109 protein-coding genes and 1 pseudogene (1 of these 110 cut by a window edge) are annotated in these 113,986 nt (G+C 60.6%); 50 read left to right on the top strand and 60 right to left on the bottom strand.

Annotated elements, in window-relative coordinates; all coding sequences use genetic code 11:
• Positions 1–1,704, top strand: partial view of a TIGR04141 family sporadically distributed protein gene (locus L0976_RS21395; protein WP_085421374.1) — the 3' portion only. It extends 279 nt beyond the left edge of the window; only the last 1,704 of its 1,983 coding nucleotides appear in the window; its start codon lies beyond the left edge, outside the window; the stop codon is at positions 1,702–1,704.
• Between the two features lie 233 nt (positions 1,705–1,937).
• Here L0976_RS21395 and L0976_RS21390 read toward each other — a convergent pair whose 3' ends face one another.
• On the bottom strand, positions 1,938–2,567 hold the full coding sequence (locus L0976_RS21390; RefSeq protein WP_085421373.1) for a hypothetical protein: 630 nt from the start codon (positions 2,565–2,567) through the stop codon (positions 1,938–1,940).
• 117 nt (positions 2,568–2,684) lie between these two features.
• On the opposite strand from L0976_RS21390, the gene L0976_RS21385 reads away from it, so the two are divergent.
• Genes L0976_RS21385 through L0976_RS21375 form a run of 3 tightly spaced genes read left to right on the top strand, consistent with a single transcriptional unit; the run spans position 2,685 to position 6,092 of the window.
• A complete protein-coding gene (locus tag L0976_RS21385; protein WP_257714022.1) occupies positions 2,685–4,259 on the top strand; it encodes a recombinase family protein in 1,575 nt (524 codons plus the stop codon).
• Positions 4,259–5,158 (top strand): plasmid partitioning protein RepB C-terminal domain-containing protein, encoded by a 900-nt coding sequence (locus L0976_RS21380; RefSeq protein WP_085421471.1) that lies wholly within the window; start codon positions 4,259–4,261, stop codon positions 5,156–5,158. The genes L0976_RS21385 and L0976_RS21380 overlap by 1 nt, the downstream gene beginning before the upstream one ends.
• On the top strand, positions 5,151–6,092 hold the full coding sequence (locus L0976_RS21375; protein WP_085421470.1) for a plasmid partitioning protein RepB C-terminal domain-containing protein: 942 nt from the start codon (positions 5,151–5,153) through the stop codon (positions 6,090–6,092). Before L0976_RS21380 ends, L0976_RS21375 begins: the two co-directional genes overlap by 8 nt.
• Before the next feature lie 85 nt (positions 6,093–6,177).
• Here the strand turns inward: L0976_RS21375 and L0976_RS21370 are convergent, their stop codons facing one another.
• Both L0976_RS21370 and L0976_RS21365 read right to left on the bottom strand, forming a co-directional pair.
• Positions 6,178–8,979, bottom strand: a complete 2,802-nt coding sequence (locus L0976_RS21370; protein WP_255696119.1) for a UvrD-helicase domain-containing protein — start codon at positions 8,977–8,979, stop codon at positions 6,178–6,180.
• Positions 8,939–10,327, bottom strand: coding sequence for a hypothetical protein (locus tag L0976_RS21365; RefSeq protein WP_219511862.1), 1,389 nt, complete (start codon positions 10,325–10,327; stop codon positions 8,939–8,941). Before L0976_RS21365 ends, L0976_RS21370 begins: the two co-directional genes overlap by 41 nt.
• Positions 10,328–10,531: 204 nt before the next feature.
• Between L0976_RS21365 and L0976_RS21360 the strand changes: the two genes are divergently transcribed.
• From L0976_RS21360 to L0976_RS21350, 3 genes are read left to right on the top strand one after another with little or no spacing between them, the layout of a single operon-like run.
• Positions 10,532–11,503: a 3'-5' exonuclease gene (locus tag L0976_RS21360; RefSeq protein ID WP_085421467.1), complete on the top strand. Its 972-nt coding sequence runs from the start codon at positions 10,532–10,534 to the stop codon at positions 11,501–11,503.
• A gap of 16 nt (positions 11,504–11,519) precedes the next feature.
• Positions 11,520–12,341, top strand: a complete 822-nt coding sequence (locus tag L0976_RS21355) for a DUF429 domain-containing protein (protein ID WP_234189196.1) — start codon at positions 11,520–11,522, stop codon at positions 12,339–12,341.
• The gene (locus L0976_RS21350) at positions 12,338–12,610 is read left to right on the top strand and encodes a hypothetical protein (protein WP_085421465.1); all 273 of its coding nucleotides are present in this window, start codon (positions 12,338–12,340) and stop codon (positions 12,608–12,610) included. The genes L0976_RS21355 and L0976_RS21350 overlap by 4 nt, the downstream gene beginning before the upstream one ends.
• Before the next feature lie 174 nt (positions 12,611–12,784).
• On the opposite strand, the gene L0976_RS21345 is transcribed toward L0976_RS21350, so the two are convergent.
• A complete protein-coding gene (locus L0976_RS21345; RefSeq protein ID WP_085421486.1) occupies positions 12,785–13,057 on the bottom strand; it encodes an usg protein in 273 nt (90 codons plus the stop codon).
• A gap of 282 nt (positions 13,058–13,339) precedes the next feature.
• On the opposite strand from L0976_RS21345, the gene groES reads away from it, so the two are divergent.
• From groES to L0976_RS21320, 5 genes are all read left to right on the top strand, one after another.
• Positions 13,340–13,654 carry a co-chaperone GroES gene (gene groES, locus L0976_RS21340; protein ID WP_085421464.1) on the top strand — a complete coding sequence of 105 codons (315 nt, stop codon included), beginning with the start codon at positions 13,340–13,342 and terminating at the stop codon, positions 13,652–13,654.
• A gap of 54 nt (positions 13,655–13,708) precedes the next feature.
• Complete coding sequence (groL, locus tag L0976_RS21335) at positions 13,709–15,337, top strand: chaperonin GroEL (RefSeq protein WP_085421463.1); 1,629 nt, start codon at positions 13,709–13,711, stop codon at positions 15,335–15,337.
• A 98-nt stretch (positions 15,338–15,435) separates the two neighbouring features.
• A complete protein-coding gene (locus tag L0976_RS21330; RefSeq protein WP_085421462.1) occupies positions 15,436–15,858 on the top strand; it encodes a hypothetical protein in 423 nt (140 codons plus the stop codon).
• 89 nt (positions 15,859–15,947) lie between these two features.
• Positions 15,948–17,042, top strand: a complete 1,095-nt coding sequence (locus tag L0976_RS21325; RefSeq protein WP_085421461.1) for a glycosyltransferase family 4 protein — start codon at positions 15,948–15,950, stop codon at positions 17,040–17,042.
• A gap of 12 nt (positions 17,043–17,054) precedes the next feature.
• Positions 17,055–19,265: an amylo-alpha-1,6-glucosidase gene (locus tag L0976_RS21320; protein WP_085421460.1), complete on the top strand. Its 2,211-nt coding sequence runs from the start codon at positions 17,055–17,057 to the stop codon at positions 19,263–19,265.
• A 41-nt stretch (positions 19,266–19,306) separates the two neighbouring features.
• On the opposite strand, the gene L0976_RS21315 is transcribed toward L0976_RS21320, so the two are convergent.
• Positions 19,307–19,528, bottom strand: a complete 222-nt coding sequence (locus tag L0976_RS21315) for a hypothetical protein (protein ID WP_085421485.1) — start codon at positions 19,526–19,528, stop codon at positions 19,307–19,309.
• A gap of 229 nt (positions 19,529–19,757) precedes the next feature.
• Here L0976_RS21315 and L0976_RS21310 point away from each other — a divergent pair, with 229 nt between their 5' ends.
• The 7 genes from L0976_RS21310 to ftsH all read left to right on the top strand — a co-directional run bounded on the left by L0976_RS21310 (position 19,758) and on the right by ftsH (position 25,718).
• Positions 19,758–20,234, top strand: coding sequence for an Hsp20 family protein (locus L0976_RS21310; RefSeq protein WP_085421459.1), 477 nt, complete (start codon positions 19,758–19,760; stop codon positions 20,232–20,234).
• Positions 20,235–20,328: 94 nt separating this feature from the next.
• Positions 20,329–20,838, top strand: coding sequence for an Hsp20/alpha crystallin family protein (locus L0976_RS21305; RefSeq protein WP_085421458.1), 510 nt, complete (start codon positions 20,329–20,331; stop codon positions 20,836–20,838).
• A 71-nt stretch (positions 20,839–20,909) separates the two neighbouring features.
• Complete coding sequence (locus tag L0976_RS21300) at positions 20,910–21,656, top strand: ETC complex I subunit (protein WP_085421457.1); 747 nt, start codon at positions 20,910–20,912, stop codon at positions 21,654–21,656.
• A gap of 8 nt (positions 21,657–21,664) precedes the next feature.
• Positions 21,665–21,988 (top strand): DNA-directed RNA polymerase subunit omega, encoded by a 324-nt coding sequence (locus L0976_RS21295; RefSeq protein ID WP_085421484.1) that lies wholly within the window; start codon positions 21,665–21,667, stop codon positions 21,986–21,988.
• A 31-nt stretch (positions 21,989–22,019) separates the two neighbouring features.
• The gene (locus tag L0976_RS21290) at positions 22,020–22,385 is read left to right on the top strand and encodes an SPW repeat protein (RefSeq protein WP_234189195.1); all 366 of its coding nucleotides are present in this window, start codon (positions 22,020–22,022) and stop codon (positions 22,383–22,385) included.
• Positions 22,386–22,483: 98 nt separating this feature from the next.
• Positions 22,484–23,869 (top strand): DegQ family serine endoprotease, encoded by a 1,386-nt coding sequence (locus L0976_RS21285; RefSeq protein WP_085421455.1) that lies wholly within the window; start codon positions 22,484–22,486, stop codon positions 23,867–23,869.
• 13 nt (positions 23,870–23,882) lie between these two features.
• Positions 23,883–25,718, top strand: a complete 1,836-nt coding sequence (ftsH, locus tag L0976_RS21280) for an ATP-dependent zinc metalloprotease FtsH (protein WP_234189194.1) — start codon at positions 23,883–23,885, stop codon at positions 25,716–25,718.
• 298 nt (positions 25,719–26,016) lie between these two features.
• Here ftsH and L0976_RS21275 read toward each other — a convergent pair whose 3' ends face one another.
• On the bottom strand, positions 26,017–26,619 hold the full coding sequence (locus L0976_RS21275) for a hypothetical protein (protein ID WP_143531570.1): 603 nt from the start codon (positions 26,617–26,619) through the stop codon (positions 26,017–26,019).
• A 435-nt stretch (positions 26,620–27,054) separates the two neighbouring features.
• Here L0976_RS21275 and L0976_RS21270 point away from each other — a divergent pair, with 435 nt between their 5' ends.
• The 5 genes from L0976_RS21270 (at position 27,055) to L0976_RS21250 (ending at position 32,043) form a co-directional block, all read left to right on the top strand.
• Positions 27,055–29,022, top strand: a complete 1,968-nt coding sequence (locus tag L0976_RS21270; RefSeq protein ID WP_085421482.1) for a ParB/RepB/Spo0J family partition protein — start codon at positions 27,055–27,057, stop codon at positions 29,020–29,022.
• Positions 29,023–29,098: 76 nt separating this feature from the next.
• Entirely contained in the window at positions 29,099–29,947 is an 849-nt protein-coding gene (locus L0976_RS21265) for a DUF932 domain-containing protein (RefSeq protein WP_085421453.1), read from the top strand.
• Positions 29,948–30,942: 995 nt separating this feature from the next.
• Complete coding sequence (locus L0976_RS21260) at positions 30,943–31,263, top strand: DUF736 family protein (protein ID WP_085421452.1); 321 nt, start codon at positions 30,943–30,945, stop codon at positions 31,261–31,263.
• Positions 31,264–31,357: 94 nt separating this feature from the next.
• Positions 31,358–31,801 carry a DUF3846 domain-containing protein gene (locus tag L0976_RS21255; protein WP_085421451.1) on the top strand — a complete coding sequence of 148 codons (444 nt, stop codon included), beginning with the start codon at positions 31,358–31,360 and terminating at the stop codon, positions 31,799–31,801.
• A 2-nt stretch (positions 31,802–31,803) separates the two neighbouring features.
• Positions 31,804–32,043 carry a hypothetical protein gene (locus L0976_RS21250; protein WP_234189193.1) on the top strand — a complete coding sequence of 80 codons (240 nt, stop codon included), beginning with the start codon at positions 31,804–31,806 and terminating at the stop codon, positions 32,041–32,043.
• Between the two features lie 243 nt (positions 32,044–32,286).
• Here L0976_RS21250 and L0976_RS21245 read toward each other — a convergent pair whose 3' ends face one another.
• The 5 genes from L0976_RS21245 to traC are packed head-to-tail and all read right to left on the bottom strand — an operon-like array spanning position 32,287 to position 35,570.
• Positions 32,287–32,628 carry a WGR domain-containing protein gene (locus L0976_RS21245; protein WP_200814063.1) on the bottom strand — a complete coding sequence of 114 codons (342 nt, stop codon included), beginning with the start codon at positions 32,626–32,628 and terminating at the stop codon, positions 32,287–32,289.
• A 56-nt stretch (positions 32,629–32,684) separates the two neighbouring features.
• Positions 32,685–33,086, bottom strand: coding sequence for a hypothetical protein (locus L0976_RS21240; protein ID WP_085421448.1), 402 nt, complete (start codon positions 33,084–33,086; stop codon positions 32,685–32,687).
• A 19-nt stretch (positions 33,087–33,105) separates the two neighbouring features.
• A complete protein-coding gene (gene traG, locus L0976_RS21235; RefSeq protein WP_234189192.1) occupies positions 33,106–35,067 on the bottom strand; it encodes a Ti-type conjugative transfer system protein TraG in 1,962 nt (653 codons plus the stop codon).
• Complete coding sequence (gene traD / locus L0976_RS21230; RefSeq protein ID WP_234189191.1) at positions 35,054–35,269, bottom strand: type IV conjugative transfer system coupling protein TraD; 216 nt, start codon at positions 35,267–35,269, stop codon at positions 35,054–35,056. Before traD ends, traG begins: the two co-directional genes overlap by 14 nt.
• A gap of 4 nt (positions 35,270–35,273) precedes the next feature.
• Positions 35,274–35,570 (bottom strand): conjugal transfer protein TraC, encoded by a 297-nt coding sequence (gene traC / locus L0976_RS21225; RefSeq protein WP_234189190.1) that lies wholly within the window; start codon positions 35,568–35,570, stop codon positions 35,274–35,276.
• Between the two features lie 257 nt (positions 35,571–35,827).
• On the opposite strand from traC, the gene traA reads away from it, so the two are divergent.
• The 5 genes from traA (at position 35,828) to L0976_RS21200 (ending at position 42,097) form a co-directional block, all read left to right on the top strand.
• The gene (gene traA / locus L0976_RS21220; RefSeq protein WP_234189206.1) at positions 35,828–39,130 is read left to right on the top strand and encodes a Ti-type conjugative transfer relaxase TraA; all 3,303 of its coding nucleotides are present in this window, start codon (positions 35,828–35,830) and stop codon (positions 39,128–39,130) included.
• Positions 39,131–39,147: 17 nt separating this feature from the next.
• On the top strand, positions 39,148–39,657 hold the full coding sequence (gene traF / locus L0976_RS21215) for a conjugative transfer signal peptidase TraF (protein ID WP_234189189.1): 510 nt from the start codon (positions 39,148–39,150) through the stop codon (positions 39,655–39,657).
• Entirely contained in the window at positions 39,578–40,825 is a 1,248-nt protein-coding gene (locus tag L0976_RS21210) for a conjugal transfer protein TraB (protein WP_255696117.1), read from the top strand. The genes traF and L0976_RS21210 overlap by 80 nt, the downstream gene beginning before the upstream one ends.
• Before the next feature lie 12 nt (positions 40,826–40,837).
• The gene (locus L0976_RS21205; protein WP_234189187.1) at positions 40,838–41,467 is read left to right on the top strand and encodes a TraH family protein; all 630 of its coding nucleotides are present in this window, start codon (positions 40,838–40,840) and stop codon (positions 41,465–41,467) included.
• Between the two features lie 321 nt (positions 41,468–41,788).
• Entirely contained in the window at positions 41,789–42,097 is a 309-nt protein-coding gene (locus tag L0976_RS21200; protein ID WP_234189186.1) for a transcriptional repressor TraM, read from the top strand.
• Positions 42,098–42,100: 3 nt separating this feature from the next.
• Here L0976_RS21200 and traR read toward each other — a convergent pair whose 3' ends face one another.
• The 9 genes and pseudogenes from traR to L0976_RS21150 all read right to left on the bottom strand — a co-directional run bounded on the left by traR (position 42,101) and on the right by L0976_RS21150 (position 51,582).
• Positions 42,101–42,805, bottom strand: a complete 705-nt coding sequence (traR, locus tag L0976_RS21195) for a transcriptional regulator TraR (protein ID WP_234189185.1) — start codon at positions 42,803–42,805, stop codon at positions 42,101–42,103.
• A 373-nt stretch (positions 42,806–43,178) separates the two neighbouring features.
• Positions 43,179–43,388 (bottom strand): annotated as a pseudogene (locus tag L0976_RS21190) (D-amino-acid oxidase); the annotation flags it as partial.
• Between the two features lie 44 nt (positions 43,389–43,432).
• Positions 43,433–44,965 carry an amino acid ABC transporter permease/ATP-binding protein gene (locus L0976_RS21185; protein WP_234189184.1) on the bottom strand — a complete coding sequence of 511 codons (1,533 nt, stop codon included), beginning with the start codon at positions 44,963–44,965 and terminating at the stop codon, positions 43,433–43,435.
• A gap of 60 nt (positions 44,966–45,025) precedes the next feature.
• Complete coding sequence (locus L0976_RS21180) at positions 45,026–45,838, bottom strand: ABC transporter substrate-binding protein (protein ID WP_234189183.1); 813 nt, start codon at positions 45,836–45,838, stop codon at positions 45,026–45,028.
• A gap of 565 nt (positions 45,839–46,403) precedes the next feature.
• Complete coding sequence (locus L0976_RS21170) at positions 46,404–47,831, bottom strand: aldehyde dehydrogenase family protein (RefSeq protein WP_234189182.1); 1,428 nt, start codon at positions 47,829–47,831, stop codon at positions 46,404–46,406.
• A complete protein-coding gene (locus L0976_RS21165; RefSeq protein WP_023513032.1) occupies positions 47,815–48,615 on the bottom strand; it encodes an amino acid ABC transporter ATP-binding protein in 801 nt (266 codons plus the stop codon). The genes L0976_RS21170 and L0976_RS21165 overlap by 17 nt, the downstream gene beginning before the upstream one ends.
• A complete protein-coding gene (locus tag L0976_RS21160) occupies positions 48,612–49,505 on the bottom strand; it encodes an amino acid ABC transporter permease (protein ID WP_234189181.1) in 894 nt (297 codons plus the stop codon). Before L0976_RS21160 ends, L0976_RS21165 begins: the two co-directional genes overlap by 4 nt.
• Positions 49,505–50,341 (bottom strand): ABC transporter substrate-binding protein, encoded by an 837-nt coding sequence (locus tag L0976_RS21155; protein ID WP_234189180.1) that lies wholly within the window; start codon positions 50,339–50,341, stop codon positions 49,505–49,507. The genes L0976_RS21160 and L0976_RS21155 overlap by 1 nt, the downstream gene beginning before the upstream one ends.
• Positions 50,341–51,582, bottom strand: coding sequence for an alanine--glyoxylate aminotransferase family protein (locus L0976_RS21150; RefSeq protein ID WP_306414951.1), 1,242 nt, complete (start codon positions 51,580–51,582; stop codon positions 50,341–50,343). The genes L0976_RS21155 and L0976_RS21150 overlap by 1 nt, the downstream gene beginning before the upstream one ends.
• A 195-nt stretch (positions 51,583–51,777) precedes the next feature.
• On the opposite strand from L0976_RS21150, the gene L0976_RS21145 reads away from it, so the two are divergent.
• Entirely contained in the window at positions 51,778–52,671 is an 894-nt protein-coding gene (locus L0976_RS21145; RefSeq protein WP_023513036.1) for an IclR family transcriptional regulator, read from the top strand.
• A gap of 18 nt (positions 52,672–52,689) precedes the next feature.
• Here L0976_RS21145 and hydA read toward each other — a convergent pair whose 3' ends face one another.
• The 8 genes from hydA to L0976_RS21105 all read right to left on the bottom strand — a co-directional run bounded on the left by hydA (position 52,690) and on the right by L0976_RS21105 (position 61,591).
• Positions 52,690–54,084 (bottom strand): dihydropyrimidinase, encoded by a 1,395-nt coding sequence (gene hydA / locus L0976_RS21140; RefSeq protein WP_023513037.1) that lies wholly within the window; start codon positions 54,082–54,084, stop codon positions 52,690–52,692.
• A gap of 59 nt (positions 54,085–54,143) precedes the next feature.
• Positions 54,144–54,881, bottom strand: coding sequence for an SDR family NAD(P)-dependent oxidoreductase (locus tag L0976_RS21135; protein ID WP_023513038.1), 738 nt, complete (start codon positions 54,879–54,881; stop codon positions 54,144–54,146).
• Positions 54,882–54,910: 29 nt separating this feature from the next.
• Complete coding sequence (locus L0976_RS21130) at positions 54,911–55,762, bottom strand: ABC transporter permease (RefSeq protein ID WP_023513039.1); 852 nt, start codon at positions 55,760–55,762, stop codon at positions 54,911–54,913.
• On the bottom strand, positions 55,759–56,691 hold the full coding sequence (locus tag L0976_RS21125; RefSeq protein ID WP_023513040.1) for an ABC transporter permease: 933 nt from the start codon (positions 56,689–56,691) through the stop codon (positions 55,759–55,761). Before L0976_RS21125 ends, L0976_RS21130 begins: the two co-directional genes overlap by 4 nt.
• 144 nt (positions 56,692–56,835) lie before the next feature.
• A complete protein-coding gene (locus L0976_RS21120; protein ID WP_023513041.1) occupies positions 56,836–58,014 on the bottom strand; it encodes a PotD/PotF family extracellular solute-binding protein in 1,179 nt (392 codons plus the stop codon).
• Between the two features lie 147 nt (positions 58,015–58,161).
• Positions 58,162–59,298, bottom strand: a complete 1,137-nt coding sequence (locus L0976_RS21115; RefSeq protein WP_234189179.1) for an ABC transporter ATP-binding protein — start codon at positions 59,296–59,298, stop codon at positions 58,162–58,164.
• A 2-nt stretch (positions 59,299–59,300) separates the two neighbouring features.
• On the bottom strand, positions 59,301–60,050 hold the full coding sequence (locus tag L0976_RS21110; protein ID WP_234189178.1) for an SDR family NAD(P)-dependent oxidoreductase: 750 nt from the start codon (positions 60,048–60,050) through the stop codon (positions 59,301–59,303).
• A 95-nt stretch (positions 60,051–60,145) separates the two neighbouring features.
• Positions 60,146–61,591 (bottom strand): amidohydrolase family protein, encoded by a 1,446-nt coding sequence (locus L0976_RS21105; RefSeq protein ID WP_234189177.1) that lies wholly within the window; start codon positions 61,589–61,591, stop codon positions 60,146–60,148.
• 371 nt (positions 61,592–61,962) lie between these two features.
• On the opposite strand from L0976_RS21105, the gene L0976_RS21100 reads away from it, so the two are divergent.
• The 6 genes from L0976_RS21100 (at position 61,963) to L0976_RS21075 (ending at position 69,001) form a co-directional block, all read left to right on the top strand.
• Complete coding sequence (locus tag L0976_RS21100) at positions 61,963–63,228, top strand: amidohydrolase family protein (protein WP_234189176.1); 1,266 nt, start codon at positions 61,963–61,965, stop codon at positions 63,226–63,228.
• 36 nt (positions 63,229–63,264) lie between these two features.
• Positions 63,265–63,624, top strand: coding sequence for a RidA family protein (locus L0976_RS21095; protein WP_023513046.1), 360 nt, complete (start codon positions 63,265–63,267; stop codon positions 63,622–63,624).
• Between the two features lie 185 nt (positions 63,625–63,809).
• Positions 63,810–64,994, top strand: coding sequence for a hydantoinase/carbamoylase family amidase (locus L0976_RS21090; RefSeq protein ID WP_234189175.1), 1,185 nt, complete (start codon positions 63,810–63,812; stop codon positions 64,992–64,994).
• Between the two features lie 10 nt (positions 64,995–65,004).
• On the top strand, positions 65,005–65,931 hold the full coding sequence (gene puuE, locus L0976_RS21085) for an allantoinase PuuE (RefSeq protein WP_023513048.1): 927 nt from the start codon (positions 65,005–65,007) through the stop codon (positions 65,929–65,931).
• 26 nt (positions 65,932–65,957) lie between these two features.
• On the top strand, positions 65,958–66,932 hold the full coding sequence (locus L0976_RS21080; RefSeq protein ID WP_063832228.1) for a sugar kinase: 975 nt from the start codon (positions 65,958–65,960) through the stop codon (positions 66,930–66,932).
• Between the two features lie 950 nt (positions 66,933–67,882).
• Positions 67,883–69,001 (top strand): sialidase family protein, encoded by a 1,119-nt coding sequence (locus L0976_RS21075; protein WP_234189174.1) that lies wholly within the window; start codon positions 67,883–67,885, stop codon positions 68,999–69,001.
• A 474-nt stretch (positions 69,002–69,475) separates the two neighbouring features.
• Here L0976_RS21075 and L0976_RS21070 read toward each other — a convergent pair whose 3' ends face one another.
• The 6 genes from L0976_RS21070 to L0976_RS21045 form a co-directional block, all read right to left on the bottom strand.
• Complete coding sequence (locus L0976_RS21070; protein ID WP_234189173.1) at positions 69,476–71,077, bottom strand: 5-guanidino-2-oxopentanoate decarboxylase; 1,602 nt, start codon at positions 71,075–71,077, stop codon at positions 69,476–69,478.
• Positions 71,074–72,318, bottom strand: a complete 1,245-nt coding sequence (locus tag L0976_RS21065) for a hydantoinase/carbamoylase family amidase (protein WP_023513057.1) — start codon at positions 72,316–72,318, stop codon at positions 71,074–71,076. Before L0976_RS21065 ends, L0976_RS21070 begins: the two co-directional genes overlap by 4 nt.
• 73 nt (positions 72,319–72,391) lie before the next feature.
• Complete coding sequence (locus tag L0976_RS21060) at positions 72,392–73,174, bottom strand: amino acid ABC transporter ATP-binding protein (RefSeq protein ID WP_234189172.1); 783 nt, start codon at positions 73,172–73,174, stop codon at positions 72,392–72,394.
• On the bottom strand, positions 73,171–74,010 hold the full coding sequence (locus L0976_RS21055; protein ID WP_037408609.1) for an amino acid ABC transporter permease: 840 nt from the start codon (positions 74,008–74,010) through the stop codon (positions 73,171–73,173). The genes L0976_RS21060 and L0976_RS21055 overlap by 4 nt, the downstream gene beginning before the upstream one ends.
• Before the next feature lie 50 nt (positions 74,011–74,060).
• A complete protein-coding gene (locus tag L0976_RS21050) occupies positions 74,061–74,897 on the bottom strand; it encodes an ABC transporter substrate-binding protein (protein WP_023517067.1) in 837 nt (278 codons plus the stop codon).
• A gap of 45 nt (positions 74,898–74,942) precedes the next feature.
• Positions 74,943–75,857 (bottom strand): polysaccharide deacetylase, encoded by a 915-nt coding sequence (locus tag L0976_RS21045; RefSeq protein WP_023517066.1) that lies wholly within the window; start codon positions 75,855–75,857, stop codon positions 74,943–74,945.
• 221 nt (positions 75,858–76,078) lie between these two features.
• On the opposite strand from L0976_RS21045, the gene L0976_RS21040 reads away from it, so the two are divergent.
• The 7 genes from L0976_RS21040 to L0976_RS21010 all read left to right on the top strand — a co-directional run bounded on the left by L0976_RS21040 (position 76,079) and on the right by L0976_RS21010 (position 83,145).
• Entirely contained in the window at positions 76,079–76,705 is a 627-nt protein-coding gene (locus L0976_RS21040; protein WP_234189171.1) for a TetR/AcrR family transcriptional regulator, read from the top strand.
• Between the two features lie 195 nt (positions 76,706–76,900).
• On the top strand, positions 76,901–78,487 hold the full coding sequence (locus tag L0976_RS21035) for a hypothetical protein (protein ID WP_023517064.1): 1,587 nt from the start codon (positions 76,901–76,903) through the stop codon (positions 78,485–78,487).
• Between the two features lie 42 nt (positions 78,488–78,529).
• Entirely contained in the window at positions 78,530–78,985 is a 456-nt protein-coding gene (locus tag L0976_RS21030; RefSeq protein WP_023517063.1) for a hypothetical protein, read from the top strand.
• A gap of 95 nt (positions 78,986–79,080) precedes the next feature.
• Complete coding sequence (locus tag L0976_RS21025) at positions 79,081–80,265, top strand: pyridoxal phosphate-dependent aminotransferase (RefSeq protein ID WP_234189170.1); 1,185 nt, start codon at positions 79,081–79,083, stop codon at positions 80,263–80,265.
• Between the two features lie 20 nt (positions 80,266–80,285).
• Positions 80,286–81,026: a class II aldolase/adducin family protein gene (locus L0976_RS21020; protein WP_024271097.1), complete on the top strand. Its 741-nt coding sequence runs from the start codon at positions 80,286–80,288 to the stop codon at positions 81,024–81,026.
• Between the two features lie 3 nt (positions 81,027–81,029).
• Entirely contained in the window at positions 81,030–81,899 is an 870-nt protein-coding gene (locus L0976_RS21015; RefSeq protein WP_023511954.1) for a DMT family transporter, read from the top strand.
• 7 nt (positions 81,900–81,906) lie between these two features.
• Positions 81,907–83,145 carry an alanine racemase gene (locus L0976_RS21010; protein WP_234189169.1) on the top strand — a complete coding sequence of 413 codons (1,239 nt, stop codon included), beginning with the start codon at positions 81,907–81,909 and terminating at the stop codon, positions 83,143–83,145.
• Between the two features lie 22 nt (positions 83,146–83,167).
• Here the strand turns inward: L0976_RS21010 and L0976_RS21005 are convergent, their stop codons facing one another.
• The 9 genes from L0976_RS21005 to L0976_RS20965 all read right to left on the bottom strand — a co-directional run bounded on the left by L0976_RS21005 (position 83,168) and on the right by L0976_RS20965 (position 90,755).
• Complete coding sequence (locus tag L0976_RS21005) at positions 83,168–84,325, bottom strand: mandelate racemase/muconate lactonizing enzyme family protein (protein ID WP_234189168.1); 1,158 nt, start codon at positions 84,323–84,325, stop codon at positions 83,168–83,170.
• Positions 84,326–84,360: 35 nt separating this feature from the next.
• Entirely contained in the window at positions 84,361–84,705 is a 345-nt protein-coding gene (locus tag L0976_RS21000) for a RidA family protein (RefSeq protein ID WP_234189167.1), read from the bottom strand.
• Complete coding sequence (locus L0976_RS20995; RefSeq protein WP_234189205.1) at positions 84,702–86,204, bottom strand: NAD(P)/FAD-dependent oxidoreductase; 1,503 nt, start codon at positions 86,202–86,204, stop codon at positions 84,702–84,704. Before L0976_RS20995 ends, L0976_RS21000 begins: the two co-directional genes overlap by 4 nt.
• Positions 86,201–86,506, bottom strand: a complete 306-nt coding sequence (locus tag L0976_RS20990) for a (2Fe-2S)-binding protein (RefSeq protein WP_234189166.1) — start codon at positions 86,504–86,506, stop codon at positions 86,201–86,203. Before L0976_RS20990 ends, L0976_RS20995 begins: the two co-directional genes overlap by 4 nt.
• A complete protein-coding gene (locus L0976_RS20985) occupies positions 86,487–87,611 on the bottom strand; it encodes an FAD-binding oxidoreductase (protein WP_304951722.1) in 1,125 nt (374 codons plus the stop codon). The genes L0976_RS20990 and L0976_RS20985 overlap by 20 nt, the downstream gene beginning before the upstream one ends.
• A gap of 68 nt (positions 87,612–87,679) precedes the next feature.
• A complete protein-coding gene (locus L0976_RS20980; RefSeq protein WP_234189165.1) occupies positions 87,680–88,522 on the bottom strand; it encodes a lysine/arginine/ornithine ABC transporter substrate-binding protein in 843 nt (280 codons plus the stop codon).
• 55 nt (positions 88,523–88,577) lie between these two features.
• Positions 88,578–89,360, bottom strand: a complete 783-nt coding sequence (locus L0976_RS20975; protein WP_234189164.1) for an ABC transporter ATP-binding protein — start codon at positions 89,358–89,360, stop codon at positions 88,578–88,580.
• Positions 89,353–90,060: an ABC transporter permease gene (locus L0976_RS20970; protein ID WP_234189163.1), complete on the bottom strand. Its 708-nt coding sequence runs from the start codon at positions 90,058–90,060 to the stop codon at positions 89,353–89,355. Before L0976_RS20970 ends, L0976_RS20975 begins: the two co-directional genes overlap by 8 nt.
• Entirely contained in the window at positions 90,060–90,755 is a 696-nt protein-coding gene (locus L0976_RS20965; RefSeq protein WP_255696123.1) for an ABC transporter permease, read from the bottom strand. The genes L0976_RS20970 and L0976_RS20965 overlap by 1 nt, the downstream gene beginning before the upstream one ends.
• Before the next feature lie 243 nt (positions 90,756–90,998).
• Here L0976_RS20965 and L0976_RS20960 point away from each other — a divergent pair, with 243 nt between their 5' ends.
• Positions 90,999–91,892 carry a LysR substrate-binding domain-containing protein gene (locus L0976_RS20960; RefSeq protein ID WP_234189161.1) on the top strand — a complete coding sequence of 298 codons (894 nt, stop codon included), beginning with the start codon at positions 90,999–91,001 and terminating at the stop codon, positions 91,890–91,892.
• A 173-nt stretch (positions 91,893–92,065) separates the two neighbouring features.
• On the opposite strand, the gene L0976_RS20955 is transcribed toward L0976_RS20960, so the two are convergent.
• The 3 genes from L0976_RS20955 to L0976_RS20945 all read right to left on the bottom strand — a co-directional run bounded on the left by L0976_RS20955 (position 92,066) and on the right by L0976_RS20945 (position 94,751).
• Positions 92,066–92,215 (bottom strand): hypothetical protein, encoded by a 150-nt coding sequence (locus L0976_RS20955; RefSeq protein ID WP_234189160.1) that lies wholly within the window; start codon positions 92,213–92,215, stop codon positions 92,066–92,068.
• Positions 92,216–92,556: 341 nt separating this feature from the next.
• Complete coding sequence (locus L0976_RS20950) at positions 92,557–93,687, bottom strand: FAD-binding oxidoreductase (RefSeq protein ID WP_234189159.1); 1,131 nt, start codon at positions 93,685–93,687, stop codon at positions 92,557–92,559.
• A gap of 56 nt (positions 93,688–93,743) precedes the next feature.
• Positions 93,744–94,751 carry a Gfo/Idh/MocA family protein gene (locus L0976_RS20945; RefSeq protein WP_234189158.1) on the bottom strand — a complete coding sequence of 336 codons (1,008 nt, stop codon included), beginning with the start codon at positions 94,749–94,751 and terminating at the stop codon, positions 93,744–93,746.
• A gap of 213 nt (positions 94,752–94,964) precedes the next feature.
• Here L0976_RS20945 and L0976_RS20940 point away from each other — a divergent pair, with 213 nt between their 5' ends.
• The gene (locus tag L0976_RS20940) at positions 94,965–96,038 is read left to right on the top strand and encodes a LacI family DNA-binding transcriptional regulator (protein WP_234189157.1); all 1,074 of its coding nucleotides are present in this window, start codon (positions 94,965–94,967) and stop codon (positions 96,036–96,038) included.
• Between the two features lie 427 nt (positions 96,039–96,465).
• On the opposite strand, the gene trbI is transcribed toward L0976_RS20940, so the two are convergent.
• The 12 genes from trbI to traI are packed head-to-tail and all read right to left on the bottom strand — an operon-like array spanning position 96,466 to position 106,794.
• Positions 96,466–97,782: an IncP-type conjugal transfer protein TrbI gene (gene trbI / locus L0976_RS20935; RefSeq protein ID WP_234189156.1), complete on the bottom strand. Its 1,317-nt coding sequence runs from the start codon at positions 97,780–97,782 to the stop codon at positions 96,466–96,468.
• 12 nt (positions 97,783–97,794) lie between these two features.
• Positions 97,795–98,271: a conjugal transfer protein TrbH gene (gene trbH / locus L0976_RS20930; RefSeq protein WP_234189155.1), complete on the bottom strand. Its 477-nt coding sequence runs from the start codon at positions 98,269–98,271 to the stop codon at positions 97,795–97,797.
• Positions 98,268–99,122: a P-type conjugative transfer protein TrbG gene (trbG, locus tag L0976_RS20925; protein WP_234189154.1), complete on the bottom strand. Its 855-nt coding sequence runs from the start codon at positions 99,120–99,122 to the stop codon at positions 98,268–98,270. Before trbG ends, trbH begins: the two co-directional genes overlap by 4 nt.
• A gap of 17 nt (positions 99,123–99,139) precedes the next feature.
• The gene (locus tag L0976_RS20920) at positions 99,140–99,817 is read right to left on the bottom strand and encodes a conjugal transfer protein TrbF (protein WP_234189153.1); all 678 of its coding nucleotides are present in this window, start codon (positions 99,815–99,817) and stop codon (positions 99,140–99,142) included.
• 17 nt (positions 99,818–99,834) lie between these two features.
• Positions 99,835–101,031, bottom strand: coding sequence for a P-type conjugative transfer protein TrbL (gene trbL, locus L0976_RS20915; RefSeq protein ID WP_234189152.1), 1,197 nt, complete (start codon positions 101,029–101,031; stop codon positions 99,835–99,837).
• Entirely contained in the window at positions 101,025–101,255 is a 231-nt protein-coding gene (gene trbK / locus L0976_RS20910) for an entry exclusion protein TrbK (protein WP_234189151.1), read from the bottom strand. The genes trbL and trbK overlap by 7 nt, the downstream gene beginning before the upstream one ends.
• Positions 101,252–102,061, bottom strand: coding sequence for a P-type conjugative transfer protein TrbJ (gene trbJ / locus L0976_RS20905; protein ID WP_234189150.1), 810 nt, complete (start codon positions 102,059–102,061; stop codon positions 101,252–101,254). The genes trbK and trbJ overlap by 4 nt, the downstream gene beginning before the upstream one ends.
• A complete protein-coding gene (locus L0976_RS20900) occupies positions 102,033–104,495 on the bottom strand; it encodes a conjugal transfer protein TrbE (RefSeq protein ID WP_234189149.1) in 2,463 nt (820 codons plus the stop codon). The genes trbJ and L0976_RS20900 overlap by 29 nt, the downstream gene beginning before the upstream one ends.
• Before the next feature lie 9 nt (positions 104,496–104,504).
• A complete protein-coding gene (locus tag L0976_RS20895; protein WP_234189148.1) occupies positions 104,505–104,804 on the bottom strand; it encodes a conjugal transfer protein TrbD in 300 nt (99 codons plus the stop codon).
• On the bottom strand, positions 104,797–105,201 hold the full coding sequence (trbC, locus tag L0976_RS20890; protein ID WP_234189147.1) for a conjugal transfer pilin TrbC: 405 nt from the start codon (positions 105,199–105,201) through the stop codon (positions 104,797–104,799). The genes L0976_RS20895 and trbC overlap by 8 nt, the downstream gene beginning before the upstream one ends.
• The gene (trbB, locus tag L0976_RS20885) at positions 105,191–106,162 is read right to left on the bottom strand and encodes a P-type conjugative transfer ATPase TrbB (protein ID WP_234189146.1); all 972 of its coding nucleotides are present in this window, start codon (positions 106,160–106,162) and stop codon (positions 105,191–105,193) included. The genes trbC and trbB overlap by 11 nt, the downstream gene beginning before the upstream one ends.
• A complete protein-coding gene (gene traI / locus L0976_RS20880) occupies positions 106,159–106,794 on the bottom strand; it encodes an acyl-homoserine-lactone synthase TraI (protein WP_234189145.1) in 636 nt (211 codons plus the stop codon). The genes trbB and traI overlap by 4 nt, the downstream gene beginning before the upstream one ends.
• A gap of 375 nt (positions 106,795–107,169) precedes the next feature.
• On the opposite strand from traI, the gene repA reads away from it, so the two are divergent.
• The 3 genes from repA to repC all read left to right on the top strand — a co-directional run bounded on the left by repA (position 107,170) and on the right by repC (position 110,911).
• Positions 107,170–108,360, top strand: coding sequence for a plasmid partitioning protein RepA (repA, locus tag L0976_RS20875; protein WP_234189144.1), 1,191 nt, complete (start codon positions 107,170–107,172; stop codon positions 108,358–108,360).
• Between the two features lie 84 nt (positions 108,361–108,444).
• A complete protein-coding gene (gene repB, locus L0976_RS20870) occupies positions 108,445–109,440 on the top strand; it encodes a plasmid partitioning protein RepB (protein ID WP_234189203.1) in 996 nt (331 codons plus the stop codon).
• A gap of 157 nt (positions 109,441–109,597) precedes the next feature.
• On the top strand, positions 109,598–110,911 hold the full coding sequence (repC, locus tag L0976_RS20865; RefSeq protein WP_234189143.1) for a plasmid replication protein RepC: 1,314 nt from the start codon (positions 109,598–109,600) through the stop codon (positions 110,909–110,911).
• Here the strand turns inward: repC and L0976_RS20860 are convergent.
• Positions 110,908–111,864 (bottom strand): recombinase family protein, encoded by a 957-nt coding sequence (locus L0976_RS20860; protein ID WP_234189142.1) that lies wholly within the window; start codon positions 111,862–111,864, stop codon positions 110,908–110,910. The two genes, repC and L0976_RS20860, sit on opposite strands and share 4 nt — an antisense overlap.
• A gap of 159 nt (positions 111,865–112,023) precedes the next feature.
• Here L0976_RS20860 and L0976_RS20855 point away from each other — a divergent pair, with 159 nt between their 5' ends.
• Positions 112,024–112,389, top strand: coding sequence for a type II toxin-antitoxin system RelE/ParE family toxin (locus tag L0976_RS20855; RefSeq protein WP_160787929.1), 366 nt, complete (start codon positions 112,024–112,026; stop codon positions 112,387–112,389).
• Positions 112,382–112,708 carry a helix-turn-helix transcriptional regulator gene (locus tag L0976_RS20850; protein ID WP_160787904.1) on the top strand — a complete coding sequence of 109 codons (327 nt, stop codon included), beginning with the start codon at positions 112,382–112,384 and terminating at the stop codon, positions 112,706–112,708. The genes L0976_RS20855 and L0976_RS20850 overlap by 8 nt, the downstream gene beginning before the upstream one ends.
• A gap of 27 nt (positions 112,709–112,735) precedes the next feature.
• Here L0976_RS20850 and L0976_RS20845 read toward each other — a convergent pair whose 3' ends face one another.
• Positions 112,736–113,875 (bottom strand): site-specific integrase, encoded by a 1,140-nt coding sequence (locus tag L0976_RS20845; RefSeq protein WP_234189141.1) that lies wholly within the window; start codon positions 113,873–113,875, stop codon positions 112,736–112,738.
• Between the last annotated feature and the right edge of the window lie 111 nt (positions 113,876–113,986).

The following is a 113,986-nucleotide window of genomic DNA, read 5'->3' as shown; positions in this document are numbered from 1 at the left end:
AAAATACTTACTTCGCGGATGCCGGGGGGCAGTATGGCGAAAAGCAGGGGATTTTCGATCTACCTTCTAAAGGAAGGCTACGACGCAACGAACGCGCTGCGGGAGGACCATGTGCTCGACGATGATGTCGGCGCGCAGGGGCTGCCGGAGAATGCGTCTCTTTTTATATTGGACAGCGCACCGCGTGCGCCCTGGTGGAAGGGGTACTTCAATATTGAGAAGGAGCTGACGCAGGTTACGAAAGGCGCACTCATTTTCATGCCGGTCGGCAACAGGTGTTTTGCGCTGTCCTTCGGACATGTCGCTCACAACCTGCTCGATTCCAGCTATGAATACGATTTCGGGCTGCGGGTCACGCTCAACAGTCTCGACCCGCGCAAGCTCAAAAGCACCGATACGCTCGATCCCGGCGCGGCCAAGCGCCAGAGGACGCAGCTCCCCATCGAATCCGAGCTGACGCTGTTCGATTTTGACCGCGACAGCACGATCCTGCGCAGCCTCACCGGCAAGGTGCGCGACGAGCACAAGGCCCTGTTCCGGCACGCCACGGGCGCGAGCAATTTGCGCATTAGCACGGATGTAGAGGCGGGTGAGCTGCCGGAGCTTTGCGAGAAACTGCTGGCTCTGTACCAAAGCGATGCCTACAGGGCGGCGTTCCCTGAAATCCAGAACATCGTGCCGGTGCGTGACCCGGCGCAGATCGAGGCGCTCGACAACCGCGTCCTTACCGCCTTCCGCGCGCGTGATCCCGACCTGAACATCACGGTCCCGGAAATGATCAATTACAGCGACAATCTCTACGTCACCTTTGCCGGCGCGGGGCGCGGCCTTGTCTATGACGATGTTTATATCGGGCGGTACTTCGCCTATCTCAATGCGCACGAGGTCGATCTCAACGCGATGGGCATCGAGGATTTGCGGCGGCACGTGCTTGTCCTGACGGACGAGGACGGAAACAGCCGCGACCGCTACAGCATTTACAAAAGCCTTGTCTTCGACACGGCGCTCGACGACGCCGAGGGCGAAACCTTTCATCTCTGCGAAGGCAACTGGTACCGCATCGAGAACGCCTACATCGCGCGCCTCAGCGCCTACCTCGACCCGCTGTTCGCCGCCAGCGACCTGCCGGCTTACGCTCATGCCAGCGAAGGCGAATACAATGCAGCGGTTGCTGCCGGCGATGCCGCCATCGCATGCCTTGATACGCAGAATATCAGCCCGGATGGGCAGAGCGCGGTGGAGCCGTGCGACCTGCTGGCGGTGCGCGATGGCGTCGCCACTTTCTACCACGTGAAGGTGTCGACTCTCTCGGCGCAGCTGAGTCATCTATTCAATCAGGGCGTGAACGCTGTCGAATTGATGCGGCTGGAGCCGCAGGCGGTCGACAAGCTGGAGGCGCTGGTCCGCGACCTGATGGCGGGGGGCGATCCAGATGCACTTGTTGTCCTTGTACGGGAACGCAAGTACCGCATCGTCTTTGGCATCGTCACCCGGAAGGACCCTGCCGGCAGGTCCCTGAACCTGCCGCTGTTCTCCCGTATCAGCCTGATGCGCGGGATGAAGGCGCTGCAGCTCATGGATGTGCCGGCTAGCGTCATTTTCATCGCGGACCAAGCTGTTGCCGCCGAGGGCCGGAAGAAGAAACGGAAGAAGAAGGAAGTGCTCGAGAAGCCGCGGGAAATGCAGGCCGAAGCGGCAGAGTAGTCGGGCATGCTCGCGGACCGAAAGGCATTTCCGAAGGATCGCGGCATGCCTGAAACCCAGAGCCGGACGCGCTCTGCTTTCGCGTCGTTCGGCGGGCCGCACGTTCTCTCCATGGTCACAGAGGTCGCCACCCGTGCGTTGAGGGCTGTATGGCTGTCTGCAATTGCGGGATTGTCAGTGCGAATCCGTTCAAGACCTTCCCCCCTCTCGGTACATCGAGCGTGAATGTCTCTTTAACGGACAGGACGATATCTACCCTTTCGACGTGAGCCGGAATATACCAGTAGCCCGGCGAGTTGGAGCCCGCGTATATCCCGTCGCGCGGTTTTCAGGCTGACCTCCCAGATGGCCATGATCTCCTTTGCGCCATAGCGGTCGCCGTCAACGATACGCTCAAGAAACCAGTGCTGACGTTCATTGAGATCCACGGGTTCAGTGTCATGTTTAGGGTCACGATCAGGGCCATTTTCAGGGTCACTTTCCCGTACATCCTTTGTGAGCGCGCTGAAGGCCGCTTCTCCGGCAGCATAGGCTTCCCGCGCAGCGGCACGGACAGGACGATCACTTGCCGACGACAATGGATTGGAAGCCGGGCCCTCGATCAGCCCCAGAACAAATGCGCGGATGACGGGGGAGGAGACCATAAGTCGTAAGAAAAACAATGTGTCCGGAGCATGTTGTGCCGACAGCCAGTGCTTGACCGTCCGCTCGCTCGCGTTTGTCTGGTTCATCATTTGCTTGATCGCCCGATGGGTGTCGCCATGCTCCTTGCGCAGCAGATCGGCGATAGTCCGGGCCAACATGTCGCGGCCGCCCAAAACCCCCTTCCACACCGGCAGCTTCCTGCCCGTTTTCGGCAACATCTTCCGCTCCTTCGTCAGCTAGACTTGCAATATCGCGGGAGGCGGCAGAGATGTTGTCGTGCGCTGGGGCGGTCAGTTGCCCGGACCGATCCGGCAGGAACGAGGAAAGGGCGAAGCGTGGCGAACCGGGAGACCTACGACAGAGAACTATCGTCAGCGCAGCCGGCGCGTCCTGTTCGCGCTGCCGAATACGTCCGCATGTCGACCGATCATCAGAAATATTCGACGGAAAACCAAGCCGACGCGATCCGCCAGTATGCCGAAGCTCGTGGAATCGAAATCATCAGAACCTATGCCGATGCAGGAAAGAGTGGCCTAAAGATCGAGGGGCGTGACGCGCTCCGCCAACTGATCGAGGACGTGCAGGCTGGAGATACGGACTTCACCATCGTCCTTGTCTACGACGTCAGCCGATGGGGACGGTTCCAGGACGCTGACGAAAGCGCCTATTACGAATATATTTGCCGGCGTGCCGGCATAGCGGTCCAGTATTGCGCCGAGCAGTTCGAAAACGACGGCAGCCCGGTGTCGACGATCGTCAAGGGTGTGAAACGGGCGATGGCCGGCGAATACAGCCGCGAGCTATCGACAAAGGTATTCGCTGGACAGGGACGGTTAATCGAAAAGGGTTTTCGCCAGGGCGGGCCTGCTGGCTTCGGTCTGCGACGTACCCTCATTGATGAACACGGTGCTGTCAAAGGGGTCCTGCAGCGCGGCGAGCACAAGAGCATTCAGACCGATCGCGTCATTCTGACACCCGGCCCGGTCGAGGAAGTAAACCTGGTTCGCGAGGTCTACCGGGCCTTTGTCCACCACGGAAAGACTGAGAGCCAGATTGCAGTAGATCTCAATGCACGAGGTGTCCTGACTGACCTTGGCCGCTTATGGACCAGAGGAACTGTCCACCAGGTCTTGATCAACGAGAAATATGCCGGCGACAATGTCTGGAACCGCCGCTCGTTCAAGCTGAAGAAAAAGCGTGTCCGGAACGATCCCGACATGTGGATCAGGGCGGAGGGAGCTTTCGAGCCTGTCGTCGCACGCGAGCTTTTCGAGGCGGCAAGAACAATCATCAATGCGCGCTCGTTCCGCCTGAGCGATGAAGAGATGTTGCAGTCCTTGCGAGACCTCTTCCGGCAAAAGGGATTGCTCTCGGGCATTGTCATTGATGAATGTGACGGCATGCCCTCCAGCAGCGCGTATAGTGCGCGCTTCGGAAGCCTGCTCAGAGCCTATCGCCTCGTCGGTTTCACCCCCGATCGGGACTACCGTTATGTCGAAACCAACCGGGAGCTCCGCAAGCTCCATCCCGATGTGGTCCGTGAAGTTCTGGAAAGATTGCGGGCCACCGGCAGCGATGCCCTGCAGGATCTGCAAACCGATCGGGTAATCGTCAATCAGGAATTCACGCTATCGGTGGTCATTGCCCGTTGCCTTCAGACGTCGACAGGGCTTTTGCGCTGGAAGCTCCGCTTTGATACGTCTCTTGGTCCCGACATCACGGTTGTGGTGCGCATGGATGCTGGCAACCGGGCGCCCTTCGACTATTATCTGTTCCCGCGGATCGACGTTTTTTCCGAGAAGTTGCGGCTGTCGGAAGACAACGCCCTTCATCTCGATGCTTATCGTTTCGACGATCTCGAGCTTCTCTATCAAATCGCAACACCCGTTCCCCTGCCGGAGGCCGCGTGATGTCTGCCCTTCGTCCGAACCGGATCGAGATGATCCCGATTTCTCGAATTACGGTCCTGAACCCACGAGCCCGTAACAAGCGCCAGCACCGCGACATCGTGAATAACATCGAGGCCATTGGCCTCAAACGTCCCATCACGGTGAGCCGGCACGATGGCCCCGGTGGTCCACGATATGATCTGGTTTGCGGCGAGGGGCGTTTGGAAGCATTCCAGATGCTTGGTCAGAACGAGATTCCGGCGGTTGTTATCGAGGCCGCCGAGGACAAATGCCTTGTGATGAGTCTCGTGGAAAATATCGCGCGACGCACGCCGCGGCCGATCGACTTGATGCGAGAGATCGGCGCCTTGCGGGCACGTGGATACACCGACGCAGCCATTGCCGAGAAGATTGGCGTCGGCTCATCCTGGGTCAACATGATCGCGTCCCTTCTCGAACGAGGCGAGGAACGGCTCGTCGCCGCTGTGGAGACAGGCCTCATCCCGATCACGCTTGCCATGGAGATCTCTCGGGCGGAAACGGAGGAGGCGCAGAACCTGCTCCTCGACGCATACGAGGCCGGTCAGCTGCGGGGGAAGAAACTCGCCGCTGTCAGGCGGATGCTCGATATACGCATGCGTGCGCAGGGCAAGGGTTTGCCGGCAGGACGCCTTGGACGAAAGGGCAGCGGACGCCGGATGACGGCACATGACCTGATGCAGGTCTATCAACGCGAAGCAGAAAAGCAGCGACTGCTGGTCAAGAAGTCGGATTTCACACAGACACGGCTTCTGTTTATCGTTGAGGCATTGAAAGACCTGCTCGCAGACGAAGGGTTCCTTAATTTACTGCGGGCCGAGGGACTGGCGACCATGCCACGGGCGCTCGTCGCGCGGATCTCAGGAGGACGCGATGAATGATGGGCGGGAAAACGGTGGCAATGGGGATGGGCGAATTCACCTCGCTTTCGATCGTGACATAAGAGCCATTCCCATTTCCGCGATCGTTCCGCTTAAATCGCTCCCGGACGGCGCTCGGGAAAGCAGGAAGTTCGCGCAGGTTCTAAGCTCAATCAAGGCGATCGGGTTGGTCGAGGCGCCGGTCGTCATCGCGAATACCCAGAATGCTGGGACCTGGTTTCTGCTCGATGGACATCTACGGCTGGAAGCACTTAAGCAACTCGGCATTACGGAGGTCGAGTGCTTGATCGCCACCGACGACGACACCTATACCTATAACAAGCGGGTCAACCGGCTGGCGCCGATCCAAGAGCATAGGATGATAGCGCGCGCCATCGAGCGCGGCGTTTCCTCTGCTGACATAGCCGACGCGTTGGGCCTTCAGGTGGAGTCCGTCATTCGCCGCTTTCGACTGCTGGAAGGCATCAGTCCCGAAGCGGCCGAGATGCTGAAGGATACGCCCTGCTCAATGAAGGTGTTCGATGTTTTGCGGCAAATGTCCGCCGTTCGCCAGATCGAGGCGGCAGATCTGATGATAGGTCAGCACAATTTTACCGTCATGTTCGCTCGAGCGATCCGCGCTGCCACGCCTGACAGCCAACTGGTAACGGCCAAAAAGGTGACGGGCGCGGCTGCAGGTACACCATCAGGCCAACAGATTGCCCGTATGGAACGGGAACTAGCCGCGCTTCAGACGCAAGTGAAAAGCGTCGAAGAAACCTATGGCATCGATAACCTGCACCTCACCGTAGCGCGCGGATATGTCGCCAAGCTGCTTGCGAACGGTCGGATCAGCCGCTGGCTTGCGCATCACCGCCAGGAATATCTCGGGGAGTTTCAGAAGATAGCTGAGATGGAGGCGATCAGGCCCCAGTCCGAGACTACGGAACTATAGGATGAGAAACAGCAGCAGGTCGAGTGCGGCCTGTAAACGCCGGTGTGTAAGAGTAGATTTTCTGGCAAGTTTGACATTTCAGCTTTTATGCACGCAACCGCGTGTGGTCACAATCTGGATACTGATTGCATCCCAGAAACCGGCTGTTGTTACGACCCTTCCGCTCCACCAGATGACCCACGCGGCATGCCGGACATTGAGGTAGCGCGTCACCATCAATGGTTTCGAAACGCAGGTTTTCGACGGCGATCTCCGAGAGTTCCCGGATATATCTGGAAGGCTGGCGGCTATTCGTAAGCAAGAACACGCCGCGGCTCGCGCGAGTCAATGCGACATAGAAAAGGCGACGCTCTTCGGCAAACTCGAAGGTTTCAGGCTGGGGCATGACGAGATTGAGCAATTCATCGTCCTCAATCCGGCTCGGCACTCCGTAGTCGCCTTCGCTGACATCGAGCAGGATCGTGTAGTCGGCCTCAAGCCCCTTGGCGCGATGGAACGACGTCCCCGAAACCTCGATATGCTCGAATTTTGGCGGAGCACGTCTGAACGGATCGAGCTGATTATAGCGCCACAGCACCATCACCTTGAGCTTTTCGCGTCCACCGCTCCGCCATTGCCCCGAAATCCCGCCCAGGAACGAATTGAGCCGCTGCAATAACTGATGACACGCCTTGCCAAAATCCGGCCTGCTCCCTTCACCGCTGATCGGAATGACCCGGATCGATCGTGGAATGGCCGGCCGTGTCGACCGCACCGACTTCTTTAGCTGCGCGGAATTTCTCTGCACGAAGCCGGCGGCGGTCTCGGCGATCAGCTGATTACAACGGTACGTCTGCTCCAGACGGCCTTGCCAGCTTGCGCCAAAATTCGCCTCGAACTGCGTGAAGATGGTGATGTCCGATCCGGCAAAGCGATAGATCGACTGCCAGTCGTCGCCGACGGCAAAGATCTTGGTGAACGGTTTTTGATGTTTCAGCGCCTTGATCAGGTTCGCGCGCGGCTCCGAGATATCCTGGAACTCATCGACGAGGATCAGGGAGTAGGGGCTCCGATACGTCCCCGTCTCCACGAGACGTGTGGCGTTGGCGATCATCGAGTCGAAATCGATGCGGTTGGTTTCTTCCAGCTTCCGGGAATAGGATTCCGTGATTTTCCAGATCGCCTGCGCAAATTCCCTGGCACGAGTCCGGTCATGGAGCGATTTGGCACGCTCGAGCAGCATGTCGAGGGTCAGATGGCTGGCGCGGATGTGCTTGATACAAACCGCAATCAGCTTGTGATAGTGCTTGATGACGACTGGCTCGAGAGCCTTGACGATTGCCGTGTAGCTCTTTTGCTCGCACGGAATGCCTCGTTTTGTGATCTCGGCTTCAAGGACTGGAATCAGCGATCCATCGCGCGCTTGTGCCGACGTCGTCTGGAACACGTCCATCCCGGCCTTGCGGTAGCCGGCCATCTTGTGTTCGGCATGGGCGACGTAGTTTTCGAACGGGGAGGAACCGTCAGCATTGATGGCCAGATGCTCATGGATGGTGTTGCTGGCAGGGTAATGGAAGTCCGGATGAACCTGCCGGATCTCGCCGTTCTCTTCTTCGATTGGGATCTGGCGCTCATACTCGAACTCGACGGAGTTCAGCCAGAGCCAGTTCACGATTGTCTGTTCCTGCAGCGATTTCACATACACGCCGGCCATCGTGCAGATGGTCGCATTGCCATTGCGTCGACGCGCAGAGAGGTAGCGATCGTAGTCGGATCTGGTATCGAACACCTCCGCCGGAATATCGGCCTTGGGATGAAGGAGAAGGAGATTGATCCAGAGTCTGGCAAATTCCACGTCCGACCGCAGCAACTCGTCAATGATCTGTTCGATGATCCTGGCTTCGCCCGCAGGATGTTCCACCCAGTCTGCCAACTGGGGTGGGCGGCCTTCGACCTCTTCGATAATGCCGCGACCGAGCGCATGAAACGTGGTCACTTTGCATTGGAGATTTGCGGTGTCGACTGCAAGCTGCCGGGCTATCCGTTCCTTCAGCTCGTCGGCTGCGCTCTTGTTGAAAGCGAGCACGAGAATCTCTTCAGGGCGGTAGAGCTGCTTGTCGAGGACATAGGCGACCTTGCCGACCGTGGTGGCGGACTTGCCCGAGCCGGCCGATGCAACGAGAAGATTGTTGTCCTCCAATCGTATGCAAGCCTCGCGTTGCTGTTCGGACAACGACCGGCCGTCCAGGTCGTCGAAGAAGGATCTGTATCTCGACAGTTCGCTGGAAACGAACGTGTCGTTGTATCTGGTGCGCACGTCCGGATCGGTAATGAAGGAGAGCGATCGCGGAAGCGCCCCTTTCAAGGCGGCCGGCATCAATTCCGGATCGAACAGAGGGTGCGAGAGCGCTGCTGCGGCTTCGCTATCCACACTGGCAATAGCCCGCGCCAGATCGGCATGTGCGAGATATTGGCGTTGGCCCTCCACGATGGCCAACAATTTTTGATCCACTTCGGTCAGACGCTCGGGGTCGGAGCAGATCAGTTCGAAAAGATGGCTGTTGATGAAACTGTAAAGATCGGCCGCCAGTCTGGTTGCGGCCTCTTCTCCAAGACAGGGCAGGGTATAGATCTGATTGCGCGACCGGACTTCGACCGAATGCCAGAGCAGCGACTTGCCGACGGAAATGGCTAGAATGTCCAGGCAAGAGAGAGTGTCAGCGCCGTTCAGTTTAATTTGTATGGTCGCCGGCAACGATGGGCGTAACGTCACCTTCCATTTCCCTTGGGGAATAAGGCGCGCAAAGAAACCAGGCCGGTACGTTCGAACACGATCAGACATCAGATTTTCGTTGCTACCAGAAAGTTCAGCCTGGAAGCCATGCACAATCGATCCAATGCTGCTCATATCGTCTCGCGAATGCCGCCATCTCACGGACATTGGCCTGGGGCGTTTGACAAGCCCGGGCGCAGGTGGTGACCACGTCGCGATAAAAGGCTGGCGAAACCGACCGGATACCCTCGTAGTTCATCAGCAGGTCTGGAAGGCGTTCCGTGATCGCCTCGCCGCGAGGCGCCATGACAATGGTCGGCGGTGTGCTATGTGCACTGATCAAGACGTACCTCCAACTGGGGTCGGCCTGTCCCTGCGCCGGAACGAGTTCGCAGGGACAGGCATCACCGCCCCCGGAAATCTCCTGATAGATCGCTTCGATCGCCTGGGCTTTCCTGGCGATCAGAACATAAGGTCCTGCAGGCGTGTAACCGCCCATGCGCTCGTCGTACTCGATACCCAGGAGGCGTGTCAGGTCGTATCGGGCGGATCCGTCGAGGCTGGCCCGTTCCGTGGTAAACCAACGAAGCTGACGTAGGGTGATTCCGGCCGCGGCCGCGATGTCTTTCGGCGGATTGGGCCAGCAAGCTACCAGATGCTTGGCGATTTCAGGCGTATTGTCGTGTTCTTCGTAGGTCGGGAATTCGTCATCATCATCATCGGTATCCTCTGACGGGTCCTCTCCTAGAAGCAACCACGTTCTGCGGCTCATACCGTCATGATGAAAATAACGGGGCTGATCCGGCGGGAGCGATGTCTCCCAGGATGACAACCATAGACCTGCTTGCCAGCCCCGGTCTTCGAGGAGAACAGACGTTGGTTCGCGCATAGGCAAGTCCAGCCATTGATGGATGCTGTCCTCCAGCTTTCGATTGCTGAGCCTAAGAGGCCGGCGATCCGCTCTCCAGTCGTGGTCCTCGCGTGCATCGTGACAAAGAGCTTCGACGGATTCGGCCAGCGACATGTCTGCCGGATCGTATTTCTTCAATAGCCACGCAGAAGCATCTTGGGCTGATCGCAGAGATGCAGGAACTGTCTTATCCTTGGCGTCAGCAATCTCAAGGCGGACGCCGATCTGGGCCAGATCCTCTGCCAGCCCCGGATCTGCCTGTGCCACGTAGCGATTCATACGAAGAACATCTGGTAGGCCGCGCAATCCCTTTGCGTTCTTCCAGGCGGTCAGCAGTACGCCGCACAATGATTTAGGCTGGTCCACCGGCGAGAATGTCAGCCAGCGGATCGGCAGACCGGCGACGGTGACGCCGTAGAGCATGATAGGATGCAGTCCACGTTGTGCCGCATTCGCCAGCCTTATGGGATCGCGTACAGTAACAATGCCATGCTGAGAGTGGTGGAACAGGAATTTGGCGATTGAGACGTAAAAGTGATGTTCCCGGTTTGGCTGGGGTTTCCGCTCGTTCATGACTGCTCTCAAAGTCATCAAATCAATGTGGGCATCCTACGATTTCGAGGCCTAATCCTAAAGTCCTTCCTTGCCCGAAAGAGCGATTGTTCGAAATCCCTATAGCCGGATGGCCCCAGGCGAACTGGAGCGGGGAAGGGCGTTGCTCGTACCGGCGCCAATACGTATTGTGCGTTCGAAGACGCTGCAATCGATTGGAATGGAATGACTTCGCAACTCGACTTCTTTGCAGCTCCTGTTCCCGTAACCAAGGAGCGAGTTGCCCGGCCGCAGGTCATCGCGAAGGACGCAGTAGGCATTGATGACGAAACCATGGCACATCATCTGGAAACCACCGGCAACTACCGCATATTGCGAAAGCTTCAGCCGCGTCCAATCGTAAAATATCCACATCCGGGTTTTCCGCGTCGCGGCATCATCCTCGATACCGAAACGACCGGCCTCAACTACCGCACAGATGAAATCATCGAAATCGGCGTGATCGCCTTCACCTTCAATGATGCTGGAGAACTCGGCGACGTCACTGGTGTCTATGGCGGACTGCGGCAGCCGGCAATCGCCATCCCGGCGGACATCTCCCGCCTGACCGGGATTACTAACGACATGGTTGCGGATCAGGCCATCGATACTGTCCTGTTGAATGCCCTGATCGAGCCCGCCGATCTGATCATTGCCCACAATGCAGGTTTCGACCGCCCGTTCTGCGAAGCATTCTCGCCGGTCTTCGTGCATAAGGCCTGGGCCTGTTCCGTTTCGGAGATTGGCTGGTCCGCGCGCGGCTTCGAGGGCAGTAAGCTCGGCTACCTAATCGGCCAGTCCGGATATTTTCATGATGGTCATCGTGCGGTCGACGATTGTTTTGCTCTGCTGGAAGTGCTCGGGCAGGTGCGACCGAGCATGGTCACCGCGCCATTCGCCGAACTTTATCAGGCCAGCCAGCGGTCGCGGGTTCGCATCTATGCGGAAAACAGTCCCTTCGACATGAAGGACCATCTCAAGGCGCGCGGATACCGCTGGTCTGACGGATCGGACGGCCGTCCGAAATCCTGGTGGATTGAACTTCCCGAGGAGACATTAGAGGGGGAGATGCACTTCCTTCGCACGGAAATCTATCGATGGGATGCAGATCCGCCGGTCAAATACCTGACGGCATTCGATCGCTTCAGGGCCAATTGAATAGTCGGGGAAAGCAATGACGACCATTCTGGGTATTGATGCGGCGTGGACCACGAGCCAGCCGAGCGGTGTCGCGCTGGTTTCCTCCACGGCTGGTAATTGGCGCCTGATCTTTGCCGGATCTTCCTATCGTCACCTTTTGGATCACGGCAACGAAAGCCCGATCTCGAATTCACGCCCTTTTGGTTCCGTCGCAGAACCCGCCGCTCTCCTTGCTGCTGCAGAGGAAACAGCTCAGGCTCCTGTCGATCTTGTTGCCGTAGATATGCCCCTGTCTCTTGGGCCAATCACCGCGCGGCGTGTTTCGGACGATCTGGTTTCTGCAGCCTATGGCGCCCGTCATTGTAGCACGCACACGCCGAGTGCGATCAGACCGGGAAAGATCAGTGACGATCTGAGGGGCGGCTTCGAGCGCTGCGGATATCGCCTGCTGACGAAAGAAGTTGGCGTGCCGGGCCTTTTGGAAGTCTACCCGCATCCGGCTCTGGTCGAACTGTTGTGCGCCGAAAGGCGGCTGCCTTACAAGCAGGGCAAGGCCCGCAATTACTGGCCATCGGAAACTCCCGCCGGCCGGCGCATCAAACTCTTCGAAACTTGGCAGTCCATCATCGACGGATTGGACCAGGAAATAACAGGCGCTTCTAACGTTTTGCTGCTGCCTTCCCCCGAGGCTCCGGCATGGCAGCTGAAGGCGTTTGAAGACACGCTTGATGCCGTCATTTGCGCCTGGATTGGAATATGTGTCTACGAAGGAGCCGCTATACCGTTCGGCGATGACACCTCGGCGATCTGGATTCCTCAATCTAAACTTTTGTCATCGCGGCGGGGCCGGGCATGATCGGATTTCTGAGGCAGTGGATCGAACATCGCCGGGTGATCCGCCGCCGTTGGCAGGAGGACGCCAGGCGGCTTGCCGTTGCGGATCCAGTCAATGCCTATTACGAGGCGCAACGAAGAGCAGCGCGAAGCCGGGCGCAAGGTCATGCCAGCGAATACTGGCATTGGGCCAAGGTCGCCAGCGAGGTTGCCCGAATTGAGCCGCGTGCCGCAATGGACTTCGAGGTCGTCAAGGCGATTGCCGATCACGAAAACATTGGTCGCCGCTGAACACGCGCATGGCACTTCGCGGTCAGTAAATCATCGAGTATTTTCAGCCGTGTGGCGAATGTAACAGATAGGGCGTTGGTTCGATTCCTTTCAAGATCTTTACTGACCGACCACCGAGCTCATCAAGCCTCGGCCGCGAAAGAGCTAGGAGGATAAAAATCCAGTTTCAAGACCTCAGTGGAGCTTGAACTCGCCTTCGACACGGCGCCATTCGTTGGGTCCGATCAGACGCTGATGGGTATAGCGCACGGAATGCAGGGGACCATCGAGGGTGGTCTGCCAGTAATCCAGGAACTTGTGCATCTCAGGAAAATCGGGCGCCAGGTCGTAGTCCTGCCAGACATAGGTCTGCAGCACGGATTCAAAATCGGGAATGCGGTAAAGGATGTGAGCGGTGGTAAGACCGTAGCCGTTGAGCTGACGTTCCAGATCCGATGAAAATCGCATGCTCATCTCCGTTTTCATGACACTGTGAAGGTGGCGGAAAATTTTGCGGCCATCAACGGATTTTTGAACGCGAATGCGCTGTTTGTCGTTCCTTTCCAGCGTGTTAGCAGCCCTTTCATTCGAGTGCTAATTTTTCTATTTCGCCCTCTTGAAATCGAAAAATCTCAAAACCAGATTTTTTCGCGCAAAAAGCTCGACAAGAGGTTTTGCACCCGCCCGGACTGGTCATCCGGTCCGGTCAGGGGGAACAACGTCATCATTGTTTGTCCATCGGAGGAAAACATGTCGTTCCGACCGCTTCATGATCGCATTCTCGTCCGCCGGGTTGAATCCGAAGAAAAGACCAAGGGCGGCATCATCATTCCCGATACCGCCAAGGAAAAGCCGCAGGAAGGCGAGGTCATCGCTGTGGGTCCCGGTGCCCGCAACGAGGCCGGCCAGATCCAGGCGCTCGACGTCAAGGCCGGCGATCGTATCCTGTTTGGCAAATGGTCCGGCACCGAGATCAAGATCGACGGCGAGGACCTGCTGATCATGAAGGAAAGCGATGTCATGGGCATCATCGAGGCCCAGGCCGAGCAGAAAAAAGCTGCCTGAGCTCTCCACCCCGAAACCATCAGTCAGATAGCTGCCTATTGAGGAGTTAAGGAAATGGCTGCGAAAGAAGTCAAGTTTCACACCGATGCCCGTGAACGCATGTTGCGTGGGGTCGATGTACTCGCAAACGCCGTGAAGGTGACGCTTGGCCCCAAAGGCCGCAACGTCGTCATCGACAAGTCCTTCGGCGCACCGCGCATCACCAAGGACGGCGTATCGGTGGCCAAGGAAATCGAGCTGGAAGACAAGTTCGAGAACATGGGCGCCCAGATGCTGCGCGAAGTGGCATCGAAGACCAATGATCTTGCCGGCGATGGTACCACCACTGCCACGGTTCTCGCCCAGGCCATCGTCAAGGAAGGCGCCAAGGCCGTCGCCTCCGGCATGAACCCGATGGACCTGAAGCGCGGTATCGATCTCGCCGTCGACGCCGTCGTCAAGGAACTGAAGACCAACGCGCGCAAGATCACCAGCAATTCCGAAATCGCCCAGGTCGGTACGATCTCGGCCAACGGCGATTCCGAGATCGGCCGCTATCTCGCCGAGGCGATGGAGAAGGTCGGCAACGAAGGCGTCATCACCGTCGAAGAAGCCAAGACAGCAGAAACCGAGCTCGAAGTCGTCGAAGGCATGCAGTTCGACCGCGGCTACCTGTCGCCCTACTTCGTCACCAATCAGGACAAGATGCGGGTCGAACTGGAAGACCCCTATATCCTGATCCACGAGAAGAAGCTGTCGAATCTGCAGGCGATGCTCCCGGTTCTGGAAGCCGTCGTCCAGTCCGGCAAGCCGCTGCTGATCATCGCTGAAGACGTCGAAGGCGAGGCACTGGCTACGCTCGTCGTCAACAAGCTGCGCGGCGGCCTGAAGATCGCTGCCGTCAAGGCTCCGGGCTTCGGCGACCGCCGCAAGGCGATGCTGGAGGACATCGCCATCCTGACGGGCGGTACCGTCATCTCCGAAGACCTCGGCATCAAGCTGGAGAATGTCACGCTCAACATGCTCGGCCGCGCCAAGAAGGTGGCGATCGAGAAGGAGAACACGACCATCATCGATGGCGTTGGCTCCAAAGCGGAGATCGACGGTCGCGTTGCGCAGATTCGCGCCCAGATCGAGGAAACCACTTCCGACTACGATCGCGAGAAGCTGCAGGAACGCCTTGCCAAGCTCGCCGGCGGCGTTGCCGTCATCCGCGTCGGTGGCTCGACGGAAGTCGAGGTGAAGGAAAAGAAGGACCGCGTCGATGATGCTCTGCATGCGACCCGTGCGGCCGTCGAGGAGGGCATTCTGCCGGGCGGCGGCGTTGCCCTGCTCCGTGCCGTGAAGGCACTCGACAATCTCGACGCCGCCAACCAGGACCAGAAGGTCGGTATCGAGATCGTTCGCCGTGCGATCGAGGCTCCGGTCCGCCAGATCGCCGAGAACGCCGGTGCCGAAGGCTCCGTCATCGTCGGCAAGCTGCGCGAGAAGGCTGACTTCTCCTATGGCTGGAATGCCCAGACCGGCGAATACGGCGACCTTTATGCTCAGGGCGTCATCGATCCGGCCAAGGTGGTCCGTACCGCGCTCCAGGATGCGGCCTCCGTGGCCGGCCTTCTGGTGACGACGGAAGCCATGATCGCCGAGAAGCCCAAAAAGGAAGTCGCTCCGGCCATGCCCGCCGGCGCCGGCATGGACTTCTAAGGTGATCGATACAGGCCTGCCCTGCCCTCGGGGGCAGGCCTCCCCTTCGAACCATCCATCGGACCAGTTTCATCGGCCGGGATCAATGGAGCCAAGCTATGAGAAAGGAGAACATCAGCAAATCGATACCGGAAGAAGCAACGGCCGCGATCAGCGCCGCGCATCTGCTTCATCCGGCCAAACATTTCAATCACCCGCGTGACGTGCTTGCCGCCCCCGACATCGGCAAGGAAGAGAAGCGGGCGATACTCGCGTCCTGGGCGTCCGATATCTTCGCGATCGAGTCCATCCCGGCCCTCCGTCTTTATCCCGGAACGGACAAAGCGGTGTCCTATGACGAAATCATTGAAGCGCTGAAGGCATTGGACAAGGACGATGAGCAAAGTGGAAAACAAAGCTCGTCTCCTACCTTCAATGTCTACGGAGCCAATCGCCGCAGACTGCACGCACGCAGGCTTGGCGGCCTTGGCCTGTGCAGCTACCGGAAAGGAGGCAGCCGCCGACAGCCATTCGAATTCTAGACATTCCATCTGACCTGCCGCGTGCCTCCTTGAGGATGCGGACCTGATTTTTACCGACGACTCTTTGCTCAACTGAGGAGGTTTTGCCGATGAAGATCGCTCAGATCGCGCCGCTCGCCGAAAGCGTTCCGCCCAAGCTCTATGGGGGAACCGAGCGCATTGTTTCCTATCTCACCGAAGAACTTGTCGCCCTTGGCCATGACGTCACGCTTTTTGCCAGCGGCGATTCCGTCACAGATGCCAGACTGGTGGCGTGCTCGGACGTCGCGCTGCGGCTCAACCCGAATGTCAGGGATCATCTGCCGCATCAGGTCGTCATGCTGGAGGAAATTCGGCGGCGCGCGCACGAATTCGACGTGCTGCACTTCCATATCGATCTCCTGCATTTTCCGCTGATCCGGGATTTTGCCGACCGCACGGTCACAACGCTGCATGGCCGGCTCGACCTGCCGGACCTGCTCCCCTTTTACCGGACCTTTCCAGACATTCCTCTGGTTTCGATCTCCAACGATCAGCGCAGACCAATGCCACCGGTCAACTGGTCCGGAACGGTCTATCATGGTCTGCCGGCCGATCTCCTTCCCTTCACGGCAAAGCCTAAAGGCAGCTACCTCGCCTTCCTCGGACGGATATCGCCGGAGAAACGGCCTGATCGCGCCATCGAGATCGCGACGAAGATCGGCATGCCCCTGAAGATTGCAGCCAAGATCGACAACGCAGACAAGGCTTACTGGGAAACGGTGATCGAGCCGATGGTCAAGAGCCATCCGAATGTCGAATTCGTCGGCGAGATCAATGAGCATCAGAAGGCGGCTTTCCTGGGCAATGCCGGCGCGCTGCTCTTTCCGATCGACTGGCCAGAACCGTTCGGGCTGGTGATGATCGAGGCCATGGCTTGCGGCACGCCGGTCATCGCCTTCCGCTACGGCTCCGTGCCGGAGGTGATCGACAACGGCGTTTCCGGAATTCTGGTCGACAGCGTGACGGAAGCGGCTGAGAACGTCGAACGGGCACTCAGGATGGATCGAAAGAAAGTTCGTGCGACCTTCGAGAAGCGTTTCAGCGCAGAACGGATGGCGCGAGATTATCTCGACATCTATCGGAACCTCCCGGGCGTTCGCACCAAGGCGGCCCCGCTACGCCGCGCCAATGGCCAGGATCTGAATCTCCAGGTCGTAGCGTAGGGAGATTGTGGCATGTCGGCCGCTTCTGTGGACAGCAAGCCATCCGGCGCATCGGTCGGGCCAGCCGCGCCGGTGGCACAATTCTTCATCCCGGCGGCCGCCTCGCTGCAAGAGCGACGGCCGCGCACCCTCAAGCACGGTGATACCTTCGCCGTCTTCGACCACAATGGTGATGCGCTTTCCGGGCCTGGCAGCCCGGAAGGCCTCTTTCACCGGGATACGCGTCATCTCTCGCATTTCTACCTGACCATCAACGGAAAGCGGCCGATGCTTTTGTCGTCGACGCTACGCGACGACAATGCGACGCTCACCTGCGATCTCACCAATCCTGATCTTTTCGACGAGAGGGGCAAGCTCACACTCGGGCATGATCTCATTCATGTGCGTAGGTCCCGCTTCCTGTGGAATGCCCGTTGCTACGAACGGCTGGCCATCAGGAACTATGACGATCGGCCACAACATGTTCGTATCGAAATCGGGTTCGGGGCAGATTTCGCCGATCTGTTCGAAGTCCGTGGAACCGCAAGAGCAAGGAAAGGGAGGCATCTTCCTGCCGTCATGGAGCAGAATTCGATCCTGCTCTCCTATATCGGCCTTGATGATCGGAAGCGGTCCACGCGCCTGTCGTTCGCTCCGCAACCGAACGAAATCCGCAGCGATTTCGTTACCTATGATCTTCATCTTGAGCCGCGCGAGACGCGGTCGCTCTTCATCGAGATCGGTTGCGACCAGACCGCCGCCGCCCAACCGAGCCACCGTTCCTTTTTCCTGGCCCTTCGGGATGCCCGTCGTGCTTTACGCTCCTCGTCCTCGCGCGCGGCATCGATCGCCACGTCAAACGAGATCTTCAACGAGGTCGCGCGTCGTAGCATCTCCGATCTGTACATGCTGATGACCGACAAGCCGGAAGGTCCCTATCCCTATGCCGGCATACCCTGGTTCAGCACCGTCTTCGGCCGAGACGCGTTGATCACTGCGCTTGAGACGCTTTGGCTCGATCCACAAATCGCCCGCGGCGTGCTCGGGCATTTGGCGGCGAACCAGGCGACGGAGATCGATCCTGTCGCGGATGCCGAGCCGGGAAAGATCCTGCATGAAGTACGCTATGGCGAAATGGCTGAACTCGGCGAGGTTCCGTTTCGCCGCTATTACGGCAGCATCGATTCCACCCCGCTCTTCGTGATGCTCGCCGGCGAGTATCTCGACCGGACCGGAGATCTCGCCACCATTGAGCGGCTACTGCCGCATATCGAGGCGGCGCTGACCTGGATCGACGAACATGGCGATCGTGACGGCGACGGTTTCGTCGAATATGGGCGGCTGACGGAAGAAGGCCTGATCAACCAGGCCTGGAAGGACAGCCACGACTCCGTTTTCCACGCCGACGGCACATTGGCGAAGGGGCCGATCGCCATCGTCGAGGTTCAGGCCTATGTCTACGGCGCCTGGCAGGCGGCGGCGGAGATCTTCCGGCGGCTTGGCCGGCCAGAACGGGCGGCAAAGTTTCTCGCACGAGCGGAGGGCCTGCGCCGCGCCTTCGATACGAGCTTCTTTGACGAGGACCTCGGCACGTATGTGTTGGCGCTCGACGGAGACAAGCGCCCCTGTCGCGTCCGCTCCTCCAACGCCGGCCATGCGCTGTTTACCGGCATCGCTTATCCTGAACGAGCCGCGCAGGTTACCCGCACGCTGATGAGTGCCTCGTCCTTCTGCGGCTGGGGCATTCGCACCGTTCCCTCCACCGAGGCGCGCTATAATCCCATGAGCTACCACAACGGCTCGATCTGGCCGCACGACAATGCCCTGATCGCCAGCGGACTTGCCCGCTATGGCTATCGCGCTGAAGCGGCGCGGATCTTCGAGGGCCTGTTTGCGGCCTCGACGTATATCGACCTGCGCCGGCTTCCGGAACTCTTCTGCGGTCTGCCGCGCCAGCGCGCACAGGGGCCGACCTTCTATCCGGTTGCATGCTCTCCTCAGGCATGGGCAGCCGCGGCGCCACTTCTCCTGCTGCAATCCTGCCTGGGCCTCGACTTCGATCCGAATGCCCTGCACATCAGCTTCAATGAGCCGCAATTGCCTTCTTTCCTCGACGAGGTGATCCTGCGGCGCCTGCAGATCGGCAATGGCTCGGCCGATGTCGCCATCCGCCGATCCGGCCGGCATGTCGTGGTCGACGCTATCGACCGCCGCGGCGATATCCGGGTGCTGACGACGGCATAGGCGAGGCAGCATCTGCAAGGCGGCATGGTTACCCGCCTTGCCTATTCCGGCTCATCTTCATCCGAAACCAGCAGGTCGACCAGGGTGGCAACCCTCCCGCTCGGCAAAGGCCGTCCTTCACCTATCAAGGCTTCGTCATTGTTGACCCACGCGAATGCCTCGGAGAGTTCAGCCTGCGTTGCGCCCGTCGCGATGACATCGGCCACGAGAGTTTCGTCGACAGGGCCAAGGATGGTGATGACATCGTCGGAAGTCATTGTCATATCCATTGCTCCTTTGTGGACTTATTCGTATCTGGCCTCCCACCGAATCTGGTGACGGAAACGGAAAAATCAATTTTTTTATGCCGGGTGATTTCACCCCTCTTGAACTCGCAACCGACTGAATTATATCAATATTGTTCGATTGCCCAATGGGGATCGACAAGTCCAGGAGGCGCCATGTGCTCTTGGCGTCTCCTTGTTCCATGTTGCTTCAAAGGAGGATATGGTTATGAGGACAAACCTCGATTTCTCCCCCCTGTTCCGGTCGAGCATCGGTTTCGACCGAATGTTGAATGCGCTCGAAGCCGCAAGCCGGATCGAGACGATCGACAACTGGCCCCCGTATGACATCGTCAAGACCGGCGAGGACGAGTACCGCATTGCCATGGCAGTGGCGGGCTTCTCGCAGGACGAATTGACGATCTCCCAGGAGCAGAACATGCTCTTCGTCGCGGGCCAGAAGGCAAATGCTGACGATGTGCAGTATCTGCATCGCGGCATCGCCGGCCGCTCGTTCCAGCGCCGGTTCGAGCTTGCCGATCACGTCAAGGTCGTAGGTGCCGGCCTCGTCAACGGTCTGCTGACCATCGATCTCAAGCGCGAAATCCCGGAAGCGATGAAGCCGCGCCAGATCGAGATTATGACCGACATGGCGCTGCCGAAGGCCGAGACGAAACAGATCGAGGCCGAGAAGCAGGCGGCTTAAGCCTTTCCGAACGCAATACGCGCGCAAGGCGCCGGGCGATGCCCGGCGTCAACAGGAAAGCTTTGCCAACTGATCCAACAGAAAGGAGAAAAACATGAGTGTTCGTGATCTGATTCCCTGGGGCCGCAACAATAGCAACCAGGTCCCGACTGTCCTGCGCGATGACGACCGTGATCCTTTCCTGTCGCTGCATCGCGAGGTGAACCGCCTGTTCGACGACGTCTTCCGCGGCTTCGGTTCCGGCCTGCCGTCCTTTGGCAACGGCTCCGCATTCAGCGCCGGCTGGCCGAGCGTCGAGATCTCCGATACCGACAAGGAGATCAAGGTGACCGCCGAAGTGCCCGGCCTTGAAGAGAAGGACATTGAGGTCCTGCTCAACGACGGTGTCCTGACGCTGAAGGGCGAGAAGCGCTCCGAGAGCGAAGACAAGGATCGGCAGTTCTCCGAGCGCTATTACGGCCGGTTCGAGCGCCGCATACCGCTCGGCGTCGAGGTTAAGGATGACCAGGTCGATGCCCGCTTCAAGAACGGCGTGCTGACGGTGACCCTGCCGAAGAGCGAGAAGGCGCAGTCGCAGGTCAAGCGCATCGCCATCAAGAGCTGATCGATCCGATCTACCTGGCGGCCGGCCTTTGGCGGCCGCCAGTATCCTTCGCCAACAGGGAGGGATGAACGATGGAGACTTCAAGAGAGACACACCACGAAATCGTAACGCCGACGTCCGCTTTCCCCGCTTCGAACGACAACCTCCGGAGCCAACTTTCTTTCGGCCGGTCTCTGTTTCCCGCGGATGCCGTTGCTCGCATCTTCAAGCCATCTCGCTCGGTGATGACGTCAGGGACCGCGCGAACCAAGGGATGGCGGCTCGTCTTCGACCGTAGCCGCTCACCCTTCATCGAGCCGTTGATGGGTTATACGGGTGGGCACGACACGCTGACGCAGGTCGAGCTGGAATTTCCCACCCTCGAAGCTGCCATTCGCTATGCCGAGCGGCAGGGCCTGAGCTACGTTGTGCAGAGGCGGGTGGCCAAGCCGGCCAAACGGCTATTGGTCCAACGACCGAAGCGGACGTCTCATGCCTTCTCCGACACGACGCTGGAGCGGCTCGGCCTTTCGGCACTTCAGGACAGCTATGATCAGGCGCTCGACGGCGCGGCAACCCGCAATGATCCGTCCGGACCGGAAAGCTGGTCCTCACCGATGGATGTTGTTACCGACAGCACGTTGTCGCTCCAGGCCAAACGTTCGATCCTGATGAACTGGGCCTGGACGGAGTACCTGATCGACCAGGCCACCAACGAGGGCATGCCGGAGAACGCGCGTCCCTCGCGCCTCGATGAAGTCGACCAGGCGCTGCTTGCGCTCGAGCGGGAAGTGGAAGCCAGCCGGTCCGTTCCCGTGACCGATCGAAAAGCTGCATGAGGTGCCCCATGGATCCGCATGTCGTTTTCGATTGCCAGAAGATACTGCCGAACAGATTTGCCTTGGCGCTCGCCGCGGCCGCCCGCAGCCGTGCGCTGTACCGCGGCGCGGAGCCAAGACTTGACCGGCAGGGCGTAAACGCGAGCGAGCTTGCGTTGCTGGAGATCGCCAACGGGGCGTTTGTTGAGGATGAACTGGCGCCGTACCTGTTCCCGTCGCCGGCAGGCGCACCTCTCCTGGCGGCTCCGTCCACCACACCCGAGTTTCGCGGCGACGGCCGTTCAAGCGCTGCCGCCGCACCCGTCTCCTGTCCGCAGGAGGCGGTCCATTGATGATGCAACCAACCGATGAGGAGAATGAACGATGCTGAAGTCCCTGTCTTCGAACAACCGGACGGCTTTCGATATCGTCAATATCGTTGCCGGTCTTGGTCTTCTGATGTCACCCTGGCTGCTTGGCTTCACCGCCGAGACCTACGCCGCCTGGAACGGCTGGATCGTCGGCGCGGCCGTCGCCCTGATCGCCGTCGCCGCGCTCTACGCCTTTTATGAGGTGGAGGAGTGGGTCAACCTCGTGCTCGGTATATGGGCTGTGGTCGCTCCATGGGTCCTCGGCTTCTCAGCCGTGACGGCAGCCATGTGGGCGTATGTCATTGCCGGCCTTGTCGTCGCGGTATTGGCCGCCGGCAGCATCTGGTTCAGCCATAACAGTCCACTCTCGACCGCATAAGCTGACGAAGAACGGGTCCGGACCTTCGGGCCCGTTCTTTTTATGCCTTTCGTGCCTCGCGCCGGAAAAGAAGAACACCATCAATTCAGGAGCAACCGATGTTCGATCTCGCCCCGAGGCTTCGCACGATTGCCGCGTCCGCAGCCATCGCCGCCGGAGCCGTCCTGTTCACCGTCACCCCCGCCGTCGCGCAGATAGCAGGGCCGGCACCTTCGTCCACCAGCCTTCCGACATTGGCGCCGATGCTTGAGCATATCACGCCGGCCGTCGTCAATATTGCTGTCGTCTCGCGTTCGTCGGTCGAGAGCAATCCCCTTTACAGCGATCCCAACTTTCGCCGCTTCTTCAATCTGCCGGAGCAGCAACCGCGCGCCAGGATGAGCGCGGGCTCGGGCGTCATCGTCGACGCCGCGAAAGGCTATGTGCTGACCAATCATCATGTCGTCGATGGCGGAACCGAAATCTCCGTCACCCTGAAGGATGGACGTCAGCTGCCCGCAAAACTCATTGGCAGCGACAAGGAAACCGACATCGCGTTGCTCCGGATCGAAGCGAAAAATCTCACCGCGATCCAGACAGGGGATTCCGATGCCCTCAAGGTGGGCGACTATGTCGTCGCCATCGGCAACCCTTTCGGTCTCGGCCAGACGGTAACTTCAGGCATCGTCAGCGCGCTCGGACGGAGCGGCTTGAACATCGAGGGCTATGAGGACTTCATCCAGACCGATGCCTCGATCAACCCCGGCAATTCCGGCGGTGCCCTGGTGACGCTCGACGGCAAGCTGGTCGGGATCAACACAGCAATCCTCAGTCCCGCTGGCGCCAACGTCGGTATCGGCTTTGCGGTGCCCAGCAGCATGGCGATAACGGTGATGAACCAGTTGATCGCCCATGGCGAGGTTCAGCGCGGCAGGCTGGGCATCGGTATCCAGGATATCACGCCGGATCTGGCGGAAGCCCTCAAGCTCGGTGACCTGCGGGGCGCCCTGATTGCCAATGTCGAACCCGGTTCGTCGGCCGACCATGCAGGATTGAAGACCGGCGATGTGGTGACGGCAATCGACGGGCGTCCCATCCACGGCGCCACCGATCTCAGGAACCGCATTGGCCTCACGCCTGCAGGCAGCAAGATCCGGCTGACCGTGAAGCGTGGCGATGACGAGCAGGTGGTAGCCGCCACGATCGCAGCCGAAGACCGGGCTTCGACAGATCTTTCCGGCACGGCGTTCGATGGCGCCAGGATGCGGGACGCGTCGGATGCCGAATCCCGGCAGGTTGGTGCCTCCGGCGTGGTGGTCGAAGGCATTGCATCCGGCAGCCTCGCCGCTCGCACCGGGCTTCGGGCTGGCGACATGATCGTTGCGGTCAACCGGGTTCCCGTTGCTTCCGTTTCCGACTTGCGACGGACGATCGCCGAGAAACCCGCTATAGTCGCCCTTGAATTGATCCGCGACGGCGGCCGCCTGCTGCTGGTCGCGCGGTAACGGGAGCGATCGCATGGAGATGAACAGGAAGATACGGTTTAATATCGGCTATTGGATCGTCGCCTTCTTCATTCTGATGGCGATACAGTATTTTCTCGCGACGGCGACCCAGGTTGCGCGGATCCCCTATAGCCAATTCGAAACGGACCTCAGGGACGGCAAGATCGCGGAAGTCGCCGTTTCCGACAGATTCATTCAGGGGCGTTTCAAGGAGCCGCAGAACGAGCGTTCCTATTTCATCACGACGCGCGTGGAACCCGACCTCGCCCAGCAGCTTCAACAGCACGGCGTGGTGGTAACCGGCCAGATCGAAAGCACGTTCCTGCGCGATCTTCTGTCCTGGCTCATCCCCGTGGCGCTCTTCGCCGGTGTCTGGATGTTCATGCTGAGGCGCATGGGTGGCGGGGTCGGCGGCGGCCTGATGCAGATCGGCAAGAGCAAGGCCAAGATCTATGTCCAGTCCGATACCGGCGTGACGTTCAAGGATGTCGCAGGCGTCGACGAAGCCAAGGAAGAACTCAAGGAGATCGTCGACTTCCTCAAGGACCCGGTAGGCTACGGCCGGCTCGGCGGCCGCATGCCGAAAGGCGTGCTTCTCGTCGGCCCGCCCGGTACCGGCAAGACATTGCTGGCGCGCGCCGTCGCCGGAGAGGCCGGCGCGCCGTTCTTCTCGATTTCCGGTTCCGAATTCGTCGAGATGTTCGTCGGCGTCGGCGCGGCCCGCGTCCGCGATCTGTTCGAACAGGCCCGCGCCAAGGCGCCGGCGATCATCTTCATCGATGAGCTCGACGCGCTGGGCCGTGCGCGCGGCATCGGCCCGATGGCGGGCGGCCACGACGAGAAGGAACAGACGCTCAACCAGCTTCTGGTGGAGCTCGACGGTTTCGACTCGTCCACCGGCCTCGTGCTTCTTGCAGCGACCAACCGCCCCGAGATCCTCGATCCCGCGCTCCTCAGGGCCGGGCGCTTCGACCGCCAGGTGCTGGTCGACCGGCCCGACAAGACCGGCCGCATCCAGATCCTCAACGTCCATCTGAAAAAGGCGAAGCTGGCGCCGGAAGTCGATGTCGAGCAGATCGCCGCACTCACGCCGGGCTTTACAGGCGCTGACCTTGCCAACCTTGTCAACGAGGCGACGCTGCTCGCCACCCGCAGGAGGGCGAATGCGGTCTCAATGGACGATTTCAACAACGCGATCGAGCGCATTGTCGCCGGCCTCGAAAAACGCAACCGGCTGCTCAATCCCAAGGAGCGGGAGATCGTCGCGCATCACGAAATGGGCCACGCGCTGGTCGCAATGGCCCTGTCGAGTGTCGACCCTGTCCATAAAGTCTCGATCATTCCGCGCGGCATAGGCGCGCTCGGCTATACGATCCAGCGCCCGACGGAAGACCGCTTCCTGATGACCCGAGAGGAACTGCAGAACAAGATGGCGGTCCTGCTCGGCGGCCGTGCGGCGGAATGGATCATTTATGGCCATCTTTCGACGGGGGCAGCCGATGATCTCGTCAAGGTTACGGATATCGCCCGCGCCATGGTCACCCGCTACGGCATGACCACGAAGCTCGGCCATGTGGCACTGGAAAAGGACAGGCGGTCCTTCCTCGCGACCGACCAGCCCTATTACGGGCCGCAGGAACACGAATATTCCGATGAGACCGCAGCAATCATCGATGAAGAGGTACGTCGAATTGTCGATGAGACGTTTGCCCGGACGGTGGAACTGCTCCAGGAGCGCAAGCCCACGCTGGAGCGGGCCGCACGGCTTCTCCTTGAAAAGGAGACTTTGGATGAGGCTGACTTGAAGTCGCTTCTGGCTCGGCGTGACGCCGCGGTTCAGTCAATCTGAACAGGCCGGGTTTGCCGCATCACGTTCCCTACCAGGCGTCGGTCGAGCTGCGCGGCGATAATAGGAACGGCAGTTGCTCCCGCTGCACCAAGCCGTTGACCAGCTTCGCGAGAACGACGCGGTTGGTAACGTCAATTCGAAGCCATGGATGAGCCTTTCGCTGACCTGGCGGTATTTCCTCCGTCTGTCCTCAAATCGTCGCTTAGTGCCTCGCGTGAGTCCGAGGCCTCCTGTAATGACGCAAGAACTTCTTGCCTCGAAAGAGGCGTAGTGCGTTCTGTCCCGGTCGCGGCGCTTGTCAGTGCTTCAATGCCGATAGGATCGATGCAGCGGTGGGAAAATCATCTTCCCTTGCGCTGCGGACCGCAAACACAACGCGCAGGGCGCCGAACATTGTGATGCTGAGGAACAGCAGCGCGTTGACCCACGCGAAAGCCCACATCAGCCAAAAAGGTGCCGGGTCGTCGGTCGTGAGCAACGACATGATATGATGGCTCCCGGCAAGGAAGCCGATCAGCAGGATCAGCGCCGCCGGTGTGACGAGGGCAAGATCGATCAGTTTCAGCGCAAACAATCGGGTCGGCTTCGGCAGCGAGCTTCTGAGGCCGCTTGCCCTAACGGCTTCCCGGAAATGTCCCAGCGACATTGCCTGACGAAACAGCGTGTGACCGGGGCGGGCAACCAAGGTCAGTGCCGTCCGAATAACACCTGCCCCAACAAGAGCCAGCGTCAACCAGATCGTTGGTTGAAAGAGGCTGGACACATCTACCTGGGACAGCGCCCGGAACATTCCGTAAATCAGCCAGAGCGGAGCGACCGTGATGGCGACGCGCAACTGCGCAATCATCAGCTCAAGGCGACGAAGCTGCCCGATCGAGAATTGGCGAGTGTCCTGTTCCAACAGGGCTCTCCTATCGTAGTCATCGCATTTCACCATGATCAGCTCGGATCTTCAATCGAAACTGCTCAGGTTTGAACGAGAGATTGAGAGCGCGTCACCGCGCTCGCTTCCCATAAGGAGCATCCGCCTCACGGCGGACGCGCTTCTCCTTCATGACATTGCCGCTCATACGATAAGGCGAAGATCAGGCCAACGGGCAAGCGCGCCGGAGGGCGCTGTCGGCCGTCGAAAAAATAGGCTTTCACCGCTTCGCGCCGAACCTTCCGATTTTTCCCCCGTCCGACCCTTGACCGGATCTGCGTCCTACCGGGAGCGGGCTTGCGCCCCTCCCTTCGTCCCGAGGACGTGGGGCACGTCCTTCGGACCAAAGGAAGAAGGCTTCGCCCACAGCGGGATTTGAAGACCCGTTCAATGGAAAATCAGGAGATTGAAGCCATGACAACAATCATCATCGAACTGAACAAGCTGGACGCCGACCCCAAGAACGTCCGCAAGAGATATGACCCTGTCAAACTTCGCGAGCTTGCCGCGAACATCGGCGCCGAGGGGGTTCTGCAAAACCTTGTCGTGCGGGCGGGCGACAAGCGCGGCCGCTATTTCGTGACGGCGGGCGAACGCCGCAGGCTGGCGCTGCTGCTCTTGGTGGAGCAGGGCAAGATTGCAAAGAACCATCCGGTCGAATGCAAGCTCCGCGAAGCTGCAAACGCGACGGAAATCAGCCTGTCGGAAAACGTCTTCCGCGAGGACATGCACCCGGTCGACCAGTACGAGGCTTTCTCGACCATGGCGGCGGAGGGCAAATCCATCACCGACATTGCCGCTCATTTCAGCGTGACCGAAATCATCGTGCGCCGCCGCCTCGCTCTGGCGAAGGTGTCCCCGAAGCTGCTTGAACTTCACCGTGACGGGGAAATGACCTTCGAACAGCTTTCCGCCTTCACGGTTTGCGACGATCACGAACGGCAGGAACAGGTTTGGGGAAGCTTGTCGCAGTGGGATCGCAGAGCCCGCCAGATCAAGTCGGCACTCATGACCGAAGAAGTCCCCAGCACCGACAGGCGCGTCATGCTGATCGGCGGACTGGACGTCTACGAGCAGGCAGGTGGAGCCGTACGCCGCGATCTCTTCGATGAAGAGGGCGGCGGCTATGCCCTGGACGTCGCATTGCTCGACAGGCTCGCCTCTGAAAAGCTGGAAGATGCCGCCGCCCCTTATCGCGGGGCAGGCTGGAAATGGGTGGAGACGGCATTCGAGCGCCCGGACTGGATTTTCAACTTTCCGCGCATCTACCCGACCGAAGTGGAGCTGTCCGCGGAGGATCAGGCCGAACATGACTCGCTTTCCCAAGAACATGACGATCTGACCGAACTGATCGACGGCGAGGACGACGAGGACGGAGATGATGAGTCTATCGAGGCCGCCGTTCAGCGGCTCGCTGAAATCGACAAGCGTCTCGATGAACTGTCCGCGAAGCAGGAAACCTATCTGCCAGAGGACATGGCGCGCGGCGGCGTGGTGGTGTTCATCAACCGCTTCGGCAACGCGGAAGCCGCCGTCGGGATCATCAGGGAAGAAGACGAGGTCGAGGAACCGGACGACGACGACAGCGACGAAGCCGTGGCGGAAGATGGTGAAGCCGGCCCCGAAACCGTCAACGCCAGTGGCAAGAGCAGCGCGACCGAGGAGCGCATCTCTAACTTCACGCATCCTCAATCGTTGATTGAGGTTCTGACGGCGAAGAAGACCGCTGCCCTGCGTGTGGAACTGGCGAACAATCCCGGCGTGGCCTTGGCCGCCGTCGTCCATGCCATGCTGTTGCGGATCAGCTACGGCGGCTATGTGTCCGAACAAAGCGCCCTGCAGGTGTCGCTCATCCATGAGCGCACGGGCAAATGGATCAAGGAGCCGGAAGATTGCGCAGCCTCGGTTGCGTTCGAAAGCCTGCAGGAAAACTACGGGCACAAAATCCCCGGCAATCCCGCCGACCTGTTCGACTGGTGCCTTGAACAGGACCGCGACGAGCTTTTGTCCCTCTTGGCCTACGCCGCCGCACATGCGGTCAACGCGGTGGAGGTGAAATTCTCCGACCGCCGAAGCGGGATCGAGCAGGCCAACCAGCTTGGCCGAGCCCTCAAGGTCGACATGACCAACTGGTTCGAGACGACCGCCGACAGCTACTTCAGCCACGTCAATCGCCGGGGGATCGAGCAGGCAGTTCTTGAGGCCCGAGGACCGGAGGCCGCCCTTGCGGTTTCCGCCGCATCCAAGAAGGCAGAGGCCGTTTTGATCGCGGAACGAAAGGTCAAGGGTTCGGGCTGGCTCCCGGCTCCTGTCCGGATCGCAGCCGATCCGAATGCCGAAGTCGATGCCGATGCGCAACCGTTGCCGATGGCAGCGGAATAGCCCCGCCGTTGCCAGCCAGCCGCCCCGAGGGGATTGCCCTTCGGGGTGGCAACGGGAAAAACCTTGGAGACAGACAATGAGCATCTACACCGAGACCGCACGTTTCGACACGGGCCGCGCGCTGACTGAAACCGAAATGTGCCGCATCGCCCCTTCCATCTTCGCCGTGACCGCCCATGAAAGCCGGTCTGAACGCTTCCAGCCTATTCCCACCATCGAGGTTTTGCGCGGTCTCATCCGGGAGGGATTTATGCCGGTCGGCGCAAAACAGTCGCGCAGCCGCACCGAAGGCAAGGCTGACTTCACGAAGCACCTTATCCGCCTGCGCCGCGTCGATGACGGCAAGGTTTACAACGTGGGCGACACCGTTTGCGAAATTCTCCTCAAGAATGCCAATGACGGAAGCAGCGCCTATGAACTGATGGCGGGGCTGTTTCGCATCCGATGCCTCAATTCTCTGGTAGCGCAGACCGGGACCATCGATGCGATCAAGGTGCGCCACTCCGGCGACGTTGCTGGAAGGGTGATCGAAGGCACCTATCGCGTCCTTGGCGAAGCCGAACGTACTCTTGCCGCGCCACAGGACTGGTCGACGCTGCGGCTGAACCGGGAAGAGAGGCACATTCTTGCGGACGCTGCCCATGTTCTTCGGTTTGGCGACAGCGAAGGCGAGACGACGACGCCGATCAAGCCGGAACAGTTGCTTGTTCCGCGCCGTCATGACGACCGTGCTGACGATCTCTGGACGGTCTGGAACGTGGTGCAGGAAAATGCCGTCAAGGGCGGCCTGCGCGGCGTGGGACGCGACGACCTCGGCAGGCCGCGCCGCGTGAAGTCTCGCGCCGTCAACGGCATCGATCAGGACATCAAACTCAACAAGGCGCTGTGGCTGCTTGGCGAGCGGATGGCTGCTCTGAAATCGTGAGGGGAACCAGATGCGTCGCTGCATAGGCGGCGCATCGCCCATTCTCGGCGTTTGCCCGTCCCGGCCGCCATCGAAGCGGCGCGGGACAGGGCCGAGGGGTGCCCCTTGCGCCCCACCCCTCGGCGCTCCCCGCCCTCCCATGAAAAACGGAGCGCAAGGAGCCGGGGCAGTCGATCCCGCTTCCCCTTCGGGCCACTATGTTGAAGCTCCTGCGGCTGCCCTTCTTCCGCTCCTTGCGCGTCGAGAATTCCCGAAATCCCGGCCCACGGCCGGCGCTATGCTGATTTCTCCGATGCTCTTCATTCTTGCGGGATCGCGTCTTGCTCGTTTCACGTCGCGCCGTCGCGATCGACAGGGAAAGTCTGCGCACCAGCGCTGTCCGCATTCGTTTTCCAGCCGCAGCGCCGCCGGGCGGCGCGGCCGCGGCCGCAGTGAGCCGGGATATCCGGCGAACGCAGCAGGCGGAGGAAACCCGCGCTCCCACATAGCGCCGTAGGGCTTTCCGGAGCCTCGTGGGAAACGACCGCGTGACCCTGATATCTGTCGGGAGATGATTCGGACTGTCCAGGCCATCCGCTCGGTACGAGCGGAGCGCGCTCTATGCCGAAGGCACGGAACCGGCCTGGGGCCGTCTCCGCCGACCCTGGTGGCGATCGCTTGTCCGGGCGGGGGCTTGCATCCCCAGCATCGAGGCCCGTTCCGGTCCGCCTTGTTTGTTGTCGCCCCTGACATCGCCGGCCGCCCGGATCAAGAGGCAGGCGCGGCAAGCCGCTTGTCGCGTCGGAATAAAAACGGCTTTCCGCCGTTGGCCGAACCTTCCGTTTTTCCCCCGCCACGACCCCTTGACCCGAACAACCGCCGCCGAGGGGCGGGCTTTCGCCCTCCCCCCTCTGTCCGGGGGAATGTCAGAGGCCATTCCCCCGGAAAGACCGGGGAGGCTTCGCCCGAGGGGGCTTGCCCTTCGGGGTGGCAACAGCAACCAACGGAGACAGACAATGACCGACTACGCAAACTTCATCCGCTTTGGTGAGGACAACACCCTTACCGGCAACATCGCTTCCATCTCCTACGACCTCGATATCACCGGCAAGGAAAACCGCAGCACCAATCCTGATGCGCCTGTCTATCGCCTCTATGGCAAGTCCCCGAGGGGCCGGCAGGTTGAAATCGGTGCGATCTGGCAGAGGAAGAACCAGAGCGGCGGGGACTATTACAGCCTCTCCATCAACACCGGCCACGGCAGGCTCAATGCCAATTTGGGCCGCTACCCCGGCCAGGACGACGAAGACCTGATGGCCGTCATTCCTTGGGATTGAGACATCGGCAGGACGGGGGCGCTGCAGATACGGCAGCGCTCCTCCAAACGCGGCCAAGAGCAAGATCACTTCGCGGGAAGAAGGAGATTATCCAATGACAAATTCATTCACCGGCTACCTTGTCGATGCCAAGGCAGGAACCATTCGTAGCGTGGAAATTGACCGCAACGACATCCTGAAGTCCATTTATGCCCATATCGGCTGCACCTGCATCGATGCCGTGCGGATGGACGATCACCACGCCGCATATTGCGACGACAACGGCCTTGTCGACGGCCTCGAGTGCTTCACGCAACTGGCGGATTTTCCGTCGCCTCTTGCGGGAAACCTGCTGGTGACGGGCGTGAACGAGGAAGGCGACAGCGTATCCCCGACACATTCCATAGATGTCATCGCTGGCCGGTTCATGATTTCTCGAGCCGTCTTCGATCCCGCCTTCGAGCATATCGATAGGCCAGGCCTTATCGGCACTCGTGTCGCGGGCTTCGACATTCGTATTCAGCAAGACCGTCCAAAAATCATCCGCTCGGAGGTCTGAACATGACCGACCGGCAAAAAGAAGTTGAGGTGTACGATACCCCCTCGAACCTCGGCGGCAGCTTCACCGTCTCCATCATCGAGGAAATCGATGAAATGACCGTCAAGGTGCGCGTCTGGTATGGAAGCGCCACCATCAACGGCTGGGAAACGTGGCGGGAATGGGATGGCTCTATGTTCACCACGACACGCGACCGCCTCACGAAGAAGCGCATCATGCCACTTTACTCAAAACGGCCCTAGATCGCGGGGCTGACAGAGAAGGGCCGGAACCGGCCCTTCTCGCAGGCGACTCTGATCAGGAATGCTCTGCGCCAACCTGCCAACGTGATCGGCTGGTTGAAGATGCCGTCCAAATTTGCCGGCTGGAGCCCGCGCCGGGGCATCGAACCCCGGCGCGGGCTTTTGCCGCGCAAAGCGTCAAACCGTCCGATCCATCGGGCCGGTTCATTCATCGGATCGCCGGCGGGCTCCACCTGTTGCCGGTCAGCCAACCATTCTTTGCCCGGAGTTATATTTCGACCCGTATCCGCGCAAGCGCTTCTGCCTCAGAAGGGCGAGAAAGAGTTCGACCGCCTCCTCCTCGCACTGAAAATGATGCGCCAGCTTCTGGCCTCCCGTGCCGATACGTCCCCAACGTCGGGTCAGGCAGGTATCCCCGAACAGCGTAGGCTCGATAGACATGGCATAGTAGCGGGCCATGTTTTTCGAAGCGTCTATTTTCTCGACGTAGAGGTGATAGGGCTGTGCAATCATGGAGGCAGGATCGCGCAGAGGAGCGTCCAGGTCCAACGAGAGATGTGAATCGGTCGACGCCAATTGATTCATGTCGTTGATGGATGGTCGAATGGTCGGCGTTGCCAACCTTAGATCAATCGCCTCAATCAGGACGTAGAGGGTTTTGCTTCTACGATCGCGGTCCCCTCCGTCCTTTCCTGCCTCCTGTGCTTCGTCGGCGTTGAGCGAATCCGGTTGAGGATTGGCGGGAGAAACGCAACGTCCTGCCAGACCACATCGATCTCGAAGAGCGTGTCGCTGTTGCGATTGCGCCAGCGCACCTCCTCCCGCGTGACGAAGGGTGGCGCGATTTCAGCGAGTGCTGCGAGCGGTGCGAACACAAGCACGCAGAACAGACTAACGGTTCTGATAACGACCACGCCAAATGGTGGGAGGATGTCGGCGCTGATGATCGCGCCGGTAGTCAGGAAGGGAGCCGCTATGATGAACGCGACCCAGATCATCAATGGGCCAATAAGCGAATACCAGGTCTTTCTCCAGTGCTGCATGTCCTTCGCTCTCTCCATATTATGGCTGGGATATTGATTTGGCTGCGCGGATCGTCGCAGTTCCGGAGATCGTGCGATGAAACCTGTTCTGCCCGACACACGCCTTCATGTCGTCACGCCGGAACCAGATCGCGCGACCGCATCTGAGCGGCGGATTGCCTGATGTGAAGACGATCTGTTCGTCGCTGCGCATGCGCAGGACCTCGTGCGGCATGATCAGCGGCCGGCGGCTGAGCTGCTTCGAGCGCGAGCGCGACGATCCCTTCATTCCGGTGGAGCGGTTTGTCTGGTCGACCTCGACCGTGGTGTCGCCACAGCGCTTCGAGATGTAGTCCGCCGTGTCCGGGTCATTGATCGCAGCGAACGAAATCCACGACGCGGACTCGAACCATTTGCTGGTCGCGTCACGGCCGCCATAGGCCTCGCGCATCTGGCCGATGGACTGGAAGATCATGGCGAGCGTGATGCCGTATTTCCGGCCGGCGTCGCGGGCCGTTTCAAGGATGCGCAGATAGCCGAGGCGAGCGACCTCATCGAGCAGGAAGAGCGTGCGTCCCTTGATCTCGCCATTACGGTTGTAGATGGCGTTGAGCAGCGAGCCGATGACGACGCGGGCCAGACCAGGATGGGCTTCCAGCACCTTGAGATCGAGCGCGATGAACAGGTCCGCTTCGCCTCCAGCGAGATCGTCGGTCGAGAAACTGTCGCCCGACACGAGCGCCGCATAGTTCGGATAGGAGAGCCAGTGTGTTTCCTTCACGGCATTGGCGTAGACGCCGGAAAACGTCTCCGGCGTCATGTTCACGAAGACTGCTACATTCTCCTTCACGAACTCGGATTCCGACTGCTCGTAAATACGCGTCAGGCGCTCGCGGAGCTTCGGTTCCGGCTCCGAGAGATTTGACCGGACGCGACGCAGCGTCTGGTCTTTCTCGTCCGTATGCCCGGACAGGCAGACGTCGGCGATCAGCGACGTCAGGAGCTGCATGGCGGAAGCCCGGAAGAAGTCGTCGCGGGCCGACGCCGTGCGCGCATTGTCGGTCATGATCCACGTCGCCACCGCGACGATATCCTCTTCCTTCGTGTTGCCGTGGCGGCCGATCCAATCGAGCGCGTTGAAACCGATTGCGGGCGTGGCGGGATCGAGCACGATGACGTTGCGGCCGGCCTTGCGCCGATGATCGATGACCATCGGCGCGACCTCGCTCGACGGGTCGAGCACGACGAGGCCGCCGCCCCATTTGAGCGCGGTCGGGATCGTCACCGATGTCGTCTTGAAGCCTCCCGAACCGGCAAAGACGATCCCATGCGACGAACCGAACGAGCCGTCGAAGCACAACAAGGGAGACCTGCCACCGGCGCCCCAGCTCTGCGACTCACCGGCGCGAAATGGCATCGCCGCCACGCTGTCCTTGTCGACACGGTAACGTTCACCGATCACGATGCCGCCGGCATCGGGAAACAGCCTGGCGGCGTCTCCCATCTTCATCCAGTCGGCCTCGCCGTGCACGGCTCGCTTCCCCGCGATCCGCCGCGGCGCTGCTTTCGCAAAGGCGGCGTTCCCCCTGATCGCGACGCGTAGCGCGAAGATCCCGGTAAGGACGGCTGCGAATGCGCCGAGCATCGCCGACGGATCGGTATAAGCGAAAACCGACCGGCCATGAGGCACCCGATCGGCAAGAGCAAAGAGCCGCCATCCTTCGCGTGCGATCGCCGCGATGCAGACGAGTGAAGCGCCAGCCAGTACGCTCAAACCGGCAGTCTTGATGTTGGCCGCGCCCGCCGTCGCGAACAGGGCAATCACGCCGATCGCTGCCGCCGCCGCGTAGGGTAGGGCAAGGCCGATCCGTCCAAGCATCAGTTTCGCCTGAGGCGACGTTCCGAAACCCGAAAGCCAGGTCTCGATGCCTGATATCGCCAACATGGTGGCGATCATGAAGGCCGCGGGCAGGGTCGCAAGAAGGAGCCTATTCGCCGTCATGACCGAACCCCTCCGCGCCGATGGCCGTCAGGCGCGAGCGCTCGGCTTCATCACTGCGGATGCGCCCGGCGGCATCGATCAGCAGACCGAGCAGCAGCGCCCGTTTTTCGTAGCGCAGGCCGGCCTTCACGATCAGGCCACCCAGCTCGATTTTTTCGCGCGTGTCCTTCTTCCTCGCTTCGCTTGATGTCGTCCGTCGCATCCGTTCAAGCCTCACTAGGCCCGCCCGCATCCGCGCCAGGCGCGAGCGCCGCGGACGGTCCATTGCCGGTCCTGTCGTCGCCGGCATTCTTCTTTCCGGTTGAAGCTCCCTTGCCTCCGCGAAACCGCCCGGCGATGTCCTCGAACGCCGCCTGAAGTGCGGCTTCCTCAATTTCGATTTCGCCGAGACCGGCCTTGAGCGCGATCCGGCCGATGCGCTCCGCCTCGCGTGTCTCGGCTGCTCTCAGCTGATCCTGGAGCCTGGCGATTTCTTCCCTAATCTTCGAAGACGGCTTCTTCATTCCGGTGGCACTCCTTGGCTGTCTTGGCATTGCATGCGCGACGCCAAGACTCCTCCGGATGCGTGCTCAAGGAAATGTGCAGATTTGCACGTCGGCAAGGCCGACACTTTGGAGGATCATCCCGCCGTTCCGAAGGAGCGGTTCCAAGGGCGCAATTATACGTCGCTGATGCGACGCCTTGCGTAGAGGCCCTGGCGAGGGGCCCTGGTTGGCTGCCGCTCCCGACGAACGAGGTTCGAACCGAGAGACTCACCGCCGTGGCCATCGCCCATTTCTCAGCCAGCATCGTCAGCCGCGGCGACGGCCGAAGCGCAGTGCTGTCCGCGGCCTACCGGCACTGCGCGAGGATGGAATACGAGCGCGAGGCCCGCACCATCGATTACACCCGGAAAGAAGGGCTTCTGCACGAGGAATTCCTGCTTCCGGCTGATGCCCCGAGATGGGCGCGGATGCTGATAGCCGATCGCTCGATTACAGGAGCCTCGGAAGCCTTCTGGAACAAGGTCGAGGCCTTCGAGAAGCGCTCCGATGCGCAACTCGCCAAGGACCTGACGATTGCCCTGCCGCTGGAACTCACGCCCGAGCAGAACATCGCGCTGGTGCGGGATTTCGTGGAGCGGCACATCCTGTCGAAGGGCATGGTCGCCGACTGGGTCTACCACGACAATCCCGGCAATCCGCACATCCATCTGATGACGACCCTGCGTCCGCTGACCGAGGACGGTTTCGGCACGAAGAAGGTCCCTGTTCTCGGCGAAGACGGGCAGCCGCTGCGCAACAAGGCCGGCAAGATTGTCTACGAGCTCTGGGCCGGCGGTACGGATGATTTCAATGCCTTTCGTGACGCCTGGTTCGAGCGTCTCAATCATCATCTGGCGCTGAACGGGATCTCGCTGCGCGTCGATGGCCGATCCTACGAGAAGCAGGGCATCGATCTGGAGCCGACCATCCATCTCGGCGTCGGGGCAAAGGCGATCGAGCGGAAGGCGGAGAAGCAGGGCCTTCGGCCGGAGCTGGAACGGATCGAGCTGAACGATGCGCGCCGCGCGGAAAACGCCCGCCGAATCTCAAGCAATCCCGCCATCGTGCTCGACCTGATCACGCGGGAAAAGAGCGTCTTCGATGAGCGAGATGTCGCGAAAGTTCTGCATCGCTATGTCGATGATCCGGCCGTCTTCCAGCAGCTGATGTTGAGCATCATCCTGAACCGGCAAGTTCTCCGACTCCAGCGCGACACGATCGACTTCGCCACCGGCGCGAAGGTGCCGGCGCGCTATTCGACACGGGAGATGATCCGGCTCGAGGCGACGATGGCGCGGCAGGCGATGTGGCTGTCGGGCCGTGAAACCCATGACGTCGATGACAAGGTCCTGGCAGCGACGTTCGCGCGACATGCGCGCCTGTCCGACGAGCAGAAAACGGCGATCGAACGGATTGCCGGTTCCGCGCGGATCGCAGCCGTGGTCGGCCGCGCCGGCGCGGGCAAGACCACCATGATGAAGGCTGCGCGCGAGGCGTGGGAACTCGCCGGATACCGGGTCGTCGGCGGCGCGCTTGCCGGCAAGGCCGCCGAGGGGCTGGAGAAGGAGGCGGGAATTGTCTCCCGCACACTTGCCTCATGGGAGCTGCGCTGGAACCAGGGGCGTGACGCGCTCGACGCCAGGACCGTGTTCGTCATGGACGAGGCCGGCATGGTCGCCTCGAAACAGATGGCGGGCTTCGTCGAAGCCGTCGTCAAGGCCGGCGCGAAGATCGTGCTGGTCGGCGATCCCGAACAACTGCAGCCGATCGAGGCGGGTGCTGCCTTCCGCGCCATCGTCGATCGTATCGGTTATGCCGAGCTCGAGACCATCTACCGCCAACGCGAAGACTGGATGCGGCATGCCTCGCTCGATCTTGCGCGCGGCAACATTGAACAGGGGTTGCTGGCCTATCGCACCCGCGGCCACGTCGTTGGAGAAAACCTGAAATCGGAAGCCGTCGAGAGCCTCATCTCGGCCTGGAACCACGACTATGATCCGGCGAAGTCGATGCTGATGCTGGCGCATCTGCGCCGTGACGTCCGCATGCTGAACATGATGGCGCGCTCAAAGCTGGTCGAGCGCGGTATCGTCGGAGAGGGACACGTCTTCAGGACCGCCGCCGGCACCCGCCAGTTCGCCGCCGGCGACCAAATCGTTTTCCTGAAGAACGAGGGTTCGCTTGGCGTCAAGAACGGCATGATCGGCAGGGTGATCGAGGCCGCGCCGAACCGCATGACCGTGACTGTGGGTGAGGGCTATCAGCGCCGGCAGGTGACGGTCGAGAGCTGCTCGTACAACAATATCGATCACGGTTATGCCACCACGATCCACAAGAGCCAGGGCGCCACCGTCGACCGGGTGAAGGTGCTCGCTTCACTCTCTCTCGATCGCCACCTGACCTATGTCGCGATGACGCGCCATCGCGAGGACCTTCAGGTCTATTTCGGTCGCCGCTCCTTCGAAATGAACGGTGGGCTGGCCAAGATCCTGTCCCGGCGAAACGCCAAGGAAACCACACTCGACTACGAGCGTGGCACGCTCTACCGCGAGGCGCTCCGCTTCGCCGAGAACCGTGGCCTGCACATCGTCCACGTGGCGCGAACGCTGCTGCGCGACCGGTTCGACTGGACGCTAAGCCAGAAAAGCACGCTCACCGATCTCACCAACCGCCTTCGCGCTCTCGGCGAACGCCTCGGCTTGCGGCAATCCCCGCCAACTCAATCAACCAACGAGGCGAAACCCATGGTCGCTGGCATCACCCGGTTCGAGAATTCCGTCGCAGATACGGTCAGCGAGAGGCTCGACGCTGATCCTGCGCTGAAGAAGCAATGGGAGGAGGTTTCGATTCGCTTCCGCTATGTGTTCGCCGATCCCGAAACCGCCTTCCGGGCGATGAACTTCGACTCCGTGCTGGCGGATAAGGACGTGGGGACACAGGTGCTTCAAAAGCTTGAAGCCAAGCCGGCGTCGATCGGTCCGCTCAGGGGCAAGACCGGTATTCTCGCCAGCAAGACGGAACGCGAGGCGCGACGCGTCGCCGAGGTCAATGTGCCCGCATTGAAACGCGACATCGAACGCTATCTGCAGATGCGAGGGAGCGCTGCGCTGCGGCACGAGGCCGAGGAAAGGGCGCTGAGGCAGCGCGTCTCGATCGACATTCCGGCGCTTTCACCTGAGGCACGCACCGTGCTCGAGCGCGTGCGCGATGCGATCGACCGCAACGATCTTCCCGCCGCCCTTGGATATGCGCTGAGCAATCGCGAGACGAAGCTGGAGATCGACGGGTTCAACAAGGCTGTGACTGAGCGGTTCGGCGAGCGCACCCTGCTGACTAATGCCGCACGTGAGCCCTCGGGCAAACTGTTCGACAAGCTCTCCGAGGGAATGCAGCCACAGGAGAAGGAACGCCTGAAGGAAGCTTGGCCAGTCATGCGCACGGCCCAGCAGCTCGCCGCCCATGAGCGTACGACCGAGACCCTGCGGCAGGTCGAGGAATTGCGTCTCGCGCAACGCCAGAGCCCGGTTGTGAAGCAATGAGGCGACGCGGTGCAATCATGCTGTTGAGCACGTCGTTAGTTGCTATCGCGGGCCTCGTCACGGCTGCGGTCGTCGGTGGCTATCGACTGAACCTGACGCCGAGCGAGCCACTCGGGCTCTGGCGCATCGAGAAACTCAATCGTCCGGTCAAGGCTGGGGATCTTGTCTTCATCTGCTCGCCTGCGACTGCACCGTTCGAGGAAGCGCGCCGGCGCGGCTATCTTCGCCGGGGCCTCTGCCCCGGCGGTTTCGCACCACTCATCAAGACTGTCGCCGCACTCCCCGGCCAGCAGGTCGAAATCGGCGATTACATTGTCATCGACGGCCGTTCCCTTGCCGCATCTGTCGTCCGGAAGACGGACGGGGAGGGCAGGACGATCACGCCATATCCTGGTGGCATCGTGCCGCCGGGACATCTGTTTCTCCACTCTCCCTTTGCGAGCTCCTATGACTCACGATACTTCGGGCCGCTCAACGGGAGCGGCCTTCTCGGCCTCGCCCGGCCGGTCATCACCTTCGATCCGTGACCACATTTCTGACCGTTGGCGATCTGCCTTGCTCATCGTCGCATCCGTCGTCTGCGGCTCACTCGGCTGGAGCGGCACTGTGCTCGCCCTTCCAGTTGCGATGCTCTTCCCGGCGCTCTGGGCGTTGTCGCCGTCGCGCATGGTCGCGGCCCTCGTGTCGGCCGGCTATTTCCTGGCGGCCTCGCGCGGTCTGCCGCAGGGCGTCGCCAACTTCTATGCCGCCGATCTCTGGCCCGGCCTTCTGCTTTGGCTGGCGGCCTCGTCCTCCTTCGTTGCCGTGCATGCGGTCGCGTGGACAAGGCATCCGGGAATAGGGAGGGCGGTGCGCTATCTGGTGGCTGCGGCGCTGACGGGGCTGCCGCCCTTCGGCATCACTGGATGGGCGCATCCGCTGACCGCAGCCGGGGTACTGTTTCCCGGGTGGGGATGGTGGGGATTGCTCGCGACTGCAGCCGGCCTGATCACTATCATGACGAGATATCGGCCGGCTGCCGCCATTGGCCTCGGAGGCTTCTGGCTCTGGTCCGCCGCAACGTGGACAGAGCCGAAGCTACCGGAAGGATGGATGGGCGTCGATCTTGAACTGGGCCAGATGCTCGGCCGCGATGCTTCGCTTGAGCATCACCGTGGCCTGATCGCCACAGCGCGCATGTCCGGAAGTAAGGGCGCGCACGCTGTCGTCTTTCCGGAGAGCGCGCTCGGGTTCTGGACGCCGACGGTCGCTCGCCTCTGGCATGAGGGACTGAACGAGCTTGAGGTTACCGTCGTCGCAGGCGCCACCGTCATCGATGGGCAAGGCTACGACAACGTCATGGTGGCGGCTGGTTCCGGCGCCGCCGGCATTCTCTATAAGGAGCGCATGCCGGTTCCGGTTTCCATGTGGCAGCCATGGTTGCGTTGGACAGAGCAGGGCGGCGGCGCCCAAGCGCACCTGTTTGCGAACCCGGTCGTGGAGGTTGGGACAACGAGGATCGCGCCGCTGATCTGCTACGAGCAACTCATCCTCTGGCCGGTGCTGCAGGCGATGTTGCATTCCCCTGACGCCATCGTCGCCACGGGTAACGGCTGGTGGACCGAAGGCACGTCGATCGTTGCTATTCAGAAGGCGAGCGTTACCGCCTGGGCGAAGCTCTTCGACCTGCCCGTCGTCATGGCCTTCAACACATAAGGAGAAACCGGGATGGTCGATGCCGCCCTCATCAAACAATGCGCCGATCCGGGCTTAAAGCCCGCGATTGTCGAACAGTTCATTGAGCGGGCGGGGTCGCAGGATCCGCTCGCCATTACAGTAAGGTCCGGAAACCGCATGGTGCTCGTCCCAAGGCCCGGCACGCCGGACGAGGCAATGAAGCTGATCCGCCAGCATGTCGGGCGCGATATGGTGCGGGTCGGCGTCACCCAATATCCGGCGGGGCTCGGCATCATGGAGGCCGGTGAGCTGAAACAGGACCTGGTCGATCCTTGTGAAAACCTCCGCATGGGCACAGCCCTCTTCGCCAGGGTCTATCGTATCGTCACCAAATGGTACGGAAACCCCACTGAGAAAGAGGCTCTTCCCCACGTGTTCGATGACGCGATCGTCGCCTGGCAGACGGGGTATTTCGAGGGGACGGCGGTGTTTCGGGCGCCGGACCTTGATGAGGTGGAGTTGGCCGCTCCAGACGAGGAGAAGCCTGAGATCGATGCTGACGAGCAGTCAGCAGATTCCGCCGGTGAGGAAGTGAGCGATCCTGTCACGGACCGAGCCCGGAGCGACGATCCGAACAAGGCCGGCATCCGTGTCGATCTTTCAGGAATTGGTGCTGAATGACCTTGATGCTCGCGAAGTTCACCGCGCGACTTACTTAATCATGTGCATGTTTGCACTGGCGAATTCAGCCTCCGCCCTCTATAAGGGCGGTTAGGGCAGTACGCGCTGCCCCGAGGTGTGGAAACCTCTATCTGGCGGTTGGTGCTGGCCGTGACAGCACCAGAATCCTCTGACCGATTGGCCGGGGGCCTGTGACGTATGTCCAGGTGCTCCGGTGCTAAAGGTCGCAGGACTGTCCAGGTACAGTTTCCAACCCCCGGCTTGGGATCAGGGATTAACGTTTGCGGGGGCGCACCGCGGACAAGCCGGAGACTGAAGCGAATGACACCGGACGCGCTACCATCGGAAGATAAACTCGAAATGCGTCCCGTGTACGGGCTGACGCAAGGTCTGCCCAAGGCTGACCTGGAGAGCTTGACGGTGGATGCTATCCGGACCCATCGGCGTCTGGTCGACAATGCAGATCGGCTGTTCCAAGCTCTGCCCGACACCTACAAATCCGGTAAGGAGGCGGGCGGCGCACAGCACCTCACTTACATTCAGGCCTGCATGGAGATGCATGCGCAGATGTATGTGGTGAACACGCTGGTCACCATCCTCGGCTATATCCCAAAAGTGTCGGTGAACTGAGGCTCAGATCAGCTTTCGGCGAATGGCAACGGCGGTCAGGTGCGTAAGGGTGTGCACGTCGAAACGTTTCTTTGTTTCGGCGATCTTGACGCGCACGCTGTTGTACTTGACGCCCTCGAGGTCCGCCGCTTCCTCCATCGTTTTGCCGACAGCGATCCAGCTGAGATAGGCGGCCCCCTTGGGATCAAGACTAATCGGCTCTTCGACACTTGGCGTCGGATCAGCGAGATTGATGCGGGCATGAAGCTGCGCGACCGCGGATGCAGCCTCGACAGGGTCGATCTCGCGGTCGAGGTCGATTGCCGGCCTCTCCGAGGCAAGCGTAAACAACGCGATGGAGCCGTATGCGGCCTTGATGGGCACCGTGATGCCGGAGCGAATTCCGAAATCGGCTGCATGCGCGAAGAACGAGCGTTCCGATTTGGTTAGCCCTAGGTTGTCCTGTTTACCGCTCCAGGTGAAGGCTCGTTTCAGGGACTTGGCGCGTCGAATGACGGGGTCGATCGCAAGATAGCCTCGCCGGAAATAGTCAGATTGCCACTCTTGACGATAGTTCGATATTGCGAGCGAACGCCCTGGCTGGATGTTCAGATAGGCATAGCCTGCAAAACCGATGTGTTCGGTAAAGCTTGCCAGCGCGTTCTTCAATACGCTTTCGTCTCCAGGAATGGCGGCGAGATCGGTCAGCTTGTCCAGCCATTGTCGCATTCGAAATTCCTTGTAGATCGTCAGGTGGAACAGATCATACGATCCTCTTGTGAGTGAATCCAAACTGCAATTTAAAGTTGTATAATCCTTATTATGGAACCTCGCTGGCCGCCCTGCCTCGGCAGAACCAGAGAACCATGCCCAAACGCGACACAAAGCGCTCGGGCCCGAAGGCGGCGAGCATTGGGTGCGATAACGCTCAGCGTTGCGCCGCTGTGGCTGAAGGTAAAATAGTAGCTGGGAAGTGCTTCAAGCGCGCCCATCACCGGTTTCGCACCCGCGAGGAATAGGCCTGCCGCCGCCCCCGATCGAGGCGGCCATAAGCGTTGGATTGCCCTCCCACACCTTGGCGCTTCTGCCAGCACGGCATCCACGTACGATACCGATCAATACCGCCCCTGCGCAGGCAATGATAAGTCTCCGAGCGCATCCGCGCCGGGTTCAACCACGAGAGCGAGCGGCCGGAAGCGCCATTGGCCTGCGGACCGTCATTGAGTATGGTGACGCCTATGCTGCGGCGTGCGAGTTGGACGCCGGTGGAAGCGCCGATGATGACGGCCGAAGAAAGGATGGTGTCAGCCATTGGAATGTGTTTCTATCGATCGAGCATGCGGTTGGCGCCAGTCATCAAATTACTTGCGCAAGAAACTGCCGCAAACGTTCGCTGGCCGGCGCCTCGAATATCTGTGATGGCGCCCCAACTTCGATTATCCGCCCTTCGTCCATGTAGACGACTTGATCTGCGACTTGACGCGCGAAATTCATCTCATGCGTGACGATAACCATCGTCATACCTTTCTCCGCAAGGGAGGCCATGAGGTTGAGAATACCCTTCACGAGTTCGGGATCGAGCGCGCTGGTAACTTCATCGAAAAGCATGACCTCAGGCGCCATGGCTAGGGCTCTCGCGATTGCTACCCGCTGCTGTTGTCCACCGGACAAGTCACGAGGTCGGTGACCCAAGCGATTCTGGAGCCCAACCTCGGTCAGGCGTTCTGCGGCAATCCTCCGTGCCTCTTCGCGAGGCATGCCCTTGACCTTCTCGGGTGCAAGCGCAACATTCTCGAGAGCGGTGTGGTCGGGGAATAAGTTAAAATTTTGAAAAACCATTCCCACGCGCGCCCGCAATTCTTCCGGGCTTATCTGGTGTACATCTATGCCATCGAGCTCAATTACACCCGCGCGGGGTTCGGCTAACCTGTTGAGGCAACGAAGGAGCGTTGACTTCCCGGAGCCGGACGCGCCGATAAGGCACGTTACCGTTCCCGGTTTGATAGTTAAGTTCACATCGCTCAAAGCCCTATAGTCGCCATAGTAGACGTCGAGTCCGCGAATCTCGATTCCCCCACAGCCAGAATACCTCCCAGTAAGATCAGCTGCGGGCACGGTCTCTGAAGCCGCTTTGAACTGCTCTAACTCGACGGCTTCCTGAAGACCGCTTTGGGGCTCATTTGTCGGTTTTCGAAGCCGAAAGCTTGAGTCGATTACATTTACGAGATGCGTTAGCGGGACCGTTATCGCCATGTATATGAAGCCCGCTAGCACCAACGGCGACAAATTCCCCGTGTTGATGGCAAAGTCTTGTCCAATAAGAAAAACCTCTCTTTCTGAAGGCAGCAAGCCGAGAAGGTAAACTAGACTAGAGTCTTTGACGTTGCCGATGAACTGATTGACCAGTGCAGGAAGGACCCGCCGCACACCTTGGGGAACAATGATAAGCCGCATCGCTTGCGAGTGTCTCATACTGAGAGCGCGGCAGGCCTCCATTTGCCCGCGCTCCACGCTGAGGATTCCTGCCCTGAAGATCTCGCCGATGTAGGCTCCGCTGATCAGACTGAGCGCAAGGATTGCTAGAGGATATGGCGACATGCCAAAAACTGGACGGGCAAGCGTCGCAAGTCCTTGTCCCACGATGAGGATTGTCACGATCGCCGGCATTCCACGAAACATATCAGTGTAGATTCGAGCGATATAGCGCGGGAGCTTAAAGGGGGAGACGCCTAGAATAGCGAGTACAATGCCGATGGCAGTCCCGATAAGCGTAGACAAGAAAGACAACAACAACGTATTTTTCAGCCCAACCAAAAGCATTTGGGGAAGTGTCGCGGCCATAGCCTCTAAGTCAAAGAATGTGCGCGTGAAGGTTTCAAACCATCCCATATTCATGGCTCCAGATAAACGGGAAGAGAGGCTCGCTTGCACGCGGGCCTCGGCTTTTCTTTACCTGTTGGGGAGGTATTGCTCGGGCATAGGCACACCGGGGAGCCATTTCTCGTACAGCCGTTGCCAAACGCCTTCAGCCATAGATTCCTTGATTGCCTTGTCAAGCGCGGCTTTTAGAGCGACGTTGCCTTTCTTTATGGCAAAGCCAGCCGGCGCGTCGAAAGAGGAAATATTGATCGTCATTTTGAGCTGAGGATACTGTTTGAGGAAAAGAAGACCTCCTTCGTAATCGAGAAAATAGCCTGAAATGCTACCGTTAACGAGCGCGACGACAGCAGCGTTGTTGCTTGGAAAGCGAACAATCTCACTGTTCTTGAAATTCTTGGCTGCATAAGCTTCCTGAATAGAACCCTGCAGGACGCCGATCCGCTTTCCGGCAAGGTCTTTAGGGGTCTGAATTGACTCATCGGGCGTCATGATCGACATGAACCCGGCCAGATACCCGGTACTAAAATCAACCGTCTTCAAACGTTCAGGGGTCGTCCCGATCGCGGCAAATGCGACATCAAAACGTCCATTCGCGACGGACGGAAGTAGCGCCGTGAAGTCCTGAGCTGTAACAACTACTTGGCCCTCGTCGAAGCCCATCCGCTTTGCCAGATCGTTAAAGTAGTCGATTTCAAAGCCGACGAAGTTTCCTTCACCGTCTATAAAACTGTAGGGCCGGCCGTCGCTGATCGTTCCGACGTGGAGCTTTCCGGGCTCAATCAATCCCAAGGGGTTGTCCTCCGCCCCTGCAGCGGAAACGGCGGCGGAGAAAATTGCGGCAGAAACAATTAGTCCAATTGCCTTTTTCAGTGCATGAATCATATGTTTTCTCTTTCGGTTAAGTTCACCCTCTTACTCACCGAAGGGAGGATTGATACCGGTCTCACTTCGGAAGAGACCGGTATCAATCCTGCATTGTTGATGTTTGTCAAGCCGTCATTTCATGAGAATGATCGGCAAAATTTTCACGTGTTCGAACCATCCTTCACTTGCCGCTCTTTATCGGAGCCAGCCTCATATAACGTGCCTTCGACGGAGAGGTGGTCGGTGGACAACAGGCTCTTAACCTTGGGTTGGTCTAGGAATCGCGGCCAGGAACTTCTTGGCGATGTCGCCTTCGAGCAGTTGATCCCGGTCTTCTAAATCACCGAATGGTCCACGCCGCATGTCGATACCAATGCCGACGAACCAGCGGAACAAGAGGCATAATCTGACGCTCTATCAGCAGCGGTGCAGAGCGGATGGAATATATGGCTTGCAGCATGGCCGGCAGTAGCTTCTCCGGCGCGATCGGCGGCGACCGATTGGCGAAAAGATCGCCAAAAATTTCCTTTCCAGAGCAGCAAGCGCGTCGTTCTCGATCAGTTGGACCGACCGCACACGATGATCACACCGGCTGATGGATGGTTTTGATTTCGAGAAAATCCTCCAGCCCAAAGATGCCCCCCTCGCGGCCATTGCCGGATTGCTTGAAGCCACCGAAGGGGCTGCCGTAGCGGTGTGGGCCACCATTGATGTGCACCATCCCGGCGCGAATGCGGGCGGCGACGCGCTCGGCGCGTCCCGGATTGCCCGTTTGCACATAGGCGGCAAGGCCATAGGAGGTGTCGTTAGCAATAGCAATCGCTTCCTCTTCCGTGTCGAAGGGAATGATTGAGAGAACCGGGCCGAATACTTCCTCGCGGGCAATGCGCATCTCGTTGTTGACGTCGGCGAAGATCGTCGGCTTCACGAAATAGCCCGTTTCAAAACCCTCCGGCTTGCCTGGCCCGCCGACAATGAGGCGCGCCCCTTCGGCAACGCCCGCCTCGATTAGCGCCTGAACGCGGCCGAACTGGATATGCGAAACGAGCGGGCCAATGTGCTCGCCTTCCTCCTCGGGATTGCCAACCTTGGTCGCCTTGCCGATGCGCTCGGCGATCTCGACCACCTTGTCGTATACCGACCGTTCGACAAGCATGCGCGTCGGCGCATCGCAGGATTGGCCGGAATTGTTGAAGCATTCGCGTATGCTGCCGGCCACGCGATCCTCTAAGTCCGCATCTGCGAAGACGAGGTTCGGCGATTTGCCGCCGAGTTCCAGCGTCACTCGCTTGACCGTATCTGCAGCATCTTTGCTCACGGCAATGCCGGCGCGGGTGGAGCCGGTGAAAGACATCATATCGATATCTTCGTTCTTGGAGAGTGCCGCCCCGCATTCGAATCCGTCACCGTTGACGAGGTTGAACGAGCCCGCCGGGAAGCCCGATTCATGCACCATTTCCGCATAAAGCAGCGCATTCAAGGGGGTGAATTCGCTCGGCTTCAGGATACAGGTGGAGCCGGTCGCCAGCGCCGGCACCACCTTCAGTGCAATCTGGTTGATCGGCCAGTTCCAGGGCGTGATTAGGCCGCAGACGCCGATCGGCTCGCGCAGGAGCACGTCGCCGTTCGGCAGCCGGTCGCGGGTCTTCAGACGCTTCAACGCGTCGATGAAGCCCTGGAGGTGGCCGACGCCGACATCGGCCTGCTGTTCGCGCGTCATGGTCTTCGGCGCGCCGAGTTCCATGGTGATCGTGTCGACCATCTCATCGTAGCGGCGCTTGTAGACGGCGAGCAGTTTTTCGAGCAGCGCCAGCCGCTCCTCGACGCTTGTTTGGCTGTAGGTTACAAAGGCCCTCTTGGCGGCGGCAACGGCGCGGTCGATATCCTCGGCCGTGCCCATGGAAATCACCGCGATTGGCTTCTCCGTCGCCGGATTGATTACCTCGAGGTCATTGGGCTTAAGAGGCTCCACCCACTGGCCATCGATGTAGAATTTACGTTGATTGCGCATCTGAGTCTCCGCTCCCAGCCCGCGATCCGCTGAGGGCACTTAGAAAGGTCTTGAGGCGTGGTTCATGGGGTTTAGTAAGCATGCGCTCCGGAGAGCCGACCTCAAGGATCCGGCCGTCCGCCATGAAGACAACCCGATCCGAGACATCCCGTGCAAAATTCAGTTCATGGGTCGCAACGACCATGGTGATCCCGGTTGTTGCCACCTCCTGCATAACTTTAAGGACCTCTCCCACAAGCTCCGGGTCAAGCGCGGAGGTCGGTTCGTCAAACAACAGGACTTGCGGGTTCATGGCCATCGCCCTGGCGATCGCCACACGCTGCTGTTGGCCGCCGGAGAGTTCGGCAGGATAGGACTTAAGCTTCTGGCTGAGACCCACGCGAGCGAGGAGATCTCTCGCTGTTCCCAGTGCCTGGGCCGGGGCTTGTCCCAAGACTTCGACCGGCCCGAGAGCAACGTTCTGTTCGGCAGTCAAATGGGCGAAGAGATTGAAACGTTGGAACACCATGCCAGTCGCGCGGCGCTGGAAGGCAATCTCGTGCTCGTCCAGGGGCAGGATACGCTCTCCGACAACGCGAAAGCCGGCAAGCTCGCCATTCACCCAGAGCGCGCCACTGTTGATCGATTCCAGCTGGTTGATGCATCGCAAGAATGTGGTCTTCCCCGAGCCCGAGGGACCTATGATGCAGACCACCTCCCCTTTCGCAATGTCGAGATTGATGCCCTTGAGAACCTCGAACGCTCCGAAGCTTTTCGAGAGATTTACAGCGGAAACGACGTTCATAGCCTCCCTCCCCGTCTGAAGCCGCGCCCAAACCGTCTTTCCAGTTGATACTGTCCGACCGACAAAATTGATGTGACGACGAGATACCAAAACGCTGACACGAGCAGCATTTCTATGACTTTAAAGTTGTAGAAATAAATCGACTGCATGACGAAGATTAACTCGCCGAAGCCGACGATGCTGGCGAGCGACGTGTTTTTCGTCATTCCGATAAATTCGTTGCCGAGGGGCGGAATAATGACGCGCATCGCCTGCGGGAAGATTACTTTCCGCAAGGTCTTGCCTCTCGTCATGCCAATCGCTTTTGCCGCTTCATACTGTCCGGTATCGACCGACAGCAACCCCGAACGAATAATCTCCGACATGTAGGCGCCGGCATTCAGTCCAAGTCCGATCGCCGCCGCAGCGAACGGTCCCATCAGATCGACAGTTTGCCAAGAGCCCAAGCCCGGAAACCCGACGACCGGGAACACCAATGCAAGATTGTACCATAGAAGCAGCTGGAGGAGTTGTGGCGTGCCGCGAAAAAGCCAGACATATGTCTTGCAAATCCAGCGCGTGACGGGATTGTGCGAACCGAACCCCACGGCAAGCAATACCGCGACTGACAATCCGATCATCATGGCAACGAGAGTCATCAGGATTGTGAAGCCCAGTCCGACGATGGTGATTCGTGCCAGCAGATATTCCCAGACCACGCTCCAGTCGATCTGCGCATCAGCAAAAGCTCTGAAAACGAAGATCGCAAATGCGATGGCGAGCGCGCCCAGCAATAATCGTAGCGGTCGGAACCGCCTGATACGCACAGCTTCGGCAATATCAAGGCGCGGCAACGAAGCTGGCATAGCCGCAACCGCTCCTGAACCGCGATGTTGCGTGGTCACGGCCATCACTCCGGATCTTTGTTAATCGTTGGCGTCGGATAAGCCGCGGTGGTCAGCTTCCACTTCTCAAGGAGCTTAGCATAGGTACCGTCTTCGAACTTTCGCATGGTGGCCCAGAAGAAAGCGTCGCGCAGGACGGTATCATCTTTGCGGAATGCAATGCCTTGGAAGGTCACGTGGATTGGCTCCCCGACCAGCTTCATCGCCCCCTTCTCCTGTTCGAGGATCAGGTCGATACCTTCCAGCGACTGCACCGCAGCCTGCGCCCGCCCTTGCTTCAGGTTGATAATCTGCTGACCAAGATTGTTGTCGAGAATGATCTTCAATGGCGGCTTGCCATTGTCGTCGCAGGTCTTTTGGGCCCACTTCTTCAGCTCGTCTGGCATCGAGGTGCCCAGGCTGACAGTTGCAGTATGGCCGCAAAGGTCCGACGGCTGCGAAATTGGGCCATCGGTCATCGCGTAGATTTGCGTCCCTGATTTCAGATAATCAATGAAGTCGGCTGTGGCGCGCCGCTCTGGCAGGTCAGAGATACCGCTCATGATCAGGTCGACACGTTTGGATATGAGCGCCGGAATCATTTGCTCGAACGCGCCATCCACCCATTCAGTCTCAAGCCCGAGTTCGGACGCGATGGCGTTGCCAAGATCGATATCGAACCCGATAAGCTCATTGGTCTTTGGGTCGCGCATCTCCATGGGCGGAAACCCGGCGTTGACGGCAATACGGACCTTCTTTGCGGTCGCTATGCGGTCGGGAACAGCTGGCTGTTCGGTGGCCCGTGCCGCACTGCCGTGGAAAAATGCCGCGCAGAGCAGCACTGGGACCAAATACTTCTTCATTATAGAACCCCTCTCTTCTGAGTTGAAATTTCTACAACCGGAACGGCAGCCGGTTGCGGCTTCTGCCTGGAGAGGCCTTCAAGCGCGACAAGCGCCGCCTCAATGCCGCCGGGTTTGCAGGCAACCCCGATGGCGCGCATGCCAAGTTCAAGACACCCCAGGGCGCCTATAAGCTGCGGCGCACCGACATGACCCATGTGTCCGATCCGAATTGCCATGCCTTCCAAGGCACCGATGCCCTCACCGAAGAGGACGCCGAACGTTTGTTTGCAGTAGTCGACAAGAGGCCGCGCTGTGCCTTCAGGCACGCGCATGACGGTCACGGCCGCAGCCTGTTCACCGGGCGTCGACACGTTCAGTTCAACGCCTCCCGATAAGCTCCAACGACCCACGGCTGCGCGCGCCGCCTTGGCGAGCGCATCGTGGCGGGCGATTACCGTTGTTAGTCCCTCTTCCCGGATCAACTGGATTGCCGCTTGAAACCCAAACAATAGACTGACGGGCGGCGTGCCGGAATGCCAGAAGTAATGGTCAGCGCGGTCGCGCAGCGACCAGTCCCAATAGCTCGTTCGGAGTCCGGCCATGAGGTGCGCCTTGCGCGCCTTCTGACTCACGGCATGAAAGGCGAGCCCCGGGGGCGTCATAAGCGCCTTTTGAGAGGCCGCCACGGCAACATCGACTTTCCAGGCATCAAATTGGAAAATCGTAGACCCCAACGAGGCGATGCAGTCCACCATCAGCAGCCCGTCGTGTCCGGCGCTGTCGATAGCGCCGCGGATCGCCGGAATATCGTTGAGGACACCCGTCGCGGTGTCGACTTGCGTGGTAAGGATCGCGCGGATTCTGCCACTGGTATCGGCCCGAAGCCGATCCTTTAGGGCTTCGCAGTCGACCGCTCGCCTCCAACTCCCTGGAAGAATCTCGATGCTGAGTCCAAGCGTCTTTGCGGTCTCAGCCCAATGAGGTGCAAAAAGACCGGATTCAAGTGCCAGGACGCGGTCTCCACGGCTTAGCGTGTTGCAAAGCGCCGCCTCCCAGCCGCCATGACCGTTGGCGGTAAAAATATAGGGACGCTCCCTGGTGCCGAACAACTCTGAGAGACCTTGAAGGCAGTCCAGCGAAACGTCGTGCAGCGGGCCGTGATAGATATCGGTCGCAGGACGCGACAGAGCCTGAACGACGGCCCCAGGCAGTGTTGTCGGCCCTGGGATCATCAAAAGTTCCGTTCCTGATTTCAGCAACTGCTCGCTCCTCGCATCGCTCCCACTGCACTCATGTAACGTTCGCAATTAAATGTAGTCAACTCTATTTTTAGAGTGAACTATCTTTTTTGTGATGGCTCCCGAACGGCCGGAATTGTGAAATTTTCGCGCATTGGCTTGAATCCGAAATTTACTAGTGCGAAGGAAGTCGTTCCTTATGGAGAACGAAGCGCAATGCCTGATTCCAAAGAAGACACACGCTCCTCGGGTGCCGAGTTGCTTCATGATGGAGAGCACTGGCTGCTCCGCCCACATATGGCCGAGCAACCCTCGCGCAGCGGCCCGGGATTGGTACCCGCGCTGGAAAACACCATTGCCGTACTCCAGTACTTGAACGGAGCGGCGCCTCACGAAGCCTCCTTGGCGGAAATCGTCGCCGCGCTCGGCATTTCAAAAACCCACTGCCATTCCATTCTCAAGACACTGGTACATTTCGAATGGCTGAAATACGATCAGCGTTCTAAAACCTACCGGTTGCATTCCGGCATTTTCACCAGCGCTTCCAGCCTGCTCAATTCGCCCGTCTTGGATGCGGTCCGCCGTCATCTCACCGCGCTGGTCCATCGTGTTGACATACCCTGCCTGCTGACCCAGCCGATGAACGACGGGGCCTATATTGTCATCGACAAATTCAATGGCCCCACGAGCATGGAACTGTCCTTCCCCGTGGGTCACCGCTTCCCGCGCGACGCCTGCGCGCAAATGCGGGCTTATCTGGCGTGGCAGTCACCCGAGCGTATCGATGCCTGGTTCAGAAACTGGCAGCCAACCCGCTACACCTCGCGCAGCCCGCTAACGGAAGAAGACGTGCGGGCGGGCATAGAGGCAACCCGGCGGCGAGGTTATGCGGTCAGCAAGGGCGAATTCACCGAAGGCATCATGGCGATCGCCCTGCCGATCTTTGATCGGGACGGCGAGGTCTCCTATGTCTTCAATTGCTCCTTCATGATCGACCGTTTCCTGCCGCTCGAGGAATCGGTCGCGCGCGAAATGCTCGTGTCACTACGCGACATTCATCGCGACACGCTGGCGCGGCCACCAGCAGCGCCAGCTTTTACCGGACCGTGAAACACGGGTTTCCCGATGCTAACCGCTCGCCGCGCCCCTGCTGGCGGGCTGGCGCATGATATAGCGGCCCCGTCCAGGCGCGCCCCTGAACATTCCGTTCTCGATGATGACGTCCCCGCGTGACAGGACCGTGTGGACCCCGCCCTTGACCTGCTTGCCCTCGTACATCGTGTAGTCAACCGCCGAATGAAGCGCATCGACGCTGAGCCGGCGCTCGACAGCCGGATCCCACACCACGATATCCGCGTCGGCCCCGATCGCGATCGTGCCCTTGGCGGGGTAGAGGCCGAACAGCTTTGCCGGCGTGGTCGAGACGAGATCGACGAAACGGCTCGGCGTCAGCAATCCGCGCACAACGCCTTGCCAAACCAGCACCATGCGCTCTTCGATGCCCGGCGCTCCGTTGGGGATCAGGCGGAAATCGTCCCTGCCGATGTCCTTGCCACCCTTAAACATGAAAGGCCCGTGATCGGACGAGACGACCTGGAGGTCGCCACAGCTCAATGCCTCCCACAAGATATCGGGCTGGCCGGCGGTGCGCGGAGGCGGCGTGTAGATATATTTGCCGCCTTCGAAACCTGGCTGTTCGAACACTTCCTCGGTGATATGGAGGTAATGGCTGCAGGTCTCCGCCCGCACATTGACCTTGCGCGCCCGTCCGCGCCGGACTTCCTCAAGGGCTTCCGCACAGCTGACATGAACGATATACAGCGGCGCGCCTGCGATCTCCGCCAGTGCGATCGCGCGATTGGTCGCCTCCGCCTCCACGCGCGGCGGGCGACTGAGCGCATGATAGCGGGGCGAAAGCTTGCCCTCGGCGGCAAAGCGATCACGCAGGAATTCGACCGCATCGCCGTTTTCCGCGTGAACCATGACGACGACACCGCGCCGCGCCGCTTCGTCGAGCACCCGGATCATGGTCCCGTCATCCACCATCGTGTCGCCTTTGTAGGCCATGAACAGCTTGAAACTGGTCACGCCCTCAGCCGGCAGCGCACCCAGCTCGGACAGCGTCTTCTCCGACGGATCGGCGACGATGCTGTGGAGGGCGAAATCGATGACCGCTTTCGGATCGGCAAGCCGGCGATGTTCGGCCAGCGAAGCAAGAAGACCCTGTCCGCGAATCTGCGGGCAGAAATTGACGATACTCGTGGTGCCCCCATGAGCAGCGGCTACGGTTCCGGTGAAAAAGTCATCCGCGGTATCGGCGAGAACGCCGGGCGTCTGCAGATGGGTGTGGACATCCACGCCCCCGGGCATGATCAGCATGCCGCGCGCATTGATGACGCGCACGTCCGGCGGCGGCTTGATCCGGTCGGCGATCGCCGTGATCTTCCCGTCCCTGGTGGCGATATCGGCGAGAAACATATCGCTAGCCGTCACCACCGTTCCATTTTGAATAACTGCGTCCACGCGCAAATTCCTCCCTTGCTTGGCAGTTTCAGGCGCGCCGTCCGCGGCGCGTCCTGGCGTTATCGCGCGGTGTATCCGCCGTCGGCCACGAACGTGGCGCCGGTGACGAAGGACGCCTCACGTCCAAGAAGGAAGGCGATGACCGACGCGATCTCGGACGGGCGGGCAAGCCGCGCCATCGGAATGTTGCGCGCGGCGTCGTCGACGGTCAGGCCCAGCCGCTTCTGCTCCCGCTCCATCATCGGCGTGGCGACGCCGCCGGGCGCTACAGCATTGAAGCGCACGCCGCGGGTCGCATATTCCAGCGCCATCACCCGCACCAGGTTGATCACCCCGGCCTTGGCGGCGCCGTAGGCTGCAAGGCCCAGTTGACCGACGGTACCGAGTTCGGAGGCTACGGCGACGAAAGAGCCGGCGCCGGTTGCTTCCAGATGCGGAGCGGTCAGTTTGCCCAGCAGATAGACAGCGCGCAGGTTAACCCGTTGCACCTTATCCCAATCGTCGGATCGCGTTTCCGTCAGCGAAGCCGTCAGACTGATGCCGGCCACCGCGGCGACGGCGTTAAGCCGCCCTTCCGCCTCGATCACCTGCCGGACAGCCGCGGCCAGCGCCTCTTCGTCCGCGACGTCCACCGTAAGGCATCGCAGGTTGGCAGACGGTCCAAGGCGGGACAGCATCGCGCCGTCCCTGTCGAGCGCATAGGTAATGTAGCCCTTTCCAAGCAGATCGGCCGCCGTGGCGGCTCCAATGCCGGAGGCTGCGCCGGTCACGAGGGCAACGGGTTTATCGATGGTCACGGTTGTTTCTCCAGTCTTTTGCGAAAGAGTTATTGTCCGGCATGCGCATCGTTCTGGCCTGCGAGCATCAGGACGGTGTCGCGCCGGGATGCGCCGGTGCGGGCGAGATAGATGCCCGCGCAGGTGAAGGCGAGAATCGTGAGACAGAACATCACGGCCGAGACGGCGGCGATATCGCCCTTCAGGCCCTGCCTGACCGAGGCAAGGATATAGACGGGCAAGGTCGTACTGTTGGCCGTGCCAACGAATAGAGAGACGATCACGTCGTCGAAGGACAGCGTGAAGGCAAGAAGACCACCGACCAGAAAAGCCGGCATGAGCAGGGGAAGCGTCACGGTGAAGAAAGTGACCGTGGGCGTGGCGCCCAGATCGGCCGACGCCTCCTCGATCCTGCCATCCATTCCGGAAAGCCGCGCGCGAACGATGAACGCGACGATGGCGCTGCCGAACAGCGCGTGAGATATGGCGATACGCAGGATTCCGATCTGCAGGTCGATCTTGACGAACCAGGTCAGATAGGCGACCGCCTTCACGATCTCGGGAAAGGAAATAATCGTGAGCAACAGCAGGCTCAGTGGATAGGCGATGACCGCGGGCCGGCGCCCGAGGATCAGGCCGCTCATTCCTCCGACGACTAGGCTGAGAAGCGTGGAAAGAACGGCGACTGTCAGGCTGGTGCGCAGTGTGGCGAGGATATTGCCGTCCTCGAGAATGCGCCAGTACCAGCGCCATCCCGTAGCCTTCCACGCGATCAGATAATTGCCGGTGTTAAACGAATAGACCAAGACCGTCACGATGGGAAGCAACAGGAAGAAGACGACGGACAGCGACCAGGCGCCAAGCAGGACGGACTTTGCCGGGAGTGTGCGGAACGTGCTCATCGGGTCACCTTTCTGAAGAGCGTCGGAAGCCGCTGAAGACCCGATCCAACGGCGCTCATCGCCAGGACCGCGACCACCAGAACGAAAACCAGCGAAAGCGACATGGCGGAAGCCAGAGGCCAGTTTTCTCCCTGCAGGAACTGCGAATAGATCAGTGTTCCGACCATCATGCCTTTGGCCCCGCCCATCAGCTCCGGCGTCACGTAGTCGCCGGTCATCATGATGAAGACCACGGTCATCCCGGCCATGATGCCGGGATAAGTGAGCGGCAGCGTGATACTGAGGAAGGTTTCCCAGGGCCGGGCGTAGAGATCACGGCTGGCGTCCCGGTGATCGCGCGAAAGGCGCTCGATCGATACATAGATCGGCAGGATCATCACCGGCAGGAAATTGTACACCAGCCCGAGCAGCACGGCCGCCTGGGTGAAGAGAAGACCCTGGCCGGGGGCAAGCAGGTGCAGGCTCTGGAGGACGGCGGAAATATCGCCATTGGCACCAAGAAGAATGCGCCAGCCGAGCATGCGAAGCAGGTAGCTCGTCCAGAATGGCAGGATGACCAGCACGAGAAACCAGGGCTTCAGGCGTTCCGAACAGCGGGTGCTGATGAAATAGGCGACCGGGTAGCCGATCAGCAGGCACAACAGCGACCCCGCCAGCGCATTGCGCAGGCTGTCGGTAAAGACTAAACGGAAGGTGGGAGAGAAGACGCCGGCATAATTGTCGAGCGTCAGGCCTCCTGCGTCTGACAGCCCGCCATTGCTGCCCACGACATAGGGCGTCAGGCTCTGCACGGCGATCAGGACCACGGGAGCGATGAAAAAAGCGGCGTACAGCAAGAACGGCAGAAGCACTACGGCGAAGCTGAAGCCTGCTGCCTTCCGGCCTCCAAGAGTGGAGAATGCATTTGCCTGGACCGTTATCGAGGTCAACTCGCGGGCCTCCCTATCTGTTTGGAAATCGACCGATGGCGGGAGTCGCCACCTGATGGGCATCCCGCGTACAGCCGAGATCGCCTGAACGCGGGTGCTGGTTGCGTGTCCAGTCAACCCGAACGGGTTCCTGCTGACGGTGCTTTAATTGCGTGCCGCCGCCGCCTTCAGTTCGTTGAAGATCTGGATGCGCAGCGTGGGATTGGAGCCTTCCACCTTCTGGTAGATCAGGCGGTCGGTGACCCCTTCGGGAAACACGATCATGTCCTTGCGGACGAGATCGTCAGGCAGCTTCTCGATGACACCCTTTACGCCAGTGTCGTATCCGATATGGGCCACTTCGGCCGCGGCCACATCGGGATCCAGCATGTAGTTGATGAAGGCATGGGCGGCATCCGTGCTCTTGGAGCCGGACGGCACCGCGTAATGATCGCTCCACAGCACGCATTGCGGCTCCGGATAGACCCAGGTGTAGCTGTCGGGATCCTGTTCGAAGATATGGCGCGAGCTGCCGAGATAGCCCTGGCTAAGCACGTAATCGCCGTTCAGCAGTCCCTGCACAGGGTTGGCGTCGAATGCCTTGAGGTGCGGGATAAGGTCCCTCATCAGCACATCCTTTGCTTCGTTCAGGCGCTTCTCGTCGCCCGTGTTATAGTCCTTGCCTTCGCGCCAGAAGACGAGACCGAAGACGCTCGGCTGGTCGTTGAGGACGGAGAGACGGCGGCTTGCAACCTCGGAGGCGCCCACCCGAAAGAAATCGTCCCAGCTCTTGATCGGCTCCTTGATCACGGTGTTGTTGTAGAGAATTCCGATCGTGCCGAAATTCTTCATGACGGTGTACTGGTTGCCGGGATCGAATGGCAGATTGTGGAATTCGTCGCGCAAGTTTCCAAGATTCGGAAGCTTCGAATGATCTAGCTTCTGGATCAGTTTGCGATTAATCATCTGTTCCACATAGGCATCGCCCACGACGACGATGTCGTAGCCGGCGGAGCCGCCAGAGATTTCCAGCTTGGCGATGGCCGCTTCGACGGAATCGAAGGTGGCGATTTCGATGCGCGGACCGGCGCCCTTGGAAAAGGCGTCGAGCACGTCCGGGTTGGCGTAGTCCGCCCAGGAATAGATGAATAGCGTGTCGCCCAGATCGGCATCACCCTTCAGGCTGCGCGCTTTTTCGGCGAGATCCCCCTTGTCGGCGGCGATGGCAACGCCGTTGATGGACAGGGCGGCCACGCCTCCGGCAAAGGCCGCGAGGCGCAAGAAATTGCGCCGGGTCCAGTCCGCGGAGGCAAGCACGCGGATGTCATTGTGATTATCAGTCATGGACAGTCCCTCTCAGGTTTCAGTGACGGTTGACCGGTTGCCCCGGCTTTGCTTTTGCCCGCATCTGCCTCTTCGAAGACAAAGCGGGAAGGATCGCGGATGCACATGCGCGCATCCCCGACGATGTTGGGGAATGGTCTCGGCGCTTCAGTCGGCGAGCAGCGCGCCGTCACCGGATCTCCACGAGAGCCAGAGCGAACGGCCCGGTTCCGGGGCCAGTGCGCTGACAGCGCCATGGCTGGCCTCGACCAGGATTGGTTGCGGCAGACATGTCTTAATCCGGAGGACGTGTTTCGAACCCAGAAACGTGATTTCACTCACAACCCCGGCGAGGCGGGAGAGGCTTTCACCCTGCAATTCCGGCCGGTCCGCATGCAAAGCGATCTGCTCCGGCCGAACGACGATCGTGGCTGCCGTGCCGGGCGCTTCCGCGGGGAGAAAGACGCGGTCCCCTTCCTGCCCCAGTTCGAGAAAGCAACGCGCCATGGTGCAAACCGGTCCGCTGATGAAATTCGACTGCCCGACGAAATCGGCGACGAAGCGGGTGGCGGGCTGGTTGTAAAGTTCCAGTGGCGTCCCGGCCTGCTCCAGACGACCCGCGCGCATTACCGCGACGCGGTCCGACAAGGCAAAAGCCTCCTGCTGGTCATGAGTGACGAAAACGAAGGTGATACCGACCTCGCGCTGAATGCGGCGGAGTTCCTCCTGCATCGTGCCGCGAAGCTTCGCGTCGAGCGCCGCGAGTGGTTCGTCCAACAGCAGTACCTTCGGCTGATTGACCAGTGCGCGCGCGAGCGCGACGCGCTGCTGCTGCCCCCCGGACAACTGGTTCGGACGCCGCGAGACGTAGTCGTCGAGTTGGGCGAGCGCGACGACATCGGCAATCCGCTTGCGCCGTTCCTGGCGCGGGACCTTCTTGCGGCGCAGTCCGTACTCGATGTTCTCATAGACATCCATATGGGGGAACAGCGAATAGGACTGGAAGACCATGTTGACGTCGCGTCGGTAGGGCGGCACGGCGATGATGCTCTCTCCGTCCAGCAGCACATCGCCCTCGCTTGGATGCTCGAAGCCGCCGATCATGCGCAGGGCCGTCGTCTTGCCGCACCCGCTGGGGCCGAGCAGCGAGAAGAACTCGCCCTTCCCGATCGTCAGGTTGAGATCGCGAATGACCGTCAGCGCATGGGCGCCTTCACCGAAATGCTTGCTCACACCGCGGAAGCGAACCGCGTTTTGCTCACCTGCGTATGACTTTTTTGATCCGCTCGTCATTTCCATGGCCATGGTCAGATTCCCCTGAAATGTCCGCCGCTGACGTTCATGACCGCGCCGCTCGTCCAGCCTGATCCCGGTCCGAGTAGGAACGCGACCGCATTGGCGATCGGCTCCGGTCCGCCGAAGCCGAGCGGATGCGCATCGAGATAAGCCTTGCGGCCGGCCTCGGAATAGGCGGCGCCCGTATTGCCGGTCGGCCCCGGCGTGATGGCGTTGACGAGGATGCCGTCGGATTCGAGCTGGGCCGAGAGCGAGACGGTCAGTCCGATCAATCCCGCCTTTGCCGTGGAATAGGCCGGCGACAGATGCGGCGAGCCGATGCGGGCGGCAATCGAACTGATGAAGACGATCCGGCCGCGCCGCTGCGCCCGCATGGCCGGAATGACGGCGCGGGAGCAATACCAGGCGCCGTTGAGATCCACCTCGATCACATGGCGCCACTCGGCCGTGCCGATCTCCCAGGCGCGGCCGTGGGGTGCATCCAGGGCCGCGTTGTTGACGAGACCGTCGATGCGGCCGAACCGCTCGAGAATCTTTCCGGCGACGGCCTCGGCGTCTTCCGGCCGGGTGATGTCCAGGGTGAAGGCCGTGGCCGATCCGCCGGACGAAGTGATGCCAGCCGCGACCGCCTCCGCTCCGTCCGTCAAGATGTCCGTCACGATGACATGGCCGCCCTGGCGCGCAACTGTTTCGGCAATGGTCTTGCCAATACCGCGCGCGGCGCCGGTTACGATGATCACATGTTCCTTGAGCGGTCTCATGAACTGCGATCCGGACGGTAATGCGCGCTGTCCGGCAGAGCCCGGACGCGGGAGGTGATGGTCATGAGAAGATATCCTTTCAACAAGACGGTGGGTCACGCCCAACGATGTGAGGGTGGAGCGAGCTGGTCGATGGTGCGGCCGGCCCAATCGTTGCGCGGCACGCCTTTGACGGCGCGGCACTGCGCCTCGTAAAGGGCTGCTGCCGCTTCCGCCTCGTCGACGGTCAGCACGACGCCGTCCTTCACGACCTGGTCGCCATCGACGAAGACATGGCGGACCGCTCGGTCCGAGGCGGAGAAGACGAGAGAGCGCAGGGGATCCCTGCAGGGCTGCATCACGGGTGCGCGGCAATCCACCATCACCAGATCGGCCTTGGCGCCCGGTGCGATGCGGCCGATATCGGGACGGCGCAGCGCTTTCGCTCCGCCAACCGTGGCGGCGGCGAAAACATCGGCAAGCGTCGCATCCCGTGGATTGCTAGCCATGAGCCGGCCGGCGTAGATCGCAAGCCGCATTTCGTCCAGCATGTTGTTCGGATAGACATCGGTACCGATACCGAGGTTGACCCCCCGCTGGCGGTACAGTCCGATATGGTCGAGCATGATCCCCCGCCGCGCAAAAACAGTCGGACAATGGGCAACCGTCGCGCCGGCGCTCGCGATACTGCCGAGATCGTCGGTCTTCGGCCAATGCACCCAAGGATGATGATCGAGAAAGATGCCGTGCCCGATGATGGTACGCTCGGACAGGATGCCGATCTTTTTCATGAAGCCGATTGGCGTCAGTCCATGACGGCGCGTCATCTCGTGAAACTCGGTCAGCGACTGCCCCGCATGGGTCTGGAAGGGAATGTCGAGGCGGACGGCTTCCGCATGCGCATCCCGCAGCAGCTCTTCGTCGCAGGTATCGATCTGGGAAGGCGCCATCATACCGAAGAGGCGACCGGAGGGATGCCGCGCCGCCTGCGCAATTTCGGCAACGGCCCGCTCGAAGCCTTCGCGTCCCCTCGCGATGTCCCAGGCATAATCCAACCTGTGCCCGTTGTCCGTCACCCAGCGCGCCTGGCGGAACATCGGCGCGACACAGGCGCGGATGCCGGTCGCGGCGATCACATCCAGCCATCCCTCCGTCGGCACCGCGAGGTCGCAGATCGTGGTGACGCCGCTCCTCAGCAATTCGGCGAAGGCGACGCGATATGCTGCCTGCGTGCTGGCCAGATCGCGGTCGAGCACCATCAGATATTCGTAAAGGGAGGTATTATAGAAGCCGGGACTGCCGACCTCGTCCCAAAGCCCCTTGTTCAGCGGCTCCTCTCCAGGATGCGAATGGATGTTGACCAGACCCGGCATGACCATAAAGCCCTGCCCGTCCAGCACCTCCGCCCCGTCGGCCTCTAGATCGTCTCCGATGGCCACGATGGATCGACCGAAGGCGATGTCGGCGTCGCGCAGATAGACGTGCCCGCCCTGTTCGTCATCCCAAGAGACGACGCAATGGGCACGGCGAATAATCCTTGTTACTCCGTCCAGAGCAGCCATAGCTTACGTTCCGCATAAAGAATAGAATTCTTAATATGGATCATGGTCACGACGCGGCGGGCGATTGTCAAGATAATTTTTCGGCGAATTCGAGGGCGCAATACGCCGCGATTGTGTGGTTGACAAAACAATGAAAGCGACTATCGTTCCCGTAAATAGAACACAATTCTTTATACGGAACGCAAATGACTGAAACGAAGCCGTCGATCACCGTTATCCGCAATTGCGAGTGGTTGGTTGCCTGGGATGCCGCAAGCGCTTCGCATGTCTATGAGAACGATGGCGATTTCGCCTTTACTGGAAATCGCATAGTGCATGTAGGCAAGTCATATGACGGCCCGTTCGATGTAGAGATAGACGGCAGACGGCGAATGGTCATGCCCGGTTTCGTCAATCTCCACAGCCATCCCGGCCACGAACCCGGCTGGAAGGGTATGCTGGAGGAACTCGGCAGCCCGAAGCTGGGGCAAAGCTCGCTCTACGAGTTCATGCCCGTCTTCAACGTCGCCCCGGAATATGCGCGTCACGCCTGCCGCGTGGCGGTTTCCGAACTGCTGAAGAGCGGCGTCACGACAATCTGCGATCTTGGCGGCCCACGGGAAGGATGGGCCGAGGACTACGCCGCAATGGGTATCCGGGCGGTCCTCTGGACGATGTTCCGCTCAGGTCCCTGGTATACGAAGGACGGGCATTCGGTCGGCTACGATCTGGATTTCGCGCGGGGCGACCGTCTGCTTCGCGAGGCGATTGCAGCAGCGGACGAAGCGTCCGGTCATGCCAGCGGCCGCATCCAGGGCTTCATCGCGCCTGCCCAGGTCGATACCTGCAGCGAGGGCCAGATCCGGGATGCGTTGGCGGCGGCGCGCGAGCGCGGGCAGCCGATCCAGATCCATGCGGCCCAGTCCGTCATCGAATTTCAGGAAATCCTGAGGCGCTACGGCGAGACGCCCATCGGCTGGCTGGAGAAGATCGGGGCGCTTGGCGAGGATACGGTGATCGGTCACGGCATCTTTCTCAACGACCACCCTTTCTTGCACTATCCCCACGCGGACGACTTCGCGGTGCTCCGTGACAGCGGCGCCCAGGTCGCGCATTGCCCGGTGGTTTTCGCGCGGCGCGGCATCGCCATGAACACGCTGCACCGCTACCGGCAGGCGGGAATTCGTTGCGGCATCGGCACGGACACCTTCCCGCACAACATGCTCGATGAGCTGCGGATGGCCTGCTATGCCGGGCGCATCGTCGCGGGCAGCTTTACCGCCGCGAGCACGGCGGAGGCGTTCACGGCTGCGACATCTGGAGGCGCCGACATTATACGCCGACCCGATCTCGGCCGGCTGGCCCCCGGCTGCAAGGCCGATTTTTCGATCGTCGACATGACCAATCCTTACATGCAGCCCGATTACGAGCCGCTGCGGAGCCTGGTCTATTCTGCAAACGACAGAGCTATCCGTGACGTCTACGTGGACGGGGTGAAGCTGGTTGCCGACGGGCAGCTTGCGGCCTTCGAAATCGATGAAGACATCGAAATGCTGCGCAGGGCGCAACGCGAGGTCATCGCCAACGCACCGACGCGCGATTGGGCCGGCCGCTCTATCGAAGCGATGTCGCCCCGCGTCTTCCCCATCCGCTCGTAATAGCTGGATCTCTCCCACGACAACAGGAAAATTTGCATGTCCATCATTCGCCATCACAGCAGCAACCGTATGAGTCAGGTCGTTGAATTCCCGCTGAGCGGCACCATGGTCGTGCTTGCGGGGCAGGTATCTTCGGATCGCGACCTGGACGTTGCCGGGCAGACCGCCAATATCCTCGCCCGCGTCGATGCCTTGCTGGCCGAGGCTGGCACCGGTAAGGCCGCCATCACCCATGCATATATCTGGCTGAAGCACGGCACAGATTTCGATGCTATGAACAGCGTCTGGGACGTTTGGGTTGCGCCAGATGCCGCGCCCGCGCGGGCCTGCGTGGAGGCGCCGCTCGCCGATCCCCGCCTGCTCGTAGAGATCCAAGTCTTTGCACTGAAGCCCTGACCGTTTCCGGAAGTCCCTCCTCCCAAGGGCCGCCGAGCGCCCCGCCTCCTCCTTCACTGGAAGTGGCGGGGCTTTCTTACCCGATCCCAAGCCAGAAGCCCCGATTTACGTCAATGGAGACAATAATGACGGCCACTCCCCGCATCACCATAGACCCTGCCTTCGTCGAAAAGCTCATTCTCGACATGGCCCAGCACGGTTCCGACGGTGGAACCGGGGTCTCCCGCACGGTCTATTCCCCGGAATGGGTGGAGGCGACGAAGCTTTACGCCCGCTGGTGCGAGGAGGCCGGCCTGACCGCGAAGATGGACAGTGTCGGCAATGTCTGGGGCCGGCTGGGAGGAAGCGAGCCGGGCAAGTCGATCGTTTCGGGTTCACACATCGATTCACAGACGCCAGGCGGGCGCTACGACGGGATCCTTGGCGCGCTTGCGGCGCTGATTGCGCTGAAGGCGTTGAAGGAACAGTTCGGCCAGCCGAAGCGCACGTTGGAATGCGTCGCGTTCTGCGAAGAGGAATCGAGCCGGTTCCCCTCCGCCAATTTCTGGGGTTCGCGCGCCATCACCGGCGGCATCCGGACCGACGATCCGGAGACGACCATCGGCTTCGGCGGCGAGACGATCTCCAGCGCCATGCGAGAGGTGGGCCTCGATCCGGCGCTCATTCCGGAGGCCAGGCGCGCCGATATCGACAGTTTCGTTGAACTGCATATCGAACAGGGTCCGATCCTCGAACACGCGAATCTGCCGATTGCCGTGGTGACCGGCATTACCGGAATCCGCCACTACGAAATCGAACTGCGTGGCACACAGAACCATGCGGGCGCGTTCCCGATGGACCTGCGCCGCGATCCCATGGCGGGTTTCGCCGAGATAGTCTCTGGCGTGGTTGATACCGCCCATCGCTGGGGCCGTCCCGCCGTATCGACGGTCGGGCGCGTGCATGTGAAACCCAACGCAACGGCCATCATCCCGGACAGCGTGACCTTCACGCTGGACGCGCGCCACCCCGATCCGGATCTGTGCCAGAAACTCTACGACACCCATGAGGCCTTCATGCGGGAGGTGGCGAAACGACGTAACCTGGAGATCAGCTGGAAGATCATGATCGACCACCCGGCCTGCCCTTCCGATCCGACGCTTGTTTCGACTCTCAGGGCGGCGGCCGATACGCAGGGAGTGCCGACGATGCTGATGGCAAGCGGTGCCGGTCATGATTCGCAGCAGATGGCGAAGATTGCCAAGGTGGCGATGATCTTCGTACGCAGCAAGGACGGGCGCAGCCACACTCCGGACGAGTTTTCATCCATCGAAGACATCGTCGCCGGCATCGAGGTGCTCGCAGCCGGCCTTCATCGCCTGGCCTATTGAGGAGATCGGGATGTCCACATCACCTCTCAAGCCCCACCGCGACCTGCTCGGATTTGCCGGGCGACCGCCTGACCCGCAGTGGCCGAACGGCGCACGGCTGGCTATCCAGTTCGTCATCAATTACGAGGAAGGCGGGGAAAACTGCGTCCTCGACGGCGACGGCGGCTCCGAGGCCTTCCTCACGGAAGAGCCGACCTTGCCGCTTGCCGGGCAACGCAACATCAATGTTGAATCCCAATATGAATACGGCAGCCGCGCCGGTTTCTGGCGGCTGCATCGCCTTATGACCGAGCGTGGTCTTCCTGTCACCGTGTTCGGCATTGCCAATGCCCTGCGGAAAAATCCGGCCGCGGTCGCAGCCATGAAGGATGCTGGATGGGAAATCGCTTCGCATGGCCTTAAGTGGATCAACTATGCCGACATGCCAGAGGCCGAGGAACGCCGGCAGATTATCGAGGCGATCCGCATCCACACGGAAGCCACCGGCGAGCGGCCGCAGGGATGGTATACGGGCCGGATGAGCGTGAACACCCGGCGCATCCTGTCCGAGATCGGTGGTTTCGCCTACGATTCGGATTCCTTTTCGGATGACCTTCCATACTGGGTCAGCGACAATGGCAAACCTCAACTCGTGGTGCCCTACACGCTCGACAACAATGACGGGCGGTACGTTAACGGCTTCGGACTGCAGGCACAGGATTTCGCTACATACCTGACCCGGGCTTGCGACCTCCTGCGCCAGGAGGGGCGGACCCAGCCGAAGATGATGAATGTGGGCCTGCACTGCCGGATTGCCGGAAAGCCTGGACGTGCCGCCGATCTCGAGCGCTTTCTCGATCACGTCACAACACTGGAAGACGTGTGGGTGACGCGGCGGATCGACATTGCCTCGCACTGGCGAGCCGTCCATCCCGCTTCCGACGGGTGCGCGTCATGAGAAAGGGCGCGGGTGCGGCAGGCCGCATGGTCTCGATCGGCGAGTGCATGGTTGAACTCAGGCCGTCGGGGGATGGCGGCATCGTGCAGTCCTTCGCCGGCGACAGCCTGAACACCGCCTATTACGCCCGCCTCTTCTCTCCACCCGGCTGGACAGTCGACTATGTCTCGGCCATCGGAACCGACGGTCTTTCGCTGGAGATGGAGCGCTTCATCGGGCAAAACGGCATAGGCACGGCGGGCATACGGCGTCTGACGGATATGCTGCCCGGACTGTACATGATTCATCTCGACAAGGGCGAGCGCAGCTTCTCCTACTGGCGCTCGAACGCCGCGGCCCGCCGGCTTGCGGACGATGCGGACTGGCTCGAGGAAGCCATCGGCGTCGCCGACGCGATTTTCTTTTCCGGTATCACGCTCGCCATTCTGCCACCACCGGGCCGGCGGAACCTGCTGCGCGTTCTGCGGGAAGCACGCCTGCGGGGATGCACCATAGCTTTCGATCCGAATATCCGCGCGCGGTTGTGGGAAGATGCGGAAACCCTGCACCGATCGATTTCGCAGGCGGCGAGCGTATCGAATCTCCTATTGCCCAGCTTCGACGACGAGAAGCTTCATTTCGGCGATCCTGACCCACAGGCGACTATCGCCCGCTACCAAGCGCTTGGTGTGGACCGGGTCGTCGTCAAGAATGGCAACAGGGACATCGTAATGAGTGACCACGGGGTAATCTGCCGGATCGAGGCGATGCCGGTTGTCGCGGTCGTCGATTCCACCAGTGCGGGGGACAGCTTCAACGGTGCCTTCCTGGCACGCTTCACCGCGCTTGGTAGTTCGGTGGAGGCGGCGCAACACGCCGCCCATGTCGCCTCCATCGTCATTGGGCATCACGGCGCGCTTGTCGAGCCCGCGGCATTGTCGATGCTCCCGGGCTTCAACCCACCGACTTTAAGCCGGCTTCAGCGAGTCGATGATGAGCGAGTAGAACCACCCAGGCATTAGAACTTTACCTTGAGCAAGGGTCGAAAACGATTAGCCTTATTTTTATAGGCCATCGTTCTTTATGCGGATAAAAAGGAGCGCGAGGGATGCGCCATACGGAGGACACGATGGGATCAGACGAACAAGAGGAAAAGATCCGGCGGAGCAGCAACGAACTGCAAAATCACGCCATGTAAGTACCCTAACCGCAGTCGATCGTGTCGGCTTCCGGCTGGCGCAGGGCGAGACCGTCCAGTCGTCGTCGAGAGCGGATCCCGGAAAACCACCCTCGCCGGAACGTGACAAGGCTGATCGACGCCAATGAGGCCAAGATTTCTCTCGGCAATTCGTCTCTGCCTATGGATTCGCGCGGGCGCTCCCGTGCCGACCGGCGGGCTGTGCGGCCGATTTACCAAAACCCGGACGCTTCGCTCGATCCGCGCATACGGTAGCGCAAATTCTCAAGCGCCCCATGCAGCTTTACGGGAGTTGCCCCTCAGACGCACGGACACTCGCGTTGCAGAAATGCTGGAGGCGGTTCAGGTGGAGGCTGATTATACCAGGCGGTTTCCAAGTCAACTGGGGGCGAAAAGGAGCGCATTGCCATCGCCCGCGCTTACGCCGGCAAGCCACGCGTCATCGTCTGCGACAAACCGACCTCGGCGCTCGACCTATCTGTTCAGACGGCGGTGCTCGATCTTCTGCTGCGCCTGCAGCTGGAGGAAAGGTCTCCTATCTCTTCATCACGCGCGACCTCATAGTGGTGCGGCCTCTCGGCGGCCATCTGATCGTCAAGAAGAATGGAAGGTGACTGGAAGCCGGACCGTTGTCAGACGTCTTCCCCACGCCGCAGCACGACTTCACGCGCCAGCTTCTGTCGGCAGCGCCGGCGCTTGCGCGATATAATCGAACAAATGGCACAAGCACCACAAGCACAGCGCCATTGAAATTAATCTTTCCAAGGAGCCTCTATGGCCGTCTCTGTCTCTCCCCCGTCTTTCAATAGTTTTGCGGTCACCCCTCAGGCTGGTGAGCTGAGGCTGTTCGTGGACCATGAAAAAACCGGACGCAGCGGCCATCTGGGCCACGCCGCGTTCCAGCGTCACGATGGCGAGGTCTTCGCCTTCTATCCCAGCTGCAGCTCCGACGATCCGGGCCGCCACGGCACGTCCGGTCATTCAGCGGCCGGCTGGATGGAATACAAACGCTCCTCCGACGGCGGCCAAAGCTGGAGCGCGCCTGAGCCCCTCGCCTATTCTCAGCAGAACTACCTAAACAAAACAGGCTCCGCGATTTTCACCGAGAAGGGGATCCTCACCGACAATGGCACAATCGTTTTGTTCCATCTGATCAGCGATATCTCCGTCGACGCCCTTTGGGAACCCTATCTGGTTCCGACCTCCACCCGCAGCACTGATGACGGGCTGACCTGGAGCGATCCGGTCGAGATCGGCGTCGAGAAAGGGCGCGTCTACGGTGCGTTCTATCTGGATGGCGCAATCTATGCCTTGAAATTCCGCAACGACGCCGTGGTGGACTTCTGCGGCACGACGGACGAACACATTTATACGCTCTACGCCAGCCATGACGATGGCTCCACATTCACGGAAGTCAGCGACTTGCCGTTCAACACGCTGGGCCGCGGCTACGGCACGCTTTGCGCGCTCAACGACGGTCGTCTCATCGCCTATGTCTATCACAAGCGCGACGAGGAATACCTCGATTACTGCATTTCTAGCGATCAGGGCGGGAACTGGAGCGCGCCGCAGAAAAGCCGTTTCGCCAAACGGATCAGAAATCCGCAGATGATCGCCTTCAAGGGCGGCTATTTCCTACACGGCCGCAGCGGATCCTACGGCCCCGTCCAAGGCAAGGGGCATTTCGTCCTGTACTATTCCAGGGATGGCGTGAACTGGGACGACGGCCGCTATCTCGCGATGCGCACCCAAGGGCAAGGCGCTTACTCCAACAGTATCGTCGTGACCATCCCGGGCACCGGCGCCCAGCGCCTTCGCATACAAGCGTCTCACGCTTATTCCAACGATTCGACTAATATTTGCGAATGGTTTATCGACCTGATCGACGACTGACGCTCGATTGATCAGCCTGTAATCTAAACGACCGCACGGCCTGGGTTCGGCTGAGAGACGGCTGCTTCGGGTATTTGACGGGCACACCGAGATCACGCGTAACGGCCGCGGCCGTTACGCGTGATATGGAATGTCGGCAAAGGCTATCCGTGACGCTGTCGAGATTACGGCGAAGAGCGGCAGGCGCGGCGAATGCAGCGAAGGAGCAGCTTGAGCGACCGAATTCACAACAATATCGGCAAGGGTGCGGCTTCTTAGCAGTATCGCAATCAGTACCCTGTTCGGCGACCGAGGAAATCATCGCTTGTTGGTGGTCGATCTGTCCGCAGGGTGCTCAGATGCACGCTCCACCAACATCCGCACAGCGGGGCGCGCTTGCCTTTAAGGACAGCGCTTCTCCTCCCGCTTGTCACCCCCGGATTTCCCAAGAAGCGGGATTTTAGTCAAACCGCGGGCAATTCACTCTGATGCCTCTCAGAGACGAAAGGCCGCCTCATCGAGTTCGACGACGATACGCGATCTTGTTGCCGCCGCGTTCCTAACGATCTTCGAGAGTTCAGTGACGTTGCTTGCCGTCTCATGCTGCCAATCGAACGCCGTGGCGATTGACTTGAAATCGGGCGTAAAAATCCTGACGCCGAGCGGATCGATGTCCGCGCGCACCATGGCCTTTTCGATCTCATGGTAACCGTTGTTGTTCCAGAGGACCAGGATCATGGGCGCACCCTGCTCTGTCACACTTCCCAATTCTGCAAGTGTGAACTGCAATCCGCCATCGCCCATGAGTGCTACGACCGGCAGTTCGGGAGCGGCGATTTTCGCCCCTAAAGCTGCCGGGAGCCCGTAGCCCAATGTCCCATAACCTGTTGCAGAATTGAAAAAAGTTCTTGGAGCCGCGGCCTCGAAGCCCATGCAGCCCGCATATACTGGCTGGTTGGAATCCCCGACGATTACGACGCCTGGAAGTGTGTCGCGAAGTGTTTCGAGCATTGTGATTTGTACCCGCTGGGCAGCGGTAAGCTCGCTCGCCAGGGCGTCCCGGGCACTTGAAGCTGCCGTCTGGCCCCAGCCATCAGCCTCGCGCGGTTGCACTGCCGGGTTTAGCGCCTCTATTGTAGCCTTGCTGTCGCCGACGAGCCGGATCGCGGGTCGCAAAGACCGCATCAGCTGTTCCGGATCGATATCGATCCTTACGAGCTTCTCACCAAGATAACGGCGGGATTTCAGCGTTTCATCGAAGTCCGTCGGACCAAGTTCCGTTCCTATAGCAAGGATGACATCAGCCCTTTCCATCAGGTCCAGTGCCGCTGGACTCGCTGCGCTGATCGATAGGCCCAACGGGTGTCCGGCCGCCAGAATTCCGCGGCCGTTAATTGTCATCAAGACAGGGGCCTTCAGACGAGATGCAAGGTCGTCGATTTCCCGCGCTGCTCCCGTTGCACCGCCGCCTGCGATTAAGAGCGGACGTTGCGAGTTGTTCAAGTACTGCGCGGCCTCGATGATTGCTTTCGCATGCGCTGCGGGAGGCGCGGTCGAAACACGACCGTGAGATGGCCTCACGAAACCAACTTCCCTCGCAAGCATTTCGACGGGTATTTCGATGTGAATGGGCCTCGGGCGTGACGAATCGAAGGCAGCAAACGCGCGGGCAAGGACCGTTTCGAATTCGTTCGGGTCATGAATGGTATGACTGAAGGCCGTCACCTGACGCATGAGTTGACGCTGGTCGGGCAGCTCGTGAAGGTGGCCCTCCCCCGATCCCAATGCGCCTGCGGAATTCACAGTCGAAATGACCAGCATGGGGATAGAATCGCTATAAGCTTGGCCCATCGCCGTGGCTATATTGGTGAGGCCGGGCCCTGTGATGATGAAGCAAACTCCGGGTTTTCCGGAAACGCGAGCGTATCCATCTGCCATGAAGCCTGCGCCCTGTTCATGTCGAGGGGTTACGTGGCGAATTCCGCTGCCCGTGAGCCCACGGTAGAGCTCGATTGTATGTACCCCCGGAATGCCAAAGACATACTCGACACCGTAATCGGCAAGGCAGTCTACGACGAATTGACCGAACTTCTTCATGTTGCTTCACCATTAGTTTCAAGAATTTGGCAGCAGCCTGCAGCCAGAACCTCACAGCCCAGCACGATGTCGTCCTCCCGTGTGTCTTCGTCGACATGATGGCTGACGCCGCCGATGCTGGGAACGAACAGCATGCCCGCTGGCATGATGCGCGCCAGAATCTGAGCATCATGTCCGGCGCCGCTCGGCATCCGCTGCCATTGCCTCGGCGCCATACGGGAGGCGACGCTTTCGAGCGTATCCTGGAAATTGGAGTTCATCTCGTGCGGCTCGCTCTCCGCCAGAAGTTCGAGCTCGACCTCGCAAGGACCGGTCTGCCTTGTAAACGCCACTAGATCCTCCAGTGCCGCGCGCATCCGAGCAAGAACCGCCGGGTCGGCATCACGCACCTGCAGCAGCATTTCTGCATGATTTGGGATGATGCTCACCTGGCCGGGCTCAAGCCTGATATTGCCGACCGTCCAGACGGTACGCTCCGCCGCCAGTTGTCGGAACCGTTCGTTAATTGCGTGGGCAAAGGAAACCAGTGCCGCGCCCGCGTCCCTGCGAATTGCCATGCGAGTAGTACCCGCATGATTGCTGGCCCCCGAAAACCGCACGCGGTACTGATGAATGCCGACGATGCAAGTGACGACGCCGAGCTTCAATCCCCGCGCTTCTAGATCGTCGCCCTGCTCGATATGGGCTTCAAGATAGCCGAGATACTGGGACGGATCGATAGCTCGCCGATCGAGATCGGCAAGGCCAGCACCGGAAAGCGCCTCGCGCAGCGTCTCCCCGGTCGTGAGGTTTCGGGCGCTATCGATCTCGTCTTCATCCAGAGCGCCGATCGCCGAGCGGCTGCCGAGAAAGCTCGCGAAATGTGCCTCCTCGTCAGCGAATACGGCGGCGTCCACTCCCGCGCCGCCGGGCGTGCCCGCCTCTACGAATGCCCGAGCGATTTCCAATCCGTAGATGACGCCCATCGCACCGTCGAGCCAGCCGGCATGGTTCTGCGAGTCGGAATGCGAGCCAACGAGCAGCCGCCGCCGCGCCGCGGTGTTTTCGCCGACGATGTTGCCGATCCCGTCCATGCGTGACGAGAGGCCAGCCTCCTGCATGCGCGCCACCAGCCAGCGGCGCGCCGCCATATCCTCCGCCGAATAGGTCGGGCGATGGACACCGGTTTTATAGGCTCCGAATGTGCGGAGCCGGTGCAGGTCGGCAAGGAGACGGTCCGGTTTGATGATGATGGCGGGCATGGCTGCGTCGTTTGCCGAGGCGAGGCCTCGGCACGTCCTTTCGAAGTGAGGTTGACATTTGGTCGGCCGCCGCTCAGGCGGCGTCCTGCTTCTTGCTGACGACCGCCGCCAGGAACGCTTTGGTTCGCGCCTCCTGCGGGTCTTCCAAGACCTGCTCGGGCGGGCCGGTCTCCACCACGCGCCCGTCGGCCATAAACACGATCTTGTCCGCCACCTCGCGGGCGAAGTTAAGCTCGTGCGTGACGATGACCATGGTCATACCTGTCGCCGCGACATCACGCATGACCCCTAACACTTCGCCGACGAGTTCGGCATCGAGAGCGGATGTCGGTTCGTCGAAGAGCATCAGCCGTGGCTGCACCGCCAGCGCCCGGGCGATCGCGACGCGCTGCTGCTGCCCGCCCGACAGGTTGTTGGGAAAGGCGTCGGCCCGGTCGCCGAGCCCGACGCGGGCAAGAAGGCCCATCGCCGTGTCCCGCGCGGCCTGCCGGTCCTGCCGCAGGACCCGCGTCGGCCCTTCCATGACGTTCTCCAGCGCCGTCATGTGCGGGAAGAGATTGAACCGCTGGAACACCATGCCGGTGATCCGGCGCTGGCGGGCGATCTCCTTGTCCGTCAGGCGGTGCACGACGTCGTTCTCGACGCGGTATCCGGTCAGTTCCCCGTCGAGATAGAGCGCCCCCATCTCGATCGTCTCGAGCTGGTTGATGCAGCGCAGGAACGTGGTCTTGCCCGATCCGGAGGGGCCGACGATGCAGACGACCTCGCCCGGCATGATGTCGATGTTGATGTCGTGGAGGACCTGGTGATCGCCGAATTTCTTGCCGAGCCTGACGGCCGATACGAGGGGTTTCATCCGTGCCTCCCGCTGTTTGCGAAGCCGCGCGCGAAACGCTTTTCGATCCACATCTGCACGACGGAAAGGAGGGATACGATCACCAGATACCAGATGGTGGCGACGAACAGCATCTCCATGATCTTGGCGTTGCTGTAATAGATGTCCTGGGCCGTTCCGAGCAGTTCGCCGAAGCCGATGATGCTGGCAAGCGCCGTCACCTTCAGCAGGCCGATGAACTCGTTGCCGAGCGGCGGCACGACCACGCGCATCGCCTGCGGCAGGATGATGCGGCGCAACGTGTCGGAATAGGTCATGCCGATCGACTTGGCCGCCTCGTACTGGCCGATATCGACGGCCAGCATGCCGGAGCGGATGATCTCGGACGTGTAGGCGCCCTGGTTGAGGCTGAGTGCGATAAGGGTCGCGGCGAGCGGCGTCATGACGACCACCGTCTTGGCTTCCCACAGGCCCGGAATGCCGATGGTCGGAAAGACGAGGGCCAGATTGTACCAGATCAGAAGCTGCAGGATCATCGGCGCGCCACGGAACAGCCATGTGTAGAACATGGCGGCGGAGGACAGCACCATGTTTCGCGAGGAACGGGCGATGGCGGTCAGGATACCGATGACGATGCCGATCGCCATGGCGATCACCGAAATGACGACGGTGGTGACCGCGCCCCTCATGATGCGCTCGCTGAACATGTATTCCCCGACGACCGGCCAGTCGATGGTGCCGACCGCGAATGCGTACACGATGTAGGCCCCGGCGGCCAGCAGGACGGCGGCGGTTGCAAGGCGCCCGAGGTGAAGCGGGCGCGCATGCTTGAGTTTCGAGATGTCGATGACGTCCATATCCGGCTTTCGCTGGTCGTTTGTCCTGTCTTCGAGAGCGAACGAGAGCGTCACGGCGCGTCGCCCGCATTGACGGTGGGCGCATCGAGCGCACTGGCGTCGAGGCCCCATTTCTTGACGATCTCGAGATACTCCCCGGACTTGAAGAGGTCGTCGAGCGTCTTGAGGATCGTATCACGCAATTCGGTGTCTTCCTTGTTGAAGCCGATGCCGATGCGCACATTGGTAAACGGCTTGCCGACGACGCGGAAGGGGCCATCCGTGCTCGCGAGCACCGTCGGGATCGCCTCGGTGCCCTGCACGGCGCCAACCGCGCGGCCCTGGTTTATATAGAGGAACTCGGATGCCATGTCGGTGTCGGTGATCACGTCGATGGCGGGAAGGCCGGCGGCGACGCAGTTCTCGTCGCTCCATTTCTTGACGGAGTCCGGATATGTAGTGCCGCGGTTGGTGGTGACGACCTTGCCGCAGAAATCCTTCGGCTCCTGGATCTCGGTGTTCTTGTCGAGCGTGTAGAAGGTCGTGCCGGCGCTCAGGTAATCGATGAAGTCGAAGCTCGCGCGCCGTTTCGGCGTGTCGTACATCCCGCTTATGATCAGGTTGATGCGGCGCGATTGCAGGTTTGGCGTGAGGCCTTCGAAGCGGGAATGGACGAACTCTACCTCCAGCCCTAGCTTGCCCGCGATCGCGCGGATGAGGTCGACGTCGAAGCCGACGAGTTCGTTCGTCTTGGGATCGATGAACTCCATCGGCGGGTGGTCGCGCTCGGTGCCAACAATCAGCTTGCCGGAGTCCTTTATGTCCTGCGGCACGGTTTGGGCGAAGACGCCGCCGGTGAAGAGCGTGGCGGCGAGGGCCGCGGTTGCCAGAATTCCAATTTTACGCATTGTTCCCTCTTTATGTTGGTTCGACTGATTTTTGAACGCTTGAGGCTAACGCACCGGGCGAACGATCTGCGGCACCGGCTGCTTCCAGAAGGGTAGTTTCTCCTCGCGCGGCTTCCATTCACCGCGATCGACGAGTCCTTGCACATGCGCCGCGATCTCCTCCATCGTGGCGAACCAGACGTCTCCCTTGGCCCGCATGTATTCAATGAGGTCCACCATGGCCTGGGCACGGGCGGGCCTTCCCGACACGAACGGATGCCACACCGACGACCAAAGGCCCCCGTTCGCCCAGGCGGCGTCGAATTCCGACCGGAACACCTGCATGGCCTGCTCTGGCGATTGGATCGGCAGCATGTGATTGAAATCGCGCATGTTCACATATTGCGGCCAGTCATCCAGCGCGTGATCCGAAGGCAGTTCCAGGAGCGCGCCCTTTTCACTGCGTATCAGGTAGGGCACATCGTCGCCGGAGAGCGAGGCGTCATAGGCAAAGCCCTCGTCGATCAGGAGGTCCAGCGTGGCCGGCGAGAACGCGCCCGAGGGGCAGCGGTAACCGGCCGGCCGTTTGCCGGTGATCCGCTCGATCGCCTGGATGCCGGCTTTCAGCACCGTCGCCTCGTCGCTTGCGTCGAGGGCGTTGACCCGCTCGTGCAGCCAGCCGTGATGGCCGATTTCGTGGCCCGCCGCGGCCAGTTGCTCCACCGCTTCCGGGTAGGTTTCGACGCACCATCCGGGAACGTACACCGTCTGCTTGATACCGTAATGTTCCCAGATGCGGATAAGCCTCGGCACCGCGACTCTCGGGCCATACCGCAAGGCCGAGGAGAGCGTGATGCGCCGCATCGAATCCTCGGGATAATAAAGGTGCAGCAAGCTTTCCGCATCGAGGTCGAACGCGAAACAGACAGCGCAGCGTGCGCCGTTCGGCCATTGCGGCGGGTTGTCGATCAGCTTGAGCAAAAGGCGTTCTCCTTCCTGCGGCCGCGCGCGGCCGGCGGCCTGTCGCGACGGAAAGGCCGGCTGTTTTCATTATTTTGTCGATTGGCTGCGCTTCCCACTTGAACCGCGCTCGATATATTGACATGTTCCATGACTACAAACTTAGTGTCAACTCTAAAAATAGAGACGAGATCAGTTTTGACGAAAATGCATATTTCCATGACCGTGTGGAAGGACAGGACATGACCGGAGGACTGAGGTTCAAGCATCGCAAGAAGCGGGTGGAGCAAGTGCTCGACGCCGCCGATGCTCTGTTTCGCGAGCAAGGTTATGAGATCACCAAGATCGAGGAAATCGCCGAACTGGCTTCCGTGGCGCCCGCATCGGTCTACAACTACTTCAAGAACAAGCCGAACCTGCTGATGGAGATTGCGCTTCGCCACGTGCAGGCGGCCCTGCCCGAGCGGCGCAAGTTCCTGGAAAGTCTCCCGGACGATCCGGTGGAAGGTATCCTCGCCTTCGAGCGCCTCCTGGCGGATCAGGCTGTCCGCCACCTTACCCGCGAATGCTGGAGGGTGGTCATGTCGGCGCAGTTCCTGGACACCGGCGGCATCGCGCACCGGACCGGAAAGCGCCTCGACCTGCTGCTGCGACGCCAGTACATGCGCATGCTCGCGGCCTATCAACAGAACGGGCGGATCAAGCCCGACATCGAACTCTCCGTGCTTTGTGACCTGCTTCTCGGCATCGGCAGCGCCGCGCTCGCCCGGCTCGTCACCTCCAGCACGATGAAGCCGGAAGCGATGCGCGAATGGGGGATCCCGCATCTAGAAATGGTGCTGCGCGGGGTTATCGAAGACCCAGTTTAATAAATTTGGAGTCAACTCCAAATTTGTTCTTGCGCGGTTTGTCCGCATCCCCTATGCATAGGTGGTGGCCCGCGCGGCATACTCATTCCGCCGGGCAAACCTGAAATTTTCTGAACCGCCTTGACGCGCAGCGGCCATTCTCTTGCGAGAACGGTGACGGCCCATTGCGCCTTGAGAGCGGAACCGGGAGCACCCATGACCAGAAGTGATTTCTCTGCCGCCCAAAACCACGCCCTGGACTGGCTCGATGCAAATCGCGCTCTTATCTCCACCTGGCATCAGACGATCTGGTCGTTTCACGAGCCTTCGTGGCGTGAATACTGTTCGTCCCAGTGGTACGTCGACCGGCTCCGGGAAGAAGGCTTCGAGGTCGAGCAGGGGTCCGCGGGAATGCCGACGGCCTTTTGCGCGACCTGGTCGAACGGTGACGGACCCGTTGTTGGCGGCTACGCCGAATATGATGCGGTGCCCGGCCAATCCCAGGTCGCCGAGCCGCGCCGCGCGCCGCGGCCCGGAACGACGAAACACGCCGCTGGCCACACCGATCCCCATTCCGCGCTCGGCATGGGAGCTTTCGCCGGCTTTCTAGCGGCCAAGAAGGCCATGGAAGCGCATGGCATCACCGGCACTCTGCGGTTCTTCGGCGAGCCGGCGGAGAAGATGTGCGGTTCCAAGCCGGTCCATGCCGCCCACGGCTATTACGACGGGCTGGATGCCGCGATCAGCTTTCATCCGCATTCCTTCAACGCGCTCACCAACGGCTGCTTCTGGGACACGACCAGCGCGCCCTACTGGAGCCGTATCTACACGTTCGAATGCGACACCCCTGAGACCTGGCTCGACCAAAGTCGCGGCGGCGCCGTGGCGCATGCACACGCGACCGCGCGCGCGCCGGGTGCCATCGACGCCGTGTGCCTCATGTACACGAATTCGAAGATGATGAAGGAATCCATGCTGCCGCACACCGGCACCTGGACCCTCAATGAATTCATTCCCGTCGCCGGGCAGGCAACGGCCGACAACCTGGCGCCCGCCTATTCCCAGATACAGTATTCCATGCGGGCTCCGACGCTGGAAATGTGCGAGACCGTCTTCTCCGTGCTCGACCGCAATGCCGAGCACATCGCCGCGATGACCCACTGCACCTGGCGGGCGGACTGGATCACCAAGACCCGCGCGGGCCTGCCAAACCATGCCCTTGCTGAGCTGACCTTCCGAAATTTCGAAAAGCTCGGAGCGCCCGTGTGGGGCGACGCGGCCAAGCAATTCGCCCGCGAAGGTCAGCGCAATCACGGCATCGAACCGATGGACGAGCCCTTCATCGACAATATGATGCGGTTGACCCCGCCACAGGAGGCCGAAGCCGCTTTTCGTCAGCAGTTGCCGGCATGGCAGTTCAACTACGCGGCGGACGACTATGTCGAATACACCTGGCACGCACCGACGGTCCGTCTTTATGTCGCCCGTCCAACGCTTAAGCCGGATCCAGCCGGCAAGCGCTACGGCGAGTGGCTTCGGCACGCCATGAACGGCGATCCAGCCTGCATCGACCCGATGTGGAGCAAGGCGGCGGACGTCATTTCCACGACGATCCTCGACATGATGACAGATCGCGCGGCCCTCGAACGCGCCCAGCAGGAATTCCGTGAAAGAACTGGCGGCGGTGTTGGCGGGTCGCGGTGGGTGCAGCCTCAGCTTCCTTCCGACTTCCAGGCGCCAGTGGACTATCGCTGGCCGGAATGGATCGACACCCCCCGCGGTCCCGAATGGTCGGTGCGCTAGGTACATCGTCTAACGAATTCACAAACGTTCAAGGAGAACACAATGCCAGTACCTTCGCATGATGAGGTTGTTGCCTTCGTTGCGGCGAACCGCTTTCCCTTTCCCGGCCAGACGACTTGGCCGGCGAACTACACCACTTTGACCAACGCTCCAGAAAAAAGACGTGCGGTGCCCGGTCCTGCGGGTGACTACTACCCCGACATCGTCGTCATTGACTCGGATGGCAAAACCCGCGAGATCGGCGACGTCGAGGAGGTTCTCGATCCGGCCAAGGTGCCGCTCTGGAAGGCCGCTTCCGAAGCAGGCGATCCTCTACCGGAATACGAAACGCGCATTTTCTTTCTTTACGTTCCCGAAGGCCAGGAAGAGGCAGCCAAGAGCCTCCTGGACGCAAACAAGATTTCCTATGCGGGTGTGCGCGGTTACCGAGCCGATGAAAATGGAAAAATCAGCATCGTACCCTTCGTGACGCGCGGCAACCCTTACGATCACCAGTAAGCCTTTCCCCGGCGCCCTTATCAAGGGCGCGCTTTGCGGGTCGACGGACCGCCTCTGCTTGGCCGTTGACCCGTTTTTTTGGTCCGGAGCCCGTAATGATCAGCCCCTCATTGTCCATCAGCCCACAAGCCGTTGCGGCACCAGCGAGCGGCATCGCCGCGGTCATGAAGCATGGTTTTGGACGCTCCGACATCATACCGCTTTGGGTTGGCGAGGGTGACCTGCCGACGCCCGCTGTGATCTGTCGCGCGGCGGCGACGGCACTTGAGCGGGGCGAAACATTCTACATGCCGCAGCCGGGTATCCCCGAGCTTCGCCGCGCGCTCGCCCAATATCATGACCGCGTCTATGGCGGGCTTTTCGGAAAACAGTTCGAACCCGACCGTTTCTTTGTCACGGGGTCCGGAATGCAGGCGATCCAGCTGGCGGTTCGGTTGGCGGCGGGGGTCGGCGAAGAAATCCTGGTGCCGACCCCCGCCTGGCCGAACTTCGCCGCGGCCGTCGGGGTAGCCGGCGCCCACGTGCGCGAGGTCTCCATGCGGTTCGACCGGGCCGGCTGGATTCTGGACCTCGCCCTGCTCGAGGCCTCGATCTCAGCAAAGACCCGCGCGATCTTCCTGAATTCGCCTTCGAACCCGACCGGCTGGATCGCGGATCCTCTGCTGCTTCAGGCGATCCTGGACCTGTCCCGGAAGCATGGCCTCTGGATCATCGCCGACGAGGTCTATGGCCGGTTTACCTATTCCGACGCCCTGGCCGCACCGTCGCTACACTCGCTGATAACCGAAGAGGATCGCGTCCTTTTTGTGAACACCTTCTCGAAAAACTGGGCGATGACCGGCTGGAGGATCGGTTGGATCGAGGCCCCGACGTCCGTCGGGCCCGCCATCGAAAATCTGATCCAGTATTCGACTTCGGGCGTCGCGGTATTCATGCAGCGCGCCGCCTGCACCGCGCTGAACGATGGCGAGGCGTTTCTGGCCGCGCAGATGGAGCGGTGTCGCAAAGGGCTTGAGAGGATCTCCTCGGTCCTCGCGACCTCTTCCCGCATCCACTTTGCGCCTGCCGGCGCCTTTTACCTGTTTTTCGGCATCGACGGGATCGCCGACTCAACGGCATTTGCCGGAGGGCTGCTGCAGAAAACCGGAGTTGGCCTCGCGCCGGGGCGAGCATTCGGCATGGCGGGCGAAGGCTACTTTCGGCTTTGTTTTGCCCGGGAAACGAAGGAACTCACGACCGCGGCTGAGCGGCTGCTTGAATTCCTCGATCATGACGCCTGAGCGACAAGGAGCGCGCACCAATGCATTTGCACAGCGCCGAATGGAAGCACCGGGTCGAACTGGCGGCGTGCTACCGTTTGATAGCCCATTACCGGATGGCCGATCTCATCTATACACACGCCACTCTTCGACTGCCCGATCACGACAGTCGCTTCCTGATCAATCCCTACGGGTTGCTTTGGGAGGAAATCAGCGCATCCTCTCTGGTCACGATTGATCTCGACGGAAACAAGATCGGAGACAATCCCTATCGGGTGAACCGAGCAGGTTTTGTGATTCACAGCGCCATCCACGGTGCGCGGCATGATGCACTCTGTGTCATTCACACGCACACAAGAGCGGGGATGGCCGTTTCCAGCCTGCAGGAAGGGCTTCTCCCGCTGAACCAGATCGCTCTAGGACTGGAGCCGCATGTCGCCTATCACGACTACGAGGGCATAGCGCTTGATATCGAGGAGCGCGACCGTATTGTTGCCGACCTTGGAGACAAGCGAGCGTTAATCCTTCGAAACCATGGACTGCTAACGGTCGGACGCAGTGTCGCAGAGGCGTTCAACCTAATGTATTATCTTAATCTCGCTTGCGAAATCCAGGTTGCGACGCTTTCGATGAACCGCAAGATCAAACTGCCTGAAACTTCGGTCAGGTCCAGGGTGGCTGAGCAGGCAGACATCGTTTCATTCGACGACGGCGATCTCGATTTGGAGTGGGATGCTCACCTGCGGCTTCTCGACCGGATCGACAGGTCCTACCGGCGATAGGCGATGCAAAACCAGGCCCTGAAAGGCGCCGCCCTCGTGGTCGTCGCCATGACTCTCTACATACAAAATGACGTCGCCACCAAACTGCTGACCGAGCGATTCGATACCCTTCAGGTCATGATGGTTCGAGGCGTGATCGGCGCCGCCTCACTTCTCGTTCTCTTGCGGCTGAGTGGTACTACTTACAGCTGGAGGCACGCGCTGATGCCGGCAGTGATAATCAGATCCGCTTGCGACGGGCTTGCAAGTCTCGCCTTCGTCTTTGCCCTTGCTGAAATGCCGCTGGCGACACTAACCGCCATCATGATGCTCGCGCCTGTTATTTCTGCTGCTACCGGCGCCCTGATCTTTGGAGAACGGCTGACGGGAAGACTCACAATAAGTGTGGTGCTTGGCTTCGTCGGCGTAATGATTTTCGCACGGCCGGTGTCCACCGGCGTCAATGTACCGCTGTTTCTTGCCTGCTCTGCTACCCTTCTTCTTAGCGCACGCGACCTGTTTACGCGACACACGTCGGCGGATATTCCATCCGGCCTTGTCGCCCTCTTAACGACGCTCTCCGTACCAATCCTTGTTGCACCGGTCATTGCCGCTCGAGGCTATCTGCCGATGCACCCTCAAGATTTCATGCTTCTTGCGTACGCAGGAGTTTTCGCTGCCGCGGGTACCTGGATTTTTGTGCAAGCTACCCGCATCGCCACGCTCGCTGAGATCGCTCCGTTTCGCTACTCTGCCGTGCCCCTGTCACTTGTGGCCGGCTTCATTGTCTGGGGAGACCTCCCCGATCTAGCAATGCTGGTGGGGTCACTCTTCATCACCGTTGCTGGTGTTCTCGCGCTCGCGAGCCGTTCGCCCCCAAGTCATGAAGGATGAGCACCGGATGCCGCTAGGACAATTTCACCACACTCTTTCGTCCGTCCTTGGTTTACGCCCGTCAGCGTGCGAGGTGTTGCTGCCTGCCCTGACAGTGGACGAGGCCGCATACTGCCATAACCGCGATTTCTTCCTGGGTTATCTTCGCGCCGCAGGTGTCAGGATCGCGCCTCACGCCAAGACACCGATGTCACCCGACATTGCTGCCGATCTAATCGAGGCGGGCGCATGGGCGGCTACTGTCGCCAATCTCCAGCAAGCCGAAGCGATGCTTTCTCATGGCATCAGCAGGATCCTGATCGCGAACGGATTGGGCGGCTTACGGAACGCTCCAAGACTTGCGGCATTGCAGAAGGAGTATCCTGAAGCCGAAATCGTTTGCATCGCGGATTCGGTTGCTGCAGTGGATGTGCTCAGTGCCGCCGCAACCGCAGCAAAATCGTCAATACCGGTCCTTGTGGAAGTGGGCGCGGGCCGCAGCGGCGCACGAACCTTCGAATCTGCTGATTTAGTGGCCCAGGCAATCCTGCGCGACCCGATGTTGGTTCTGCGAGGTGTTACCACGTATGAAGGCTCGGTGGACGGACCGACAGAAATGGCGCGCATCGAGGGTATCGATGCATTGCTTACCCTCGTATCCCGATTTTTTTCGCATCTGCATCGGCTGGCGCCTGCGGACGCCCTTGTCATCTCTGCCGGAGGCTCCCTCTATTTCGATCGGGTGATTGAAGCGCTCGGACCAGTCGTGGCGGAAGACGCGAATGCATTCCTGCTTCTCAGAAGTGGTGCTATTTTCTTCTACGATCACGGAATCTATCGACGCGGACTGGCGGCAATGGACCGCCGGGGCGGATTGCCTATCGGAAAAGACAGGGTTTCCGCCGAGAATTCCTTCAAGCCCGCGTTAAAACTCTGGGCTGAGATTCTCTCCCTTCCAGAGCCTGACCTTGCAATATGCGGATTTGGCATGCGGGACGTCTCGTTCGACCAAGGCATGCCAGTGCCGCTTGGGATTTTTCGCGACGGACTCCCAAAGACCGAGTTCGATCCCTCATCGCTGTCTGTGACCAAACTCAACGATCAACATGCCTTTCTTCGTTTGGAGAAACCTACAGATCTTAGAATCGGGGATGTTGTCGCGTTTGGCATTTCGCATCCATGTACCTGCTTTGATCGGTGGAGGCAATTTTACGTTCTGTCTGCCGAGGAACGGATCTCCGGGGTGTGCGAGACGCTATTCAGTTAGAATCGAGGTAAACGAGCGAAAGTCAAATAAGAGCGAAGCTCAAACAAGCTTCGATGCGCCTCCTGTCAACGATGATTCCAAGACCTGGTATTGAATTTGGCCGCAATGTCCCGTCCCTCGTGATGGCCTGTTCCGGCGGGTTTTCCAGTACCTGGACATAGGTGTTCGCGTCGCTGAAATACGGATAAACTTCGAGATTCATCGCATTCGGGATTGAGGTGCACAGCGACAGTGAGGCTGCGGTGCACAGCGAAGTGGCGCAGTTGTGCGGCGATACGCGTGCATTATAGGTTTCCGCCATACCGGCGATCTGCACCGCCTCGAGCATGCCGCCGCAATTGGCGATGTCGGGCATGACAATCGAAACGGCGCCGGTATCGAGGACGTTGCGAAACCCGCCGCGGCCATAAACCCGCTCACCAAGCGCGATCGGGATACCGGTCCGTGCCGCGACCCGCGTCAGGCCAGCAAAGTTGAAGGGATCGAGCGGTTCCTCAATCCAGCTGATATCAAGATCGCGGCAGACATCGAGAAAGCGCATCAGCTGGTCGTCGCAGAGACCGCCGGACAAGTCGAGCATCAGCTCAATATCCGGCCCGACTTCGGCGCGCAGGGCTTTGATGCGCTCGATCGCCTGACGGAATCGGCCGTCGTCGAGTATTCGCGCCGAGACATGGCGGAACGTGCCGTCCGGTATTTCATAAGCAAAAGGATAGGCTTTCAGGGCACGATAGCCATCTGACAAGGGTCGTCCCGCAGCCTTCGCCCAGTTGACCACATCATCGTGTTCGTGATTCCAGCCATTGGCATACACCTTGATATCGCTGCGCACCGCGCCACCCAAGAGTTCGTGCACCGGCATGCCGGCAGCCTTGCCCTTGATATCCCAGAGCGCCAGTTCGATGGCGCTGATGGCTGCGAACGAGATCGCCCCTCCTCCCTTGGCCCAGAAGGAATGGTCGTAAAGATCCTGCCAGATCCGGCGGATCTCCAGCGGGTTGCGACCGGAAAGCCGCAAGGCCATGTCTCCGAGCATGCCGGCAACAGCTGGGGCGCCGTAGCCATACGCAACGCCTGCCTCGCCGAACCCCGAAATGCCTTCGTCCGTCTCGATCTCGATGAGCACGGGGCGCAGACCGCCGCCCTCGATACGATAAATCCTGACATTGCTGATCTTCATCGGTTTGCCTTTCTAGCAGGTTCGGTGCGGCGGAATCAGCTATGCGCGGTGACGACGATTTCGATCAGCGTCGTGCCGCCGAGATCGGCGACGCCGACGGTAGCGCGGGTGGGGAAGCTTTCCGGCGCAAGCCATTCCTTCCAGACCGCATCCATTTGCGGCTTCAAGGTCATGTCAGTGATGAAGATGGTGGCCGAAAGCAGCTTCGACTTGTCCGAGCCGGCCTCCGCGAGATATTTGTCGAGCTTGGCAAGAATCTCGCGGGTCTGGCCAGCCATGTCGAGACTCTCGTCGTCGCAGGTGGTGCCGCCAACGAAGATGATGCGGTTGTACTCAACGACGCGGTGCATGATCGGGGTCTGAATGTGACGTGTCGTCATTGCTTCTTTCCTTCTTCTTCGATTGAATGGTGTTCGGGCGGGCGACCGGTGACGGCGAAGACGGCAGCCGGCGTCTGCGGCAGGGCACCAAGCTCTAGAAGGCGCAGCGGCTTGATCGGCGCCCGCAGGCGGTAAGTGCCGATCTCCGCCGGGCTGACACCGCGCTCATCTGCCATGATCTCGGTAATGGTCGAGGCGCACATGCGGCCTTGGCAGGGACCCATGCCGCAGCGCAGAAAGGTCTTGAGCTGGTTCGGCCCCGGTACCCCGAGCGCAATCACCTGCCGCAAGGTTCCGGCACTCACCTCTTCGCAACGGCAGACCATGGTGTCGGGCTCGGGCGGCGCGAGAAACTGACGGGCCGGCCGGTAGAGCGTATCGAGGAAGGCTCGGCCGCGGCGGTAGAGCTGGCGCTGCTTCTCAAGCTCGGCGAGCCGACCGGCAATTTGTGACGACGGCAGCAGGCCGATATCCGCAAGCGCGGCCAATGCCGCTATACGGCCAGACACCGCGGCGTGTTCCGCCCCACCGATGTCAGCCCCGTCGCCCGCCGACAGGATGCCGGCAAGCGAGGTGCGGCCATGGCTATCCCTGCATGGCTGAAAGGCGCGCTGGGTGTCGTTCCATTCGACGGCACAGCCGGTAGCGCTGGTGAGATTGATGCCGGGGATGATGCCCTGGTGCAGGAGCACGCAATCCGCGGCGATCGTTTCCCGTCGTTTGCCGGAGCGAAAACGCACGCCTTCCACATGGCGGGTGCCGGTGATCGCCAGTTCCGTTATCCCGGAAATCACCCTTGCCTGCCGTCGCACCCTGAACAGCAGGGAAAGACCCTTGGCGACATAAGGTGAGAGTAGAAAATTCGGAAGATGGCGCAACGCCGCTATCCGTTGTTTCTTTTCGGCGGTTTCGAGCAGAGCAGAGATATTGGCACCCGCCTGCAACAATTGATCGGCCAGCAGGTAGAGCAGCGGCCCGCAGCCGGCGAGCACGATGCGGCCGGCGGGAATGCCGGAAACGGACTTCAGCGCGATCTGCGCCGCCCCGGCGCTCATGACGCCGGGAAGCGTCCAGCCCGGCACGGGCATGGGCCGCTCCATCGCGCCGGTCGCCAGGATGACGGCGCGGGCGGAGATCATCCGCGCTGCGCCGCCGAGCGTCAGCCCGACGGTCGCGTATTGTTCCTCGGTCGCTGCGGCATCGAGGCTCCAGACGGTGGTGGCGGCGGCATAATCGACCGATGACGCGGAAAACGCCTCGACGACAGCGCGTCCCTTCCAGTAATCCATGCCGAGGAAATCCTGCCGTTCCGGCGTATTGCGGGTCACGGCGCGGTAGATTTGGCCGCCGGGCTCGAGATTTTCGTCGGCCACCAGCACGCAGGCGCCGGCCGCAGCCGCCTCGGTCGCGGCCGACAGGCCAGCCGGGCCGGCGCCGACGACGACGATATCGTAGTGCGGCGCAAGTATGCCCGCATCGGTTATCCTGCGCATGCTCATCGATCTGCGCCCCCCGTCACCTGGCGGGCGCCGTGCTGACTGTTGACCACCATGCCTTCGCGCACCTCGATCAGGCAGCTTTGGCGGTTCTGGATGCCGTCGATAGTGACGAGGCATTCGAAGCACACGCCCATCAGGCAATAGGGCGCGCGCGGCTCTCCGCCCACCACGCTGTCACGAAACGTGTGGACACCGGCGGCAAGAAGGGCCGCAGCCAGCGTATCGCCGCGCGCTGCCGTCACGTGTCTGCCATCGAAGGAGAAGGTTACCATCTCGGCGGGTTCACGAATTCTCCGAAGCATGGAACCTCCGCGAATGGAACGGTGCGAGATCGGGAGAAAGGGTGCCCGCGGCGATCTGTGGCGCGACGACCAGCGCGTGGTTGGCCGCCAGCGTCACGCCGGAATGGCAGACGGCGATGAAGGCGCCGGGATGGGAGGCGGACTGTTCGTAGATCGGAAAACCGTCCTGCGTCTTGACGCGGTAGCCGGTCCAACTGCGCACGACATTGAGATCGGCAAGGCAGGGAAAGACCCGCATGGCCCGGTTGGCGAGTACCACGCTGATATCCTGGTTGGTGGCGATGGCGGAGGTGTGCGTCTCCTCGCTGTCGCCAATCATCACGCCGCCCTCGTCGGCCTGCCGGATCGTTGCAGAGGTGTATTCGAAGAACGGGCGACATTTCTCGGTAACCAGGATCTGGCCCTTGCTGCGCTTGAGCGGCGCGTGAAGCCCGACCATCGGCGCCAGGCGCTGGTTGTCGGTGCCAGCGGCCAGCACGATGCGACGGGCGGAAATCGCGCCGTATGCGCCGATAAGTCGAAAACCGTTCCTCTCCGGCTCGATGCGCTCGACCGCATGAACGGGGCGGTAATCGACGCCGCGACGGCGCATGGCCGCATGCAGCGCGCGGAAGAGGCGCAGCGAATTCACATGTCCATCAGCCGGCGAATAGGCCGCGCCGACAACATCGGAGCCGACAAGCGGCAGGCGCCGACGCGTCTCTTGCGCGGTGAGTATTTCATAAGGTGCAGCCGCGCCACCGGTCTCGACGGCAATCTCCTCAAGCTCCGCCGCCAGCCCATCGAGTTCGCCCTGCGAGAGCGCGAAGGAAAAGGCGCCGCGCTGGCTGAGCGCCACATCGATGCCGGTGTCTTCGGCAAGCGCGGCGGCGAAGGCCGGCCAGCGCTCCGCCGAAGCTTTGGACCACAGCGCGTAGTGGGGCGCATGCAGACCCTTGCCCTGTACCCAGACGAGGGCGAAATTGGCACGCGACGCTCGCGGATCGAGATCCGCTCCGTCCAGAACCATGGTCTTCAGGCCGGCGCGGGCAAGCCCCCAGGCCAGCGCAGCGCCGACGAGTCCCCCGCCGACGACCGCGATATCGCTTTCGTCCAATAAAGGCATCAGAGAATGTCCGTTTGCGTGCGGCGTACGGCGCGACCCCGAGGGCCGCACCGGTTCGCATCAGAACGTCAGCCGCGCGGGCTGACGTCGACCTTGAACCACTTGAGCGACAGTTCCTTGATGGTGCCGTCCGCCAGCGCGCCCTTGATGGCTTCGTCGAACTGCGCCTTGAGCGCGGTGTCTTCCTTGCGCAAGCCGACGGCGATCACACCGAAGACGCCGCCGGAAAACAGCGGGCCGGAGAGTTTCGCACCCTGCATGTCAGGCTTCTCGAGTGCGGCGGCAAGAACGGTCGCGTTGGCGAGAACGGCGTCAAGCCGTCCGCTGACCAAGTCGAAATTGTGCTCTTCCGTGGTCTTGTAAGCCCGGATATCGACGCCGTCCTTGAAATAGGCCTCCATGAAGGTGGACGCAGTGGTCGATCCCTGCACGCCAACGGCCTTGCCTTTGAGAAGGGCGGCGATTTCGTCGATGCGCTTTTGCGCCTCGGCTGCCTCGCTGTCGAGCGAATAGCTCTCGCCGGTTCCGGGCATGTCGGCGAGCGGGCTGTCGGCGGCGACGGCAAATCCATTGATGCCGGCGGCATAGGGCGTCGAGAACGCAATGACTTCCTCACGCTTCGGCGTCACGCTCATGGCTGCCATGATGGTGTCGTATTTCTTCGCCGTCAGCGAAGGGATGATGCCATCCCAATTCTGCGCCACAATCTCGCATTCGACCTTCATGCGCTCGCAGAGCACCTTGGCGAGGTCTATTTCGAACCCTTCGAGAGCACCGTTCGGGCCAGAGAAATTCCAGGGCGCATAGGCGCCCTCGGTGGCGATCGTGACTTTCTTCTGTTCCTGCGCGGAAACCGTGCCTGTGGCGACGACGGCGAGGAGCAGGGCGGCGAGTGTGGATTTCAGTTTCATATGGGTTCACCTCTGGTTTGCTTTTGCTGCTAGAATGATCGCTGGCCTTGCGGCCTTAGGTGTTTTCCCGCGAAATGAACTGGCTGAAGCGCTCCGATCGCGGATTCGAGAACACTTCCGAAGGCGGGCCCTCCTCCTCGATCCGGCCCTTGTGCAGGAAGATCGTGCGGGTGGAGACGTCGCGGGCGAAGGCCATTTCATGGGTGACGATCAGCATGGTGCGGCCTTCGGCTGCGAGATCGCGCATGACCTTCAGCACCTCGCCGACAAGTTCGGGATCGAGCGCCGAAGTCGGCTCGTCGAACAGCATGATGCTCGGCCGCATCGCCAACGCCCGGGCGATCGCGGCACGCTGTTGCTGGCCGCCGGACAGATGCGCCGGATAGCTATTGCGTTTGTCGGCGATGCCGACGCGCTCCAGCAGCGCCACGGCCTCGGCCAGACAGTCCTTGCGGTTGCGCTTCTGCACATGGACTGGCGCCTCGATGAGATTTTCGAGAATGGTCAGGTGGGACCAGAGATTGAAGGACTGAAACACCATCGCCGCCTTGGCGCGCAGGCGGTTGACCTGAGCGTTGTCGCGCGGACGCGGAGGTCTGCCCGGCGTCTGGTCGAGCGCGATCGCCTCGCCTTGGATCGCAACAGAACCGCCATTGGGGACTTCAAGCATGTTGATGCAGCGCAACAGCGTCGATTTTCCCGAGCCGGAGGAGCCGAGGATGGAGATCACCTCGCCTTCTCGCGCTTCGAGCGATACGCCATGCAGCACTTCGAGCGAGCCGTAGCTCTTGCGGATGCCGGACAGCGCGACGGCGGGCGTGGCGGTGGCATCAGGCATAGTGTTTCTCCGGCCTTCTGGTCTCCGGCGACACGGTGTATTCGAGCCAGGCAAAGACCCGGGCGACCAGGAAATTGATGGCAAGATAGATGGCGCCGGCGCAGACGAAGACTTCCACAGTCCGATAGCTTTCGGAGATCAGCTTGGCCGCGATGCCGGTGATTTCCAGAAGCGTGATGGTCGAGGCAAGCGCCGTCGATTTCACCATCAGGATGATCTCGTTGCTATATCCGGGCAGCATTTGCCGGAGCGCCAACGGTATGACGATCCGGCGAAACAACAAGTGACTGGACATGCCGCAGGCTCGAGCTGCCTCGATCTGGCCGGCCGGTACCGAAAGCAGACCACCACGGATGATTTCCGCGCTATAGGCAGCGGTATTGAAGGCCAGCGCCAGCACCGCGCACCAATAGGCTTCGCGCAAGAAAGGCCAGAGCAGGCTGTGGCGCAGCAGCGGAAACTGGCTGAGGCCGTAGTAGATGATGTAGATCTGAACCAGGAGCGGTGTGCCGCGGAAAACGAAGATGTAGAACTGCGCCGGCGCGTCGAGCCACCACTTTCCGGAAATGCGCATGAAGGCGAGCGCGAAGGCCAGGATGCTGCCGGCAATCACGGACAAGGCCGTCAGCTGCAACGTAAGCGGAATGCCCCCGAGCAACGCCACGAAGCTTTCGGCGAAAAACGGAAGATCGAAGGGCATCACACAGCCCTCCGGATGCCGCGCATCGCCCGCTGTTCGGCCAACCGAAAGCCCCGCCCGGAAATGAAGCTGATAAGCAGATAGAGGGCGCCTGCAGTCAGATAGAAGCTGAAGGGCTGGCGCGTGGAGCCGGCGCCGATCTGTGCCTGCCGCATCAATTCTACCAGACCGATGACCGATATGAGCGCCGATTCCTTCAACACCAGCTGCCAGACGTTGCCGACGCCGGGAATGGCGAAGCGGGCGGCTTGCGGCAGGACGATGCGGCGAAACAGCAGCAAGGCCGGCATGCCATAGGCACGCCCGGCCTCGATCTCACCTTTCGGCAGCGCCAACACGGCGCCGCGAAAGACCTGCATCTGGTAAGCGCCGGAGACGACGCCGATCGCCAGGGCGCCTGTCAGGAACGCGGGAGCACCGACAAAACCTTCAGCGCCAAACAAGGCTCCGACACTCGATATCAGCGAGCTCGAACCGAAATAGAAGAGATAGATGACCAGAAGATCGGGAATACCGCGCAGTAGCGTGGTGTAAACGTCGGCGACCGAGCGGAATGCGCGCAAGCGCGAGAAGCTTGCCGCCGCGCCAAGACAGCCGAGCACGGCTCCTACGAGGAAGCCGCAGAGCGCGACCGCGACAGTCATCGCGGTGGCCGTGAGTAGGCTGTGTCCCCAGCCATCGGGCCCGAAGCCCATGAGCCGCACATAGTCCACCCGCCCAGCCTTTCATTGTCCAGTACGTGATTGCGCGCGTCATCGCGCCGACGAACGAGGCCGCCGGTTCTTAGCGCTTTTTTCCGGAGAGACTGTCTTGCTGCCGTGAACTCAGAAGGCCTCGGAAGCTTGCCCCTTCTATTGACAGAAGGGATCGCACGGGCCAACCATGCGGTCAAATTCGAAAAAATGGGACAAGAATAACCCAATGTTATGGAGTTGGTGATGAATCTTCGTCAGGTCGAGGCATTCCGGGCGGTCATGCTTACCGGGCAAATGACGATTGCGGCAGAATTGATGTCCGTCACACAACCCGCGGTGAGCCGACTGATCCGGGACTTCGAACACGCAACGCGTCTAAGGTTGTTCGAGCGCCGTGGCAACCAGATTACCCCGACGCAGGAGGCCCTGACGCTGTGGAAGGAGGTGGATCGAGCCTTCATCGGCTTGAACCGAATTGCTTCTTTGGCGGAGGAGATTGCGCGGCACGCTGCGGGAACTTTGCGGATTGCTGCGATGCCGGCGCTGGCCAACGGCATTCTTCCCCGTTTCCTCGCCCGTTTCCTGCGTGACAAGCCAAACCTGCATGCTTCCCTGAGCGGTCTCCCTTCCTCCATGGTCATAGAAGCCGTGGCTGCGGGACAGGCGGACATCGGTTACGCCGACGGTCCGCTCGACCGGCTGGGATTCGTGATCGAGACGCGGCCTTTGGCCGCCGTTGTCGCCATTCCCGAAGGCCATCCGCTTTGCATCAAGGAGACGATCCATCCCGCCGATCTTGAGGAGCAGCGCATGATCAGCCTCGAACCAGGCACCATCTTCGCGATGCGGGTTGAGGTGGCGTTGGCCGGCGTGCGCCGTCTTGCAACACTAGAAACGCGGCTGTCACACACGGCGCTGACACTGGTCAGCGAAGGAGCGGGCATTGCTATCATCGACCCGACCTCTGCCAGCGAGTTTACGCAAAGGGGCGTGATCGTCCGCCCTTTCGGTATTTTCATCGATGCCGGCTTCCTGGCCATCCGCTCCGCAAACCAGAGCCGCTCCGATATCATTGATCGCTTCTTCCGGGAATTCTGGGATTTTCACGACGAGACAATCAAAAAAGCGGGCCTGTAGCGTTCTGAGGCGGTCTTTTTAGCACCAAAGGAATTAGGCCCGAAGTCCTGCGGTAAAACCACTACCTTGCACGCGCTTGCAGAAGCGGCCCATCCCCATTGACCGTAGCTGGTGCGGGGTAGGTCTACAGCGAGGGTCTCCACCTCGCCGAGATGTTCGGCGAAATCGAGAGTTCAAATAAATGCTAAAATTGTTCCGCTGCCCTTGTCGATACGCGTGCTTTCCGCGCGGACGCCGAGCTGACCCTTGACTTTTTGCCGCTTGCCGAAAGGCATCGCTTCCCTCTCGTCGTGAGGCACATAGATTATCGTGATACTGGACATGCTTTGTCCGAGGTTGACGATTTCCGAGCGCGTCGCCCCGCAAAGCTATCTTGAGATCCTTCAAGGGATCGTCGAAAAGAATTGTCGGGATTGCGCCACACCCATCACTGTCTAGGGCGCGAGCAGTCGTTGCGATACATTCGCCAGCGCCGCAACATCCCTCAACTCGCCGGTTTCCCAGCCGTTTCACCTTTCGCTATCGTACAAGGAGGATCCCTCGGGATCCCCTTGTAGCGCTGCGTCGAAGGTTCGCATAGGCATGCCATCGCGGAAACTGGCACACGGTCTGCGACCGCCGATCCTGGCCAGAACGGGCGCGTTGGTGTGGAAAGACTATCGCCTTATTGTGATGCGAAGCGCTCAGGACGGAACTTTGCGAGCATCGGATGTTCCGCTCCAGTCGCAATCTCATATGCGAGCAGTTCGCCGACGATGAGACCGAGCGTGGCACCACTGTGGCTGAAGGCGACATAGTAGCCGGGGATGGCCTTGAGAGCGCCGATCACCGGCTCCCCATCGCCGGGGATCGGTTTTCCGCCGATGTCGATGGAGGCAATCTCAAGCTTCGGATTGCCATCCATCACCCTGCTCGCCTCGGCCATCAGCGCCTCCACAACCGCATCATCGATTGCGTAGCTGCCATCGGGGCGAAGCGTCACGCCTTCGTCGGCGGCCCAATCGGCGTCCAGTGAAAAGGTCCCGCCGGGCGCTGGGCGGACGGCAACGCGCGGCGTGTTAAGCACGGCGCGCAGCGGATGATCGAGCGGCTTCGTCTGCACGAGAAGCGCAATCGGCGTTCCGTCGCCGATGGTCTCCCCACTCTCCGCCACCATCTTCGGCACAGCCGGACCGGTGGCGACCACCACGGCATCGGCCTTGAAACGATCGCCGCTTGCAGTCTGCGCGCCGGTGGCGCGGCCATCTTCGACGATGACCCTCGCGGCCCCCTGATCCGTCACCAGTACGCCTCCGAGAACGGACAACTCCTTCAGAAGCAGGCCGATCAGGACGGGCAGGTCCACCCAGCCCTCGCCGGGATTGAAGATCGCGCCCTGCGGGGTAATCGCGCGTGCATCGAGGCCCGGGGTGACGCCCGCTACGTCGCCGGCGGCCAGGTGCTGTGCATCATAAGCCAGCGAAACCTCATGGCGATAGGCAGCGGCGATCTCGTTGCCCGCATCGTCGGCATCCCAGGTGAGACCGCCGTCAAAACGCAGCCAGTCGGTATCGGGATTACGCGCGAACAGCGTGCGATAGCGGTCGATGCCGGCCATGCGCAGCCGGTGATAGGGTTCAGAGCGCATGCGCGACGAGTTCAGCCAGGAAAGCGAGCGGCCCGATGCGCCGTTGGCCGCCGGGCCATCATTGAGAATGGTGACGCGTATGCCGCGCCTGGCAAGCTGAACGGCGGTGGAAACGCCGAAAATGCCGGCGCCGATGATAACGGCAGAGGAGATGGTCTTGTCTGTCATGGTCTGTCTTTCAGTGGGTTTGTGATGTTCATCAGGTGCGGCAGGGATTGGTCGGGTCAGGGCTCTTCCCAGCGGCCGTTTTCGGCGGAGCGGAATAGCGCGTCGATCACCTTCATGTTGGCGATGGCGTCCTCCAGCCCTGTGGCAAGCGGCGTGCCGAAGAGCACGGCATCGCAGAAGGCATCGGCCTGTTCGCGGTACTGGTCGACCGCCTCCACGGCGATTTCGATGCGTCCGCCGCCGTCGAGATCTCGGCCATCGTCGAGAACGAGACGGGTCGGCAGATCGGCAGGCGCATTGAACGGAACGGGGATTTCGAGGCGCCCGCGGGTGCCGAGAACGGTGATCTTCTGCGTCAGCGCCAACTGGGTGGAACAGGTGAAGGCGAGCTGGCGGCCTTTCGGAAAAGCCAGCAGGCCGCTCACCAGGCGGTCAGTGTCGAAGGCCGGGTCCCGTTCGATCAGCGCAATCGCCCGCAGCGGCTCGGCATCGAAAAGATAGCGGGCCGTGTTGATGGCATAGCAGCCGACATCGAACAGGCCGCCTCCGCCGATATCCGCCTGATTGCGAATATTTCCGGGGTCGTCGAGATAATAGGAGAAGATCGTCTGTATGGCGCCGACCTCGCCGAGCCGGCCTTCGGCAATCAGCGCCTTTGCCTGTTTCCACTGTGGGTGATGCCGCACCATAAAGGCTTCCGCGACCGGCAGGCCGGCAGCCTTCTGTGCGTCCAGAAGCGTTCCGGCTTCCTGCGCATCGAGCGCGATCGGCTTTTCGCAAAGTACCGGCTTGCCTTGCTGGAGCGCCCTGATCGTCAGGGGCACATGTAGGTGGTTGGGCAGGGGATTGTAGATCGCATCGATCTCGGGATCGGCCAGCAGGTCCTCATAGGAGCCGTAGGCCCTGGCGATGCCGAAGCGTTCGGCCATCTGCCGTGCCTTGTCACCATTCCGGGAAGCGATGGCCGTAACTCGGCCAAGTCGGCTGGACTGGATCGCCGGAATGACCGTCTTGACGGCGATGCCGGCGCAGCCCAGGACGCCCCATCGTATCTGTCGTGTCATGTTGCCCCTTATTGATTGTGATGGAGGAAGACTAATGTTGGAGAAAGTATCTGGTTGATACGCAGTAGCACCAACCGTGGTGCCCCAGTCGATGTGGGGTGTGTTCCGTAAAGAGACCGGTTTCATCGATACTGAGACCGGTCTCTTTTTGTTGGCTGGTTATTTAGCCTTGGAATTGCTAGACGTCAATATCTCCTATAAAGGCTAGCCTTCATGAATCAAAACCAAGCTCGGAACAGCCCAGTTACAGTGGCCGACGTGGCGCTTAAGGCAGGCGTATCAAAGGCAACGGCCGCTCGAGTTCTCGGCGGATATGGAATCGTCAGCGATCGAACTCGCGAAGCTGTTGCTGCAGCTGCGCGCGCGCTTGACTACCACCCTAACGAGCTTGCTCGTAGCATGACCACGGGGCGTTCCGGCACGATCGGAGTCGTGGTCGGCGATATAGAGAACCCCTTTTTTAGTCTTGCTATGCGGGGGATTACCGATGTAGCGCGGCAGGCCGGCTTCACCGTGGTCCTCATCAACTCCGGCGAGGACGCGGAAATCGAGAAGGATGCGGTCCGCACTTTGCTTACAAAGCGGGTCGATGGCCTGATCGTTTCGCCCGCAGATGTGAACGATATCGAACATCTCAGGGAAGTCGCCCGCTCCGGTAGAGCGCTAGTGCTGCTTGATCGGGCCAGCGAGTTGGTAGAAGTCGATACGGTGGTCGCCAATGACCGCCAGGCGGCTGAGGAGGTCACTCGCTGGCTGGTTGGGCTAGGCCATCGTCAAATCGCTTATATTACGGGCTGCGGCGATCCAGGCCAGCGGTTCCGCACACCGACCGATATAACTACCGGTTCGGTCCGCCGACGCATCGAGGGATTCCTCGATGTCTGCCAAAAAGAGCATCTTGAATTGACAGAAGACTTGATACAGATAGGTGCTGCGACACCAGACCATACCCGCCGAGCGATCACAAACATGCTTACCTCGTTGCAGCGCCCGACCGCAGTCATTGCGTCGGACAGCGTTATCGGACTCGAAGTTTTCAAGGTGTGCCGAGAGTTAGGGGTTTGCATACCGAAAGACCTATCGTTGGTGTCGTTCCATGATGCCGATTGGACGTCGGTTACGTCTCCCCCTGTCACAGTCGTTCGCCAGCCTGTTTACCAGCTCGGAGAGATGGCTGCCTCTATGCTAGTTAAACGCCTGAATGGAAGCAGTGGCCAACCAAGTTGCATCGTTCTGGAAACAGAGGTAGTCGAGCGCGCCTCAGTTGCTAGGCCTGAGCAATCTTAGAACTGCCGCCAAGCCGGTAGAGCATACGGCATGGCCGCATGAACCGAGCGGCTGCTGACAGAGTTGCGGATTCAATGGGGAGAACGGCTTACCCGCAGCGGCGTCGGGCCGATCAGGCCTTTGCTAGTTGTGACACCGTCATTTGCAGAGCGCGACGCAAGGCTTGGAAGAGGTTATTAACCTGCACCGTGCAATGTTCGACAATGACCTGCGCACAGGTTTCAGGGATTTCCCGGCGGGTTTGCAGCGCCACCTCACGCTGTATGAGCCTGCGTAACGCCCGCAATATCGACTAGCCCGGCATTTGTTGAATAAGTGACCTGCTGACGCGGCATCGGCGATCTTGGTGGCGTGGATAACCTGCGGCCGCGTTTCTCGTTGAACGCTCACTAGCTCCATCGACACGGTGCCACTACGCCCATGACCTTCACTGTAGTCGATAAGCCCCCGGAAACACAATGTCTTGATCGACGAGGATGTTGAACTTGTAACCCGGCCGAATTTCGAGGGTCGGCTGGACATTGAGGTTCCGGCTGATGGTTTGTTCCGCGACGCGGCCAAAGCTTTCCGCGAAATTCCGCCTCGCCGCATCGGATGCCGTATCCTGCGTGGCCAGCGTCGAACTTTCGGGTATAGACGCGTCGATCCCGGTTCCAATCAGCGCGATCAGCGCCGCCGAACCAAATGTCCGCCAATAGTGGTTGTTCACCTTGTCTTGAAAACCGCCGTAACCTTGCGCGTCTGTTCCTGCCATTCCACCAATCTGCAGCGTGGATCCATCAGGGAAGATGATATCGGTCCAGACGACGAGAACGCGGCTTTGCCCGAACGACACCTTGCTGTCGTAGCGCCCGAAGAGCTTCGCTCCTTGCGGGATCAGCAGACGATGCCCTGTAGCGCTGTCGTAGACATTCTGGCTGACCTGGGCCGTGATGCGGCCGGGCAGATCCGAATTGATGCCTGATATGAGCGTCGCCGGAATGACCGAACCCCGCTTCAGTTCATACGGTGATTGCTGCGGCACGACGCGGTTCGGCAGGTAACCGAGGTCCTTGAGATCGGCGTTGAAGAAGTCCTCCTTGGAGGACTGTCCGTTCGGATCGACATTCTGCCCGCCGAGACCAGCCCGCAACGCGGCGGCATAAAGATCAGAGGTGGCGCTGGCGGTTGTCGATGATGGAGTGTTTGTCGTCGTTCTGGCTGAGGTAGTCTCGTCAGCCCTCGCCTCGAGCTTGCTGCGATCGATCGCGAGCGGCGCGTCATAGGCTGCATCATTCGCCTGCAATCGAGCCATGCGCTGGCGATGCCGCTCCCGCAGATATTGCTCCCGCTGTTCCCGCTCGAGACGCGCCCGCCAGACCGCTTCGTTTTCCAACTCCCGTCCGCGCTGCTGTTCCTGGTTTTGTCCCGGCTGGGGCGTAAAGGGACTGTTCGCCTTCTCGTCCTGTTTGGTCTCGACGGGTGTCGGCTGGAACGTGGTCTGTTGCTGCGGCTCGCCGATGATGCCGTCCGTCACGCCGCGCTTGATCTGATCGGCGAAGGTCGAGGCCGGATTGCCCGAACTCGTTTCCGGACCGGTGTCCTTTCCGAAGTAGAGTCCGCGGGAGGCAAGCCCATAAAAAATGACGCCAAGGAAGGCGATCACCAGCACGATCACCACGATAATCGGCAGGCGGTTGATCCGCTTGATACCGGATTCCGCTTCGTCATTCGCAGCGCCGCCGAGCTTGAGTGATTGTACCATCGTTGCCTCCCCTCAGCCGCGTCGCATCAGCGAGAGCGCGCTCGCCGGCGTCGCGCCGCTTGCCGTGAGGGTGTAGGCCCGGCCCAGTTCGACACTATCGGTCGAAAGACGCGCCAGCACTTGCCCGTCGAATGGCACGATCACATAGGCGAGCGGGATAACCTTCGCACCGCTGTCCGTCTTCTGATTGGTGACTACGGCGTAACCCCATCCCTTGAGTGCGGTTTCGAGCGCCTGGCCGAAGGGCGAGGTATCCGGTTTTAGGCCGACGGTTGCCTTGCCGGGTCCGATCTGTTCGGCAAGGCGACTAACCATATCGCCGGCAATGGCGCTTGCAGCCGGACCGGAGACCTCCGTCGGCGCGGCGCTGGCGACGAGACCGCCGGTCCCCATCGTCTGGCATCCGGAGAGGAGGATGGTGAAGGTACAGGTTGCGGCAAGGGCGCGGATGGGGCGCAAGAGGAGATAGTGCGGAAAGGTTTGCATCATCGCCCTCCCCTTCTGATCGACACCTTCTCCTGTTTCCAGCCGACGCCCGAGACGAGCACCGCGCGATCGATATGATAGTCGACCACCATCATGTCGCCTTTCATCCGGTAGTTGACGATCCGGTTTTGCCCGCCGGAGGTGACGAACAACACCGGCGCATCCTGGCCGGAGATCGAGCGCGGGAACTGGATGTAGGTTTTCAGCCCATCGGAATAGACCCGCGTCGGCCGCCAGCCGGCCCTGCCCGAGACCGAGTAGGAAAAGTTGAGCTGCTCGGCCGGAACACCGGCGCCGGGAATGATGCTCGCTTCGAGCCGGGCATTGATATCAGCGAGTTTCGCCGAGACATCTTCCGGATATTCGAAACCGACGCGGGCCATATATTGGCTCGAATGCGACTTGAGCTGGATATGGTAGGTCCGCCGAGATGTCGTCACCACCATCGAGGTCACCAGCCCCGGTTCCGACGGTTTGACGATCAGATGGATCGCCTGGCCGCCCGCCGCCCCTGACGTGGCCGGTTCCACCTTCCACCGCACGGTGTCGCCGACCAAGACATCGCGAACCACCTCGCCACCCTGGAGCTCGATGTCGCAGACCTGCAGCGGTGAGCAGACGACCGACGGCTGCACCTCGCCAAAAAGAAAAATCACCTTGCCGTCGGCTCCCTTGGTCACGAGACCACGCGATCCGCGCCACTGGCCGGAGATGCCCATGCCCTTCGCCTCGTTCGCGGTGACGCCGTCGGCCGCAAGTGCGTGAGATGTCACCACAGCCATGGCGGGGAAAATCAGCGAAAGAATCGCGCCAGCAGACAGGGTAGCCCGTATTCTTTTGTGTCGGATATTCATGTTCGGGGCCATGCCTTTCAAAGCTGCGCTGTCCAGTCGAAGTCGCGGAGATAGAGACCGATGGGGTTGAGCCGTATGACGCCCTCATCCTGCGGCGGCGTGAGGGTAACGGTGGCGATGCCGCGGAAGCGGCGCACCGCCGTCTCTTTGCCGCGGCGGTCGCGCTCGAACTCGGTCCAGTCGACCTGATAGGACTGGTTCGATAGTGCGACGATGTTGTTGACCTCGACCGCCACCGTCGCGGTCTTCGCCTTTTCGAAGGGAGAATTGGAACGGAACCAGGCGTTGACCTTCTCGGTCGCCGGGTCCGAGGTCCTGAGCAGCGCATACGTCCGGTCGATATATTGCTTCTGGACGACCGCGTCCGGCGTCACGCTCCGGAAATTCGAAACAAAGCTGCCGAGCGTGGCGCGCACTACACGGGGGTCGGCATATTCGATCTGCTGCGGGAAGCCGGCATTGGAGGCCGTGCCGAGCTTGTCGACCTCTACGATATAGGGAACGAGTTTCACCTGCGTGCTTTGATAAAGCGCGTAGCCGAAGCCGATCACCGCCATGGTCATGCCGGTGATACCGACGATGCGCCAGGCCACGGCCGCCTCTACATAGGAGCCATAGCGCTCGTTCCATTCGTTGCGCGCGGCGAGATAGGGATTGGCGATAGGGGAATTATTTGGCGGATTGCGTCCGGCCATGGGTGATGAGCCTCCAGCTATTTGTTCTCGTTGATGGGCGGCGGCGGAGGTGGCGGCGCGGGCTGGCCCGGCTGTCGCGTCTGGTCGAGCTTGGCGTTGGCGAGGCCAAGCAGCGATCCGGCATAGGCGCCGGGAGAGGCGATCGCCTTATCCTTCGCCGCGGATCCTGCGGCCCATCCGGCATTTCCGATCCCCGATGCCATGCCACGCAGCGCCGCTCCAGCCAACGAAGAGCCCCCTGCCCTCGCCGAGCTAGCCGTCTGCGCTCCTTTCGTTGCGGCACTCGCGCCAAGGAAAGCGCCGCCGGCCGCGAATGTCGCGGCCTGGCCGCCGTGGCGGATCGCTTCCATGCCGCCCGCAATCGAGGCGCCCTGGACCACGCCCTGCAGGATCGGTGGGACATACATGGCGATCACGAAGACCACGACCGAGATGCCGGCGATGGCAAGCGTGGTGATGAACTGCTCGGAGGTCGCAGTCGGCGCCTCGGCCAAGCCTAGCAGGATGTCCGAGCCGATCTTGGCGATCATCACCAGCGCCATCAGCTTCATGCCGACGGAGAAGGCGTAGACCAGATATTTGACCGCGAAATCTTTGGTGAAGGACGAGCCGCCGAGACCGAGCATGATCATGCCGGCGAGCAGGCCGACATACATCTCGACCATCACGGCGACGAAAATCGCGGCAACCAACGAGAAGGAGACGACGACCACGACCATGGCGAAGACCGCGGCGATTGCCAGTGCATTGTCTTCCCAGAGTCCGAACTTTGCCTGTTCCGACATCTTGGTCGCGACCCGGATACCGGCGTCGAAGATGTTTGCCGGTGAGGCCGAGCCGCCGCCGGCGCCGATCTGAAAGAGGCTGTCGACGACGGCCTTGGCGAAGGACGGTCCCTGGTCGAGAATGAAGGCGAAGAGGCCGATGAACATGATCCGCCGGACGAGTTCGGCGAACCAGCTGTCGAGCGAGGCGGCGTTGATCGCCAGCCACACGGCGGCGATTCCGACCTCGATGCCGGCAAGGATCCAGAACAGCGAACGCGCCGCGTTCATCACCGTTGTCTCCCAGCCTTTCGCGGCCGTGACGACGGAGTTTTCCAGTGTGGTCAGGACGGAACCCTGTTGGGCAAGTGCCGGTGTCGTCACCAACAGGATGAGGCCGATCGAAATGAACGCGAGCTCCAGCTTCCGGGAGGGACGGACGATCACCATCGCGGCTTCATCTCCTGGCCGCTGCGGATGTCGCGGTCCGGATCGCCGCTGAAGAACTTTTCCCGGTGTTCTCGGCGTTCAGTATCTGAAGCGGGTTGTGTAGCGGCCGCGCCTGATCCGGACACGGGCGCCGGACGCGGCTGGACCACGATCCAGGTGACGACGCCGGCACTGAGCGCGGCGATCCCCGCCAATGCGAGGATGATGACCAGACGCGGGCTCACCAGCGGGGCTCCATCGTCTGACCGCTGCGGATGTCGCGTTCGGTTGCGCTGAAGAACTGTTCGTGACGGGCCTGAGCGAGATCCTTTTGGGCCTGCTCGGACTGGAACCAGGTGCCCATCATGGTCATCTGCTGAGAGACGAGACCGCGCAGCTTCTGCATCTGCGCGACCTGCTGTGCGGCGATCTGATGCCCGACCTGCAGCGCCTTCATCTGTCCGTCGGCGGATTCCGACATCGAGCGCAGCGACGCCATCGTGCTCTCTTCGCTGGAAAACTGGTCGGCCGTCAGGTTCGCCGCCTTCAGTGTTCCGGCGATCGTGTCGCGATTGGTATCCGACCAGGTTTGATACGTCGCGGAGAAGCTGGCTCCATCAGGCAGATTGCTCTTCATCTCGGCAAAACTCTGGAAACGCTGCTTGAGCACGTCGTCGATATTGCCCATCGAGAAGGCGACGCCCTGCCCCTGCGCGATCACGTTCTGCAGTCTCTTCAGGTCGTTTTCGACCTGCCCCCAGATATGGTTCGGCAGCTGGGCCGTGTTCTGCAGGAGATTGTTGTAGATGTTGAGCTGGTTCTGGATCTGCTCGGCAAGCTGAGAGATCTGGGTGATCTGGTTGTTCACCTGCTCCGCGGACTTGCCGACCAGCGAAACCAGTTCGGCATTGTTGGCGAGCTGCGTCCATTCGGTCGCTTGGCCGGTGACGCCGCCGGCATAAGCCGACGCCGGTAGCGCGGTGGAGAGGATGATCGCCGCGATGACGGCGGCGCACGCCACCTCACTTGGCCGGGAAGAGTGTTTCGACATGGGCGATCCCCCTTTGCTGGAGCCAGTGGAGAGGCCATGCGGCCCCGTGTTCGGAATGCAGGGCGCGAATGCGCTTCAAATCTTCCTTGCCGGACGCCCCGACGAAGGAGAGTGCGACGGGACCGAGCGCCATGTCGAACAGTCGACGTCCCTCAGGCGAGACGACGTAGTATTCGCGCTTGGGGAGTGCCGTCGCGACGATCTCGATCTGCCGCTCGTTGAAGCCGATGCGTTCATAGAACTCACGGGTGCCAGGCTCCCGCGCCGCGCCATTCGGCAGGCAGATTTTTGTCGGGCAGGATTCCTTCAACACATCGATGATGCCGGAGCGTTCCGCATCCGAGATCGACTGGGTTGCAAGCACCACGGCGCAGTTGGCCTTGCGCAACACCTTCAGCCACTCGCGGATCTTGTCGCGGAAGACGGGATGGCCGAGCATCAGCCAGGCCTCGTCGAGGATGATCAGGCTGGGGGCGCCGGTCAGCCGTTTCTCGATGCGGCGGAACAGGTAGGTGAGGACGGGCACGAGATTGCGTTCGCCCATGTTCATCAGTTCCTCGATCTCGAAGCACTGGAAGACGCCCAGCGCGAGGCCGTCCTCCTCGGCATCAAGCAACTGCCCCATCGGGCCGTCGACCGTGTAGTGGTGCAGCGCGTCCTTGACCTCGCGCATCTGAACACCGGACACGAAGTCAGAGAGGGAGCGGCCGCGCGATTCCGCCATCAGCCCGATCTGCCGGGAGATGGCGTTACGATAGTCGGGTGTGATCGTCACACCCTGCAGCGCGACCAGCGTTTCGATCCACTCCGTCGCCCATGCGCGGTCGCCATCAGTCGAAAGTTCGGCAAGCGGGCAGAAAGCCAGCGCCCTCCCCTCTCCTGCTGGACCGATATCGCCGCCGATCTGGTAGTGATCGCCATTGAGTGCAAGCGTCAGCGGCAGCATCGAGCCGCCCTTGTCGAAGGCGAAGACCTGGGCTTGGCTGTAGCGCCGGAACTGCGCGGCGATCAGTGCCAGCAGGGTCGACTTACCCGAACCGGTCGGCCCGAAGATCAGCGTGTGCCCGACATCGTCGACATGCAGATTCAGCCGGAACGGCGTTGAGCCGCTGGCAACCTGCATCAGCGGCGGTGAGCCAGGCGGATAGAACGGGCAAGGCGCCGTCGGGCTTCCCGACCAGACGCTATTGAGCGGGATAAGATCGGCGAGATTGCGCGTATTGATCAGCGGTTCGCGAGTATTGGCATAGGAAACGCCCGGCAGGCTGCCGAGAAAGGCATCAGTCGCATTCAGCGTTTCGATCCGTGCACCGAAACCTTCCGCCTGGATCAGCCGGCGAACAGCCTCGCACTTCTCTTGGCAGCGAGCCTGCTGCTCGTCGAAAAGCACGATGACAGGCGTATAGTAGCCATAGGCGACGAGTTGCGACGCCGCTTCGGCGATTGCGTCCTCGGTCTCGGCAACCATCATTATGGCGTCCTGATCGACCGAACGGGATTGGGTCTGGAAGAGCTGATCGAAGAAGGGCCTGACTTTCTGCTGCCATTTCTTGCGGGTGCGCTCGAGTCTTGCCCTCGCCTCCTCGGCATCGAGGAATACGAAACGCGATGACCAGCGATAGCTGAGCGGCATCAGGTCGAGGCTGTTCAGGATACCAGGCCAGCTTTCCGCCGGCAGGCCGTCGATCGCCACGACGCCGAGAAAGCGGTTCTCGACCAGCGGCGTCAACCCGTGCTGCAACTCGGCCGTCACCAGCCAGTCGAGATACATCGGGATCTCGGGCAAGCGCACCGGATGGTTCTCGCCGGTGATGCAGAAGCGGATGAACTGGAACAGTTCGTCATAGCGGACGACCCTAAAACCGCCGCGCTCTTGCGCCTCGCGTGTCATCATCCGGCGGATCGACACAACGTTCGCGAGATATTGCTCGACCTCGCGGATCGACGTCAGGAAGCTTTCGAGCGCCTTGTCGGCATAAGTGGCGGAACGACTAGCCGCATCCGAATAGACATAGCGGGTCAGCCCCGAGCGCCGCGGCTCCGGCGGCCGCCAGGTCAGGATCAGTGCGTGCCGGCTCTCGAAATGCCCCCTCTCCTTCTGGAAATGCGCTCGCCGTTCGGCGTCCATCGCCCGCGTGACCGGATCGGGGAAGTGGCAATCATCGTCGGCCGGATAATCGCCTGTCGGTACCCGGACGGCCTCGACCTGGATCATCCATCCGGAGCCGAGCCGAGCCAAGATCGCGTTAATCTGCCGCGACACCTCGTTGCGCTCGGCGTCGGTCGAGCTCTCGCTGTCCGGCCCGGCGAAATACCAGCCGGCCATCAGCGAGCCGTCCTTGAGCAGGATCACGCCGTTGTCGACCAGGCCGGCATAGGGCACCAGATCGGCAAACGACGGTCCCGAATGACGGAAAGATTTGAGGGCCACCATCGCGATTCCTCAGAACCTGCGCCAGGGCGACGATGTCGCGCGATAGAACGTCTTGTAAGAGATGTGCCGGATATAGACCCGCCGCATGAGAGGATCGGCCTTTGCCATCATGCGCAGCCCCGCGACAGCGATCAGCCAGATCGCGATACCGAAGAGCGCCGCGTACCAGGTCAGCACGACGAAGATCAGGATGACGGCCGCGAGCGCGGTCAACAACACGAGCTCGCGGTCGGCACCCATCAGCAGGTTCGGACGCGACAGCGCCCTGTGCACGCGCGAGCGGGAGAGGTTGGAGGCGGGCTCAGCCATGAGCCCCCTCCCCTTCCGTGTGAAGTGTGGCCGTCGGCTCGGTGATGTCAGGCGCCGATTGCACTTCGGCCTCGCCGATGCTGGCGCCGGTCGCACCGAAGAGGGCGACGATCTGTGTGGCACCCAGCAGAACACCGCCGACAAGGGCGACGTAGCAAAGCCTTCTCGCGAAATCATTGAGCTCGCCGCCGAAGATCAGCATGGCGCCAGCGATTGCCACAGCTGCCAGAGCGATGAAGCCGGCGACGGGCCCGGTAATGGATTGCTGGATCTGCTGCAGCGGTGACTCCCATGGAAGACCACCGCCACCCGAGGAAGCCAGTGCCGGATCTGCCAGGCTGATAGAGATGGCGGCGAGCGCCGCGCAGGCGAGCGGGATCTTTCTCTTATGCGACATGGCTGTCCTCATCGATCTGGGCGTAATGTTCGGTTCGGTAGTGGGCATTGCCGAAACCCTCGACATGGATCACTTCGCGGACCCGCCGCCCCTTCCCCGTGCGCTCGATGGAGACGACTAGGTCGACCGCCTCGCCGATCACTTCCTGCATGGGCTGCTGGCTCGCTTCCGCGGTCAGTTGCTCCAGCCGGCGCAGGGCCGACATCGCCGTGTTGGAATGGATGGTGGTGACGCCGCCCGGGTGACCGGTGTTCCATGCCTTGAGCAGTGTCAGTGCGGCGCCGTCGCGGACCTCGCCGACGATGATGCGGTCCGGTCTGAGACGCATTGTGCTCTTCAGGAGCCGGGCCATATCGACAGTATCGGTGGTGTGCAGCGACACGGCGTTTTCCGCCGCGCACTGGATTTCGGCGGTGTCTTCCAGAATGACCATACGATCCTCCGGCGCCGTTGCGACGATCTCGGCGATGACGGCATTTGCAAGCGTCGTCTTGCCCGAGCCGGTTCCGCCGGAAATGACGATGTTCATGCGCGACGCGATCGCGCTTCGCAGCACAGAGGCCTGCGCCTCCGTCATGACTTTCGACTTGACGTAGTCATCGAGCGGGATGAGCCGCGACGCCCGTCTCCGGATCGTGAACGCAGGCGCCGATACCACCGGCGGCAGCAAGCCCTCGAACCGATGTCCGCCGATCGGCAGTTCGCCGGAAATGATCGGTTGCTCGTCGTCGGCTTCCGATTGCAGCGCATGGGCGACGCTGCCGATGACGACTTCGGCGGTGGCGGCACTCATCGCGCCGGCCGGGGCAACGCCGTGCCCCAGTCGTTCGATGAACAGCCTTCCATCGGGATTGAGCATGATCTCGACGACCGTTGCATCGTCGAGAGCGACGCAGAGCTGGTCACCGAGCGCGTCCTGGAGCTTGCGAACGAGGCGGGGATGTGATCGGAGCTGGGTCACGCCGCGCTCCTGAAGAGACCAGCGTCACCATGCTCGATGATCGAGTGATAACCTGGCGGGCAGACCTGATCGAAGCTCGCGCGATCGGCCGGCAGGCTGCCCGCGACGGCGATCGTATTGCCGATGGCCACAGGGTCGCCGAGGCGGCGCATCGGCCATCCTGCCCGCCTCAGGATGCGTTCGAAGCGAAGATCAGTGGCGGTGACGATCTCCGTGTATCCGTTCGACATCGACCATTCGATGATACCGGCGAGCATGGTGAGCGTCGCCTGATGGAGGGTCCCTCCCCTCCCCGCCGGAAGCGACGTGTCCACGCAGAAGCGTGAGCTCTCGACCACCGCTACATGGGCATCAAGCGAGCCGCGCTCCAGCAGTTGCGGGAATGTCCGTTCCAGCATCGTCGGGCCAGATGCAGGCAACAGGCGTGCGCAGCCGACCACCTTCTGATCGGTGAAGATCGCCAGGATGTAGGTTGGGCGGAGATCATCGTACTGATCCCGCTCTCCCTGTTCGGTGACGGTGATCTCCCATTCCAGGCGGTCGCCAAACACCGCGGCCCTTAACTGGTGCATCTGGTTCAGATAGTGGTGGTTACTCGCGTAGTGGTCGGCCGAGATGCTCAGAATCTGCATAGTGATCTCCGCATGAACTGGTCAGGCGGAGAGAAATCATCTCGCGATGCGTGTGGCTATGTGCAGATTTGCACCCGGTGATTCTACCGAATCGGCGCTATAGCTGTCGAAAGCCGGCCGAATGCCGGGTTCTAAAATGTTGATAAGAGGTGCAGATCTGCATTTCCTACAACCCCCTGCGAACAATGGGAGGCAGGCTAACTACAAGATAATGATTGATGAATCCGCTTTCGGCTTGAATGGCGCAAAAGCGCGTTAACCTGTTGTTAACCTTAAATGTCTTGCAGCGTTGTCAGAATCGGCTGATAGTTGCGCAAATGATGGCCGCCCGGCCATTTTTTCGAAAGTGTTGCTACCTAGGAAATAGTTTGCGAAATGAGCCACCCGGAGCCCAACCGATTTGATCTCGAGATCGCCCAACAAGGGTCAAAGATTTCGAACGCGCTGCATATGTTGCGCAGTCAACAATATCCGCCCGACGCTCGCAAGGGATTGAGAAAGTTTCAGCTCGGCGAAGTGGCCGAGTTCATGGGGGTCACTCAAAGCCATCTCAGACAAATCCATTCCGAGGGCAAGGGTCCGGAGATCGAGACCATTGGCGGTCGGCGCTATTATACTGCCGAACAGATGCTCGAGCTTCGTGAATATCTGGAGGCCAACAAGAAATCGGACAAAAGGCATTACATGCCGCAGCGAAGGCCGGGGGAGCCGCTGCAGGTCTTGTCCGTCGTAAACTTCAAAGGTGGTAGCGGCAAGACCACCACTGCTGCACATTTGGCGCAGTATCTTGCCCTCACCGGGCACCGTGTCCTCGCTATCGACCTTGATCCCCAGGCATCCTTGACATCGCTCTTCGGCATTCAGCCTGAGCTAGATGAAGTAGCCTCTTTGTACGAAGCGCTCCGCTTTGACGAGGAACGCAGATCGATCTCCGAGATCATTCAGAGGACCAATATCCCCGGCCTGGACGTCGTTCCTGCAAGCCTGATCTTGCAGGAATATGAGTATGACGTGCCACTGGCGATTTCGTCACAAAACGGCGCTGAAGGTCGACTGTTTCACATGCGTATCGTCAACGCCTTGAAGGAGGTTGACGATAAGTACGATGTGGTGGTCATCGACTGCCCTCCCCAACTCGGCTACCTGACCCTGACAGCCTTGATGGCTTCGACAGGCATTCTGATCACCATCCATCCACAGATGCTTGACGTTATGTCGATGAGCCAGTTCCTGATGATGCTCGGCGGAATTATGACTCCTGTTGCCGAGGCTGGAGCGCAAATTCGCGTTGAATGGTTCCGATACCTCGTCACGCGATTTGAACCAACGGACATTCCACAGGCTCAAATGGTCGGTTTCATGCAGTCCATGTTCGCTCAGCACTTGCTCAAGAACCCTGTCTTGAAATCCACTGCGATTTCTGACGCCTCCATTAAAAAGCAGACGCTCTATGAGGTCGAGAGGGGAGAGTTTGTTCGTTCGACTTATGACCGCGCCATGGAAAGTCTCAACGCCGCGAATGGCGAAATCGTGGAACTGGTCCACAACGCATGGGGGCGGAAATGAAAAACTTGTCAGCCGTTTTTTTCGCCATTTTTGCAAGGATAAACAGCAGCTTGTCGGAGTTGAAGGCGGAGCCGGAGGCCCATGATGTCTCGTAAGAATCCCTTTGCAGCATTGGATATCGCTTCGATCTCGGCGGAAGCGGCCCCTGCCAAACCTGGTTACGGCATGACTGGCGCCGCCAAGACGGTCGTTCGCTCAATCGAGGACCTGGCTGAGAACGCCAAAAAGCTCATGGAAGGCGAAGTGATCGTGGAATTGGATCCTCGTTCACTTGACGTTTCCTTCGTAGCGGACCGCCTGTCTGACGACGATGAAGAATATCAGGAGCTGAAAGAAGCCATCAAAGCATCAGGGCAAACGACCCCTATCCTTGTTCGGCCGAGTCCCAAGGATGCGCAGCGCTACATGGTGGTCTTCGGCCACCGCCGTCTAAAGGTCGCCCGTGAACTCGGGATACCGGTGAAAGCCGTCGTTAAGACGCTCGACGACATCACGTCTGCGATTGCCCAAGGGCAAGAGAATTCTGCCCGCGCCAACCTTTCGTTCATCGAACGGGCCTACTTCGCCCAAAACCTTCTGGCCACCGGAATGGGGAAGGATGTGGTGAGGTCGTCACTCGCGATCGACGAAGCCATGCTCTCGAAGATGCTGAGCGTCATCGAGGTCGTACCAGCGGTTATGCTCAAGGCGCTTGGCGCAGCGAAGAAGATCGGTCGCGACAAGTGGCTCAACCTACGCCAGATCCTCCTCAACCCCGCCCACTTGGCGGTCGCGTGCGATTACATCTCTTCGGATAAATTCATTGCGATCGCTGAAGAAAAGAGGTTCGACGACCTTCTCGGCTACTTGAAAAAGTACAAGGCCAAGTCGGCAGCGAAAAAACCCAAGCGTGACGCCGCCGAAAAGGAATGGATCGCGAGCGACAGCTCGTTGAGTTTCGTCATGAATGCGAAGTCGAAGAAGGTCGCCATCGAACTCTCAAACGCCGAGGCGCGGCCCTTCAGCGACTGGCTATCGACCCATATCGATCGTCTTTACAGCGAATACAGGCGATCAAAATCTGAAGCTGATGGAGACTAGAACGCGAAAGAAAAAGGCCCCCAAGCGGTAAACCGTGGAAGCCCTTCTCGTTATCCGTAGCAAGATCGAGAATCGCATTTCCCGGAATCCCAGTCAAGAGTCTTTGGCACCGTTTTGGTGAGCGGATTTCTTTTGCCTAAAGAAAGGTGAGAGAGAAATGCAATCGGGAAGCGTGACGACGCCCTTCGGGCGGCGGCCGATGACGCTCGGCCAAATTTCAAGCCAGATGGCGGCAAAAGCCATCAAGCCGGACGCCGTGGCTCACAAGTGGCAGGTTTTCCAGCATATTCGCGAGGCGAGGGAACTCATCGGCGCTACAGATCGCGGGCTTGCGATCCTGAATGCTTTGCTGACCTTCCATCCAGAAACCGCTCTTACGGGCGATGCCGAGCTTGTCGTCTGGCCATCCAACGAACAGCTTATGGCGCGTGCCAACGGGATGCCGCCGACGACGCTGCGTCGGCATCTTGCCGTGCTGGTCGACTGCGGTCTCATTATTCGGCGCGACAGCCCGAACGGCAAGCGCTTCGCGCGCAAGGGTAGGGGAGGGGAGATCGAGCAGGCTTACGGGTTTGATCTTTCGCCGATCGTTGCGCGAGCAGAGGAATTCCGCGACCTCGCTTTGGCGGTGCAGACTGAGAAGAAGGCATTCAGGGTCGCGAAGGAGCGCTTGACGCTCGTGCGCCGCGACATCGTCAAGCTGATCGAGACCGGGATTGAGGAGCACGTTCCTGGCAATTGGGGCAGGGTCACGCAGACCTACCAGCAGATCGTGAGTCGCTTGCCACGCTCGGCGCCACGCCAGCTCGTAGAGGATGTGTGGCAGCAACTTCACGAACTCTACGTCGAAATCCGTGACGTGTTGGAATCGTTCGTGAAAAACGAGAATCCGGACGCCAATGAGTCCCATTCTGGACGCCACATACAGAATTCAAAACCAGATTTTACTTTTGAATCTGAAAACGGCTTTCGAGAAGAAGTAGAAGCGGGCGGCAACGTTGCGGAAACCGACAACGTACGGAGCTTGCCGAAGCGGGAATTGCCTTTGGGGATCGTGCTGGACGCCTGCCCTGGGGTGCGAGAACTGACCCCCGGCGGCGAAATCCGGCACTGGCGGGATTTTTTGGCCGCGGTTGAGCTTGCCCGGCCGATGCTGGGGATTAGCCCGAGCGCTTGGCGGGAGGCACGCGAGGTCCTGGGCGAGCAGCATGCGGCGATCACGCTTGCGGCGATCTACCAGCGGGCTGAGCAGATCAACAACGCCGGCGGCTACCTCCGCAGCCTGACAGATCGTGCCCGGGACGGCAAATTCTCAACCTGGCCGATGATCATGGCCTTGCTCCGAGCCAAGCTCGACGCGCAGAAGTCCGCTGACACGGATGCGCCGCACCCGACAGATCCGGTGGACGGCGTCGGGGGGATGCGCGTCTCGGAAGCGTTGCTGAAAACCCTGCGAAAGCCGAGGGCTTAATAGGTGGCAGGGGTCACTCCGCGGCGAGCTACTTCGGCTTCGATCAAGCCGGACCGGCGAGCCCGGTCGATGAGGTTCTTCACCGAGGAGGGCGACCACTTCGATCCTCCGCGCGGCGTGCGCTCGTTAAGCTTTTCGAGCCGTGCAGCGATTTCGCGGAGGGTCAGGTTCGGATTGCTCGAATGAATGCCGGCGACCAGAGTCATCAGGCGATCTTCGGGAAGGCGAGGAGGGGACTTCCTTAGCAAGCTCGGATCGGCCATGTGTTCGGCCACGAGCCATTTCACTGCCCGGCGCAAGCGTTCGGGCGTCCAGTCGAAGCCACGTTGCTTCAGGACGCGCGCGATGTCGTCCCAGGTGTGGTCAGGCCGCATACGCCGGACGGTTGGCAGCCATTGGTTCGCCGTCGCCTGTACCCGATCGCCATAGGCAGCCCTTTGCGCGGCCGTCATCTTTGCCAGCACCTCCGGTGTCCCTGCCCTGAGGCCCGGGTTGCCTGGCATCCGTCCTTTTGCCTTCGCCGCCGTGATGCCTGCTTTAGTTCTTTCGGAAATCAGCGCGCGCTCGAGTTGCGCCACCGCGCCGAGGACCTGGAGCGAAAACATGCCCTGGGGCGTCGTCGTGTCGATCGGATCCCGCAGCGACCGGAAGTGCGCCCTCTTGGCGGCCAAATCCTCGATCACCTTGAGAAGATGGCTGACGGATCGGGCAAGGCGGTCGAGGCGAACCACCACGAGCGTGTCGCCGGCGCCGATCTCGCGCAGCAGCTTTGCAAGAGCTGGTCTGGCTCGCGAAGCGCTCGAACCGTGCTCTTGGACGATCTCGCTGCAGCCGGCCGATCGCAGTTCCATTTCTTGCGCTTGCGTTGCCTGCTCCTCCGTCGAGACGCGTGCGTAGCCGATCAGGCGGCCCTGTGGTCGACGAGAAATGCGATTTTGCGTGTCAGCGGCCATTTGGAGCGTCTAAGAGGTCGTTAGTTGAGCGGTTTTCCAAATGCAGAGGATACGGATAACCGATCGGTTGTCGGCGTTTCTGGAGGAAGTGCTACCTATTGCCTTGAGGGGGGATGTGGATTATATATCCCAAAGTATCTATATCATTCAGGATATGAAATGACGGAATGGAAGGTCGAGTTTCATGACCGCTTCAAAAGCGAGATCACAGACCTTCCAGCCGATGTTCGGGTCGAGTTGCTCGCGCATTTGGTGCTGCTTCGCGAGAAAGGCTTTCGACTGGGACGACCTGAAGTCGACACCCTCGAAGGCTCCAGACATGCGAACATGAAAGAGCTGCGCGTCAAGGTGTTGAAGGTGCAATGGCGGTTCGCCTTTGCCTTCGATCCGGAGCGAAAGGCTGTGGTTCTCTGTGGTGGTGCGAAGAGCGGTATGAGCCAGAAGCTCTTCTACAAACGGCTGATCGATCTGGCGGACAAACGGTACGACGAGCATTTGAGCGAGTTGGAGAAGAAACATGGATGATCTCGACAAGCTGATACAGACGCTTCCTGAGGACGAACAGCGCGCCATTGCAAAGCGTGCCGACGAGCTTGTCACGGCGCACAATTTGCGTGAATTGCGGGCACTCGCTGGACGGACGCAGGAAGACGTGTCCGCCGCGACCGGTTTCAAGCAGACCAACGTCTCGAGACTGGAGAAGCGCGCCGACATGAAGCTGTCGACGCTTCGCGACTATGTCGAATCCCTCGGCGGCACGTTGAAGATCGTCGCGGATGTGGCGGGCAAGAAAGTCGATCTTTCCAGCATCGCAGAGCGCTCCCGACACGGTTCAAAGATCTGAGCGGACCGCCGGTAGGGGAGGGGTGTTTTAGAGCCCGGCCGCTTTAGTGAGATTCACCCTGAAACGGTCGCGCCGGCGTTGATATTTTCGGGTCATTTCGGCGCTGGCGTGGCCGAGCTGCTTCTGGACATAGCGCTCGTCGACCTCGGCCGACGAGGCGAGGCCGGCGCGCAGTGAGTGGCCAGAAAACTTCAGCCCCCGTTCGATCTCCGAAAGATCGCCGCGCACGCCGGCCGCCAGTGCCGTCTTCTTGACGAGGCGCGCCACCTCCTGGTCGTTGAGACGGTCCGGTCCGACATCCTTACCTTGGCCGCGGACACGGCGAAAAACGGGACCCTTTGCGATCCGAGCGAACCTGATCCAGGTTTCGACGGCGGCGACGGGGCAGGTGGCGTCGGCCGAGCCGCGTCCAATCTCCGCTTCGCGCCAGCCGGTCTTGCCGCGCAGCGTCACCAGCAGACCCTTGTCGAGGATCTCGATCCAGCCGCGTCCGTCCTCCGTCTGGTCGCGGCCGAGATCGAGCCCGGTGATTTCGGATCGGCGCAGGCCGCCGGCAAAGCCGATCAGCAGCATCGCCCGGTCTCTTAGGCCGCGCAGTGAACCGCGGTCGAGCGTTTCCAGCATGGCGATCAGATCTTCGGGCAGGATGGCTTCCTTCTGTCGGGGCGGGGACGCGTGGGTGTTGCGAATGCCGGCCATCACCGTGGCGATCGCTCTGTTCTTCCGATCCAGCGGAATCCCACGCTGCGCACAGTTCCAGCCGATGGCGGCGAGGCGCCGCTCGATGGTTGAGACGGTGTTCGGCTTCATGCCGCGCTCTGCGGTTCCAGAGGCGCAGGCGGTGATGTAGAGGCCGACAACCTGCGGGTCCGGGGGGAGGGCGGAGAGGTTCTGCCGCCGGCACCAGGCGGTAAAGTGCTTCCAGTCGGACGCATAGGCGCGGCGGGTGTTAGCGGACGAGGCCGCCTCGACATAGGTGCGGGCACGGTCGGTCAGGTCCTGCAGATGCGCCGGCAGGCGTGCGCTGGCGTCCGGAAGAGGGGAGGGGACCCCGGCCGGCACCTCGGTCGCGGAAACATCAGCGGAAACGACCGTGCTGTCAGACGGCGCTGAGTGTTCCGGAGCGTGATTTTCGCTGTTTTCGTCGACGATTCGGATGTCATTCATAGTTCACTGGCGGACGGTAAGCTTCTGATATAGGGCGAATCATACTCGCAGTTGATGACCGGATTTTAGTCGAATTGGCGGATTTTTCGCGATAATTCGGCGGACGAACTT

Source organism: Shinella sp. NM-101 (assembly GCF_021401195.1).
GTDB lineage: Bacteria > Pseudomonadota > Alphaproteobacteria > Rhizobiales > Rhizobiaceae > Shinella.
The sequence above is the reverse complement of the archived record's forward strand: the minus strand, read 5'-3'. Positions and strand labels throughout refer to the sequence as shown.

Coding starts and splice junctions, on each gene's coding strand:
- L0976_RS21370 (WP_255696119.1), bottom strand. CDS start 8,979: ATGAGCAGCATTGGATCGATTGTGCATGGCTTCCAGGCTGAACTTTCT.
- L0976_RS20920 (WP_234189153.1), bottom strand. CDS start 99,817: ATGGCCGGACGCAATCCGCCAAATAATTCCCCTATCGCCAATCCCTAT.
- L0976_RS20900 (WP_234189149.1), bottom strand. CDS start 104,495: ATGGTGGCCCTCAAATCTTTCCGTCATTCGGGACCGTCGTTTGCCGAT.
- L0976_RS21060 (WP_234189172.1), bottom strand. CDS start 73,174: ATGAAACCCCTCGTATCGGCCGTCAGGCTCGGCAAGAAATTCGGCGAT.
- L0976_RS21015 (WP_023511954.1), top strand. CDS start 81,030: ATGCAAAACCAGGCCCTGAAAGGCGCCGCCCTCGTGGTCGTCGCCATG.
- traR (WP_234189185.1), bottom strand. CDS start 42,805: ATGCGACAATGGCTGGACAAGCTGACCGATCTCGCCGCCATTCCTGGA.
- L0976_RS20990 (WP_234189166.1), bottom strand. CDS start 86,506: ATGCTTCGGAGAATTCGTGAACCCGCCGAGATGGTAACCTTCTCCTTC.
- L0976_RS21095 (WP_023513046.1), top strand. CDS start 63,265: ATGTCCATCATTCGCCATCACAGCAGCAACCGTATGAGTCAGGTCGTT.
- L0976_RS21350 (WP_085421465.1), top strand. CDS start 12,338: ATGATCGGATTTCTGAGGCAGTGGATCGAACATCGCCGGGTGATCCGC.
- traD (WP_234189191.1), bottom strand. CDS start 35,269: ATGCGACGGACGACATCAAGCGAAGCGAGGAAGAAGGACACGCGCGAA.
- L0976_RS21300 (WP_085421457.1), top strand. CDS start 20,910: ATGGAGACTTCAAGAGAGACACACCACGAAATCGTAACGCCGACGTCC.
- repA (WP_234189144.1), top strand. CDS start 107,170: ATGAGCCACCCGGAGCCCAACCGATTTGATCTCGAGATCGCCCAACAA.
- L0976_RS21090 (WP_234189175.1), top strand. CDS start 63,810: ATGGCCCAGCACGGTTCCGACGGTGGAACCGGGGTCTCCCGCACGGTC.
- groES (WP_085421464.1), top strand. CDS start 13,340: ATGTCGTTCCGACCGCTTCATGATCGCATTCTCGTCCGCCGGGTTGAA.
- L0976_RS20995 (WP_234189205.1), bottom strand. CDS start 86,204: ATGAGCATGCGCAGGATAACCGATGCGGGCATACTTGCGCCGCACTAC.
- L0976_RS21250 (WP_234189193.1), top strand. CDS start 31,804: ATGACCGACCGGCAAAAAGAAGTTGAGGTGTACGATACCCCCTCGAAC.
- L0976_RS21200 (WP_234189186.1), top strand. CDS start 41,789: ATGACACCGGACGCGCTACCATCGGAAGATAAACTCGAAATGCGTCCC.
- L0976_RS21375 (WP_085421470.1), top strand. CDS start 5,151: ATGAATGATGGGCGGGAAAACGGTGGCAATGGGGATGGGCGAATTCAC.
- L0976_RS21380 (WP_085421471.1), top strand. CDS start 4,259: ATGTCTGCCCTTCGTCCGAACCGGATCGAGATGATCCCGATTTCTCGA.
- traC (WP_234189190.1), bottom strand. CDS start 35,570: ATGAAGAAGCCGTCTTCGAAGATTAGGGAAGAAATCGCCAGGCTCCAG.
- traF (WP_234189189.1), top strand. CDS start 39,148: ATGCTGTTGAGCACGTCGTTAGTTGCTATCGCGGGCCTCGTCACGGCT.
- trbJ (WP_234189150.1), bottom strand. CDS start 102,061: ATGTCGAAACACTCTTCCCGGCCAAGTGAGGTGGCGTGCGCCGCCGTC.
- L0976_RS21040 (WP_234189171.1), top strand. CDS start 76,079: ATGACCGGAGGACTGAGGTTCAAGCATCGCAAGAAGCGGGTGGAGCAA.
- L0976_RS20985 (WP_304951722.1), bottom strand. CDS start 87,611: ATGCCTTTATTGGACGAAAGCGATATCGCGGTCGTCGGCGGGGGACTC.
- L0976_RS21285 (WP_085421455.1), top strand. CDS start 22,484: ATGTTCGATCTCGCCCCGAGGCTTCGCACGATTGCCGCGTCCGCAGCC.
- L0976_RS21315 (WP_085421485.1), bottom strand. CDS start 19,528: ATGACAATGACTTCCGACGATGTCATCACCATCCTTGGCCCTGTCGAC.
- L0976_RS20945 (WP_234189158.1), bottom strand. CDS start 94,751: ATGACACGACAGATACGATGGGGCGTCCTGGGCTGCGCCGGCATCGCC.
- L0976_RS20940 (WP_234189157.1), top strand. CDS start 94,965: ATGAATCAAAACCAAGCTCGGAACAGCCCAGTTACAGTGGCCGACGTG.
- L0976_RS21005 (WP_234189168.1), bottom strand. CDS start 84,325: ATGAAGATCAGCAATGTCAGGATTTATCGTATCGAGGGCGGCGGTCTG.
- L0976_RS20975 (WP_234189164.1), bottom strand. CDS start 89,360: ATGCCTGATGCCACCGCCACGCCCGCCGTCGCGCTGTCCGGCATCCGC.
- L0976_RS20980 (WP_234189165.1), bottom strand. CDS start 88,522: ATGAAACTGAAATCCACACTCGCCGCCCTGCTCCTCGCCGTCGTCGCC.
- L0976_RS21325 (WP_085421461.1), top strand. CDS start 15,948: ATGAAGATCGCTCAGATCGCGCCGCTCGCCGAAAGCGTTCCGCCCAAG.
- L0976_RS21210 (WP_255696117.1), top strand. CDS start 39,578: ATGACTCACGATACTTCGGGCCGCTCAACGGGAGCGGCCTTCTCGGCC.
- L0976_RS21000 (WP_234189167.1), bottom strand. CDS start 84,705: ATGACGACACGTCACATTCAGACCCCGATCATGCACCGCGTCGTTGAG.
- ftsH (WP_234189194.1), top strand. CDS start 23,883: ATGGAGATGAACAGGAAGATACGGTTTAATATCGGCTATTGGATCGTC.
- L0976_RS21075 (WP_234189174.1), top strand. CDS start 67,883: ATGGCCGTCTCTGTCTCTCCCCCGTCTTTCAATAGTTTTGCGGTCACC.
- L0976_RS20970 (WP_234189163.1), bottom strand. CDS start 90,060: ATGCCCTTCGATCTTCCGTTTTTCGCCGAAAGCTTCGTGGCGTTGCTC.
- repC (WP_234189143.1), top strand. CDS start 109,598: ATGCAATCGGGAAGCGTGACGACGCCCTTCGGGCGGCGGCCGATGACG.
- L0976_RS21115 (WP_234189179.1), bottom strand. CDS start 59,298: ATGGCCATGGAAATGACGAGCGGATCAAAAAAGTCATACGCAGGTGAG.
- L0976_RS21365 (WP_219511862.1), bottom strand. CDS start 10,327: ATGAACGAGCGGAAACCCCAGCCAAACCGGGAACATCACTTTTACGTC.
- L0976_RS20895 (WP_234189148.1), bottom strand. CDS start 104,804: ATGGCTGAGCCCGCCTCCAACCTCTCCCGCTCGCGCGTGCACAGGGCG.
- trbL (WP_234189152.1), bottom strand. CDS start 101,031: ATGGTGATCGTCCGTCCCTCCCGGAAGCTGGAGCTCGCGTTCATTTCG.
- L0976_RS20965 (WP_255696123.1), bottom strand. CDS start 90,755: ATGGGCTTCGGGCCCGATGGCTGGGGACACAGCCTACTCACGGCCACC.
- L0976_RS21255 (WP_085421451.1), top strand. CDS start 31,358: ATGACAAATTCATTCACCGGCTACCTTGTCGATGCCAAGGCAGGAACC.
- L0976_RS21265 (WP_085421453.1), top strand. CDS start 29,099: ATGAGCATCTACACCGAGACCGCACGTTTCGACACGGGCCGCGCGCTG.
- L0976_RS21010 (WP_234189169.1), top strand. CDS start 81,907: ATGCCGCTAGGACAATTTCACCACACTCTTTCGTCCGTCCTTGGTTTA.
- L0976_RS20855 (WP_160787929.1), top strand. CDS start 112,024: ATGACGGAATGGAAGGTCGAGTTTCATGACCGCTTCAAAAGCGAGATC.
- L0976_RS20950 (WP_234189159.1), bottom strand. CDS start 93,687: ATGACAGACAAGACCATCTCCTCTGCCGTTATCATCGGCGCCGGCATT.
- L0976_RS21100 (WP_234189176.1), top strand. CDS start 61,963: ATGGTCATGCCCGGTTTCGTCAATCTCCACAGCCATCCCGGCCACGAA.
- L0976_RS21270 (WP_085421482.1), top strand. CDS start 27,055: ATGACAACAATCATCATCGAACTGAACAAGCTGGACGCCGACCCCAAG.
- L0976_RS21080 (WP_063832228.1), top strand. CDS start 65,958: ATGGTCTCGATCGGCGAGTGCATGGTTGAACTCAGGCCGTCGGGGGAT.
- traG (WP_234189192.1), bottom strand. CDS start 35,067: ATGACGGCGAATAGGCTCCTTCTTGCGACCCTGCCCGCGGCCTTCATG.
- L0976_RS21025 (WP_234189170.1), top strand. CDS start 79,081: ATGATCAGCCCCTCATTGTCCATCAGCCCACAAGCCGTTGCGGCACCA.
- L0976_RS21205 (WP_234189187.1), top strand. CDS start 40,838: ATGGTCGATGCCGCCCTCATCAAACAATGCGCCGATCCGGGCTTAAAG.
- L0976_RS21170 (WP_234189182.1), bottom strand. CDS start 47,831: ATGCGCAATCAACGTAAATTCTACATCGATGGCCAGTGGGTGGAGCCT.
- L0976_RS21305 (WP_085421458.1), top strand. CDS start 20,329: ATGAGTGTTCGTGATCTGATTCCCTGGGGCCGCAACAATAGCAACCAG.
- L0976_RS21345 (WP_085421486.1), bottom strand. CDS start 13,057: ATGCGATTTTCATCGGATCTGGAACGTCAGCTCAACGGCTACGGTCTT.
- L0976_RS21055 (WP_037408609.1), bottom strand. CDS start 74,010: ATGGACGTCATCGACATCTCGAAACTCAAGCATGCGCGCCCGCTTCAC.
- L0976_RS21260 (WP_085421452.1), top strand. CDS start 30,943: ATGACCGACTACGCAAACTTCATCCGCTTTGGTGAGGACAACACCCTT.
- trbI (WP_234189156.1), bottom strand. CDS start 97,782: ATGGTACAATCACTCAAGCTCGGCGGCGCTGCGAATGACGAAGCGGAA.
- L0976_RS21070 (WP_234189173.1), bottom strand. CDS start 71,077: ATGAAGAAGTTCGGTCAATTCGTCGTAGACTGCCTTGCCGATTACGGT.
- L0976_RS20960 (WP_234189161.1), top strand. CDS start 90,999: ATGAATCTTCGTCAGGTCGAGGCATTCCGGGCGGTCATGCTTACCGGG.
- L0976_RS21360 (WP_085421467.1), top strand. CDS start 10,532: ATGACTTCGCAACTCGACTTCTTTGCAGCTCCTGTTCCCGTAACCAAG.
- L0976_RS21050 (WP_023517067.1), bottom strand. CDS start 74,897: ATGCGTAAAATTGGAATTCTGGCAACCGCGGCCCTCGCCGCCACGCTC.
- L0976_RS21320 (WP_085421460.1), top strand. CDS start 17,055: ATGTCGGCCGCTTCTGTGGACAGCAAGCCATCCGGCGCATCGGTCGGG.
- trbC (WP_234189147.1), bottom strand. CDS start 105,201: ATGTCGCATAAGAGAAAGATCCCGCTCGCCTGCGCGGCGCTCGCCGCC.
- L0976_RS21130 (WP_023513039.1), bottom strand. CDS start 55,762: ATGAGCACGTTCCGCACACTCCCGGCAAAGTCCGTCCTGCTTGGCGCC.
- trbG (WP_234189154.1), bottom strand. CDS start 99,122: ATGAATATCCGACACAAAAGAATACGGGCTACCCTGTCTGCTGGCGCG.
- L0976_RS20845 (WP_234189141.1), bottom strand. CDS start 113,875: ATGAATGACATCCGAATCGTCGACGAAAACAGCGAAAATCACGCTCCG.
- traI (WP_234189145.1), bottom strand. CDS start 106,794: ATGCAGATTCTGAGCATCTCGGCCGACCACTACGCGAGTAACCACCAC.
- L0976_RS21035 (WP_023517064.1), top strand. CDS start 76,901: ATGACCAGAAGTGATTTCTCTGCCGCCCAAAACCACGCCCTGGACTGG.
- L0976_RS21145 (WP_023513036.1), top strand. CDS start 51,778: ATGCCTGATTCCAAAGAAGACACACGCTCCTCGGGTGCCGAGTTGCTT.
- L0976_RS21160 (WP_234189181.1), bottom strand. CDS start 49,505: ATGGCCGTGACCACGCAACATCGCGGTTCAGGAGCGGTTGCGGCTATG.
- L0976_RS20850 (WP_160787904.1), top strand. CDS start 112,382: ATGGATGATCTCGACAAGCTGATACAGACGCTTCCTGAGGACGAACAG.
- L0976_RS21330 (WP_085421462.1), top strand. CDS start 15,436: ATGAGAAAGGAGAACATCAGCAAATCGATACCGGAAGAAGCAACGGCC.
- L0976_RS21245 (WP_200814063.1), bottom strand. CDS start 32,628: ATGAATCAATTGGCGTCGACCGATTCACATCTCTCGTTGGACCTGGAC.
- L0976_RS21355 (WP_234189196.1), top strand. CDS start 11,520: ATGACGACCATTCTGGGTATTGATGCGGCGTGGACCACGAGCCAGCCG.
- L0976_RS21310 (WP_085421459.1), top strand. CDS start 19,758: ATGAGGACAAACCTCGATTTCTCCCCCCTGTTCCGGTCGAGCATCGGT.
- groL (WP_085421463.1), top strand. CDS start 13,709: ATGGCTGCGAAAGAAGTCAAGTTTCACACCGATGCCCGTGAACGCATG.
- L0976_RS21155 (WP_234189180.1), bottom strand. CDS start 50,341: ATGAAGAAGTATTTGGTCCCAGTGCTGCTCTGCGCGGCATTTTTCCAC.
- L0976_RS21065 (WP_023513057.1), bottom strand. CDS start 72,318: ATGCCCGCCATCATCATCAAACCGGACCGTCTCCTTGCCGACCTGCAC.
- L0976_RS21110 (WP_234189178.1), bottom strand. CDS start 60,050: ATGAGACCGCTCAAGGAACATGTGATCATCGTAACCGGCGCCGCGCGC.
- L0976_RS21120 (WP_023513041.1), bottom strand. CDS start 58,014: ATGACTGATAATCACAATGACATCCGCGTGCTTGCCTCCGCGGACTGG.
- L0976_RS21105 (WP_234189177.1), bottom strand. CDS start 61,591: ATGGCTGCTCTGGACGGAGTAACAAGGATTATTCGCCGTGCCCATTGC.
- L0976_RS21390 (WP_085421373.1), bottom strand. CDS start 2,567: ATGTTGCCGAAAACGGGCAGGAAGCTGCCGGTGTGGAAGGGGGTTTTG.
- repB (WP_234189203.1), top strand. CDS start 108,445: ATGTCTCGTAAGAATCCCTTTGCAGCATTGGATATCGCTTCGATCTCG.
- L0976_RS21020 (WP_024271097.1), top strand. CDS start 80,286: ATGCATTTGCACAGCGCCGAATGGAAGCACCGGGTCGAACTGGCGGCG.
- L0976_RS20955 (WP_234189160.1), bottom strand. CDS start 92,215: ATGTCCAGTATCACGATAATCTATGTGCCTCACGACGAGAGGGAAGCG.
- puuE (WP_023513048.1), top strand. CDS start 65,005: ATGTCCACATCACCTCTCAAGCCCCACCGCGACCTGCTCGGATTTGCC.
- L0976_RS21240 (WP_085421448.1), bottom strand. CDS start 33,086: ATGCAGCACTGGAGAAAGACCTGGTATTCGCTTATTGGCCCATTGATG.
- L0976_RS21165 (WP_023513032.1), bottom strand. CDS start 48,615: ATGAACGTCGTTTCCGCTGTAAATCTCTCGAAAAGCTTCGGAGCGTTC.
- L0976_RS21290 (WP_234189195.1), top strand. CDS start 22,020: ATGCTGAAGTCCCTGTCTTCGAACAACCGGACGGCTTTCGATATCGTC.
- trbH (WP_234189155.1), bottom strand. CDS start 98,271: ATGATGCAAACCTTTCCGCACTATCTCCTCTTGCGCCCCATCCGCGCC.
- L0976_RS21185 (WP_234189184.1), bottom strand. CDS start 44,965: ATGGGATGGTTTGAAACCTTCACGCGCACATTCTTTGACTTAGAGGCT.
- L0976_RS21180 (WP_234189183.1), bottom strand. CDS start 45,838: ATGATTCATGCACTGAAAAAGGCAATTGGACTAATTGTTTCTGCCGCA.
- L0976_RS21030 (WP_023517063.1), top strand. CDS start 78,530: ATGCCAGTACCTTCGCATGATGAGGTTGTTGCCTTCGTTGCGGCGAAC.
- L0976_RS20860 (WP_234189142.1), bottom strand. CDS start 111,864: ATGGCCGCTGACACGCAAAATCGCATTTCTCGTCGACCACAGGGCCGC.
- L0976_RS21295 (WP_085421484.1), top strand. CDS start 21,665: ATGGATCCGCATGTCGTTTTCGATTGCCAGAAGATACTGCCGAACAGA.